This window comes from Streptomyces sp. NBC_01352 (assembly GCF_036237295.1).
In the GTDB taxonomy this organism is placed as follows: domain Bacteria; phylum Actinomycetota; class Actinomycetes; order Streptomycetales; family Streptomycetaceae; genus Streptomyces; species Streptomyces plumbiresistens.
Genome location: NZ_CP108354.1, coordinates 683,025 through 796,759, shown reverse-complemented (window position 1 = coordinate 796,759; position 113,735 = coordinate 683,025). Strand labels below are relative to the sequence as shown.

100 protein-coding genes and 11 pseudogenes (2 of these 111 cut by a window edge) are annotated in these 113,735 nt (G+C 69.8%); 53 read left to right on the top strand and 58 right to left on the bottom strand.

Features of this window, described 5'->3' with window-relative positions; all coding sequences use genetic code 11:
• Positions 1–851 carry the 3' portion of an alpha/beta fold hydrolase gene (locus tag OG252_RS03970; protein ID WP_329333715.1) on the top strand. The gene continues 22 nt to the left of window position 1, outside the view, so only the last 851 of its 873 coding nucleotides appear in the window; the start codon falls outside the window, past its left edge; it ends in the stop codon at positions 849–851.
• 237 nt (positions 852–1,088) lie between these two features.
• On the opposite strand, the pseudogene OG252_RS03965 reads toward OG252_RS03970, so the two are convergent.
• The 6 genes and pseudogenes from OG252_RS03965 to OG252_RS03940 all read right to left on the bottom strand — a co-directional run.
• Positions 1,089–2,512, bottom strand: a pseudogene (locus OG252_RS03965) (DHA2 family efflux MFS transporter permease subunit); the annotation flags it as partial.
• 127 nt (positions 2,513–2,639) lie between these two features.
• Positions 2,640–3,338, bottom strand: coding sequence for an SDR family oxidoreductase (locus OG252_RS03960; protein WP_329333713.1), 699 nt, complete (start codon positions 3,336–3,338; stop codon positions 2,640–2,642).
• Positions 3,339–3,525: 187 nt separating this feature from the next.
• A pseudogene (locus OG252_RS03955) lies at positions 3,526–4,401 on the bottom strand (NADP-dependent oxidoreductase).
• Between the two features lie 330 nt (positions 4,402–4,731).
• Positions 4,732–6,204 (bottom strand): class I adenylate-forming enzyme family protein, encoded by a 1,473-nt coding sequence (locus tag OG252_RS03950; protein WP_266451876.1) that lies wholly within the window; start codon positions 6,202–6,204, stop codon positions 4,732–4,734.
• Between the two features lie 57 nt (positions 6,205–6,261).
• Complete coding sequence (locus OG252_RS03945; protein WP_329333711.1) at positions 6,262–7,185, bottom strand: alpha/beta hydrolase; 924 nt, start codon at positions 7,183–7,185, stop codon at positions 6,262–6,264.
• A 7-nt stretch (positions 7,186–7,192) separates the two neighbouring features.
• Complete coding sequence (locus OG252_RS03940) at positions 7,193–8,167, bottom strand: enoyl-CoA hydratase/isomerase family protein (protein WP_266451878.1); 975 nt, start codon at positions 8,165–8,167, stop codon at positions 7,193–7,195.
• Positions 8,168–8,429: 262 nt separating this feature from the next.
• On the opposite strand from OG252_RS03940, the gene OG252_RS03935 reads away from it, so the two are divergent.
• A complete protein-coding gene (locus OG252_RS03935; RefSeq protein ID WP_329345072.1) occupies positions 8,430–9,113 on the top strand; it encodes a TetR/AcrR family transcriptional regulator in 684 nt (227 codons plus the stop codon).
• Positions 9,114–9,340: 227 nt separating this feature from the next.
• Here OG252_RS03935 and OG252_RS03930 read toward each other — a convergent pair whose 3' ends face one another.
• On the bottom strand, positions 9,341–10,237 hold the full coding sequence (locus tag OG252_RS03930; RefSeq protein ID WP_329333710.1) for an SDR family oxidoreductase: 897 nt from the start codon (positions 10,235–10,237) through the stop codon (positions 9,341–9,343).
• Positions 10,238–10,342: 105 nt separating this feature from the next.
• Here OG252_RS03930 and OG252_RS03925 point away from each other — a divergent pair, with 105 nt between their 5' ends.
• From OG252_RS03925 to OG252_RS03915, 3 genes are all read left to right on the top strand, one after another.
• On the top strand, positions 10,343–10,840 hold the full coding sequence (locus OG252_RS03925; protein WP_266451880.1) for a winged helix-turn-helix transcriptional regulator: 498 nt from the start codon (positions 10,343–10,345) through the stop codon (positions 10,838–10,840).
• Positions 10,841–10,952: 112 nt separating this feature from the next.
• Entirely contained in the window at positions 10,953–11,486 is a 534-nt protein-coding gene (locus tag OG252_RS03920; protein ID WP_266451881.1) for an SRPBCC family protein, read from the top strand.
• Positions 11,486–12,547, top strand: a complete 1,062-nt coding sequence (locus OG252_RS03915) for an LLM class flavin-dependent oxidoreductase (protein WP_329333708.1) — start codon at positions 11,486–11,488, stop codon at positions 12,545–12,547. Before OG252_RS03920 ends, OG252_RS03915 begins: the two co-directional genes overlap by 1 nt.
• Before the next feature lie 60 nt (positions 12,548–12,607).
• On the opposite strand, the gene OG252_RS03910 is transcribed toward OG252_RS03915, so the two are convergent.
• Positions 12,608–13,240, bottom strand: coding sequence for a TetR/AcrR family transcriptional regulator (locus tag OG252_RS03910; protein WP_329333706.1), 633 nt, complete (start codon positions 13,238–13,240; stop codon positions 12,608–12,610).
• 326 nt (positions 13,241–13,566) lie between these two features.
• Between OG252_RS03910 and lpdA the strand changes: the two genes are divergently transcribed.
• The gene (gene lpdA, locus OG252_RS03905) at positions 13,567–14,979 is read left to right on the top strand and encodes a dihydrolipoyl dehydrogenase (protein ID WP_266451884.1); all 1,413 of its coding nucleotides are present in this window, start codon (positions 13,567–13,569) and stop codon (positions 14,977–14,979) included.
• 376 nt (positions 14,980–15,355) lie between these two features.
• Here lpdA and OG252_RS03895 read toward each other — a convergent pair whose 3' ends face one another.
• The 3 genes from OG252_RS03895 to OG252_RS03885 form a co-directional block, all read right to left on the bottom strand.
• On the bottom strand, positions 15,356–15,523 hold the full coding sequence (locus OG252_RS03895) for a hypothetical protein (RefSeq protein ID WP_329333704.1): 168 nt from the start codon (positions 15,521–15,523) through the stop codon (positions 15,356–15,358).
• Between the two features lie 1,213 nt (positions 15,524–16,736).
• Positions 16,737–17,132 (bottom strand): GNAT family N-acetyltransferase, encoded by a 396-nt coding sequence (locus OG252_RS03890; RefSeq protein ID WP_266451886.1) that lies wholly within the window; start codon positions 17,130–17,132, stop codon positions 16,737–16,739.
• A gap of 407 nt (positions 17,133–17,539) precedes the next feature.
• A complete protein-coding gene (locus OG252_RS03885; protein ID WP_329333702.1) occupies positions 17,540–18,469 on the bottom strand; it encodes an NAD-dependent protein deacetylase in 930 nt (309 codons plus the stop codon).
• A gap of 253 nt (positions 18,470–18,722) precedes the next feature.
• Here OG252_RS03885 and OG252_RS03880 point away from each other — a divergent pair, with 253 nt between their 5' ends.
• Positions 18,723–19,139 (top strand): nuclear transport factor 2 family protein, encoded by a 417-nt coding sequence (locus tag OG252_RS03880; RefSeq protein ID WP_329333700.1) that lies wholly within the window; start codon positions 18,723–18,725, stop codon positions 19,137–19,139.
• Positions 19,140–19,157: 18 nt separating this feature from the next.
• Here the strand turns inward: OG252_RS03880 and OG252_RS03875 are convergent, their stop codons facing one another.
• Positions 19,158–19,334 carry a hypothetical protein gene (locus OG252_RS03875; protein ID WP_329333698.1) on the bottom strand — a complete coding sequence of 59 codons (177 nt, stop codon included), beginning with the start codon at positions 19,332–19,334 and terminating at the stop codon, positions 19,158–19,160.
• Positions 19,335–19,715: 381 nt separating this feature from the next.
• Here OG252_RS03875 and OG252_RS03870 point away from each other — a divergent pair, with 381 nt between their 5' ends.
• The 5 genes and pseudogenes from OG252_RS03870 to OG252_RS03850 all read left to right on the top strand — a co-directional run bounded on the left by OG252_RS03870 (position 19,716) and on the right by OG252_RS03850 (position 25,528).
• Positions 19,716–22,718: a S53 family peptidase gene (locus OG252_RS03870; protein ID WP_329333696.1), complete on the top strand. Its 3,003-nt coding sequence runs from the start codon at positions 19,716–19,718 to the stop codon at positions 22,716–22,718.
• Between the two features lie 691 nt (positions 22,719–23,409).
• Positions 23,410–23,573 (top strand): annotated as a pseudogene (locus tag OG252_RS03865) (type 1 glutamine amidotransferase domain-containing protein); the annotation flags it as partial.
• Between the two features lie 33 nt (positions 23,574–23,606).
• On the top strand, positions 23,607–24,122 hold the full coding sequence (locus OG252_RS03860) for an SRPBCC domain-containing protein (protein ID WP_329333694.1): 516 nt from the start codon (positions 23,607–23,609) through the stop codon (positions 24,120–24,122).
• 64 nt (positions 24,123–24,186) lie between these two features.
• Positions 24,187–25,076, top strand: a pseudogene (locus tag OG252_RS03855) (NAD(P)-dependent oxidoreductase).
• Between the two features lie 29 nt (positions 25,077–25,105).
• Positions 25,106–25,528 carry a PPOX class F420-dependent oxidoreductase gene (locus tag OG252_RS03850; RefSeq protein ID WP_329333692.1) on the top strand — a complete coding sequence of 141 codons (423 nt, stop codon included), beginning with the start codon at positions 25,106–25,108 and terminating at the stop codon, positions 25,526–25,528.
• Between the two features lie 346 nt (positions 25,529–25,874).
• Here OG252_RS03850 and OG252_RS03845 read toward each other — a convergent pair whose 3' ends face one another.
• Together OG252_RS03845 and OG252_RS03840 are read right to left on the bottom strand one after the other, a co-directional pair.
• Positions 25,875–26,291 (bottom strand): hypothetical protein, encoded by a 417-nt coding sequence (locus tag OG252_RS03845; RefSeq protein WP_266451891.1) that lies wholly within the window; start codon positions 26,289–26,291, stop codon positions 25,875–25,877.
• A 239-nt stretch (positions 26,292–26,530) separates the two neighbouring features.
• Positions 26,531–27,409, bottom strand: a complete 879-nt coding sequence (locus tag OG252_RS03840) for a LysR family transcriptional regulator (RefSeq protein ID WP_329345071.1) — start codon at positions 27,407–27,409, stop codon at positions 26,531–26,533.
• Positions 27,410–27,855: 446 nt separating this feature from the next.
• Between OG252_RS03840 and OG252_RS03835 the strand changes: the two genes are divergently transcribed.
• Complete coding sequence (locus tag OG252_RS03835; protein ID WP_329333689.1) at positions 27,856–28,578, top strand: VOC family protein; 723 nt, start codon at positions 27,856–27,858, stop codon at positions 28,576–28,578.
• 71 nt (positions 28,579–28,649) lie between these two features.
• Positions 28,650–29,075 (top strand): annotated as a pseudogene (locus tag OG252_RS03830) (SDR family oxidoreductase); the annotation flags it as partial.
• A 1,156-nt stretch (positions 29,076–30,231) separates the two neighbouring features.
• Here the strand turns inward: OG252_RS03830 and OG252_RS03825 are convergent.
• Together OG252_RS03825 and abc-f are read right to left on the bottom strand one after the other, a co-directional pair.
• Positions 30,232–31,182: a phosphotransferase gene (locus OG252_RS03825; protein WP_329333687.1), complete on the bottom strand. Its 951-nt coding sequence runs from the start codon at positions 31,180–31,182 to the stop codon at positions 30,232–30,234.
• Between the two features lie 82 nt (positions 31,183–31,264).
• Positions 31,265–32,911: a ribosomal protection-like ABC-F family protein gene (abc-f, locus tag OG252_RS03820; protein ID WP_329333685.1), complete on the bottom strand. Its 1,647-nt coding sequence runs from the start codon at positions 32,909–32,911 to the stop codon at positions 31,265–31,267.
• A gap of 257 nt (positions 32,912–33,168) precedes the next feature.
• On the opposite strand from abc-f, the gene OG252_RS03815 reads away from it, so the two are divergent.
• Entirely contained in the window at positions 33,169–34,056 is an 888-nt protein-coding gene (locus tag OG252_RS03815; RefSeq protein WP_329333683.1) for an aminoglycoside phosphotransferase family protein, read from the top strand.
• Positions 34,057–34,381: 325 nt separating this feature from the next.
• On the opposite strand, the gene OG252_RS03810 is transcribed toward OG252_RS03815, so the two are convergent.
• The 3 genes from OG252_RS03810 to OG252_RS03800 form a co-directional block, all read right to left on the bottom strand.
• Positions 34,382–34,798, bottom strand: coding sequence for a hypothetical protein (locus OG252_RS03810; RefSeq protein WP_329333681.1), 417 nt, complete (start codon positions 34,796–34,798; stop codon positions 34,382–34,384).
• 435 nt (positions 34,799–35,233) lie between these two features.
• Entirely contained in the window at positions 35,234–36,256 is a 1,023-nt protein-coding gene (locus OG252_RS03805) for a S66 peptidase family protein (protein ID WP_329333680.1), read from the bottom strand.
• A gap of 433 nt (positions 36,257–36,689) precedes the next feature.
• Positions 36,690–37,451, bottom strand: coding sequence for a sulfite exporter TauE/SafE family protein (locus tag OG252_RS03800; RefSeq protein WP_329333679.1), 762 nt, complete (start codon positions 37,449–37,451; stop codon positions 36,690–36,692).
• 84 nt (positions 37,452–37,535) lie between these two features.
• On the opposite strand from OG252_RS03800, the gene OG252_RS03795 reads away from it, so the two are divergent.
• Positions 37,536–38,336 (top strand): LysR family transcriptional regulator, encoded by an 801-nt coding sequence (locus tag OG252_RS03795; RefSeq protein ID WP_329333677.1) that lies wholly within the window; start codon positions 37,536–37,538, stop codon positions 38,334–38,336.
• Here OG252_RS03795 and OG252_RS03790 read toward each other — a convergent pair.
• The 6 genes and pseudogenes from OG252_RS03790 to OG252_RS03770 all read right to left on the bottom strand — a co-directional run bounded on the left by OG252_RS03790 (position 38,314) and on the right by OG252_RS03770 (position 42,710).
• A protein-coding gene (locus OG252_RS03790) for an IS5 family transposase (RefSeq protein ID WP_443068381.1) occupies positions 38,314–39,242 on the bottom strand; the annotation gives its coding sequence in 2 pieces (ribosomal slippage) (positions 38,314–38,853 and positions 38,856–39,242; 927 coding nt in all). The two genes, OG252_RS03795 and OG252_RS03790, sit on opposite strands and share 23 nt — an antisense overlap.
• Before the next feature lie 423 nt (positions 39,243–39,665).
• A complete protein-coding gene (locus OG252_RS03785) occupies positions 39,666–39,863 on the bottom strand; it encodes a hypothetical protein (RefSeq protein WP_329333674.1) in 198 nt (65 codons plus the stop codon).
• Between the two features lie 177 nt (positions 39,864–40,040).
• On the bottom strand, positions 40,041–40,448 hold the full coding sequence (locus OG252_RS03780) for a hypothetical protein (protein ID WP_329333672.1): 408 nt from the start codon (positions 40,446–40,448) through the stop codon (positions 40,041–40,043).
• Positions 40,449–40,491: 43 nt separating this feature from the next.
• A pseudogene (locus tag OG252_RS52280) lies at positions 40,492–40,563 on the bottom strand (hypothetical protein); the annotation flags it as partial.
• A 120-nt stretch (positions 40,564–40,683) separates the two neighbouring features.
• Complete coding sequence (locus OG252_RS03775) at positions 40,684–41,358, bottom strand: hypothetical protein (RefSeq protein ID WP_329333669.1); 675 nt, start codon at positions 41,356–41,358, stop codon at positions 40,684–40,686.
• 455 nt (positions 41,359–41,813) lie between these two features.
• Positions 41,814–42,710, bottom strand: a complete 897-nt coding sequence (locus tag OG252_RS03770) for an RNA polymerase sigma factor (protein ID WP_329333667.1) — start codon at positions 42,708–42,710, stop codon at positions 41,814–41,816.
• Between the two features lie 621 nt (positions 42,711–43,331).
• Between OG252_RS03770 and OG252_RS52275 the strand changes: the two genes are divergently transcribed.
• The 3 genes from OG252_RS52275 to OG252_RS03760 all read left to right on the top strand — a co-directional run bounded on the left by OG252_RS52275 (position 43,332) and on the right by OG252_RS03760 (position 45,339).
• Positions 43,332–43,448 (top strand): DUF7144 family membrane protein, encoded by a 117-nt coding sequence (locus tag OG252_RS52275; protein ID WP_443068480.1) that lies wholly within the window; start codon positions 43,332–43,334, stop codon positions 43,446–43,448.
• A gap of 61 nt (positions 43,449–43,509) precedes the next feature.
• The gene (locus tag OG252_RS03765) at positions 43,510–43,884 is read left to right on the top strand and encodes an amphi-Trp domain-containing protein (protein WP_266451905.1); all 375 of its coding nucleotides are present in this window, start codon (positions 43,510–43,512) and stop codon (positions 43,882–43,884) included.
• 474 nt (positions 43,885–44,358) lie between these two features.
• Positions 44,359–45,339 carry a threonine ammonia-lyase gene (locus OG252_RS03760; RefSeq protein ID WP_266451907.1) on the top strand — a complete coding sequence of 327 codons (981 nt, stop codon included), beginning with the start codon at positions 44,359–44,361 and terminating at the stop codon, positions 45,337–45,339.
• Here the strand turns inward: OG252_RS03760 and OG252_RS03755 are convergent.
• A complete protein-coding gene (locus OG252_RS03755; protein WP_329333664.1) occupies positions 45,300–46,610 on the bottom strand; it encodes an MFS transporter in 1,311 nt (436 codons plus the stop codon). The genes OG252_RS03760 and OG252_RS03755 overlap by 40 nt on opposite strands.
• A gap of 379 nt (positions 46,611–46,989) precedes the next feature.
• Here OG252_RS03755 and OG252_RS03750 point away from each other — a divergent pair, with 379 nt between their 5' ends.
• On the top strand, positions 46,990–48,072 hold the full coding sequence (locus OG252_RS03750) for a low temperature requirement protein A (protein ID WP_266451909.1): 1,083 nt from the start codon (positions 46,990–46,992) through the stop codon (positions 48,070–48,072).
• Between the two features lie 84 nt (positions 48,073–48,156).
• Here OG252_RS03750 and OG252_RS03745 read toward each other — a convergent pair whose 3' ends face one another.
• Both OG252_RS03745 and OG252_RS03740 read right to left on the bottom strand, forming a co-directional pair.
• A complete protein-coding gene (locus OG252_RS03745; RefSeq protein ID WP_266451910.1) occupies positions 48,157–49,533 on the bottom strand; it encodes a metallophosphoesterase in 1,377 nt (458 codons plus the stop codon).
• Between the two features lie 93 nt (positions 49,534–49,626).
• Positions 49,627–50,520, bottom strand: coding sequence for a helix-turn-helix transcriptional regulator (locus OG252_RS03740; RefSeq protein WP_266451911.1), 894 nt, complete (start codon positions 50,518–50,520; stop codon positions 49,627–49,629).
• 206 nt (positions 50,521–50,726) lie between these two features.
• Between OG252_RS03740 and OG252_RS03735 the strand changes: the two genes are divergently transcribed.
• The 6 genes from OG252_RS03735 to OG252_RS03710 all read left to right on the top strand — a co-directional run bounded on the left by OG252_RS03735 (position 50,727) and on the right by OG252_RS03710 (position 57,638).
• A complete protein-coding gene (locus tag OG252_RS03735; RefSeq protein ID WP_266451912.1) occupies positions 50,727–51,707 on the top strand; it encodes an aldo/keto reductase in 981 nt (326 codons plus the stop codon).
• A 65-nt stretch (positions 51,708–51,772) separates the two neighbouring features.
• Positions 51,773–52,315, top strand: a complete 543-nt coding sequence (locus OG252_RS03730) for an NAD(P)H-dependent oxidoreductase (RefSeq protein WP_266451913.1) — start codon at positions 51,773–51,775, stop codon at positions 52,313–52,315.
• A 200-nt stretch (positions 52,316–52,515) separates the two neighbouring features.
• The gene (locus OG252_RS03725; protein ID WP_329333659.1) at positions 52,516–53,175 is read left to right on the top strand and encodes a (2Fe-2S)-binding protein; all 660 of its coding nucleotides are present in this window, start codon (positions 52,516–52,518) and stop codon (positions 53,173–53,175) included.
• Positions 53,176–53,187: 12 nt separating this feature from the next.
• The gene (locus OG252_RS03720) at positions 53,188–54,168 is read left to right on the top strand and encodes an FAD binding domain-containing protein (protein WP_329333657.1); all 981 of its coding nucleotides are present in this window, start codon (positions 53,188–53,190) and stop codon (positions 54,166–54,168) included.
• Positions 54,165–56,357 carry a xanthine dehydrogenase family protein molybdopterin-binding subunit gene (locus OG252_RS03715; protein ID WP_329333655.1) on the top strand — a complete coding sequence of 731 codons (2,193 nt, stop codon included), beginning with the start codon at positions 54,165–54,167 and terminating at the stop codon, positions 56,355–56,357. The genes OG252_RS03720 and OG252_RS03715 overlap by 4 nt, the downstream gene beginning before the upstream one ends.
• Positions 56,358–56,489: 132 nt before the next feature.
• Positions 56,490–57,638, top strand: coding sequence for an XdhC family protein (locus tag OG252_RS03710; RefSeq protein WP_329333654.1), 1,149 nt, complete (start codon positions 56,490–56,492; stop codon positions 57,636–57,638).
• A gap of 385 nt (positions 57,639–58,023) precedes the next feature.
• Here the strand turns inward: OG252_RS03710 and OG252_RS03705 are convergent, their stop codons facing one another.
• From OG252_RS03705 to OG252_RS03690, 4 genes are all read right to left on the bottom strand, one after another.
• Entirely contained in the window at positions 58,024–58,506 is a 483-nt protein-coding gene (locus OG252_RS03705) for a nitroreductase family deazaflavin-dependent oxidoreductase (RefSeq protein WP_329333651.1), read from the bottom strand.
• 70 nt (positions 58,507–58,576) lie between these two features.
• The gene (locus OG252_RS03700; RefSeq protein ID WP_266451919.1) at positions 58,577–59,422 is read right to left on the bottom strand and encodes an SDR family oxidoreductase; all 846 of its coding nucleotides are present in this window, start codon (positions 59,420–59,422) and stop codon (positions 58,577–58,579) included.
• A gap of 133 nt (positions 59,423–59,555) precedes the next feature.
• The gene (locus OG252_RS03695) at positions 59,556–60,320 is read right to left on the bottom strand and encodes an SDR family NAD(P)-dependent oxidoreductase (protein WP_329333649.1); all 765 of its coding nucleotides are present in this window, start codon (positions 60,318–60,320) and stop codon (positions 59,556–59,558) included.
• Positions 60,321–60,475: 155 nt separating this feature from the next.
• Positions 60,476–61,054 (bottom strand): ester cyclase, encoded by a 579-nt coding sequence (locus OG252_RS03690; RefSeq protein WP_329333647.1) that lies wholly within the window; start codon positions 61,052–61,054, stop codon positions 60,476–60,478.
• Between the two features lie 214 nt (positions 61,055–61,268).
• Between OG252_RS03690 and OG252_RS03685 the strand changes: the two genes are divergently transcribed.
• The 4 genes and pseudogenes from OG252_RS03685 (at position 61,269) to OG252_RS03665 (ending at position 64,021) form a co-directional block, all read left to right on the top strand.
• Positions 61,269–62,219, top strand: coding sequence for a helix-turn-helix domain-containing protein (locus OG252_RS03685; RefSeq protein ID WP_329333645.1), 951 nt, complete (start codon positions 61,269–61,271; stop codon positions 62,217–62,219).
• 569 nt (positions 62,220–62,788) lie between these two features.
• On the top strand, positions 62,789–63,154 hold the full coding sequence (locus OG252_RS03675) for a hypothetical protein (RefSeq protein WP_329345439.1): 366 nt from the start codon (positions 62,789–62,791) through the stop codon (positions 63,152–63,154).
• A pseudogene (locus tag OG252_RS03670) lies at positions 63,070–63,447 on the top strand (MFS transporter); the annotation flags it as partial. The gene OG252_RS03675 and the pseudogene OG252_RS03670, both read left to right, overlap by 85 nt.
• A gap of 118 nt (positions 63,448–63,565) precedes the next feature.
• Positions 63,566–64,021, top strand: a complete 456-nt coding sequence (locus OG252_RS03665) for a hypothetical protein (protein ID WP_329345438.1) — start codon at positions 63,566–63,568, stop codon at positions 64,019–64,021.
• A 225-nt stretch (positions 64,022–64,246) separates the two neighbouring features.
• Here OG252_RS03665 and OG252_RS03660 read toward each other — a convergent pair whose 3' ends face one another.
• The 5 genes and pseudogenes from OG252_RS03660 to OG252_RS03640 all read right to left on the bottom strand — a co-directional run bounded on the left by OG252_RS03660 (position 64,247) and on the right by OG252_RS03640 (position 67,480).
• Positions 64,247–65,164 carry an NADP-dependent oxidoreductase gene (locus tag OG252_RS03660; protein WP_329333643.1) on the bottom strand — a complete coding sequence of 306 codons (918 nt, stop codon included), beginning with the start codon at positions 65,162–65,164 and terminating at the stop codon, positions 64,247–64,249.
• 71 nt (positions 65,165–65,235) lie between these two features.
• Complete coding sequence (locus tag OG252_RS03655) at positions 65,236–65,646, bottom strand: (4Fe-4S)-binding protein (RefSeq protein WP_266451925.1); 411 nt, start codon at positions 65,644–65,646, stop codon at positions 65,236–65,238.
• 39 nt (positions 65,647–65,685) lie between these two features.
• The gene (locus OG252_RS03650) at positions 65,686–65,994 is read right to left on the bottom strand and encodes a GNAT family N-acetyltransferase (protein ID WP_266451926.1); all 309 of its coding nucleotides are present in this window, start codon (positions 65,992–65,994) and stop codon (positions 65,686–65,688) included.
• Positions 65,995–66,176: 182 nt separating this feature from the next.
• Positions 66,177–66,935 (bottom strand): annotated as a pseudogene (locus OG252_RS03645) (LLM class flavin-dependent oxidoreductase); the annotation flags it as partial.
• A 77-nt stretch (positions 66,936–67,012) separates the two neighbouring features.
• Positions 67,013–67,480 (bottom strand): MarR family winged helix-turn-helix transcriptional regulator, encoded by a 468-nt coding sequence (locus tag OG252_RS03640; protein WP_329333640.1) that lies wholly within the window; start codon positions 67,478–67,480, stop codon positions 67,013–67,015.
• 301 nt (positions 67,481–67,781) lie between these two features.
• Between OG252_RS03640 and OG252_RS03635 the strand changes: the two genes are divergently transcribed.
• Positions 67,782–69,521, top strand: coding sequence for a pyruvate dehydrogenase (locus OG252_RS03635; protein ID WP_329333638.1), 1,740 nt, complete (start codon positions 67,782–67,784; stop codon positions 69,519–69,521).
• Positions 69,522–69,866: 345 nt separating this feature from the next.
• Here OG252_RS03635 and OG252_RS03630 read toward each other — a convergent pair whose 3' ends face one another.
• A complete protein-coding gene (locus OG252_RS03630) occupies positions 69,867–70,376 on the bottom strand; it encodes an NUDIX domain-containing protein (RefSeq protein WP_266453180.1) in 510 nt (169 codons plus the stop codon).
• A 173-nt stretch (positions 70,377–70,549) separates the two neighbouring features.
• A complete protein-coding gene (locus tag OG252_RS03625) occupies positions 70,550–72,175 on the bottom strand; it encodes a CocE/NonD family hydrolase (protein WP_329333636.1) in 1,626 nt (541 codons plus the stop codon).
• Positions 72,176–72,460: 285 nt separating this feature from the next.
• Here OG252_RS03625 and rpmG point away from each other — a divergent pair, with 285 nt between their 5' ends.
• The 5 genes from rpmG to OG252_RS03600 all read left to right on the top strand — a co-directional run bounded on the left by rpmG (position 72,461) and on the right by OG252_RS03600 (position 75,530).
• The gene (gene rpmG, locus OG252_RS03620) at positions 72,461–72,625 is read left to right on the top strand and encodes a 50S ribosomal protein L33 (RefSeq protein WP_266451929.1); all 165 of its coding nucleotides are present in this window, start codon (positions 72,461–72,463) and stop codon (positions 72,623–72,625) included.
• Positions 72,626–72,667: 42 nt separating this feature from the next.
• Positions 72,668–72,928, top strand: a complete 261-nt coding sequence (locus OG252_RS03615; RefSeq protein WP_266451930.1) for a type B 50S ribosomal protein L31 — start codon at positions 72,668–72,670, stop codon at positions 72,926–72,928.
• Between the two features lie 37 nt (positions 72,929–72,965).
• Positions 72,966–73,088, top strand: a complete 123-nt coding sequence (ykgO, locus tag OG252_RS03610) for a type B 50S ribosomal protein L36 (RefSeq protein WP_266451931.1) — start codon at positions 72,966–72,968, stop codon at positions 73,086–73,088.
• Between the two features lie 282 nt (positions 73,089–73,370).
• Positions 73,371–74,432: a right-handed parallel beta-helix repeat-containing protein gene (locus OG252_RS03605; protein ID WP_266451932.1), complete on the top strand. Its 1,062-nt coding sequence runs from the start codon at positions 73,371–73,373 to the stop codon at positions 74,430–74,432.
• A 69-nt stretch (positions 74,433–74,501) separates the two neighbouring features.
• Positions 74,502–75,530, top strand: coding sequence for a methyltransferase (locus OG252_RS03600; RefSeq protein WP_329345070.1), 1,029 nt, complete (start codon positions 74,502–74,504; stop codon positions 75,528–75,530).
• A gap of 87 nt (positions 75,531–75,617) precedes the next feature.
• On the opposite strand, the gene OG252_RS03595 is transcribed toward OG252_RS03600, so the two are convergent.
• The 10 genes from OG252_RS03595 to OG252_RS03550 form a co-directional block, all read right to left on the bottom strand.
• Complete coding sequence (locus tag OG252_RS03595) at positions 75,618–75,950, bottom strand: TcmI family type II polyketide cyclase (protein WP_266451933.1); 333 nt, start codon at positions 75,948–75,950, stop codon at positions 75,618–75,620.
• A gap of 19 nt (positions 75,951–75,969) precedes the next feature.
• Positions 75,970–76,449 (bottom strand): SRPBCC family protein, encoded by a 480-nt coding sequence (locus OG252_RS03590; RefSeq protein ID WP_329333627.1) that lies wholly within the window; start codon positions 76,447–76,449, stop codon positions 75,970–75,972.
• Position 76,450: 1 nt separating this feature from the next.
• Positions 76,451–76,708 carry an acyl carrier protein gene (locus tag OG252_RS03585; protein ID WP_266451935.1) on the bottom strand — a complete coding sequence of 86 codons (258 nt, stop codon included), beginning with the start codon at positions 76,706–76,708 and terminating at the stop codon, positions 76,451–76,453.
• 42 nt (positions 76,709–76,750) lie between these two features.
• The gene (locus tag OG252_RS03580) at positions 76,751–78,001 is read right to left on the bottom strand and encodes a ketosynthase chain-length factor (RefSeq protein WP_329333625.1); all 1,251 of its coding nucleotides are present in this window, start codon (positions 77,999–78,001) and stop codon (positions 76,751–76,753) included.
• Positions 77,998–79,266, bottom strand: coding sequence for a beta-ketoacyl-[acyl-carrier-protein] synthase family protein (locus OG252_RS03575; RefSeq protein ID WP_329333623.1), 1,269 nt, complete (start codon positions 79,264–79,266; stop codon positions 77,998–78,000). The genes OG252_RS03580 and OG252_RS03575 overlap by 4 nt, the downstream gene beginning before the upstream one ends.
• Entirely contained in the window at positions 79,263–79,724 is a 462-nt protein-coding gene (locus OG252_RS03570) for a cupin domain-containing protein (protein ID WP_266451938.1), read from the bottom strand. The genes OG252_RS03575 and OG252_RS03570 overlap by 4 nt, the downstream gene beginning before the upstream one ends.
• A gap of 66 nt (positions 79,725–79,790) precedes the next feature.
• Positions 79,791–80,948, bottom strand: coding sequence for a SchA/CurD-like domain-containing protein (locus OG252_RS03565; protein ID WP_329333620.1), 1,158 nt, complete (start codon positions 80,946–80,948; stop codon positions 79,791–79,793).
• A 382-nt stretch (positions 80,949–81,330) separates the two neighbouring features.
• Positions 81,331–81,864, bottom strand: coding sequence for a hypothetical protein (locus tag OG252_RS03560; protein WP_329333618.1), 534 nt, complete (start codon positions 81,862–81,864; stop codon positions 81,331–81,333).
• Positions 81,865–82,217: 353 nt separating this feature from the next.
• Positions 82,218–83,873, bottom strand: coding sequence for an FAD-dependent oxidoreductase (locus OG252_RS03555; protein WP_329333616.1), 1,656 nt, complete (start codon positions 83,871–83,873; stop codon positions 82,218–82,220).
• Positions 83,874–84,968: 1,095 nt separating this feature from the next.
• On the bottom strand, positions 84,969–85,490 hold the full coding sequence (locus OG252_RS03550) for a hypothetical protein (RefSeq protein ID WP_266451942.1): 522 nt from the start codon (positions 85,488–85,490) through the stop codon (positions 84,969–84,971).
• A gap of 634 nt (positions 85,491–86,124) precedes the next feature.
• Between OG252_RS03550 and OG252_RS03545 the strand changes: the two genes are divergently transcribed.
• The 4 genes from OG252_RS03545 (at position 86,125) to OG252_RS03530 (ending at position 92,397) form a co-directional block, all read left to right on the top strand.
• Complete coding sequence (locus OG252_RS03545) at positions 86,125–86,898, top strand: chitosanase (RefSeq protein ID WP_329333615.1); 774 nt, start codon at positions 86,125–86,127, stop codon at positions 86,896–86,898.
• 121 nt (positions 86,899–87,019) lie between these two features.
• Positions 87,020–87,799: a hypothetical protein gene (locus OG252_RS03540; protein WP_329333613.1), complete on the top strand. Its 780-nt coding sequence runs from the start codon at positions 87,020–87,022 to the stop codon at positions 87,797–87,799.
• Positions 87,796–89,151: an alpha/beta fold hydrolase gene (locus OG252_RS03535; RefSeq protein ID WP_329333611.1), complete on the top strand. Its 1,356-nt coding sequence runs from the start codon at positions 87,796–87,798 to the stop codon at positions 89,149–89,151. Before OG252_RS03540 ends, OG252_RS03535 begins: the two co-directional genes overlap by 4 nt.
• A gap of 231 nt (positions 89,152–89,382) precedes the next feature.
• Entirely contained in the window at positions 89,383–92,397 is a 3,015-nt protein-coding gene (locus OG252_RS03530; protein WP_329333609.1) for a glycosyl hydrolase, read from the top strand.
• 104 nt (positions 92,398–92,501) lie between these two features.
• Here OG252_RS03530 and sigJ read toward each other — a convergent pair whose 3' ends face one another.
• Positions 92,502–93,440, bottom strand: coding sequence for an RNA polymerase sigma factor SigJ (gene sigJ / locus OG252_RS03525; RefSeq protein ID WP_329333607.1), 939 nt, complete (start codon positions 93,438–93,440; stop codon positions 92,502–92,504).
• Between the two features lie 100 nt (positions 93,441–93,540).
• Between sigJ and OG252_RS03520 the strand changes: the two genes are divergently transcribed.
• The 3 genes from OG252_RS03520 to OG252_RS03510 all read left to right on the top strand — a co-directional run bounded on the left by OG252_RS03520 (position 93,541) and on the right by OG252_RS03510 (position 95,849).
• Entirely contained in the window at positions 93,541–93,915 is a 375-nt protein-coding gene (locus tag OG252_RS03520; RefSeq protein ID WP_329333606.1) for a hypothetical protein, read from the top strand.
• Between the two features lie 354 nt (positions 93,916–94,269).
• Positions 94,270–95,106: an NmrA family NAD(P)-binding protein gene (locus tag OG252_RS03515; protein ID WP_329333604.1), complete on the top strand. Its 837-nt coding sequence runs from the start codon at positions 94,270–94,272 to the stop codon at positions 95,104–95,106.
• A gap of 200 nt (positions 95,107–95,306) precedes the next feature.
• A complete protein-coding gene (locus OG252_RS03510; RefSeq protein WP_266451950.1) occupies positions 95,307–95,849 on the top strand; it encodes an MOSC domain-containing protein in 543 nt (180 codons plus the stop codon).
• 228 nt (positions 95,850–96,077) lie between these two features.
• On the opposite strand, the gene OG252_RS03505 is transcribed toward OG252_RS03510, so the two are convergent.
• Positions 96,078–96,737, bottom strand: coding sequence for a hypothetical protein (locus OG252_RS03505; protein ID WP_329333601.1), 660 nt, complete (start codon positions 96,735–96,737; stop codon positions 96,078–96,080).
• 1,035 nt (positions 96,738–97,772) lie between these two features.
• Between OG252_RS03505 and OG252_RS03500 the strand changes: the two genes are divergently transcribed.
• Complete coding sequence (locus tag OG252_RS03500) at positions 97,773–98,396, top strand: dihydrofolate reductase family protein (RefSeq protein WP_329345069.1); 624 nt, start codon at positions 97,773–97,775, stop codon at positions 98,394–98,396.
• A 794-nt stretch (positions 98,397–99,190) separates the two neighbouring features.
• Here the strand turns inward: OG252_RS03500 and OG252_RS03495 are convergent.
• Together OG252_RS03495 and OG252_RS03490 are read right to left on the bottom strand one after the other, a co-directional pair.
• On the bottom strand, positions 99,191–99,862 hold the full coding sequence (locus OG252_RS03495) for a phosphoribosyltransferase (RefSeq protein WP_329333599.1): 672 nt from the start codon (positions 99,860–99,862) through the stop codon (positions 99,191–99,193).
• A gap of 309 nt (positions 99,863–100,171) precedes the next feature.
• Positions 100,172–100,570 (bottom strand): annotated as a pseudogene (locus OG252_RS03490) (ChaB family protein).
• A 758-nt stretch (positions 100,571–101,328) separates the two neighbouring features.
• Between OG252_RS03490 and OG252_RS03485 the strand changes: the two are divergent.
• Both OG252_RS03485 and OG252_RS03480 read left to right on the top strand, forming a co-directional pair.
• Entirely contained in the window at positions 101,329–101,727 is a 399-nt protein-coding gene (locus OG252_RS03485) for an SseB family protein (RefSeq protein WP_266451955.1), read from the top strand.
• Between the two features lie 189 nt (positions 101,728–101,916).
• Complete coding sequence (locus OG252_RS03480; RefSeq protein WP_329333596.1) at positions 101,917–102,846, top strand: DMT family transporter; 930 nt, start codon at positions 101,917–101,919, stop codon at positions 102,844–102,846.
• 68 nt (positions 102,847–102,914) lie between these two features.
• Here OG252_RS03480 and OG252_RS03475 read toward each other — a convergent pair whose 3' ends face one another.
• Positions 102,915–103,790, bottom strand: coding sequence for a helix-turn-helix transcriptional regulator (locus OG252_RS03475; protein ID WP_329333594.1), 876 nt, complete (start codon positions 103,788–103,790; stop codon positions 102,915–102,917).
• A gap of 126 nt (positions 103,791–103,916) precedes the next feature.
• Between OG252_RS03475 and OG252_RS03470 the strand changes: the two are divergent.
• The 4 genes and pseudogenes from OG252_RS03470 to OG252_RS03455 all read left to right on the top strand — a co-directional run.
• Positions 103,917–104,618: pseudogene (locus OG252_RS03470) on the top strand (aldo/keto reductase); the annotation flags it as partial.
• Positions 104,612–104,881 (top strand): polyprenyl synthetase, encoded by a 270-nt coding sequence (locus OG252_RS03465; RefSeq protein WP_329345068.1) that lies wholly within the window; start codon positions 104,612–104,614, stop codon positions 104,879–104,881. The pseudogene OG252_RS03470 and the gene OG252_RS03465, both read left to right, overlap by 7 nt.
• Positions 104,874–105,926 (top strand): polyprenyl synthetase family protein, encoded by a 1,053-nt coding sequence (locus OG252_RS03460; RefSeq protein WP_329333592.1) that lies wholly within the window; start codon positions 104,874–104,876, stop codon positions 105,924–105,926. Before OG252_RS03465 ends, OG252_RS03460 begins: the two co-directional genes overlap by 8 nt.
• A 120-nt stretch (positions 105,927–106,046) precedes the next feature.
• A complete protein-coding gene (locus OG252_RS03455; protein WP_329333590.1) occupies positions 106,047–107,213 on the top strand; it encodes an oxygenase MpaB family protein in 1,167 nt (388 codons plus the stop codon).
• Between the two features lie 73 nt (positions 107,214–107,286).
• On the opposite strand, the gene OG252_RS03450 is transcribed toward OG252_RS03455, so the two are convergent.
• The 3 genes from OG252_RS03450 to OG252_RS03440 all read right to left on the bottom strand — a co-directional run bounded on the left by OG252_RS03450 (position 107,287) and on the right by OG252_RS03440 (position 110,532).
• Positions 107,287–108,363, bottom strand: coding sequence for a FecCD family ABC transporter permease (locus OG252_RS03450; RefSeq protein WP_266451961.1), 1,077 nt, complete (start codon positions 108,361–108,363; stop codon positions 107,287–107,289).
• The gene (locus OG252_RS03445; RefSeq protein WP_329333586.1) at positions 108,360–109,364 is read right to left on the bottom strand and encodes a FecCD family ABC transporter permease; all 1,005 of its coding nucleotides are present in this window, start codon (positions 109,362–109,364) and stop codon (positions 108,360–108,362) included. Before OG252_RS03445 ends, OG252_RS03450 begins: the two co-directional genes overlap by 4 nt.
• Positions 109,365–109,494: 130 nt before the next feature.
• Complete coding sequence (locus tag OG252_RS03440) at positions 109,495–110,532, bottom strand: ABC transporter substrate-binding protein (RefSeq protein ID WP_329333584.1); 1,038 nt, start codon at positions 110,530–110,532, stop codon at positions 109,495–109,497.
• 268 nt (positions 110,533–110,800) lie between these two features.
• Between OG252_RS03440 and OG252_RS03435 the strand changes: the two genes are divergently transcribed.
• On the top strand, positions 110,801–111,145 hold the full coding sequence (locus OG252_RS03435) for a hypothetical protein (protein ID WP_266451964.1): 345 nt from the start codon (positions 110,801–110,803) through the stop codon (positions 111,143–111,145).
• Between the two features lie 515 nt (positions 111,146–111,660).
• Positions 111,661–112,911 carry an MFS transporter gene (locus tag OG252_RS03430; protein ID WP_266451965.1) on the top strand — a complete coding sequence of 417 codons (1,251 nt, stop codon included), beginning with the start codon at positions 111,661–111,663 and terminating at the stop codon, positions 112,909–112,911.
• 46 nt (positions 112,912–112,957) lie between these two features.
• On the opposite strand, the pseudogene OG252_RS03425 reads toward OG252_RS03430, so the two are convergent.
• Positions 112,958–113,121 (bottom strand): annotated as a pseudogene (locus OG252_RS03425) (nitroreductase); the annotation flags it as partial.
• A gap of 160 nt (positions 113,122–113,281) precedes the next feature.
• Between OG252_RS03425 and OG252_RS03420 the strand changes: the two are divergent.
• Positions 113,282–113,735: the start of an NAD(P)/FAD-dependent oxidoreductase gene (locus tag OG252_RS03420; RefSeq protein ID WP_329345067.1), read on the top strand. 890 nt of this gene lie beyond the right edge of the window; the window shows 454 of its 1,344 coding nt (coding positions 1–454); its start codon is at positions 113,282–113,284; its stop codon lies beyond the right edge, outside the window.

The following is a 113,735-nucleotide window of genomic DNA, read 5'->3' as shown; positions in this document are numbered from 1 at the left end:
CCGGAGTGACGCAGGTGGACGGGGTCCGCCTGCACTACGTCCGAGCCGGGTCCGGGCCTCTGCTGGTCCTGCTTCACGGGTGGCCGCAGACCTCCGACTGCTGGCGGCCGGTACTGGCGGATCTCGCCACCGACCACACGGTTGTGGCGCCGGACCTACGCGGATACGGCCTGAGCGACAAGCCCACCACTGGTTACGACAAGCGGCGTATGGCCGCCGACATGGCAGGTCTCGTCGAGGCGCTCGGGTTCGAACGGGCCATGGTCGTGGGCCACGACCGCGGCGCTCGCGTGGGGCACCGCTGGGCGCTGGACCGACCGGACCAGGTGGAGCGGCTGGCCGTGCTCGACATCGTTCCGACGCGGGAGATGTTCCGCCGCCTGGACGCCTCGCTCGCCTCCGGGTACTGGCACTGGCTGTTCCACATGCAGCCCGATCTGCCCGAGCGCTTGGTGGGGCACGACATCCGCGGGTATCTCGAGTACTTCTTCGAGCGGTGGACCTACAACCGCCACGGACTCACCGCCGACGCGGTCGACGGCTACGTCCGTGCGTTCTCCCGCCCGGGCGCCCTGCGTGCGAGCCTCGACGACTACCGAGCCATGGAGGAGGACACCGCGCTCGACGACATCGACGCCGCCGAAGGCCGCCGCCTCTCCATGCCGCTGCTGGCGCTGTGGGGTTCCGCGGGACTCCCTGCCCGCCTGCCGACACTGGAGATCTGGCGTGGCTACGCGGACGACGTCACCGGTGCGGAGATCCTGGAGTGCGGCCACTTCGTCCCGGAGGAGCAACCGGAGGCGCTGTTGGCGCACCTGCGGCCTTTCCTGGCCGGCAAGACGAGCCGGTGAGCCCTGCCACGGTGACGGAAGCGGTGCCCCTCAGCCGGTCGAGCGCCGGCCCGAGCGCCGAGCTGAGGGGCGCGCTGTCCGGCGGGCCCTCGACCACGGTGTGATGACCCCACACGGCGAAGGTGCCTGGAAGGCAGGACAGGCCGCGGGGCGGCCTCGCCGTGACCGGCTGGGCCGCCCCGCGGTCCGGGCCTCAGGTCGCGACCGGGACGCCGACCGGAGCATCTCCCGCGGCAAGGCCGGCAGCCGGGCGTCGGCCCTGCACTGCCGGGGCAGCAGCAAGGCCAGGGCCACCGCCAGGCCGACCGCACCGGCTCCGACCCAGAGCGCCGGGACCAGCCCGTCCACGAACAGTGACGCGGACCCGTAGCCGCCCTGGGCGGAGCACATCGCCGCCGGCGACGCGACACCGATGGCCCCGCCGACCTCACGGATCGCGTTGTTGGCGCCGGAGGCGATGCCCTGTTCCTCCGGGCGGACCGTGCTCATGACGAGGTTCGCGCTGGGCGCGAAGAACATCCCCATGCCGATTCCGCAGACGATCAGGGCCGGCAGCAGAGCGGTGTACGACACCTGCGGCTCGACGGCCAGCGCCCAGAGCCCGAGGCCCACCGCGTTCAGCGCCATGCCCACCATGACGACAGGAGCGCCGCCGATGCGGTCGGACAGTGCCCCGGACAGCGGCCCGGCGATCATGGGCATGGCGGTCCAGGGCAGCATCCGCACGCCGGCTTCCATCGGCGAGTAGCCGCCGACGGTCTGCAGGTACTGGCTCAGCAGGAAGATCGCCCCGAACATCCCCAGGAACATCAGCAGGCTGGCGGCGTTGATGGCGTTGATGGCGTTGATGGCGCTGAAGGAGCGGTGGCGAAAGAGCCGCATCGGCAGCATCGGGTGCTTGGCACGCAGTTCGTGGAAGACGAAGCCGACGAGCAGCGCCGTACCCGCGAAGAAGCCGCCCAGCACCGGCGTACTGGTCCACCCGTCGGCGTTGCCGCACACCAGGGCATGGACGATGCCGCACAGGCCGCCGCTGACCAGGGCCGTGCCGGTGAGGTCGAGGCTCGGATTCTGGCCGCGGCTCTCGTCCAGCCGCAGCAGGGCCAGGCGTATCAGCGCCAGGCCGAGCGGGACGTTGACCCAGAAGATCCACTGCCAGGAGATGTGCTCGGTGAGCGTGCCGCCGATGAGCGGTCCCATGGCGACGGCGATACCGCTGGCCCGCCCCAGATGCCCAAGGCCGTGCCGCGCCGTTCGGCGGGGACGGCCGCCGACAGCAGGGTGAGCGTCAGCGGCGTCACTATCGTGGCCCCGACACCCTGCGCCGCACGGGCGGCGAGCAGTTCACCCATTCCGGGAGCGAGCGCGGCCGCAGCCGAAGCCGCGGTGAAGATCGCGAGGCCGATGGCGAACAGTCTTCGGCGGCCGAAGCGGTCACCGAGGGACGCGCCGAACATGACCAGGACCGCGAAGGTGAGGGTGTAGGCGCTCACTGTCCACTCGAGGTCCTCGAGGCCGCCGCCGAGGTCCTCGCGGATGGAGGAGCGGGCGGTGGTGACGATCAGGTTGTCGAGCGCGGCGATGAGTCCGGCGATGCTGGTGATGACCACGGCCCAGACGGCGCTGCCGCCCCGACCCGGTTGCTCGCGGTGCTGTTCCATGACGTTCCCCTGGCACATGTACGTGGCGACGGGCCAACGGACGTGCATGGCGGCGGGCGACGGCACGGCGTGCGGCAGCGAGCACCGGCATCCACCGGCTCGGTGCGGATTCCTGGGCGGCCGGCCCTCAGGGGAGCTGCGGGTAGAGCACGGAGACGCCTCCGGCCAGCGCGGCCTGGGCCTGGCGGGCGGCGTCGTCCGCGAGGATCTCGTAGGCGCCGGACGCGATGCCGTCCACGCCGATCCGCGCGATGTCGGCCGGGTCGGACTTGGCCGCGTCGACGGCCCGGACCATGTCGGTGTCCATGTAGCCGACGTGCAGGCCGGCCACGCGGATGCCCTGGTCGGCGAGTTGCAGGCGCAGGGCGTTGGTGAGTGACCATTCCGCGGACTTGGCGGCGCAGTAGGCGCCGAACTCCGGGAAGCTGACCCAGGACAGGCCGGACAGGACGTTCAGGATCGTCCCGCCGCCGTTGGCTGCGATCTGGGGCGCGAAGGCGCGGGTCACGGACAGGGTGCCGAAGTAGTGCGTGTCCATCTCCAGGCGGATGTCGTCCAGGTCCGCGGCGAGAAGGTCGGCGCCGGTGGAGGAACCCGCGTTGTTGACCAGGATGGTCACGTCGCCGGTGGCCTCGGCGGCGGCCGCGACGGAGGCGGGGTCGGTGATGTCGAGCGCGATCGGCTTGACGCCGGGCAGGTCGACCTGGTCGGGGTTACGGGCGCCGGCGTAGACGGTGGCGCCGCGGCTGAGCAGTTCGGCGGCGAGGGCCCGGCCGAAGCCCCGGTTGGCTCCGGTGACAAGGGCGGTCCTGGTGGAGAGGTCCATGGGGGGTCCTGGTGAGGTAGGTGATTGAAGTATGATTGTAATACTAAACGGGGAGAGTCGGTGAGCGCAAGCGCTCTGCGCGGAGACGGTGCGCCCGCACATGGCGCGCCGACCGTGGCCAGGACCAACGTGAAAGTGGCCTGCCGTACGTACGGCAGGCCCCTTTCAGGGTCCAGTGAAGGCGGCCTCAGAGCTTGACGATCATCTTTCCGACGTTTCTCGCCTCGCATCAGCGCGAGGAAGGCGTCCATGGTGCCGTCGAGGCTCTCCCTCACGGTCTCGCGGTAGCGGAGCTTGCCCTCGGCGAGCCAGCCGCCGACCTCGCGGACGAAGCCCGGCTGGAGGTCGAGCTCTTCGCTGAACATGAACGCCAGGATGTCGGAACGCGTCACGGACAGGTTCCACAGTTGCGCGGCCCGACGACCTTCTCGTCGTTGTACTGGGAGACCATCCCACGCCCCGCGGTTGTCGAAGAAGACGTCGATACTGTCCGGCGCCGCCTTGGCCAGCTGCTCGGCGACCGGTCCGCTCTTGTGTTTGAACGCCGCGTCTTAGCCGTACTCCTCGATGAGCAGCTTGACCTACGTCCGAGCCTGCGCTGCCGATCACCCGTCCGGCGCCCTTCAGCTTGGCGATCTGGCCGACCTGGGTGCCGACGGCGCCTGCCGCTCCGGAGACGAAGACCGTGTCACCCTCTTTGATCTTCGTGAACCGCTCCAGCCCGATCTACGCGGTGAGGCCGGGGACGCCGAGTACGCCGAGGCAGGCGGTGAGCGGCGCGAGATTCGGGTCCACCTTCTGAGCGCTCGCCGCGCCGATGACCGCGTGGTCGCGCCAGCCGAGGACGCGCACCACGTAGTCACCGGGAGCGAAACCCTCGGCGTTGGAGGCCAGGACGCGGCCGACGGCGTCGTCGTCCAGTGGCGCGCCCACCTCGTACGGCGGGGTCGACCGAGAGGTACTCGTTGGCGATCAGGAGCTGCTCCGGGCCGGGCGCGGGGAGGTCCACCTCGCGCAGTGAGAAGTCGGAGGCCGCCGGCCAGCCCTCCGGGCGGGTGTCCAGGTGCCGTGACGCGGGCCTGTGGCCGGGGTTGCCGGCCGGAAAGTCGCGCGGCGTGTGTCACGCGGCCAGGGAGCCGAGATCCTTGCGGAGGATCTTGCCCGATGCGGACTTGGGGACGGCGTCGATGAACTCGGCCCCCGGGCCCTCTCGTACGGGGGGACTTGGCGCGCGACGAACTCGATGACCTCGTCCGCAGTGAGGGACGTCGTGCACCGTCTGAATGCCGACCCCATTGGTCGAGAAGCCGCAGGCCGCCTCGGACTGAAATCGCCCCGGGCAGGCGGCCCATGGGCCGTCAGCCGAGACAGCCCACAGCGCCATCCACGTTGATCAGGGCCGGCCAGACAGGGCGGCGTGGCCGGCACGCAGCGAGGCCTTGTCGATCTTGCCGACCGCGTTCTTCGCGATGGCATCCACGACGAAGAACGCGGTCGGGCGCTTGTAGCCGGTGAGGCTGCGCGCGCAGAGGGCCTTCAGCGCCGACGGATCGACACTCGACCCCGGTCGCGGCTGGACGTAGGCGACGACCACCTCTCCCCACTTCTCGTCGGGTACGCCGATCACGGCGGCCTCGAGCACCGACGGGTCGCCTGCCAGCACGTCCTCGATCTCCTTGGGGTAGATGTTCTCCCCGCCACGGATGATCATGTCCTTCGAGCGCCCGACCAGGGTCAGATAGCCCTCGGCGTCGAGGTGGCCCACATCGCCTGTGTGCAGCCAGCCGTCGACGACGACTCGGGCCGTGTCGTCCGGACGGCCGAGGTAGCCACGCATGACGTTGGGGCCCCGCACGACGACTTCACCGTCCGTGCCCGGCGCCACCTCGCTGCCCTCGGCGTCGACGATCCGGATCTCCTGGCCGGGGAAGGGAAGCCCCACGGTTCCGGCGCGGCGAGGGCCGGAGACGGGGTTGATGGTGGAGCCGCAGGTTCCCTCGGACAGGCCGTAGCCCTCGACGAGCGGAAACCCGTACCGGGCCTCGAACCGGGTCAGCAGCTCGGCGGAGGCGGGCGCGGCGCCGCAGACCCCGAACCGCAGCGACGAGGTGTCGGGCCGGACGTCGTCCGGGAGGGCCGCGAGCATGCTGTAGATCGTCGGCACCGCGCTGAAGAAGCTGGGGCGTTCCAGCTCGACGAGATCGAAGAAGGTGCGGGGATCGAACCGGCCCGCGATGACGACGCTCGCGCCCACGAGCAGCGGCAGAAGAACGCTGACCACAATGCCGTTGACGTGGAAGAGCGGCAGGATCAGCAGGCACCGGTCGGCCGGCCCGACCTCCAACGCCTGGCGCCCCATCTCCACCATGGCGTCGATGTTGGCGTGGTCGAGCATCACGCCCTTGGGCACCCCGGTGGTACCGCTGGTGTAGATGAGCAGGGCCAGCGTGGCCGGGTTCAGAAGCGGTGCTTGGTCCGGCTCTGCCGTTCCCTCATACAGTTCGCCGACGGCGAGTACGGCAACTCCGTGCGGCACTACGGCGGCACCGTCCTCGACCACCAACAGGCGGGCAGCGGAGTCCTGGAGCTGTCGAGCCACTTCGACGTCGGTCATGCTCGGGTTGACCGGTGTGATGGTGGCGCCGAGCCGCCAGGCGGCGAACAGCAGTACAACGAACTCGGCGCGGTTCGTCAGCTTGAGGGCGACGACGTCACCGGGTCCGATTCCGAGGTCCTGGAGCTGACGCGCTGCCATACGGACCCGGCTCAGCAGTTGCGTGTTGGTGAGGGACTGGTGCCCGTCGGAGACCGCGGCCCCGTGGGGGTCGAGTTCGGCGCGGCGGTCGGGCAGAGAGGCGAAGTTCATGGCGGGCGTACCTGTCTCGGTGTGATGCGATCCGGTCAAGGAGTCGATGCGGTCCGGTCAGGGAGTCGACGCGGCGGGTGCCGGATGCAGCTGGCGGGCGAGGAACTCGAGCTGGTCGCGTACCAGTTCCTCGAAGGTCTCGCCGGTGTAGAAGTCGAAGTGGCCGGCGCCGTACCTCTTGATCTCTCCCCGGGGCGCGGTGTCCGCGTACCGGAGGGTCTGGGCGGGGGGCGTGACCGAGTCGGTGTCGCTGACGCAGAAGAGGATCGGCATGGTGACCTTCTTCGCCGCGCGCCCGGGCCGGTAGGCGGCGATGGTCGGGATCACCCGTGCCGCCACCTCGTTGCGGAACGTCGTCCCGGGCGGCTGCAGCGCCTGGTATCCGGGCAGCGCGTCCGGAGCGTTCATGAGGGCAGGCGAACCGGGGGCGGCGGCGATGGGAACCATCGCGGGCGCCCTGCCGCGGACCCTGGTTGCCAGATCCCGGGCGAGCACAGGGATCATCCTGAGTGAGGCGACCGGGCCCAGCGCGAGCGCGGAGGCGAGGCCGTCGGTGAACGGGCACTGGGCCACGGCCGCGCGCAGTTCGGGATGGCGTGCGGCGACGGTGATGGCGTGGCCGCCGCCGAAGGAGCTGCCCCAGACCGCGACACGGGAGCGGTCGACGTCGGGGCGGGCCTTGACGTAGGCGAGGGCGGCGTCCCAGTCGGCGAGTTGACGCTTGATCGACAGGAGCTGGCGCGGGTGGCCGCCGCTGTCGCCGAAGTGCCGGTAGGTGAAGGCCACGGCGGCGATGCCGGCCTGCGCGAAACGTTCGGCGAAGGCGTCCAGGCGCATCTCGCGGGTGGCGCCGAGGCCATGCCCGAGGACGACGACGGGCGGGGAGGCGACGCCCGTGGGGAGGTAGAGCCAACCGGCGCAGGTGCTGTCGCCGGAGGGGAACGTGATGTCGTGACGGGTGAAGGAGTGCGAAGTGGTCATCGTCGGATCACCGCCGCGTCGTCTTCGCCGAGCGGCGCCCGGGCACACTGCCCGAGGCGAGCGCCTGCGCGTAGGTGTCCGGCCGGTAGAGCGGGAGCTCGCCGGTGGCGTCCGTCGTCTCCGTGTAGTCGAGCATCAGTTGCTGCCCCTCCTTCGACATGACTCTGGTGAAGAACTCGGCGCGTTCGACGTGCAGGCCGTCCTCCAGCGACATCGAGCCGCCGAAGTACACCGACCTCTTGGCGGCCGAAACCGAACCCTTCGAACGCTTGCCGAAGCGTTCCGCGAGTTCGACCGCCTGCGTGAGCACCTTGTGCTGCGGAACGACCTGGTCGACCGCCCCGTTGGCGAGAGCCTCCTCGGGCGTGAACGGCTTGCCTTCGAGGATCGCGGCCAGGGACCGGTGGGTGCCGATCAGGCGGGTCAGCCGCTGGGTGCCGCCTCCACCCGGGATGATGCCGAGGAGGATTTCCGGCTGGCCGATGAAGTAGTCCCCGTCGGCCATGACCCGCAGATCGCACGCCCAGGCGAACTCGGCGCCGAGGCCGAGAGCCGAACCGTTGAGGGCGGCGACGAACACGACACCGCTGGCGTTCATCCGGAGGAAGGTCGAGTGCAGACGCTCCAGTTGGAGGGCTCCCCGCATCGGAGTCCTGCGCATCAACGGGCCGAGGACACGGGACCGGTCCACGTGCTTCGCCGCGCGTACGACGGCGGCGGCACCGCGCCGGCCGACCGTAGGGCTCGCGGCGCCCTCTTCCTGCAGCCACCGCACCGCGGCATGGCTGACGAACCGCTCGGGATGCGCCCCGGTGAAGACGACGGCACGGATGCCCGGATCGCGGTCGGCCCGTGCTACCAGCTTGTCCAGCTGACGGGCGATGTCGAGGCCGAACTCCTGGTGCGGGCCGCCGTCGACCCGGACGATCAGGACGGCCCCGCGATCTTCGATCTCCAGGTAACCCTTGTCTTTGTACGGCATGAATTCTGCTCCCGTGCTGAGTTCATGGGGTGGGAAGTGCGTGGGGGACAGCGGCGGATGCGTGTCGCAGCGATGGGGTCGCGTTCGCCCCGACGGGCTGTGTCCGCACCGGCGGCAGGAGACTGGACCAGCGCGTGGATGAGGTGTCCGAGGACGGACGCGTGTATCCGGGACGGCACGTCACGTGCGACGTGTACCATTGCCGTGAACAGTTAGATAACCAAGTTATTTTGTGCGTGTCAACGGTGGAGGCGTGCGAGACATGGCAGGGCGGGCGAGGCTTGACGACGCACCGGAACGGCTTGTGCGGGCGGCCATCGGTCTGCTGGCCGAGCAGGGGCCATCGGCTGTGAAAGCGCGCACGGTGGCTTCCGCGAGCGGACTGTCGACGATGGTGGTCTACAGCCACTTCGGGGGGATCCCCGAGCTGATGAGCGCTGTTGCCGACCATGGGTTCAAGGAACTCGGCAGAGCGTTCGCCCAGGTGCCGGTGACGGAGGACCCGATCGCGGATCTCTATGCCATGGCCCTGACCTGCCGTCGGCTGGCCCGCGCAAACCCTCACCTCTACGACCTGATGTTCGGACTGTCCACTCGGGCCACGTACCGGCCGCTGTCGGATGCGGACCTTCGCCTGAGCGGGCATTCCCGGGCGTTTCGGGAAGCCCACGCTCATGTCACCGCAGCGTGCGAACGGCTGGTGCACTCCGGCAGGGTCGAGCGACAGGAACCCGAAGTCATCGCCGCCCAGTTGTGGAGTCTCGTGCACGGTTACATCACCCTTGAACTGGCTGAGCATTTCGTCGAGTTCGACGACGCGGTGGTGCAGGTGCTCCGGCCGATGGGCGTGAACTTCTCGGTCGGGTTGGGCGACAAGCGGGAACGTGCCGAGGCCTCGCACGAGGCCGGCGCGCGCCTGTACCACTCGATCGTCCAAGGCCACTGAGGAGCCGCGCTGTTGGGCGCAGACCCGTGCGCGGGCTGGGGCCTGTCCGGCGGACTACGTTCGCCGGATATCAGCGGCGCCTCATCGACACAGGTGAGCAGGGCCTGGTGCGTCGAACTGCAGGGCGGAGGCGGGCATCGTCGCGATGAGGGAGTAGGCAACCGACGACAACGCCGCAGATCCGTGTGCCAGGCCCCGCGTCTGCGGCGTGAGCCGCCCGGCAGGCCCTAGGACGACCTGGTCTCCGCACCAGGGGTATCGGTACCCCGCGTGAGTTGGTCATGCCTCCCCAACGCTGCGACCTCCCGTTCGAGGGACGGAACCGCCCGGGCCGCGAAGCGCCTCGCCCAGGGCCAGGCCAGCGGTGAATTCAGCGCTCCCTTCGCCCAGTTGGCCACGGCGACCGCGCGCGGCACGTACACGCGGCTGCGTCGGCGCACGAGCCCGTCGACGATCGCGGCGGCCGCCCGGTCGGCGCTCGTGGTGACGTTGCCCGGATAGGGCAGCCGCCCGCGCAGCCCCTGGAACGAGGGAAGGTCCGCCTCGGCGCCCCGGACGAGGTCCGTGTCGATCCAGGAGGGGTGCACCAGGCCGACTGTGACCCCGAGATGCGCGACTTCCTGGCGGTAGGTCAGGGCGAGCAGCTCGGCCGCCGCCTTGCTCGCGCCGTACGAGGCCATCGCGGCCAGCGGCATGAACGACAGCGCGGACGCCACGACCAGCACGTGACCCCGGCTGCGTTCCAGATGGGGCGTCGCGTACTTGAGGGTGCGGAACACGCCGTTGAGGTTGATGTCCATGACCCGTTCGAACGACGCCTCGTCCGTCTGCCGCACCGTCCCGTACGCCACCACGCCGGCATTGGCGACGACGAGGTCGATGCCGCCCATCACCTCCGCCGCCGCATCGATCGCCGACCGCAGGGCGGCACCGTCGCGCACATCGGCCTCCCGCCACGAAGCGGCGGGCCCCAGGTCCTTGGCGAGGTCGCACAACCGATCGGGTTCGAGTCCGATCACGGTCACGCGAGCCCCGCGGGCGACGGCCAGTCGGGCCACCTTCTCGCCGATGCCGCGTGCCGCTCCGGTGACAACCAGCCTTCTGCCCACCAAGTCACGTTTCATGGCTGCAACATAACTTCGTTATTGATGGAACACAAGACACCGGCGTCGGTCGCTGTTCGCTCTACCTGCTGGGTCTCACGACTGGACGAACCTATGCTGGCTGTCATGAGACGGACATCCTTTGCGCAGTGGCCCTGCTCGATCGCGCGGACCATGGACCTGCTCGGGGACTGGTGGACGCCGTTGGTCCTGCGTGAGGCGTTCTACGGGATCCGGCGGTTCGACGCGTTCCAGGAGTCGCTGGGGATCGCCCGCAACACGCTGGCGGACCGGCTGCGCCGGTTGGTGGAGGAGGGGCTGCTGGAGAAGCGGCCGTACCAGACCGAGCCGGTTCGCTACGACTACGTGCTCACCGAGAAGGGACGCGACTTCTTCGGCGTACTGCTGGTGATGAACCGGTGGGGAGACCGCTGGCTGGCTGGTGAGGCGGGCCCGCCGGTGGTGATGCGGCACGCGGCGTGCGGGCAGGAGACCCATGCCGAGGTGGTGTGTGCCGCCTGCGGCGAGCCGATGGCCGCGGACAACACGCGCCCCCGGATGGGTCCCGGCTATCCACCACATCTGGCTGAACGGCCGGATGTGCGGGAGCGCTTCGCGGACTGACTAGGCAGCTCCATGAGGCCTGCGTCCATCCTTGACAAGTGAGTCTATCTACGCAACTTTACTGGTCAGACACTGGCAAGTGCGTTCTCGGAGGGCGAGGAGGCCGCGGGACATGGAGTGGACCGGCGCGCGCTATGCGGACAAGCCGACGGCTGAGGTGCACACCTGGATCGCCGCCGCGCCGGCGCAGGTGTGGGCCTTGGTGTCCGACATCGAGCTGATGCCGCGTATGAGCCCCGAACTGCGGTCGGTGGAATGGCTGGACGGCAGGAGCGGCCCTGCTCTGGGAGCCCGGTTCATCGGCCGGAGCAAGCATGAGGCGTTGGGGGAGTGGGCCACCACGTCCCACATCGTCGAGTACGAGCCGTTGAGAAAGCTTGCCTGGGCGGTCGAGGACCCGCAGCACCCGACGGCGATCTGGCGGTTCACGTTGGAGCCGCAGGACGGTGGCACTCTGCTGCGGGAATGGATGCAGATGGGGCCGGCCCGCTCGGGTCTCTCCTTCGCCATCGACCGCATGCCGGAGAAGGAGCAGAAGATCGTGTTCGTGCGCATGCGGGAGTTCGAGGCCAACATGAACTGCACCCTTGAAGAGATCAAGAAGCTGGCCGAGAGCGCCCAGGCTTCGGGCGAGGCGAGTCTGTGATGCGTACCTCCACCACGATCGAAGCATCCGGGGGCGATTGGCGGGAGATCGTCGACTACGTCACCGAGGCGGAGAAGCTCGGTCTGGACATCTGCTGGGTGGCGGAGGCGTGGGGCTCCGAGGCGCCCTCGCCGTTGGGCTATCTCGCCGCGAAGACGGAGCACATGCTTCTCGGATCGGGAATCATCCAGCTCGGCACCCGCACCCCGATGGCCATCGCCCGCGCCGCGATCACGCTGTCGCAGATCTCCCAGGGGCGCTTCCTCCTCGGGCTGGGCCCCTCCGGACCGCAGGTGATCGAAGGGCTGCACGGCGTGCCGTTCGACCGGCCCCTGTCACGGATGCGCGAGACCGTCGAGATCGTGCGACAGGCCGCCTCGGGGGAGAAGGTCGCCCACCTCGGGCGGGAATTCCGGATCCCGTTGCCGGACGGGGACGGCAAGCCCATGCGCCTGTCCATGCGCGCCGAGTACGACATCCCCGTCTACCTCGCGACCCTCTCGCCGAAGATGCTGCACCTGACCGGTGAGATCGCCGACGGCTGGCTGGGCACCAGCTTCGTCCCCGAAGGCGCCAAGGAGGCGTACTTCGACCACCTGGACCAGGGTCTGGCCACCGTCGGTCGGACCCGCTCCGACCTCGACATCTGCCAGGGTGCCGAGGTCGCGTTCGCGGACGACGAGGACGCGCTGCGCGCGATGGTGGCCGGACGCAAGAAGGAACTGGCCTTCAGCCTCGGCGGCATGGGCTCCGCGACCACGAACTTCTACAACAACGCCTACAGCCGGCAGGGGTGGGCCGAGGTGGCGGCCGAGATCCGGACCCGCTGGCAGGCCGGGGACCGGGACGGCGCGGCGGACCTGGTCACCGACGAGATGGTGCTGGCGACCACGCTGATCGGAACCGAGGACATGGTGCGCGAGCGGCTGCGCGTGTGGCGGGACGCCGGCGTCGACACCGTTCGCTTCTACCCCGCCGGCGAGAGCCTCAACGCCCGACTCGCCACCCTGGGCCGGGCCATCGAGCTGGTCCGAGACATCGAGGACGAAGCGGCACGCTAGTCCCAGGCCGGCTGACTGAGGAGGGCTGCTGAGCGCCGGCGCCTTCCACGAGACGCCGGTTCAGGCCGACCGGGCGCTGATGCCGTCAGCCGCCAGGCCGGACATCAGCAGGGTGATCGCGCGGAACGTCCTGGTGAGGGCGTCCTCCCGGTCCGCCGCGGCGGCGATGATCTGGTTGCCCTCGCACAGCGCGGCCAGCAGCAGGCGGGCGACAGTGGCGACGGGAACGTCCGGTTGCAGTTCACCGCGTCCGGCCAGAACGGTCAGCAGCCGTTCGATCGGAGGCTGGGCGACCGTGTCGTTGATATGCCGGTACTGCCCTGCCAGGACCGAGGGTGCCTGGGCCATCATCTCCCGGTGCAGGGGGTCGTCGATGGTTCGTCGCAGGAAGGCGTGCGTGAGGTCGGCCACCGCGGCCATGGCGGGTTGGTGCGGTGTCGCACGGATCGCCTCGGACGTCGCGTCTGCCAGGACGCCGACCTGCTGAATCAGCTCCGTATAGAGCTCGGCGAACATCGCCTTCTTGTCCGGGAAGTGGTGGTACAAGGTTCCCTTGCTCACCAGAGCCGCCCCGGTGATGGCCTCGACCGACGTGGCCGCGAACCCGTCGGTCACGAACAGCTTCCGTGCGGCCGCCACCAGGTCTGCCCGGGTCTGCTCCGCATACATCTGTCGTCGGTTTGGCGCTCGCATGCGACCATCGTATATTCAATGACCTGAGGTCAGTGAATGACTCGAGGTCGGTCAGTGGCGTGGTGGCAAGGTCTTCCGAAAGGCGGACGGAGCCGTGGAAAGCGCAGAATCGTGGGCATAGATCACGGCGCCGGGGCGCTGAAGCGGATGGCCGGGGAACCGCTGCCGAGATGGTGAACATATGGGCGCCTCCCTCGTCCTCCGCCGGCTCCCCTGCAGCGGGCGGTGGCGCGTGTCGCCGCTGGCGAGTTGATGAACAGGTTGTTCGATCGGGAGCGAGTCGGCCCTCGCGGGAGCCGGCCGCCCCAGTGGAAAGGAAGCCGTCCATGGACGAGCAGGGTGAGCGCTTCGACGTCGTCGTACTCGGCGCGGGACCCGGCGGATACGTAGCCGCCATCCGGGCCGCCCAACTGGGCAAGCGTGTCGCGGTCGTCGAGGAGAAGTACTGGGGCGGCGTCTGCCTGAACGTGGGCTGTATCCCCACCAAGGCCCTGCTGCGCAACGCCGAGCTCGCGCACATCTTCACGCGCGAGGCGAAGACCTTCGGCATCAAGGTCGAGGGTGAGGTCTCCTTCGACTACGGGGAGGCCTTCCGCCGCAGCCGGAAGGTCGCGGACGGCCGGGTCAAGGGCGTCCACTACCTGATGAAGAAGAACAAGATCACGGAAATCAGCGGTCGCGGCACGTTCCTCGACCCGCACACGCTCCAGGTGGCCGACTACGACGGCAACACCCGCACCATCGGTTTCGATCACTGCATCATCGCCGCCGGGGCGAGCCCCAAGCTGCTGCCCGGCACCCGCCGTACCTCGCGCGTGGTGACGTTCGAGGAGCAGATTCTCGCCGAGGACCTGCCGCAGTCGATCGTGATCGCCGGCGCCGGGGCCATCGGCGTCGAGTTCGCCTACGTGCTGCACAACTACGGCGTGAAGGTCACCGTCGTCGAGTTCCTGGACCGGATCGCCCCGCTGGAGGACGCCGAGGTCTCCGCCGAACTGGCCAAGCAGTACCGGAAGTTGGGCATCGACGTGCTCACCTCCACCCGCGTCGAGTCGATCGACGAGTCCGGTCCGCAAGTCCGGGTCACGGTCACCGGCAAGGACGGCGCCCAGCAGGTCCTGGAGGCCGACAAGGTCCTGCAGGCGATCGGCTTCGCGCCGAACGTCACCGGTTACGGCCTGGAGAAGACCGGCGTGACGGTCACCGACCGCGGCGCGATCGACGTCGACGGCCGCTGCCGTACCTCCGTCCCACACATCTACGCCATCGGGGACGTCACCGCGAAGCTGATGCTCGCGCACGCCGCCGAGGCGATGGGCGTGGTCGCCGCCGAGACGATCGCGGACGCGGAGACCATGGAGCTGGACTACGTGATGATCCCGCGGGCCACCTTCTGCCAGCCGCAGATCGCCAGCTTCGGCTACACCGAGGCGCAGGCGAGGGAGAAGGGCTACGACGTCCAGGTGGCCAAGTTCCCGTTCACCGCGAACGCCAAGGCCCACGGTCTGGGCGACGCGAGCGGCTTCGTGAAGCTGATCAGCGACGGCAAGTACGGCGAGCTCCTCGGCGGCCACCTCATCGGCCCCGACGTCACCGAACTCCTCCCGGAGCTGACCCTGGCCCAGCAGTGGGACCTCACGGTCCACGAGGTCGCCCGCAACGTCCATGCCCACCCCACCCTGGGCGAGGCGGTCAAGGAAGCCGTCCACGGCCTCGCGGGCCACATGATCAACATGTAGCAGGGCGCTCGGCGCAGCGGCAGCAGGGCCCGTTGGTGCTCGGATCGGTTTCGCGACCTCGAGCTGCCAAGGGGCCCGCCCTGAGCCCTTGTTGGGGGGATCCAAGGGAGCGGTGGTTCTGCAGGTGAGGACCTCGTAGCGGCTGTCTGCGGCCTCGAAGACCGGGTTGAGAATGCCCAGTTCGAAGGGGTGTACCCCGTCTCCGGCCAGGACGGCGATTCGGTGCACGTGGGTCATGGCGGGTCCCGTCGGGAATCGGCATTCGTGCCATGGCGGCGGATGGCGGTGGCGGCCACGCTGGACGCACGAGGAACTCCGCCCCCCTGCGGGCCGACCAGATCGATGCGACTCGTCCCACTTGACGGGGGCGGGCACATCACAACGAAGCACAGGTCATCGCGTCCGGCACGGTGCTGGGCGTGGCGAACGGCATGTCGATCATGTCGAACGGTCTGATGACCGCGATTGCGACGCAGGCCATCTCGGTGGTGCTCGTCCGGCACAGCACCGTGCCGGACGGTACGGCATTCCCCCGCGGTCTCATCCGCCGAAGCTTCGATCGTCAGAAGGCCGTGACGAACTGGGCGACGGTGAAGACGGGAGCGCCCTGTTGTCGTTGTCGTCCTGGTGCCGCATGGGATGGGATCATCCCGTCAGGACGACGGACACCGTCGCAGCGACGATCGTGACCGCAGCCAGTGTGACCATCACCGTCCGCACCGCCGTCATCCGTCGGCCTGCGCAGGACGCGGGGGCAGTCCCGGCGGCACCAGCCAGGGCGCGGGCGAACGTTTCCCCTGAGCAGCCGGCACCGGCCGGGCCCGGGCGTCCGCCTCGCGCAGCTGGCCGCACCACACGCAGCTGTCTACTTCATGGACGGCAGGCCGGGCGTCGGGGTCCGGTTCGGGGCAGTTACCGAAGGCTTCCATACCTCTTCAACGACCCACTACAGCGAGGTGGTCGGCACATCACCCGTTTGCCGTGTCGGCCACGCTCAGCCGGACACCCCACGAGGGTCTGACGCTGCGAGACAGCCCAGGCCCGTTGAGTCGGGGAGCTTCCCGCACCATCGCACGGGACGAGGACCGCCCGGCCGGCAGGCGTGCGGCCACCTCACCACCTGGTCGCTCCATCGGCAGACAGCCCGAATCGGCCTCCAGGGAGCGGAGGTTGTCGGCTCGGACCCCCGCGGCGTTCTGGATGAGGTCGCAGAGCACCCGGTTGCCGCGACCAGCACGCCGCCGCGCCGCCGTGAACGTATCCCAGCGCGTCCTGCTGACGAGCCGTTACAACCCGGCGCTTCGGCGGTTCCTGGCAGCCGCGCAGGGCGGTCGATGCAGTAGGAGGGTCCGGCGCCATGGCCCGCTAAGTGGGAATCCGCGCGACAGTGGTGTTCGGCGGCAGAGCTCGAAGCACTCCGTGTCCTGCGTCGTGCGGGGAGCCTGCTGGCGAACCTCGACCCCGCGCGCTTCGAGGTCCTCCCGGTCGGCATCACGCCGTACGGCTCGTGAGTGCTCGGCCCCGGCCGACCCGCAGACGCCGAGCGATCGACGGCCGGGCGCCATGCCTACATCGCCACCGGCACCGCGGTATCAAGGGTGATTACGACGGGCGGCTGCGCCACGGCGTGCCGCAGCTGCCGCTGCCAGCCGCGTTCGCCCCGGACGTGCTGCGGGTGAGGGACCTGCGATCCGCCCCGGCGGCGAATCGCAGCCGCCGGCCTCGCTCCGCAGGAGTCCGTTGGCTTGCCCACGGCGTCATAGAGCAATTAGGCCGGCTGCCGTCTCCTTGAAGCCGCAGACATCGAAATAGAACGACCGCAGGTGCTCCTCGAAGTCGACGTGGAGCCACTCGCACTGTGCGGCACGGGCTTCGTGGGCTGCGGTTGCGACCAGCGCGGCGCCAACACCTCTTGCCCGGCGATGCTGTGCGACCATCGTGTCCAGGACGAAGGCATGGACTCCACCGTCCCAGACGACGTTGACGAAGCCGATCAGAGAGCCGTCTTCCCAGGCGCAGACCCAGCCAAGACTGTGGCGCTCAAGTCGTCCCCGCCAGTCCGTCTGAGCGATCGGGTGGCCGAAGGCGTCAGCGTGGAGCGCGTTGAGGGCGGCATTGTCGAAGTCACCCCGCCACTCGTAGCTGATCGTCACTCGTCCATCGTAATGTCGGTGCCGGGGTGGCGGCTGAGCTATTCCAGTGCGCCGGTCATCGCGCCGGTGGCAGCGACCGTCATGCCTGTCGGCGGTCCGTCGGCAGGCTGCGGACAAACGCGAGCCTCGGACTTGGCGAGCGGCAAGGTCCGCTATGATTGATCTTCAGCTGGTCGCCACAACTCCTGGCGCTCGGTGGTGCGTTGGTGGTCCAAGGAAAGACGTCCCGCTTCCTGCGGGGAGATGCAGGTGCAAGGCCTGCCCGGCGCTCGGACACGAGCCCCGTCCCGCGTTTCGCGGGGTGGGGCTCGCTGTGTTGTACATGCCGGCGCCGCCCAGCCGTTGTCAGTCCCGGGAACATAACGGCGCTCACGTATCACCCGCTTCTCTCACCCAGAGGCACAGCATCACAGCCCGGGTCCCCCGTCACTCCCTCGCCCAGCCGCCTCCTCGCCGTCGACGGGGATGCCCAGTCGGCTGGCTACGGTGGTGAGGGCGGTGCCCAACGGGAGTGCGACCCGGGTGACGGCGTGCCGGTCGCCTCGGGTGGGGTCCCGGTTGACGATCAGTACGGGCTTCCCGGCCTCGGCTGCCTGGCGGACGAACCGGAGTCCGGACATCACCGTCAGCGAGGAGCCCAGGATCAGCAGCGAGGCCGCCTCACGGACCAGTGTGCGGCAGTGTTCGACGCGCTGCGGCGGAACGGATTCGCCGAAGAACACCACGTCCGGTTTGAGGATGCCGCCGCAGACCGTGCAGGGCAGTACGCGGAAGTCCCCGACCTGTTCGTCGGTGAGGTCGGCGTCACCGTCCGGGTTGATTCCGGCGGCCACCGGCTTGAAGCCCGGATTGGCCTCCTCCAGCCGCCGGGCGAGTTCGCGGCGCGGGCTGAAGGCACCGCAGGAAAGGCAGACGACCCGCTCCAGACTTCCGTGGAGTTCCACGACGCCCTCGGCGCCGGCGGCCTGGTGCAGGCCGTCGACGTTCTGGGTGATCACACCCGAGAGCAGGCCGTGTCGCCCGAACGCGGCCACGGCCCGGTGGCCGGCGTTGGGGCGGGCGCGACCGAAGGTGCGCCAGCCGAGGTGGCTGCGCGCCCAGTACCGGCGCCGAGCCTGGGCGCTGGCGGTGAAGTCCTGGTAGGTCATCGGAGTGTGTCGGCTCAGGCTGCCGCCCTCGCCCCGGTAGTCGGGGATGCCCGACTCCGTGGAGATGCCCGCCCCGCTGAGTACCAGCACCCCACCAGTGCTCAGCGCACCGGCGACCGGCTCCAGATCCGTGGTGCCCGGCGGCAGGTCGTCGGCGGGGGTCCAGCTCACAGTGGGGCGCATGCGCATGCTGCCAGGGTACGGAACCGGTTGCCACCACCCGGGCACAGCCCGACGATGCATAGCCGTAGTCATCACGGAACCGCGGTCGCAACCCCCCCCGGTCAGCCACGCTGAGCATCACAGGTGGCCGCAGGGTGGCGACGCCATCATGATCGCCCTCACTGCCCGAACTCCATGATGGGCCTGTAGGTGCGGCACAGGGCACAGCCCGGTGAGTGTTGCCCTCGCCGAGTCGGCTTGTCGCGGTTACGGTCGGGACGTGGACGAAGGACTGTATTCGGACCCGCAGGCGCCAGGCGAAGATGCGGAAGACGCTCGATTGATCGGCCTGGTGACGGACTGGGCTGCTTCGATCGTCGCCAATGATCCCGTGCGTATCGCCGGCTTCATGGCTGACGATTGGGTGATCGTTTCCGAGTCGGGCGTCGCCTCGAAGGAGCAGTTCCTCTCCCTCGTCGAGTCCGGGGAGCTGACCCACTCGGCGATGGAACTCGTGACGCGACCAAGAGTTCGCGTCTACAACGGTACGGCGGTTCTCACCGGACGCGTGACGAACACAGCCCACTACCAAGGCACGCGTTACGACGCGGACGAGTGGACGACCGACGTGTTCGTGAAACGAGACGGTCGCTGGCTCTGCGTGTTGAGCCACATCACGCCTGTGGCCCCAAGCTGAGCCACAGGCCGAGCGGCATCAGGGCAGCGGCGTCGCTTCTGCTCGCGCCGCCCAGATCCGCAGAGCGACTACGCCGCAACCGACCGACCGACCGCCCCCACCGGCCGGCACAAGGAAGGTTGCGGTGACCACGCCGATCACCTTGCCCACATCGTCGACGCGATCCACGCCCGACGCGTACAGGATCCCTGTCACGGCCAGCAGTGCCGCGACGGCGTAGACCGGCGCCGGCCACCGTTTCCCCTCAACCCATGCGTCAGTCCTCTGCTCTGCGTCCTCAGAGGCAAAATCCCCACTCGGCTGTCGAGTTGACCTCCGGCTGCGTGGGCGCACATCCGGCCCGGTTGACAACCTTGTCTCTGCATGTCGCAAAGATCCCCCCATGGTTCCGGTGGGACTGAGGTCAACATCTGTCCGCTCCTGATAAGAAAAGTACACACACATCTGGTTGAGGGGGGTTGCTCCTGCGTGCGCGCATGCTGGCGCAGGATGGTCGGCCGCCAGGGTGAGGCTTCGGCCACCGTCCCTGCCTACCCACGCGTATGACGGTGTGTCAGTTCTCAAGGGAGATTCCGCATGACCAAGAGGGTCCACGCTGCGCTGGGACGTCCCAGACACACGGCGGACAAGACCGGCAGACGGGCTCGGGGGATCATGGCGGCAACCGCCGCCGCTGTCGCTCTCCTTGTCGCCGCCACCGCCGCCCATGGCGCGGTCACCGATGGGGGTGGGGCGGGATCGCACCCGCCCAAGCGAATAGGCACGGCCCCCCACGTTCCGGCCGGCGCGACCGCGGCCGGCGCGACCCCTTCGGGAACCACGCTGCACATCGGCGTGAACCTCGCCCCGCGTGACCCGAAGGCGCTGGCCGACTTCGTCACCGCGGTATCCACCCCGGGCAACTCCCTGTACCACCACTACCTGGCCAAAGGGCACTTCGCCTCGGTCTTCGGCCCGACGCCGGCCACCATCGCCCAGGTGTCCCAGGCCCTGAAAGCAGCCGGCCTCACTCCTGGCAAGGCCAGCCCGGACGGCCTGACCATCCCGGTCACCGCCACCGTCGCAAAGGCGTCCGACGCCTTCGACACCGGCTTCCGGAACGTCCGGCTCAAAGACGGCACCACCGACTACATGAACACCGCGGCCCCCGCGCTGCCCGCGAACATCGCGGCGTCGGTGACCGGGATCGTGGGCCTGAGTGACATCAACAGCATCACCAGCCACCACTCATCCGTGCGTCGGGCGGGCAGGACCAGCTCTGCCGCCGGACGCGGCTCGCGCGCCGTGGCCCCGCACGCGTACAGCCCGGGACTCTGTACCGACTTCACCGGCTCGGGCCTCACCGACGGCACCGACTACTACAGCCCCGGCAAGCTGGCCGGCACCTACGGTATGAGCAACTCCGCCACTGTCGGCGCGGGGCAGACCGTGGCCGTGTTCGAGCTGGAGAACGTCGATGCCGCCAGCATCGCTGCGTACCAGTCCTGCGTGGGCACCAGCACCTCCGTCTCCACCGTGTACGTCGATACGGCGGCAGGGGCCGGCGCGCCGGCCACCGACGGATCGGTCGGCGTGGAGTCGGCGCTCGACATCGAGGACCTGATCGGTCTGGTGCCGGGCGCGAACATCATCGACTACCAGGGCGTGGACGCCCAGTCCGCGACCGACCAGAACGTGCTCGACGTCTACCAGCGGATGGTCACCGACGACCAGGCGCAGGTCATCTCCTCCAGTTGGGGCGTGTGCGAGGCAGCCGAGAACAGCGCGACCGCGAGCGCCGAGAACGTCATCTTCGCGGAGGCCGCGGCGCAGGGCCAGAGCGTCGTCGCCGCCTCGGGCGACGACGGCTCCAGCGACTGCTACCTCTCCACCGGCTCCACCGCCAAGGCTGTCGACGACCCGGCGAGCCAGCCCTACGTCACCGGCGTCGGTGGCACCACGATGACCGGCTCGGGCAGCACCGCGACCCAGAAGGCGTGGAACAACGACACCGGCGGCAGCGGCGGCGGCATCTCCTCGCGCTGGGCTCCCGTTGTCTACCAGGGCGGTATCGCCACGACCGCCAAGCGTGCCGTTCCGGATGTCTCCGCCCTGGCGGACCCGTACACCGGCTACCCGATCTTCTACCAGGACGACAGCGTCTCCTCCAGCCCCGTCCCCGGCATCATCGGCGGCACCAGCGGCGCGGCCCCGACCTGGGCCGCCGCGATCGTCCAGGCGAACGCCGGCGCGGCCTGCCAGGCGAACGGGCGGGTCGGCTTCCTCAACAACGCCCTCTACAAGGCCGCGCGGAGCAGCTACCCGACGAACTTCTGGGACGTCACCAGCGGCACCAACTCCGTATACGCCACCGGCTACACGGCGGCGGCCGGCTACGACGAGGTCACCGGCCTGGGCTCGCCCAAGGAGGGCGGCCTGATCACTTCGCTGTGCGCGGCCAAGGGCACCGCGGCCACGGGTGCTTCCACCTTCCACCCGCTGGGCAGCCCCAAGCGCCTGCTGGACACCCGCAACGGCACCGGATGGGGCCTCAGCTCCATCCCGTCCACCAAACCCCTGGTCGCGGGCGGCACCGCCCCGGTCAGGATCGAGGGCGCCGGGGGCATCCCCAGCAGCGGCGTGACCGGTGTCGTGCTCAACCTCACGGTCACCGGCACCACCGGCGCGGGTTCGTTGATCGCCTGGGCCGACGGCACCGCCAAACCGTCGACCAGTAACCTCAACTGGACCGGCGCCGGCCAGACCATCGCCGCCTCGTCGACCGTCATGGTGGCCGGCGACGGCGTGGTGGACCTCTACACCAGCAGCACCACCCACCTGATCGCCGATGTCCAGGGCTACTACACCAGCGATACCGCCGGGTCCAAGTACACGGCGCTGAAGCCGGCCCGCTTGCTGGACACCCGCTCCAAGGTCGGCGTCTCCACCACCACCAAGATCACCAACGCGGTCGTCAGCCTCAAGGTCCGCGGCCACGGGGGCGTGCCGACCGGCGCCTCCTCCGTGGTCCTCAACCTGACGGCCACCCAGACCGTAGGCTCCGGCTACCTGGAGGCCTACCCCGAGGGTGCCACCCGCCCGACCGCCTCCAACGTCAACTGGTCGGCCACGGGGACCACCATTCCCAACCTGGTCGTCGTGCCGATCGGCTCCGACGGCAACGTCAGCCTCTACGTCCACGGCACGAGTCACGTGATCGCCGACGTCTCCGGCTACTTCTCCACCAGCGGCTCGGCCTTCCACACCGTCACTCCGCTGCGCCTGCTGGACACCCGTACGACGACGGCGCTGGGCGCCGGCAAGACACTGGCCCTGCAGATCTCGGGCCGTGACGGCATTCCGTCCACCGGCGTCAAGGCCGTCGTGCTGACCGTCACCGTCACCGGCACCACCGGCAGCGGCTACCTCACCGCCTGGGCCGACGGCGGCACCCGCCCGACGGCCTCCAACCTGAACTGGGTGCAGGGCAAAACGATCGCCAACCAGGTGATCGTGCCGGTCGGCTCCGACGGCAAGGTCGATTTCTACGCCAGCAGCACCACCCAGGTGCTCGCGGACGTGGCAGGCTACATCGGCTGACGCCTACCGACGACACAACGGTGATGCCCCGCCGACCCGCGTGGTCGGCGGGGCATCACCGCGACAGGCGGAGTTTGTGGCTGCCCGTCATCCAGCGAGACGCCTTCGCAGCCCTTGGGCGACGCGCAACTGGACGCCGTCGGCGGCGACGGATGGCAGGGCGGGCAGGACGCATACGCACAGCAGTTCCGAAAGGTCGGCCAGGGGTACGGCGTCGTCTGCCCGGTCAGTGGGCCGCGGTTCATGGGCGAGCGGGGCGGCTCCACGCCGCGCGGCAGCCGAGTGAACAGTTCGCGGCCGGTCTGCTGCTCCAGGGCGCAGTTCTGCGCGCTCACGGTGGACCCCATTCAGATCGGCGTGCGCCGGGGTCAGTCTTTTGTATCGGAGTTCCGATCGCTGTGATCGGCTCTTCTATTGGTACTTCGATGGGATGGCGGCCTAACGTCAAGAGCGTCGTCAAGATGCCTACCAGCGGCGATCCGCGGCGCAGGCGGTGACGACGCAGGTCAAGAACCCCTCCAGGAGAGCACATGGCGAAGATCCTCTTTCACCCCGGGCGGCGTCATCCCGCCGGTCGACCCGGCCGGCCTCAGCGCCGGAGCCAGCGGCGGTGAGGAGAACGCCGCGGAGATCCGGGCCGCAGTGAGGGCGCTGCGGATGTACGTCCCCGGCGGCCACGTCTGATGCGAGCGCCAAGTGGCTGCTGCAGGACCGGCTGACCGAGGCCGGTCCGAAGGTCGAGGTGGGCGAGCCGTGGGCGCCGCACATCGAGGTCGACCGCAACGTCGTCACCGGCCAGAACCCCGCCTCCTCCGGTCCTCTCGACGCGCCGAACTGTTCAAGAAGCTCGCCTGAATCCCCGTACACACAAGACCCCGAAGGACTCCCATGACCACGCAGAACGCGATCAACTGGCCCGAGAAGTACCTGCCCGGCACCGGCGACAACTTCGTCTCCAACGAAGTGATCGTGGCCGGTCTGAGCGCCGCCGCCGTCTGGCGGTACCTCGTCGACACCGCCGAGTGGGAGGGCTACTACGACAACGTCGCCGACATCTCCGTCCCGCAAGACGGCGGCCCCGAGCTGAAGAACGACATCCGCTTCAGCTTCGGCACCTTCGGCTTCCCGCCCCTGGACGCCCACGTCGTCGAGTTCCAGGCCCCGGCGGAGGGCTTCCCGGGTCGTCTGTCCTGGACCGCCAAGCAGGACGGCGGGCCCGAGGAGCGACTGGACGTGCTGCACGCCTGGCTGGTGGAGGACCTGCCCGGCGGCCGGGTCCGCGTCCTCACCCAGGAGACGCAGATCGGCGAGCCGGCCGCGGCCCTGGCGAGCGAGCGTCCCACCCCCATGCTCAACGGCCACCAGGTCTGGTTGGACGGACTCGTCCGCGCGGCCTCCAAGTAACCCGCGCCGGGTGCACCCCGGTACTTCCGCCCCACCACACCGCAGAATTCAGGAAGTTGATGCCATGACCGACAAGCTCACCGTGAGTGTCCTGGGCACCGGCATCATGGGCGCCGCGATGGCACGTAATCTCGCCAAGGGCGGACACATCGTCCGCGCTTGGAACCGCAGCCGCGCCAAAACCGAACCGCTGGCCGCCGACGGCATCACGATCGCCGACACCCCGCCGTGGCGGTCGAAGGCGCCGACGTCGTCCTCACCATGGTGTACGACGGTCCCGCCGCCCTGGAGGTCATGCGGCAGGCCGCGTCCGCCCTGCGTCCAGGCACCGTGTGGGTGCCGTCGACCACCGCCGGAGTCGAGGCGATCGGCGGCCTGGCCGGCTTCGCCGCAGAGCACGGACTGGTCTTCTTCGACGCCCCGGTGCTGGGTACCCGTCAGCCCGCCGAGGCCGGCCAGCTGCTCGTCCTCGCGGCCGGTCCGAGCGAGCACCGCGAGGCCGTGGCGCCGGTCCTCGACGCGGTCGGCGCCCGCACCGTGTGGACCGGCGAGGACGCGGCCGAGGGCAGCGCCACCTGGCTCAAGCTGGTCGCCAACAGCTGGGTCCTCGCGACCACTGCCGCGGCGGGCGAGGTCCTGTCTCTGGCGCAGGCCCTCGGCGTCGACCCGAAGAGCTTCTTCGACGCCATCGCCGGCGGTCCGCTCGACATGGGCTACCTGCGCGCCAAGGCCGGGCTCGTCCTGGACGGCAGGCTCACGCCGGCCCAGTTCGCGGTGTCCACCGCGGCCAAGGACGCCCGACTGATCGTCCGGGCGGGGGAGCGGAACGGCGTCCACCTCGACGTGGCCGCCGCGAGCGCCGAACGCCTGGAACGCGCCGCCGCCCAGGGCCACGGTGACGAGGACATGGCCGCCGCCTACTTCGCGAGCTTCGACGAGAAGCCGTCCGCCTGACCAGCCCACCCCAGCATCGAGGAGCCCTGATGTCCAAGCCGCCGCTGCCGCCGGAGGCCGTAGAGCTGCTGCGTCGCCCCAACCCCTGCGTCATGGCGACCCTGCGCTCGGACGGCGCGCCCGTATCCACCCCCACCTGGTACGTCTGGGAGGACGGCCGGGCCCTGATCTCCCTGGACGAGGGTCGCATCCGCCTGAAGCACCTGCGCCGCGACCCGCGCATCACCCTCACCGTCCTCGACGGGGACGACTGGTACACACACGTCACCCTGATCGGCCGGGTCGTCGAGATGTACGACGACGGGGGCCTCACCGACGTCGACCGCATCGCCACGCACTACACCGGCAAGCCCTACTCGGACCGCGCCCGGACCCGGGTCAGCGCCTGGATCGAGATCGAGCGGTGGCACGGCTGGGGCGCCCCCCGCGACAGCGACCAGGCATTCACCTGACCGCGGATCCGACCCGCGGCGCGACCGTGCGGGCCCTGGTCCTCGACCGGCCCGGCGGGTCCGACACCCCGCGCATGACCCCGACGTGCCCGTGTGCGAGTCGACCCTGGACAGGTGCGGGTGAAGGTCGAGTCGTGCGGCCTCGACGCGGTCACCCACCGCCGGGGCGGTGGGTGACGGGGGGCGGGCATCAGTCCGGGGCAGCGCGCGCCCTCCACGGCGGTCTGCGCCGCCCCGGTGGCTTCGCCGAGTAGACCCTGGCCGACGCCACCACCCTCCCGGAACAACGTGGTCACAACGGCGTCCGATCGTAACGCCGACCACGAATGCGATCCGTTGCCCCGCCTCACGTAGGCAGCCACCCAGGCCACCAAGGTGGGACATTGTCCGGGGGGCAGTCGCCATTGGTGTCGTTCCCCACGCCGAGCGGGGTTCCCAGCCAGGCGAAGTGCACCAATGCCAGCGCGATCAGTGCTGCCAGGAAGACCGCGGCCGGTATCAACACGTTCCGAGACCGGCGTTTTTGATGCCGCAGCATGACTGCCGGCAGCGCCCAGGCAGCCAAGCCGGTGAATCCCGCCGCGAGGACCGTCAACGGTGCTTCCCAGGTCCACAGATCGAACAGGCTCGGGTGTTCCCGAAGGACGACGGCGCAGGTCCGGCGCGCCGCGCGGGACAGCCGGTAGGCGCCGTAACCCGCGAGGGCCCCTGCGAGCAATGTCAAGCAGCCCGCCATCCAGGGCGGATTGGTCTGTCTTTCCATGTCAGGGCTTGACGCACCACAACGCTGCGAGGTTCCTCCACCTGCCCAGCCGGACCCGGGAAGTGATGGTTTGCCGCCCGCCTCCGTCCTGACGTCCCGTCCCACGGGCTCTGGAACGCCGCGGACCGGCACATCGCCGACACTGTGTCGTCCTACGTCGTCAACTTCGCCGCCCACGGTGACCTCAACGGCCCGGATCTCCGGCGCTGGGCTTCGACGTGGCCCGAACGGCCGCCCGCCTACCAGTCGCGGGCGGCGCGCTGGAGGGCGTCGCGTACCCGGATCACGTCGGGGTTGGCCTCGGTGCCGGGCCGCTGGACGAGGAACAGGGTGTTCAGCGGCGGTTCCTCCGATTCGTGCAGGAGGGCGAGACGGCCGGAGTCGAGGTGTTCCTGGCACAGCGAGCGGGGCAGCACGCTAACGCCGGCACCGGCGTTGACCGCGGACAGGACCGCGTACAGATTGGGCACGGTGACCGCGGCGCGGCTGGTGAGCTGCCTGCCGAAGACGGTCCGCCAGTAACGCCGCACGATGGGCAGGTCCTCGGCGTAGGTGACCAGCGGGACCTCGCGCAGGGCGGCGCACAGATCCTCGGCCTGTGGGTGCGCGGTGATGCGCTCGGCCCAACTCGGGGAGGCGACCAGCATGTACTCCTCGTCGGCGCGCGGCACCGACTCGAGGCCGCGGCCGCGGGGGCGCCGGGTCGCGATGACCAGGTCGTGGCGGCCCGCCCGCATCTCCTCCAGCAGCGGTTCGGGCAGCCCTTGGGCGACGCGCAACTGGACGCCGTCGGCGGCGAGGTGCGCCAGGTCGGGCAGGACGCGCACGCACAGCAGTTCCGACGGGCCGGCGAGGTGCACGGGTGTGGCGGGCCCGGCCAGAGGGCCGCCGCCTTCCAGGGCGGCGAGCGCGTCGAGCGGGCCCGCGGTCTGGGCGGCGAGTTCGTGGGCGAGGGGGGTGGGTTCCACGCTGCGCGGCAGCCGGGTGAACAACTCGCGGCCGGTCTGCTGCTCCAGCGTGCGGATCTGTGCGGTCACCGTGGGTTGGGACAGCCCGAGCACGGGCGCGGCGGCGGTGAAGGTGCCGGCGCGATGGACGGCCAGGAAGGTGCGCAGCAGGTTGAGGTCGGCGTGCGCCGGGAGTTACCTGCCGACGCCGGCCGCGGTCTCGGAGGTCTCGGGCGTCCGGTTCTTCATGGCGGCCATCGTATCCATCGTTTACATCGGAGTTCCGATAGCCGACATCGACTCTTCTATTGGTAGTCCGATGGAGTGCGGGCATGACGACGGGCCGTATCGCCGAGACGCCGCCAGAGGGCCGTGCCCGCTGGGCGGGAGGTGACGCCGGCCGGGCCGGCGAGGCGCTCGTCCCCTGTGAGCGTCCCAGGCTGTGGGCTCCGGCGCCGTGGACGACGGTGCCGTTTCCGCACAAGCGTCATCTTGTGGGGGCCGGGCGCCCTGGCGACGGAAACTCGGATGCGCGTACTGCATGGCCACCCCTAGGCTGCGCCCGCGGGGAAGCGAGGCGCCGTATCGTCCGTCAGCGGATCGGAGATGCACGGGGTATGACCAGTCAACTGTTCGCGATCTGCTTCAACGCGACCCGGCCGTCGGGCCTGGCGCGGTTCTGGTCCGGCGTCCTGGGCTGGGAGTTGGCCGAGGGCCCGGACGACGACGTCGCGATCCTGCCCCCTGATACCGCCGGGTTCCGCATCCGCTTCCTGCCGAGCCAGGAGCCGAAGATCGGCGGGAACCGGGCGCACTTCGACCTGACGAGCACCTCCCCGGAGGACCAGCAGCGGACAGTGGCCCGGGCGCTGGAACTCGGCGGGAAACACATCGACGTGGGCCAACTCCCGGAAGAGGGACACGTGGTGCTCGCCGATCCAGACGGCAACGAGTTCTGCGTGATCGAGGCGGGCAACAACTTCCTCGCCGACACCGGCTTCATCGGAGCGCTGGCGTGCGACGGTACGCAGAAGGTCGGTTACTTCTGGAGCGAGGCGCTGCGGTGGCCGCTGGTCTGGGACCAGGACCAGGAGACCGCGATCCAATCGCCGAACGGCGGTACGAAGATCACGTGGGGTGGCCCACCGGTGGCGCCGAAGACGGGCACGAACAGGCTGTACTTCGAGCTTGCGCTCCCCGCCGACGCAGACTGGGAAGCGGAGGTCGACCGCCTGATCTCGCTCGGCGCGACGCACACCGACATCGGCGAGTGCGACGGCAGCCGGATGCTGATGCTCGACCCCGACGGCAACGAGTTCTCCGTACGGAAGCCCCGGTAGCGGGGCTGTTGTCGGGTGGGCGGTGTTGGACGGGCAGGCCGGCGACGAGGTCACACTGCTTTCCCTGGCTCCTGACCCGTACCACGGTGGAGAGCTTCGACCTGCACTGCGCGGTCGATGCGCGGGCTACCTGGCTGCTGATCCGGGAGTACGGGCTGCGGTTTCGCGGACAGCATGGCAGCGGGCGCATCGTCAGCCTGACCAGCGACCACACCGCGGGCAACCTCCCGTATGGGGCAAGCAAGGGAGCGATGGACCGGATCACGTTGGCCGCCGCCCACGAGCTCGCCCACCTGGGAGTGACCTGCAACGCGATCAATCCAGGGCCGACCGACACCGGGGGGATGGCCGAGGAGCAGAAGGCGGACCTGATTCGTTTCACACCCCTGGGACGCCGTGTGCCGCAGGACTGCGCGAATCTCGTCTTGCTTCCCTGCTCACCAGAAGGCGGATGGATCAACGCCCAGCTTCTCCAGAGCAACGGCGGCCTCGGGTAGCCCAGCGGTGCTCGGTCGAGCGGGTCTGTGCGAGCCCGGCGCGCGTTACTGGCACATCTTCACGCCTACGAGTGGACGAGGGACAGCCCTTGTTGGCATGCCGTCGACGTCCTGCACCTTGGCGTTGGATTCCTGGGACACCTTGCCAGGATCTCCCACGCCTCCTCCAGAGAGCAGTACCAGACCTCCATCGGCACGCCGCGGCCATGGGGCGTCGTCCTTCATCGCTGTTCGGGGTTGATTTCTTCAGTGGTGAACGCGCGGAAATCTGTTTTTGTTGGAGTAGACATTGGGTGGTGGTGTGGTTATGGTTTTCCTCGTAGCCCAGAGAGACAGCAGGGCCTGGCAGACACGAACTGCCGGCCGGTAGTAGGCAGTTGTGGTTCGTAGTGCGGTGCGGTGGTGGAGTTCCGAAGCCAGGGTGGTTGCAGGACGGTGACGGGACTGACTGCCGGACCGGGTGGCCCGCAGTGATCAGGGGCTGCCGTGAGGACTAGTTGATCATTGAGGGAATGAACGGAGGAGCCGAGCGCCATCAGGATCGCCCGGGCGGACGTCTTGAGCCCGGGTACCGCAGGACATCGATAGTGAGGTGGTCTCCGGTCAAGCAACCGCGATCCCAGCATCCCCGACAGCATCTGGGTCGGGTCTGCGGAGACAGAAGGCCGGCGCAGTACAGGGGCCGGCAGATGGTGTAGCTGTTCCTTCGGGGCCCTGGTGTCATACGGCACCAGGGCCCCTCTACGCGTTCCACAGAGAACGGGCTGGGACCCGATGCTCATGGCGAAGTCCGGGCACAGGAAACCGGAGAACGTGCGGAAGTACTTCCATCCCTCTGCGAAGGGGACCGAACGAGGAGCCTGCCCCACATGTGGGCCCGGTGGCTCTGGGCCCGGCGGTGCGGGTGGTAGGACTCTGGCGGGCTGTCGCCATGGTGGGGAGGTTCCGGGCGATGCGGCGGCTCATCGCTTGCAGTAGTTGACGTGCGCCAGGGAAGCTGGATGCCGGCGGGCGGAACGGGGCGTGTTCGTCTCGGTCCAGTGGATCATTGGCACCAGGTACTCCTCGAGATCGAACGTGCAGAGGCACGAGGAGCACTTCGGTGAGGAGCAGCGCACACGGCCCGTGCTGCAGCACGGGCCGTGTGAGGGCGGTGTCAGTCGGCCATGCCCCCGGCGAACGGCATCGTCTGCCATTGGTCGACGGACGGCTTCAGATACTCCACCAGCTCGGGCAGTTGCGGCACGAGCATGAGGGAGGCGATGACCCGCAGCATCCCCACGGCGTTCACGAAGCTCAGGACATCCTCGTTCAGCAGTCTCGTGCCGTTGTGCTGCGCGCCGCGGTTGTAGGCGGATTCGTGGACCGGCCCGAGAGCCGCCAGGTCCCACTCGACGGGGCCCAACGTGACCAGCTCGAAGTCGGAGTAGAGGTCCCCGTCCGTCCCGGAGAAGACGTTCGCGGTCGGAGAGTCGCCGTGGATGGGCTGGAGGTCGATCCCCGGGAACGCCTCCTCGAACGCCGTGCGTGAGCGCACAAGAGGTTCCAGGATCTGCCACTCGCGTCGTGCTCGGCCCAGCTCGGACGCGCCGATGAGGCGGGGGAGCCTTTCGAGCTGACCGAGGCTCTCTGCGATGAACTGCGGATCGGCTGCGGACAGGAAAGACAGACGGCCCGGGTATGCGCGCATCGCAGCGTGCAGGTCAGCAACGCTTTCGGAGTTCGCCACGTAGTCGGGTTCTTTGCCCCGGTCCTCCTCGAAGAACTGCCAGAAGGTCATCGAGAACCCGTCACGCTGGACGGGGTCCAGGGGCACGAGCGGGCTGGGAGGGATCACGGGGGTTCCCTGGTCGGCGAGCCATCGTGCCACGTCCAGTTCCGCCCGCTGGCGGCGCGCAAGGGAATCGAGGCCTTCAGATTGCGGCAGGACAGTGGGAATCCGGGCCAGGACGGGTGAGGGCGCAAGGTGGACAACGACAGAGAAGACGTCATGGAGCACCGTGGCATCAGCCACGGCGAGTCCGAGATCACGCCCTGCTCCGACAGCCGCGTCGACTGCGGCGGAGGTGCGGTGAGCCCGGCGTCGTGGCGTCAGGAAATCGGTCATGACTCAATCACTCCAGGTGGATTGCTGGCTGTTGGGCAGGCCGAGGTGAGGCGTGCAGGCAGTTCGTGGAGGAGCCGGGGGGTCAGCACCTGCGGCCGCCGCGCAGTTCCAGCCGCTCCCCCGGGAAGTGCTCGCGGAAGCCGCGATCGTGCGAAACCGCGACGACCGCCCCCGGGTAGGCCGCGAGTGCCGCCTCCAGGTCCTCGACCAGGTCGAGCGCGATGTGGTTCGTCGGTTCGTCGAGTACGAGTACGTCCACGGGCCTGGTCACCAGTCTCGCGATCTGCAACCGCCGTTGCTGCCCTGCGGACAGTGCCGTGACCGGGACGTGCAGGTCCTCTTCACGGAACAGCCCCAGCGCCAGCAGCGGTTCGGCGTACTCCTCCGGCAGCCCGGGCTGTCCGGCCGCGAACGCGGCGAGCAGCGGGAGACGCGTGGAGCGCGCGGGCAGCTCCTGCGCCAAGTACCCGATCCGAGCTGGTCGGCGTACCGTGCCCGCGTCCGGCTCCAGGTCGCCCGCCAGGACACGGAGCAGCGTCGTCTTGCCCGCCCCGTTCTCGCCCGTGACCAGCAGCCGCTGCCCGGGCGTGATCGCCAGCAGTCCGTCCAGACGCAGGTGCTCACCGACGCTCACGCCGTCGAGCTCGGCGAGCGGACGCTCGACGGAATGCGTACCGCCCGCCGCCGACAGCGCCGCCGTGAACCGCAGGGGTTCGGGTGGCGCCGCCACCGGGTTGCGCCGCAGGTGGGCCAACCGCTCCCGGACCGATCGCACTTGCCCGCCGAGCTTTGCCTCATGCGATCGGCGGTGCTTGCCGAAGCCTTGCCGTGGGTCCTTGCCGGTAGTGGCCAGCCTCTTCCCGGCGGCCTCAAGCAGCTCCTCGGCACGGGCCACCTCCTCAAGCCAGCCCGCGTGTTCCTGCTCCGCGCGGCGTCGAGCGGCGGCCTTCGCGGCGCGGTAGCCGGCCCAGCCATCGCCGTACCGGTGCACGATGCGCGCATCCCGGTCGACCTCGAGGATCGCGGTGGCGATGCGCTCCAGGAAGCCGCGGTCGTGGGTGACCGCGACGACGGTGCCGCGGTGCGCACGCAGATGTTCCTCGAGCCAGCGCACGGCCGCCGCGTCGAGATGGTTCGTCGGCTCGTCGAGGAGCAGCAGCTCGGGGGAGGCGGCCAGTACGCAGGCGAGCGCGAGCCGTGACTGCTCGCCGCCGGAGAGCGAGCCGAGCATGCGGTCGCGGGTGATCCCGCCGAGCCCGAGCCCGTGCATGGCGGTTTCCACGCGGGTGTCCCCCTCATATCCGCCACGTTCCTCATACGCGGTCAGCAGCTCGCCGTACGCGGCGAGTTCCTCTTCCGAGGCCTCGCCGAGACGCTTCTCCGCCATCCGCAACCGGCGCTCCATACCGCGCAGTTCGGCCAGAGCGAAGTCGACAGCGTCCTGCACGGTGCAGCGCGGGTCGAGGTCGAGGGTCTGGGCGAGGTAGCCGGTGCCGCCGGGGAAGCAGACGGTGATCTCCCCGGCGTCCGGCACCTCGGCTGCGGCCAGCAGCCGCAGCAAGGTGGACTTGCCGGAGCCGTTCTCGCCGATGACGGCGGCCTTCTCGCCGGGGCGGACGGTGAAGCAAACCTGGTCGAGGACGGTTCGGGTGCCATAGGACTTGGTCACGTCCTTGACGGACAGCTGCGCCACGGCGGCGGGCACAGCAGTATGGGCGCGTTCGCGCATATGACTTTCCCTGGGAATGTGAAGTGTCTACGGGCAGCAGAAACGGCGGCGTCGGCCGTGCCCGGACTCAGAGGAAGTAGAAGAAAGCCATGCCCCGATCATACAAGACGATTCGTATCGTCTCTACTCGTGCGTGTCACGAAGTCCGTGATCCGTACCGCCCACCCGAGCTCGTCGGGCGTCCGAGCGCCTTTCCGTCTGCCGCGTTCGGCCGGTGCTAGCGTGCCGCCGCATGCCGGCGATCGGAAGGCTCATTGATGGACGAGGTCAAGTTCGAGCAGGATTTGGTGCGGGCGTTGCTACGGGATCAGCATCCGGATCTCGCAGGCCTCGAGCTCCGAGACGTCAACGGAGGCTGGGACAACCAGCAATGGCGTCTCGGGGAGGAGCTGGCCGTGCGCCTGCCGCGTACCGAGCGTGCGCCGGCCCTGCTGCACACTGAGCAGACGTGGCTGCCGGTGTTGGCGAAGCTCCTGCCGTTGCCGACGCCCACTCCGGTGCGTATCGGCAAGCCGTCGAGCCTGTTCCAGCACACCTGGACGATCGCGCGCTGGGTCGAGGGTGAGCCGGCTGATCACGCGCCGATCACCCGCATCGACGCGGCCGAAATACTCGCGGAATTCCTTGCCGTACTGCATCACGAGGCGCCCGCCGACGCCCCGGCCAACCCTACGCGCGGCATCCCTCTGGCCGGATTGCAGGTGGAGCCCGATGGCTGGTTCGAGGTCATCTCCGACTACGCGACCGCAGACGCTGCTCGGGAAGTCTGGGAGAAGGCCGTCGCAGCGCCTCCCTGGCAGGGTGCGCCGCTCTGGCTGCATGGTGACTTGCATCCGGCAAACGTGGTCGTCCGGGACGGAACGCTCGCCGGGGTGATCGACTTCGGCGAGATGTGCGCCGGCGATCCCGCGACCGATCTCTCAGCCGCGTGGATCCTGTTGCCTGCCGGCGCGGCGAGTCGGTTCTTCGACGCCTATGAGCACGCCGATGTCGCCACCATCACCCGGGCCCGCGGCTGGGCTGTCCTGCGCGCCCTGGGGCTGATCGGGATCGGACGAAACGGCAGGCTCGGTCTGCCCGGGGGCAAACCGACCTGGGAACCGGCAGGCTACGCCACGCTCGAACGGGTCCTGGCGGCGAACTGACCGCGTGGCTGCGCGGCGGGGACGGCGCGTGGCTCCGGCTGACGACCCGGCGTGCAACGCACGTCGCACCACCTGTGACCCTTGCGTCGTGGCGCAGGATGACGATGCGGCGGCCTCCGTCCTCCGCGTAGGGCAGGCGGGCTTAGCGGACCATCTCACGCGCCCGCGTTCCTCCGCCAGGGGCTCGGCGGGCTTGCGCGGCCTGGCCCGGTGGACCCGGTTGCCGCTCCCGGCAGCCCGCAGACGGTCCCAGCCGGGTCTGCCAGGAGATTGCGCTCGGACTGGAGTACCGGCAGTACCGGCAGCCAAGGCGACCTCTCTCGCTTCAGCCGAGGGACAGCAGCATGTTCATCTCTCCAATGGCCAGCGTTGTGCCGACGATGAAGAACAGTCCTTGTACGACGCTGGTGATCGGCATGCGTAACCGCGCGTGGACGTAGGACGACAGGGCGAGTGCACCGGGGATGACCCAGACCAGGGCCAGCAGAAGGAACGACACGTGCTGGCCGCTCGTTGGCCGACCCACCGATGGCTCGGAGTGCGACATCCCCACCAGGAACATCAACAGTGCGACACCCGCAAGGGCAAAGGCATCGGCCACCGCCAGCAGCAACGCGACCGAGGCGTCTGTCAGCCGGGAGGGCCGACGTCCCGCGGTTCCAGTTTCCTCGCCGGTGCCGTGTTTCCTGTTCAGTCGCCGACGCTTGCGGATGCTGTTCCGGATTCTTCGCCACCAGGCCACTGCTCCACTGCACCATGGAGGCCACGGTTCCGCCCCAGTCCGGCCCGTAACGACTCCGGATCGGGAAAGCTTTTCTCCCGGCGGGGTATCGCCGCGGCCGGCACGGCACCGTCCTGTGACCGTTGACGGACACCACAGGCCAACCCGCACCGGTCACCGACGGTGGGACCGTGGAACAGGGCTCTGGCCCACCTCGGCCCATGGCGGTCAACACGAGCGGCAGCAGGATGTGGGCCCAGCGGCTGAACGCCTCGGCGATGACCGGACGGGTGGTGATGAACCGGCCCGCGAAGCACCACACCGCGACCAGGACCAGGACCAGGACCAGGACCAGGACCAGGAAACCACGGCATACGCGCTCCTCCCGCGCGGTGCACTCGGCGGTGGAAGTGACGCTGCCGCTGCCGAGGCCGTCGGCTCACTGATCCGCGTTGCTCAGCCGACCGGTCCCGTCATCGAGTGCGGCCGTACCGCCGGTTCGAGCAGCGACAGTGTCCGCTGCTGCGCGTCGAGGGCGACGCGGACGCCGACAGGCATCGGCAGATTCGGGCCGGCGTGTCCGAACTCGACGTTGCCCAGGACCGGGATGTCACGGTCGCCGAGGACGTCGAGGACGATCTCGCAGAGGGTCGGGGACGAGTCAGGCCCCTCGATCCCCTCGATCGCGTGCGGGACGCCCACGACCATGCCGGAGATCCGATCGAGGACGCCACAGTGCCGCAGCACCTGTAGGTAGTTCCACAGGTACGACGCCTGGCCGCCCATCTCCTCCCAGAACAGCACCGCGCCGTCGAACCGTTCGAGCGGCAGCGCGAAAGGCGTCGCCTGCGCGAACACGATGCGGTTGATTACCCCTCCGATGAGCCGGCCTTCGGTGCGACCGGCACGCCAGCACTCCCACGACGGGGTGGCCGGCAGCGCACCGATCGCCTCGTCGCTGGTCAGCAGCGTCGAGTAGAGCTTCTCAAGGACCGCTTGGCGCGCTGCGGGCGCAGTCTGCCAGTGTCCGCCGAGTCCAGGGGTGGCCACGTCGGTATGGAAGCCGACCAGGCCCGTGCGCGCGTAGAGCACCAGATGCAGCAGCGAGATGTCGCTGTAGCCGAGGATCGGCTTGGGGTCGGCAGTGATCGCCTCGAAGTCGATCAGATCGAGGTAACCGAGCGCCGTCTGACCGCCGTCATGCGCGATGATCGCGCGCACCTCGGGATCACGCAGTAGTCCATTGAACTCCTCGGCGATCTCCGTCGGCCGAGCCGCGCTCCACCAACGGTGCCGCCCTGCTTCGAGGAGCGGTGCCCGACGCACGCGGAATCCCATCCGCTCGAGCACGACCACCGCCTGCTCGAGGTCGGGCTCGTGAGCGGCATGGAGTGGCCCCGACAGCGATGCGATGACGACGAGATCTCCGGGCGCCAGGGCACGAGGCCGAAGCAGTTGGGGCAGTGCGGAACCGGTCACCGACGCAGTATCCCGACACGCGTAACAACACGCGACCCATATACCGATCGACCGCCCAGCAGCCCCAGCCCATACAGCTGCCGGCTGTTCCCAATACACGAGTACACGAGCCGACCCTGGGAGAATTACGTGAGCGCCCACAGTCGGCGCACGGTTACGCAACGCCGCTGCGGCTCCGAGTTCCTCGCTGTACTGCTGGATGGCGAAGCCGATCCCGTAGTGGCTGATGGCGGTGAACGCGCGGGTGGGGAATGGGGCCGAGAACCCGCGTCTCAGGAACAACCCGCCGCGCATTCCCTGGCGCGCAGGCCGGTGGCAGGTCTTCCAACTCCTTGGGTGCGACGCGAACTTCGCCCAGGATTCTCTCTGCTATGAGGGTGAGGAATTCATGCGCCAAAGCGGTCCTTGGGAGATCACTTGAGCCTCCCCGGCGTCAATTGCGCACGAAATAGAGGACGGTCATCGTGACGGCGGTGGTCAGGACGATGCTCCGCAGCAGCCGGGCGGGGAGACGGCGGGCGAGATGGGCGCCGCCGAAGCCACCGGCCACCGCGCCGGCCAGCATGGTCGTGAGGACCCGTGGAGCGCTCCGCGCGTCCGAGGCGATGAGAAACAGTGCGGTCGCGCTGAGATAGACGGCCGCGAGCTGGCTGATCCGCATCGGGTTGGCGGCCGCGGCGTCGACACCGAGGCCGATGCTCCACAGGGCGAGCATCATGATGCCTACGGCACCACCGAAGTAACCGCCGTACAGAGCGAGGAGGAACTGGCCGGTCACAACGGCACCGGAACTCATCGCGACCGGGCGGCCCAGCGTCGTACTCAGCGCACCGGAGAGGCGGCGCCCGAAGGCGAGCAGCACCGTGGCGAACGCCAGCAGCCACGGCACCGCGGCGTCGAACGCCTCCGACGGAAGCACCAGCAACAGACTCGCACCGAGGCCGCCCCCCATCACACTGCCCGTGGTCAGCGCTGTCACGGAAGTGGCCCCGACCGGGGCCAGTTCGCGTCGGTAGACCCACGCACCGGCCACCGCGCCGGGGACGAGAGCGATCGTCGACGAGGCGTTAGCGGTCACCGGGGACATGCCGACCGCGACCAACGCGGGCAGCGCCACGAAGGTGCCGCCTCCGCCGACGGCGTTGAGCGCGCCGGCGGCGACACCGGCCAGCAGGACGAGCAGGGTCTCGGACACCCGTCGAGCATCGCCTGCTTCTCGGCGGGCTCACAATGCGCGATCCGCGCACCCAGCCTAAGGCTGCACCATAGGCTCGGGCATGTGCGCTATGACCTGGACGATCTGCGGCTGTTTCTCGCCATCGTGTCGGAGGGGTCGATCACGGCGGGCGCGCGCCGGATGCACCTGAGCCTGCCATCGGCCAGCGCGCGGGTGCGTGCTCTCGAACACCATGCCGGCGTGGAGCTGCTGGTGCGCGGCCGCCGGGGTGTGCGGCCCACTCCGGCGGGGACGACCCTGGCCCGGCACGCCCACGAGGTCCTCGACCGGACGGCCCGGCTCGACAGCGCCGTCGCGAGCTACACCCGGTCACCGACCGCCCGGCTGACCCTGCTGAGCGGTAGCTCGGCGATCCACCGACTCGTGCCGCAGGCCCTGGTGTCGTTCCTCCGGGCCCACCCGGACGTCGACGTCACGGTCCGGGAAAGCCGCACCCCGCACACCGTGCGCATGCTCGCCGACGGCGAGGCGGACCTGGGAGTCGTGGTCGACGACGAGGCCCGCGACTGTGGCCTCGACCTGGAAGCCCTCGGTGACGATTCCCTCGTCGTGATCGGCCAGTCCGGCGGGATCCTTGCCGGACGGAGTGCGGTGTCCTACGGCGAGGTGGCCGAGCACCCGCTTGTCGGGCTCGACGCCGAATCCGCGCTGCGCCGCTGGATCGACGAACACCTCGGTCCCCACGCCCCGGCGGCGAGGTACCGCACCACCGTCGCCGATCTCAACGTCCTCATCGCCCTCGCCACCGCCGGCGTAGGCCTCGCCGTCGTACCGCGACGCGCCCTCGACCCGGGTCGGCCCCTAGGTGCTGTTTCCCGGATCATGTTCGGAGCCAGACCATGAGGGCAGCGAGGGTGACGGTGCCGAGGTAGGTGTAGGCGCGTTTGTCGTAGCGGGTGGCGACGGCCCGGAACCCCTTGAGTCGGTTGATGGTGCGTTCGACAGTGTTGCGCTTCTTGTAGCGCTCGTGGTCGAAGCCAGTGGGCCGGCCGCCCCGGGAACCGCGGTTCTTGCGATGTCTTTGCTGGTCGAGGCGTTCGGGGATGGTGTGCCGGATTCCGCGTCGTCGCAGGTAGCGGCGGTTCTCGCGGCTGGTGTAGGCCTTGTCCGCCAGGACGTGGTCGGGTCGGGTGCGAGGCCGCCCAGCTCCGGTTCGAGGCACCGAGATCTGTTCCATGACGCGCTGGAGCTGGGGGCCGTCGCCGTAGTGGCCGGGTGTCAGGACGAGGGCAAGGGGCCGGCATCGTCCATCCGCGACGAGGTGGACTTTGGTGGTGAGTCCTCCGCGGGAACGCCCCAGGCATTCGCCGAGCGAACCACCTCCTCCAGCCGGACGGTCAGTTTCCGCAGCACCGGATCGACCTGGTTCGTCCCTCGACCGGCCCCCTTTTGAGGGGCGGCGGGCGGCGCCTTCCTCGCACCGGCGGCGTGCTGGTGGGCCCGCACCACGGTGGAGTCCACTGACGCTTCCCAGTCGATGCTGCCCGCGGCGTCCTCGGCAGCCTGGACGCGAGACAGGAGCATCTTCCACGTTCCATCCGCCGACCAGCGGCGATGCCGTTTGTAGACCGTCTCCCACGGCCCGAACCGCTCCGGGAGATCCCGCCACTGCACCCCCGTCCGCACCCGGTACAGCACCCCGTTGATCACCCGCCGGTGATCACTCCAGCGTCCCCCACGCGCACCACCAGGCGGCAAAAACGACTCCAACCGCTCCCACTCCGCATTCGTCAGATCCCCACGACCCATAGCACCAGCCTGACCTCAACACCCCACCGACGTCAGGAGATCCGGGAAACAGCACCTAGATGTGTGCGAACTGCGGGACCCCTGGACCAGCCGTCACCTCCTGCTGGCCTGGGGCGTGAAGGACCGGCCCGCGTCCGCCACGGCGCTGGCCGAACACCTGCGACAGGCGGCACGGCCCGAGCCTGCTGCCCCGGGCTAGTACCACCAGGGTGTCTTCTGATCGCCGGGTGCGCACGTGCCCTTCCCGGCTGGTGGGCGGGCAGCTTACCTATCCGTGCGCGGTTGGTCTCATCGGGGCTGATTTGGCTTCGGCGGCCGGCCTGGTCGGTGTGTGCTGGGCGATGGCGCTCGTCGGCCCCTCACCGCGGAGGCGGATGAGGGACCGCTGTGGAGTGCGCGGCGATGACGCGCGACACCGGTCGGTCAGCAGTCAGTCGGGTAGAAGAATCCCAGCGGAGGGATGCCCAGCAGGGTCAGTCCCAGACTGTCTTGGCCGGTGCACTCTTTGGAATCCGAGTGGGCCGCGAGGGGGCGCTGGTTTGCTTCCTCGGCGGCAGCGGAGCCGCCGAGGACGGCGACGCTGAGGGCGAGGCTGGAAAGCACCGTGACGGTGCGCTTCATGTGAGTCATGAGAACGAACTAGACATGTCTGACATTCATGCATGCACTTCGGGTGCGTCAGCCGGGTGAATGGCGGCGCCGGCCGGAGACGGAGCTCGGTTTCCTAGGGTGAGCAGCTACGCTCCCGGCCGTACGTGGTCTCGTGTCAGGACGGCCGCAGGGGGCGCAGGCCTCGGGTCAGAGGCTGTGCAGCCTGCGGCGGAGTTCGGCGCGTTCGACCTCGTTGGTGGTCAGGGCGATCGCCCGTCGGTAGGCCTCGGCGGCACCCGCTGCGTCGCCTGTCCGCCTGAGCAGGTCGGCGTGCGTCGCGTGCAGCGGCTGGTACCGGGCCAGTGCCCGCTGGCCGAGCAGGGGTGCGAGCATCTCCGGACCCAGTTCGGGGCCGGCGGCGAAGCCCACGGCGGCGGCATGGTTGAGTGCGACCACGGGCGAGGGGTCCATGCCGGCCAGCACGCCGTACACATGCGCGATCTGCGGCCAGTCGGTCACGCCGGTGTCGGCCCCCTTGGACGTGCAGAGCGGTGATCGCCGCCTGGAGCTGGTACGGGCCCGGTCGCCGCAGTCGTAGGGCGTGCTTGAGGGCAAGGAGTCCCTCAGCGATTTCGTCACGGTCCCAGGCCGAGCGATCCTGGTCGTCCAGACCGACCCATTGCCCCGCGTCGCTCACGCGAGAGGCGTGCTGGGCGTCGTGCAGGAGCATCAACGCCAGCAGCCCCCACACTTCGGGTTCGGCGGGCTGTCGGCGTACACGCGAACGTACCCAGCCGCGTACAGGTGAACGTGCTCAGCGTTCTGGTACGCCTGATCGTGGGTAACGCCGTTACAAAGCCCAGATGTGGAGGGCGCGGTCGAGGTTGGACACGGTGTACCAGGTGCCGTCTCCGAGAGCCTTGGGCAGGCCGGACACCTCGAAGGGATAGGTGATCTGGTCGATCAGCTGCATGTGGACCGCGTCGACGAGCCAGTGCCGGCCTGTGCCGAATTCCTCGTCGCTCTCGACGGTCCCGACGACGAGGGTGTTTTCGTCGACGAAGCCGCCCTCATAGTCGAAGAACGCCTGCGCCTCGTCATCTGTGTTCTCGTCCTCGAACGCAGGATGCGGGGGAAGCACGTCCGTGTTCAGTTCGGCCATCACGGAGCCGTCGGCGACCAGATGAACGGCGAGAACGTCCTGGTCATGGGTCACTGTGAGCAGACGATCTCCGCTCGGGCTCACCCCCAGCAGGACACGGTCCTCGTCGCCGAAGCTGTGGACAATGAGGGCGTGACCGTCCCACTTCCCCCAGCGCAGGGGTGATCCGTCCTGGCCTTCTCCGATGGTCAGACCCATCTGGCCGGGGTCCGGATGCGGAACGTGGACGGAGCCCGCCGCGGCCGTGCGAGTCTGGGTGCGGGCCAGCACCGTGCCGTCAGCGGCGTCGATGACCAGCCACTCTTCTCCGCGGTCGTGGTCCGGGGCGTCGTGCTCCAGAGGACCGTGGACATGGGCCCACACGGTCTTCCCGTCCGAGGAGAAGCCGGCCGAGCCACGGTCGGCATGGCGGTGGTCTCTGTCGTCCGCGTACTCGGAGAAGTCTGTGTGCCCCGCGCAGCCTGCCCAGCAGCGGTGCCGCAGTTCCCACCGTGGGCTTCCCGACTGGTCAACGGCTCGCAGTGCATGCGGTCCGGCGAAGACAACCAGGTCAGCGGCAGGCGACACTGCGCTCGTGCCGAACCGGCGAGGCCAGGGCGCCGGAAAGGAGACAGTCGAGACCGTGGCCGGCGGCTGGACTTCCTGGACGATCAGCTCTGTGTCCCCTCGCTGTACGAGGAGCCGCGATGTGGGCCGGGGCTCCAGATGAGGCGCTGCGTCGGCCCCGGAGAACGGGAGAGGGGCCGCGAGCGTAGTCACAAGGCGAGCAAGGCGGGGCACAGGCGCTCCGAAAGGACTGGGGGACTCTTGCCGGGACCCTATGACAGGCCGCTGACCCCCTGCGCATTCAACCCTCTTGGCAGCACTGACCAGGATGCACGGGACCGGAGGGATGCGGAAAGTGGGCACGTTTCTCCGTGCCCGCCTGGGCACAGAAGGGCGCACCCCGACACGGGCAGCAGTTCGCACAGCAGCCGTCCTAGGTGGATCGCCTCCGCGCAGAGTGTGTCGCGTACCAGAACCTCGCCGGCACTTGCGGCGTACCCCTCGTGGAAGATCACATAGGTGACCCGTAGAACGCTGCCGAGCCGTTCGGGGAGCTCGGCCTCGGTGGGCACCCGGTACTCGATGCGGGCGGTCGCGATCTTGCGTTTGGCCCGCACGATCCGTTTGCCCATCGGCGGCTCCGCCACGAGGAACGCCCGCGCGATCTCGCCCGTGGTCAGTCCTCCGAGGACGCGCAGAGTCAGCGCCACCCGCGCCTGCAGTCCGCGCGCGGGATGGCAGGCGGTGAAGATCAGGCGCAACCGGTCGTCCGGGATCACGCTGTCATCACGCGTCATCGGTGCCTCTTCCGCCTGGTCCAGGCGGATCAACTCCGCCAGGCGCCGGGTCCGTTCGGATTGGGAGCTCTCCCGTCGCAGTCGGTCGATCGCACGTCTGCGGGCCGCGACCGTGATCCATGCTCCGGGGTGGTGGGGGACGCCGTCCTGCCGCCAGGCGCCGAGCGCGGCCGCGAACGCGTCCTGCACGGCGTCCTCGGCGAGCTGGATGTCGCCGACGTGCCTGATCAACGTGGCGAGGACGGCGACCCGTTCGTCCCGGAAGACGCGCGCGACCGCGGCGGCAGCGGGATCGTCCGCCTCCGTCAGCCGACCGGACGTACCGGGCGCGGGTGCGTGTCCACCGGCCGCGGACCGGTTTCCACCGATCACGGGTCCGTATCCGCCGGTCACGGCTCCGCCGAACCCGTGACCGGCCCGGTGGCGGGCAGCTCGCCAGCCCCCATGATCGGCCGCACTTCGACCGATCCGTAGCGTGCGGTGGGCAGCCGCGCGGCATGGGTGAACCGTCGTCGGCCCCGACCGGAGCCGGCAAGGCCACCCGCTGTCCGCAGGGCTGCGGGGCCCGCTTCGCCCCTGCCGCGACCGACGCGGTCCAACCGTCTGAGGGCAGGGCGGGTCTGTCAGGAGCAGCACCTGGCCTGCGCAGATGGCCTGCAGACTCCCCATCGAGAGCTACCTGTCAGGCACACCCCGAGGTGCGCGGCGCACCGCACAGGACGACATTGGAAGTGGCCCGGTTGTCCGCATGCGCACGCGCGGTTGTGCGGGGCCTTACGAGACGAGGGAGCCCGGCGATGACCAGTCACGTGAGCGGGAGCCGCACGGGTGCGGCGGTGCGGAGTCCAACAAGGACCGGTAGCGGCAGCGGCCGGCTGGTCTTCGGTGGCCTGATGCTGGTCGTGGGCCCAGTCATCACTCTCGTCGGCGCAGCCCTGTTCCTGGGCGCCACCTGGGCCGGGGGTCGTCGGAGTGGCACTGGCCGGCCCGGCCATGCTCGCGAACTTCCTTTGGATCCCCTACGCGCCGTTCTGGGCCATCGTCCTGATCGCGATCAACGCCTTCGTGATCTGGGCACTGTGCACAGCTCCCAGCCCGTCGGAGCGATGAAGCAGGAGATGGCCTCGGGTTGCAACCCAGGACCCAGGCCGTCTCCGGACCGGAGACACCCATGAAGGACCTCAAGTTTGAGCAGAGGCGCTCCCTGTCACGTCTCGAGGCGGCTGACCAGCTCATGGCACTCGCAGCCGCGTTGAGGGAAGGTGGGGAGGCCGAACTGGAACTCAGCCCCGGAACGCTGAGCCTGCGGATCCCCGACGACCTTGGCAGCGAGATAGAGGTCGAGATCGGTGATGGGGAGATCGAGCTGGAGATCGAGTTCAAGTGGCCGACCGCACCGACCCGGGCAGCGCCATCGCGGACGGCCACAGACACAAAGGAGGCCACAACGCGGAAGAGCGTGCCCGCCAAGCCGGGGCGTAGCAGTACGGGCGCCAACAAGAACAAGAACGCGAAGCGGTCCGCTACCGCTAGGAAGACGCCCTGAGTCGTGCCGGGGGTTTCGGGCGGACCATCGACGAGGCGCAGCACCGAAGCGCGCGTCTGTCGTGGCGCTGGTTCTGGCCGATCGCCACGGGCTTCCGCGGCCGTGCTGCTCCGGCGGGACTGGGAGAGCCGTCTGCAGCTCGCCGTCCGCGAGATCCGCGACCACGGAGCGTCGTTCGTGCGGGTCTGCCGACGGCTCCACGCGTTGCTCCACGGCCTGCTCGACTCCCTCCCGCCGCAACAACTTCCATCCGAGCGAGCTGAGTTGAGGCTGTTGCATGAGTTGGCCGAGCCGGCGAGAAAGTATCGCGGCCTGATGGATGTCGTCGGCCTGCAGCGCGGCCGCCTGACCGGGCTCGCCTTGTAGGGCGACGACCTGGTCGACGCCGACCAGGGGGCCCAGAGCCTCGACGGCGCCCGCGAAGCCCGCCTGGTCGCGGTCCCGCCGACCACGATGGCGCTACGCTGCTGTGTCGTGCAGGAGACGCGCCTTGACACTGCTCGGATCCGGGCGGCTCGCCGGGTCATCGACCCGATGTTTCTCGACACTCCGCTGTACCGCTGCGAGGCGCTGGAGCCCGGCCTCGGGTGCACGGTGAGTATCAAGCTCGAAACGGCGAACCCGGTCCGCAGCTTCAAGGCCCGCGGCACCGAGGTGGTGGCGAGTCTGCTCGCCGACCATGGCTCGCGAGCCGTCGTGTGCGCCAGCGCGGGCAACCTTGGCCAGGCCCTCGCCTGGTCCGGTCGCGGCAGGGGGCTCGACGTGACCGTCGTGGCATCCCGCTTCGCGACCGTGGCCAAGCTTGATCGTATCCGCGCGTTGGGGGCCAGGTTGGTGCTGGTGGACGGCGACCACGAGTTGGCTCGCGAGCGGGCGGCGGCCATCGCGCGGCACGACGGCATCCGGCTGGTCGAAGACAGCCTGGACATCGAGACCTGTGAGGGCGCGGCGACCATCGGCCTGGAACTGGTGGACACCGTGCCGTCGTTCGACGCCGTCCTGATCGCTCTCGGCGGCGGGGCGCTGGCCACCGGTGTGGGCCATGTGGTGAAGGCCTTGGCGCCCGAGGTCGAGGTGATCTGCGTCCAGCCGCTGGGCGCACCGGCGCTGACACACTCGTGGCGCGGGCGGCGTGTCGTCACCACCGACTCGACCAACACCATCGCTGACGGCGTCGCCGGCCGGCGTCCCATCCCGGCCGTCCTGGACGACCTCCTCCTGGTCGCCGACGACGCCGTCCTGGTCCAGGAGGCGTCGATCATCGCCGGTATGCGGATGCTTCTCGACCACGCCGGCCTCGTCGTCGAACCGTCGGCCGCGCTCGGCATCGCGGCCATCCTCGAAGACCGTGACCGCTTCGCCGGCCGGCACGTCGTCACCATTGTGTGTGGCAGCAACGTCGACGTAGATGCCTATCATCGCTGGATTGGCGCGGCTCCCATCCACAGGTCCTGAGAATTGCTCGGGAAGCCGAACGCTCTGAGACTGGCGGCCGTCTCCAGCGTGAACCAGGCCACCCGCAGGTCCTCCTCGACCGCGGCGGGGCCAGGCCTCGGTGACGTGGCTCTTGCCGGGGCCCGATGGCCCGCGATCAACAGGTTCCCCGCGCGGCCGATCCATCCCAGGGTGATCAGGGAGTCATGGGGGCGGGGATGGTTGCGCTCCGGGACGTGGGTGTAATTGACGGTCTCCCACACGACGGTGAAGAACTCGGCGACCACTCCCGACACGAACGCCGCTGTGGCCAGCCAGACGGTGTGCGCGCCGGTGCCGAGCAGGATCAGCGGGACGGCGCCCAGAGCCATCGAGGACAGGGCCGGCACCATCGGCCGCCGCACCGTCAGCTTCACCATCGCCACACTGGCCGCCAGTGCCCCGATTCCGGGTGCGCTCAGCACCAGGCCCCAGCCCTCCGCGCCGATGGTGTCGCTCGCGATCACCGGGCCGAGGATCTGCCAGACGCCCATGTTCGCGGAGTTGAAGACGGCGAAGGCCAGCGTGACCGTCCAGATCCACGGCTTGGAGCTGAAGTAGGTCCAGCCCTGCCGCAGTTCGGCGAGCATCGTCGGGCCGCCCTTGGCGCGCGGCGGCAGGCGGGGGAGCGAGATCCGGACGAAGAAGGCGGCCGCCGCCAGGAAGGACACGGCGTCGGCGGCGATCGCCCAGCCGCCTCCGACGGAGGCGGTCAGCAGGCCGGCGATGGTCGGGCCGAGGATCCGGGTGGTGTTCCTGACGGAGGCCAGCAGCGAACTGGCCTGCTGGAAGCCGCGCCCCGCCGCCAGGTTCGGGACGATGCCGCGCAGCGCGGGCGTCGTCAGTCCCTGGAAGATGCCGTTGAGAGCGGACAGTGGCAGCAACAGCGCGGGGTTCTGGTGGGTGAGCAGGAGAATCGCCACGGCGGCCTGGCTGAGGCCGGCACCCAGGCTGGTGAGGCGCAGCACGGTGTCGCGACGGTAGCAGTCGGCGATGCCGCCTCCGAGGATCATCGTGGCGATCATGGGGACCAAGGAGGCGGTGGTGACCGCTGACAGCCAGGTGGCGCTGCCGGTGAGCTCCAGGACGCCGAAGGCCAGGGCGACGGGCGACATGGCGCTGCCGGTCATCGAGATCGCGCGGCCGGCGAAGAACCACCTGAAGGCGGGGGAGCGAAGGGGCTGTTCCGCCCCGAGGCCGGTCGTGGATGCCCGCGTCGCATCGCTTTCGGGGGGGCTTGGTGTCCCGACCATCGGGCGTATCTGTTCCGGGCACGAGGGGCCACGCTGCCAGCGCGCACCGGATGCATCAAGTGATTTCAGGGCAGGGCGACAGGGACCGTTCTTCCGCCTCGCGGCAGCCTCACCGGCTCCAAAACCCAGCAGGCCCGGACTGGCTCCCATGCCTTGGGACACCGGCGTTGGGGGAGGCGGGTGTCGGCGTGCCGGTAGGCCGGTCGGTGGGAGGCCATGCGCGGAGTCGCGCGATAGGATCCGCCGCCGAGTGACTCGTCGGACGGAACAGCCGCCGCCCATGCACTGAGGGGACAGCACAGTCATGAGCACAGAAGGACGGAGCGAGACCCCTCGCGTTCGCAGACGGTTGTGGAGCTCGGAGAGCACGCGGGGCCGGGTGACTCCCACCGAGCTGTTCTTCGATCTGGTTTTCGTCTTCGTCGTCACCCAGGTCACCCACTCGGTGGAGTCCCACCCCGGATGGGAAGGCCTCCTCAAGGGCCTTCTCCCGATGGTCGTCGTGTGGTGGATGTTCAGCGGATTCGGCTGGCTGACCAACGCCGTGCGGCCCGACGCGGTGCTCGTGCGTCTGCTGCTGATACTGGCCATGACGGGCTTCTTCATCATGGGCCTTGACGTGCCGTACGCCTTCGACCCCGAGGGCTGGGCCTTCCCCTTGGCCTACCTGGCCGTGGTCGTCATCCACGGACTGGTCTATCTGACGACCGACGCCCCGTCGGCGCGTCAGGCCATCCTGCGCAACATGCCGTTCAACGCTGCCGCCGGCGTCCTCGTACTCATCGCCCCCCACCTGCCGGAAGCGTGGGGGTGGGTGTGCTGGGCCGCAGCTGTTCCGATCCTTTATCTCTCGCCGTTCCTGGGCCGCATCCGTGGCTTCGTGATCGAACCGCATCACTTCGTGGAGCGGCATGCGCTGCTCCTCCTGGTGGTTCTGGGCGAGTCGGTGGTCGCGATCGGAATCGGAGCCGAATCCGAGGGCCACGCTGTGGACGCGCCCCTGGCGTTGGGGGTGGCCTTGGGAATCGCCGTCGCGTCCGGACTGTGGTGGGTGTACTTCGACGGGGACGAGACGCGTGCTGACGTCGCATTCGAACGAGCCGACGACGACCGCCGTACGCTGCTGGCCTACTACGCCTTCACCGGCGCCCACCTCGTGATGATCATCGGCATCATTCTCGTCGCCGCCGGGATCACGGATGCCATCCACCACTTCGACGGTCATGCACACCGCTGGTGGCTGGGCTGTGGCACGGCGGTGTTCCTTCTGGGCCACGCGGTCTACCGCGGCTTGCTGGGCAGCGGCCGGATCACCGACCGGGTGGTCGGGGCGGTGTGCGCGGTGCCGCTGGGAGCCACGGCGACCTTCGCGGGCTGGATGGGCATGACCGCGGTCGTGGCGGTCCTGGCGGTGGTCGCCACCGTCGACCACCGGCTGAACCTCCAGCCTGCTGAAGCCTGACCCCGCCGCCTGCGGGACGAGTTTCCGCCGTCCCCATGAGGCAGGGAGACCTGTTGGATCAGGACACGGAGTCCCGCCGCTCAGTCAGGCCTGTGTCGAGGCGAGTTCGACGAGGGTGACGTCCGAGGGGGCGTCCACGCGGACGGGTGGGCCCCAGGCGCCGGCGCCGCGGCTGACGTAGAGCTGGGTGTCGCCGTAGCGTTCGAGGCCGGCGAGCGTCGGGTTCGTCAGGTCGGCGATGAGGTTGCCGGGCCACAGCTGGCCGCCGTGGGTGTGGCCGGAGAGCTGGAGGTCGACGCCGTGGCGGACGGCGTCGTGGATGACGACCGGCTGGTGGGCGAGAAGGACGGCGGCGCGGGAGCGGTCGCGGTCGCCGAGGGCCCGGGCGAAGTCGGGGCCCTGGCCCTCGCCGGTGCCGGCCAGGTCGTTGACGCCCGCCAGGTCGAACCCGGGCAGTTCCGTGCGGGCGTTCTCCAGCGGCCGCAGCCCCAGATCCCGTACTTTCTCGACCCACGGCTCGGCGCCGGAGAAGTACTCGTGGTTGCCGGTGACGAAGAACGCTCCGTAGCGCGCCCGCAGTTGGGCCAGCGGTTCGACGGCCGGGCCGAGGTCCTCGACGCTGCCGTCGACCAGGTCGCCCACGACGGCGATGAGGTCGGGCTGGGTGGCGTTGATCGTGTCGACGACCTGCTGGGCGAAGCCACGGCCCAGGACCGGGCCGAGGTGGACGTCGCTGACCACGGCGATCCGCGTGCCGTGCGCACTGCGCGGGAGTCTGGCCAGCGGAACGGTGAGCCGCTTGACCTTGGGGCCGCGGAGCACGCCGTACGTGCCCCGGCCGACGGTGCCGACGGCGATGGCCGCGGCGCTGCCGCCTACGACGCGGGAGACGAACAGGCGGCGTGAGGGGCCCGCCGCGCCGGGGCGCGGCGGGGATCCGGGCTCCGGTGTGCGCGGGGGCTCCGCCACGGTGACGGTCGCCGCGGTGTCCGGGGTGGTGGCGTCGGACCCGCCGGGCGCGGCCGGCACCGGCCGGGGCGCGCCCGCGGCGACCGGTTCCTCGTTCTGATCGGCCCGGGACTGGCCGGTCGAGGCGGCGACAGCATCCACCTCCGGGCGGGCCTCCTCGTGCGGGCCGGTGTTCCGTCGTACGAGCAGGCGCCGCAGCACGGGCCGGACGGCCTCGCCCGCGAGCAGTGCGAGCAGGAGGTACAGGAACAGCACCATCCACAGGTATCCCGGCCAGGCAAGGATCCGTTGGAGGAGGAAGGGGGCTCTGGTCTCGGCCGCCAGGGCGGCGACGGTCAGCAGGGGTCCGGCGACGAAGAGACAGCTTCCGGCACGCCGCAGGAGTGAGCCCGGACGTGTCGTGTCCCGTACGAGACGGCGCCAGGCGTACCGGTGGAGCGCGCCGAACGCCGCCAGCACGGCACCCCAGACGAGGGTGATGACGATGACCACGGCTCAGCGCAGCCCTTCCTTGGGATGGTTCTGGTGCCCGTCGTACCCGGGACCGCCTGCCCCGTGAGGTCGGGTCGCGGGTGTTCGCGGGTGTCAGCCGGCTGGGTTGGTTGTCTGTTCCGGGGTCTGAGGCCCCGTGCCGGCGCTGGACGTGTTGGTCCAGCTGGCGAGGATGCCGAGGGCGTCGGCGGAGGGGGACGCGGGTTCGGGGGTGTACGTGACGAGTGTCTGGTCGGGGTCGCCTTCGACGGCGAGGACCACGTAGTCGAGGGTGAGATCGCCGACGAGCGGGTGGTGGAGGCGTTTGGTGCCGTTGGTGTGGGCGAGGACGTCGTGGTCGGCCCACAGACGGCGGAAGGTGTCGCTGTGCACCGAAAGGTCGCCGATCAGCTCGGTGAGCTGAGGGTCGTCGGGATGGCGCCCGGCGTACAGGCGCAGGGTGGCCACGCACTCCCCGGCGACGCCTTCCCAGTCGGTGTAGAGGCTGCGGGCGGCGGTGTCGAGGAAGACGAAGCGCGCGGCGTTGCGCTCGCGGTGGGGACGGGACTGGAAGTCGGCGGTGAGGGCGTAGCCGAGCCGGTTGGCCGCCAGGACGTCCATGCGCCGCCCCTGGATGAGCGCGGGGACACCGAGTGAGTCCAGGACCCGGTACATGACCGGGCTGACCCGCTGCGGGGCCGGCGGCGGCCTGCGGCGGGCCCGGGCCGCGGTGGGCCGGGCGAGATCGAGGAGGTGGGCGCGTTCGGTGTCGTCCAGGTGCAGGGCTCGGGCGACGGACTCCCAGACGGTTTGGGAAACGCCCTGGACGCGGCCCCGCTCCAGGCGGATGTAGTAGTCGACGCTGACCCCGGCGAGCTGGGCGACTTCCTCGCGGCGCAGCCCCGGGACCCGCCGGACCCCGGCATGAGGGGTGAGGCCGGCCTGCTCGGGGGTGATCCGGGCCCGGCGGGTGCGCAGGAACTCGCGGATCTCGGTGCTGCGGTCCATGAACCCACCGTACGGCGGACTTCTGCCTCTCCCATCCCCGAAAGGGGTACTGCCAGACCCCCGGATGACCAGGCCCCCGTACGGGCGCCCGAGCGAGGTCTGCAGGTGGTTGCCTGGATAGCGGTCCACTGCACAGTCCTGGTCATGGCACTCACACGCCATGACCACCGACCGGGCCCGACGACCGCTACGACAAGGAATACCTGATGAAGCACGTATCACTGGGTGGGCTCGATGTCTCCCGCATCGGCCTGGGAGCCATGACCATGGCGGGCACCTACACCACGGGCGGGGGGCTCGACGACGCCGAGTCGATCCGCACCATCCACCGGGCGCTCGACCTCGGGGTCACCCACATCGACACCGCCGAGATCTACGGCCCGTTCCACAGCGAGGAAGTCGTCGGCAAGGCCGTGAGGGGCCGGCGCGACGACGTCGTCCTGGCGACGAAGTTCGGTCTCGTCTCCCACGCCGGTGACGGCCCCGGCGTCATCGACAGCAGCGCCGGCAATGTGAAGACCGCGGTCGAAGGCTCGCTCAAGCGGCTCGGCACCGACCACATCGACCTCTACTACCAGCACCGCGTCGACCCGAACACGCCCGTCGAGGAAACGGTCGGCGCGCTGGCCGAGCTGGTCGCCGAGGGCAAGGTGCGCCACATCGGACTCTCCGAGGCCGGCCCCGAGACGATCCGCCGGGCACACGCCGTGCATCCGGTGGCCGCGCTGCAGACCGAATACTCGCTGTGGACCCGCGACGTCGAGGACGAGATCCTCCCGCTGCTGCGCGAGCTCGGCATCGGCTTCGTGCCCTACTCGCCGCTCGGGCACGGCCTGCTGACCGGGCAGATCCGCACCGTCGACGACTTCGCCGACGACGACTGGCGCAAGACCAACCCGCGCTTCACCGGCGAGAACTTCCAGCGCAACCTGCGCATCGTCGACGAAGTCCAGGCCATCGGCGCCGAGATCGGCGCCACCCCGGCCCAGACCGCGCTGGCCTGGCTGCTGACCCGCGGCGACGACATCGCCCCCATCCCCGGAACCCGCCGGGTCTCACGCGTCGAAGAGAACACCGCCGCCGACGGCATCGAACTCAGCGCCGCTCAGCTCGACCGCCTGAACAACCTCACGCCGGCCGCGGGCGAGCGCCATGACGAGGCGAACATGGCCAGCATCGACCGCTGACCCGTCACGCCGACCACCCTGCATCCCTTTATCCATGTCACTGATCACCGCAAAGGTTTCTCATCATGTCCAAGGTTCTCCTGGTCGTAGGCCACCCCGACCTGTCCCGGTCGAAGGCCAACGCGGCGCTCGTGGACGCCGTCCGCGAGCTGGCCCATGTCACCGTGCACGACCTCTACGCCACCTACCCGGACTTCCAGATCGACACCGAGGCCGAGCAGGCGCTGCTGGCCGAGCACGATGTGATCGTCTTCCAGCACCCGGTGTTCTGGTACAACACCACCCCTTTGTTCAAGCAGTGGCAGGACAAGGTCTTCACCCTCGGCTGGGCCTTCACCATGGACGGCTCCGCCTCGCAGCTGGCCGGCAAGAAGGCCGTCGTCGCCGTCACCACCGGTGTCCCCGGCGAGCACTACACCCCCGAAGGCGCGAACCAGGCCACCATCGAGACCCTCCTCAGCAACTGGCACGCGACCCTGCGGCTGTGCCAGTTCGACATCCAGCAGCCGATGGTCAAGGTGTACGGCACCGCCTTCGGCCTCTCCGACGAGGACTTGGCCACCGCCGCCAAGCAGTACAACGAACTGCTCGCCTCCTTCGCCGCCTGACCGTGCTGCGACGAGAGCGGCCGCTCACGGCAGCGGCCGCTCTCGTCGATCGCGACGCCGGGTGATGAAAGCTTTCCAGGTCGCCGAGCGCCGACAGACGACATGGGTTGCGACGACACGGGTTGCGACGACACGGGTTCTGCCTCCGGAAACGCCGACGAGTAAGGCCATCGACCTTCCGCCGATCCGAAAGCGTAGACATGTCCACTGAACTCACCGAGTCAGCTGTTCCTCCTCCCACCGAACCCCCTGAATCCTCCTCGACACCGTCCCGGCGGACATTCATCGCGACGACCACCGCTGTCGGCGGTGCCGTCGTGGCCGGCGGCCTGATCGCGGGAACGCCCCTGGTCGGCTCAGAGGAGGCAGCCGCCGCCGAGGCGCCGCACGGCGGGAACGTCTCGCTGACCGTCAACGGCAGACGGCACACCGTCACGGTCGACAACCGGACCTCGTTGCTGGACCTGTTACGCGAGGACTTGGGTCTGACGGGTTCCAAGAAGGGCTGCAACGCCGGTGCCTGCGGCGCGTGCACGGTGCTGGTCGACGGGCGCCGCGTCAACTCCTGCTTGACGCTCGCGGTCCGCCTGGAGGGCGCCGAGGTCACCACGATCGAAGGGCTCGCCCCCGGGGGTGAGGACGGTGAACTGCACCCGCTGCAGAAGGCGTTCATCGAAGAGGACGCCTTCCAGTGCGGCTACTGCACGCCGGGCCAGATCATGTCCGGCGTCGGCTGCATCCAGGAAGGCCACACCGGATCGGCGGACGAGATCCGGGAGTGGATGAGCGGCAACATCTGCCGCTGCGGCTGCTACGTGAAGATCGTGCGCGCGGTCGAGCAGACCGCCCACGGGAAATGAGACCCGCCTCCCATGTATCCCTTCGCCTTCACCAAAGCCTCCGACACCGCCGAAGCACTCAACGCCGGGCGCCGCGGCGGTCGTTACATCGCAGGCGGCACCACCCTCGTCGACCTGATGCGCGAGACCGTCGAACGCCCTGAGAGGCTGGTCGACATCAGTGCGCTGCCGCTGCGCGAGGTCACCGTCACCGAGCGCGGAGGCCTGCGCATCGGCGCGTTGGTGCGGATGGCCGAGGCCGCCGCCCACGCCAAGGTGCGCACCCTCTACCCGGTCGTCTCCGAGGCGCTGGAGCTGAGCGCCTCCGCCCAGTTGCGGAACATGGCCACCATCGGCGGCAACATCATGCAGCGCACCCGCTGCACCTACTTCCGCGATGTGACGGCCGCCTGCAACAAGCGCCGACCGGGCTCGGGTTGCGCGGCACGCGAAGGCTTCAACCGCACTCACGCGATCCTCGGCACCTCGGAGTCCTGCGTGGCCACGCACCCCTCCGACGTCGCCGTCGCCTTCGCCGCGCTGGAGGCGACCGTCCGCCTGCTCGGCCCGGACGGCGCACGCAGCATCCCCTTCGCCGACTTCCTGCTGCGGCCCGGCAGCACCCCGAACCGTGAACAGGCGCTTCGCCAGGGTGAGTTGATTACGGCCGTCGAGATTCCGGCCCTTCCGCGTCCACTGAAGTCGGGCTACCTGAAGGTGCGTGACCGGCAGTCGTACGAGTTCGCGCTGACCTCGGCGGCCGTCGCGCTGCACGTACGCGGCGGGGTGATCCGGGAGGCGAAGGTCGCCGCCGGAGGCGTCGGCACCGTGCCGTGGAAGCTGCCCGCCGTCGAGAAGCACCTCATCGGCGAGCGGCCCTCGCAGGCGCTGTGGGCCGAGGCCGCGAAGCACGCGGCGGACGGAGCCCGCCCGCTGGAGCACAACCGCTTCAAGGCCGAACTCCTCAAACGCACCATCGAGCGCCAGCTGCGCATCGTAGGAGGCACCAAGTGAGCCCGCAGCCGCAGGCAGCCGTCGGAGCGCCGCTGTCCCGGGTGGACGGCCGGCTGAAGGTGACGGGGAGGGCGACGTACGCCGCCGAACACGACATCAAGGGCGTAGTCCACGCCGTCATCGTGGACAGCACCATCGGTCGCGGGCGCATCACCGGCATCGACACCCGCGCCGCCCTTGCCCAATCCGGGGTCATCAAGGTCATCAGCCACCTCAACGCGCCCAGGCTGGCCTACCGCGGCAACCCGGAGAACGACTGGCCGAACAGCGAACTGCTGCGGATCTTCCAGGACGACAAGGTTCTCTTCCGCGGCCAGCCGGTCGCCGTCGTGGTGGCCACCACTCTGGAAGCCGCGGAGCACGCCGCGCACCTGGTCAAGGTTCACTACGACGCCGAGAAGACGTCTACCGACATGGCCACCGCACCGGCCGGTGAACCCGTGAAGTACGCGCGGGGCGACGCGGACAAGGCGTACGAATCCGCCGCCGTACAGGTGGACGCGACCTATCAGCAGGCCCGTGCCCATCACAACGCGATGGAACCGCACGCCACCATCGCCCGCTGGGACGGCGACAAGCTCACCCTGTGGGACAAGACCCAGTGGCCGATCGGCACGCAGAAGGACGTCGCCGCCGTGTTCGGCATCCCGAACGACTCGGTGCGTGTCATCTCGCCGTTCGTCGGCGGCGGGTTCGGCAACGCCATTCGCGCCTGGCCCCACATCGCCACCGCGGCGGTCGCCGCCCGTGAGACCGGCCGCCCGGTCAAGCTCGTGCTGTCCCGCAGGCAGCTGTACTTCGGGGTGGGCTACCGGCCCTCGTACGAGTACCGGGTGCGCCTGGGCAGCGACCGGCGCGGCCGGGTGGCCGCCATGGTCCAGCACCTGAAGTCCGAGACCTCGACCTACGAGAACTTCATCGAAGGCGTCCTGCACGTCGGGCAGATGGTCTACAACGCGCCCCACGTCCGCCAGGACCACCGCACGGTGCCGCTGGACGTGAACACCCCGATCTGGATGCGCGGCCCCGGCTACGCCACCGCCGCCTTCGCCATCGAGTCGGCGATGGACGAACTCGCCGACAAGCTGGGCATCGACCCGATCGAGCTGCGCCTGCGCAACGAACCGGAGGAGGACCCGTCCAACGGGCTGCCGTTCTCCACCCGGCGACTGCGCGAGTGCTACACCGTCGGCGCCCGGGAGTTCGGCTGGAACCGGCGCGACCCCAAGCCCCGCTCCACCCGCGACGGCGACTGGCTCATCGGCACCGGCATGGCCGTCGGCACCTACGACGTGGTGCGGAACGGGGCCCAGGCCCGGGTCAGGCTGGACGCCGACGGCACCGCTCTGATCCAGTCCGCGACCAGCGACATGGGCCCGGGCACCTACACCTCCCAGTCCCAGGTCGCCGCGGACGCCCTCGGCCTGACGATGCGCAAGGTGACCTTCCAGCTCGGCGACTCCACCATGCCGACGGCACCGCCCCATGGCGGCTCACAGACCATGATCAATATCGGCTCCGCCGTCCAGGACGGCTGCGACAAGGTACGCAAGCAGGCGATCAAGCTGGCCGTCGAGGACAAGGCCTCGCCGCTGTACGGCGTCGATGCCGACGTCATCGTGGTCCGCGCCGGACGGCTGCACGTGTCGGACAATCCGGCACGCGGGGAGACCTACCGGCAGCTGTTGACCCGCAACAACCGCACCCACCTCGAAGTACTCGGCTCCTGGACCCCCGGCCAAGCACGGCACTCCATGTACACCTACGGTGCGATCTTCGCCGAGGTCGCCGTCGACGCCCGTCTCGGACTGGTTCGGGTGCGGCGGATGCTCGGCGTCTTCGACGCGGGCCGCATCATCAGCCCCAAGCTCGCCGACAGCCAGGCGCTGGGCGGGATGGTCGGCGGCATTGGCGCGGCCCTCCTTGAGCACACGGTCACCGACCACCGCGACGGCCGCATCGTCAACGCCAACCTCGCCGACTACATGGTCCCGGTCAACGCCGACATCCCCGACCTGCGGGGGATCTTCCTCGACGGCGGCGAAGACCTGGAAGCCGACCCCATCGGCGTCAAGGGCCTCGGCGAGATCGTCTACATCGGCGTGGCACCCGCCATCGCCAACGCGGTCTTCCACGCCACCGGCCGCCGCGTCCGCGAACTGCCCATCACCGCGGAAGCCCTGCTCTGAACACCCTGGTGCCCCTCTGACGGTCCGGCGGCAGGTGAGCGGCCCGCCACCGGACACCAGGGCCGTCGCCGTGTCACGTCCTTCCCCCGGACGACACGGCGACGGCCCCCTAACCGCCATGGAGATCAACCGATGCTGAACATCGCGGACACACTCCACGACTGGTGCCGCGAGGCCCGCCCCTTCGCCCTCGCCACCGTCATTCAGGTCAGCGGCAGCGCACCCCTGCCACCCGGCACCGCACTGGCCGTGGACACCGCCGGCAACGTGATCGGCAGCGTCTCCGGCGGCTGCGTCGAGGGAGCCGTCTACGAACTGTGCCGGCAGATCCTGGCGGACCGCGGCACCCCCGCACGGGCCCGCTTCGGCTACTCCGACTCCCACGCCTTCGCCGTCGGCCTGACCTGCGGCGGCGAGATCGAAGTCCTCGTCCAGCACATCGACCCCGCCGACCAGCCCCACCTCACCACGGCCCTCGAAGCCGTCACCCAGGGCCGTCCCATCGCCCTCGCCCAGATCATCGACGGTCCCGAAGAACTCCTCGGCCGTACCCTCGCCCTCCTCGGCGACGGCAGCGCGTACGACGGAACCCTGGGCAGCGTGCGCGAGGACCGGGCCGTGGCCGCCCAGGCCCGTGCGCTGCTACGGGCGGGGCGAACCGCCCGCACCGAGGTCGGCGGGGACGCCGACACCTGCCCCGAGAAACTGGCCGTCCTCGTCCACACCCACGCGCCCCGCCCTCGGATGCTCATCTTCGGCGCCGTCGACTTCGCCGGTGCGCTGAGCGAGGTCGGACGCTTCCTCGGCTACCGCGTCACCATCTGCGACGCCCGTCCGGTCTTCGCGACCGCAGCCCGCTTCCCGCACGCCGACGAGGTCGTCGTCGACTGGCCGCATCGCTATCTGGAGCGCACGGAAGTGGATGCCCGCACCGCGGTCTGCGTCCTCACCCACGACGCCAAGTTCGACATCTCCCTGCTCCGACTCGCCCTCGATCTCCCCGTCGGCTACATCGGCGCCATGGGCTCCCGCCGCACCCACGACCACCGCCTCGACGCACTGCGCGAAGCCGGCGTACCGGACGACCGGCTCGCCCGCCTGAACTCCCCGATCGGTCTCGACCTCGGCGCCCACACCCCCGAGGAAACCGCCATCTCCATCACCGCCGAGATCATCGCCCACACCCACCACGGCACCGGCCTGCCCCTTACCCGCTCCACCGGACCCATCCACCGCCCTGGCGCAGACGCCCTTTCACCAGCCGTACGAGGGGCCGCGTGAGGCCCTGACGGCAGCACTGCGACGGGGATGGCGCCCGTCAGCATGACGTCCGTGAGGATGTGCTCGCGGTCGACTCCTTGAACTTCACAGCGGTCGTGGCCAGTTGCCCGGTCGGAGCGGAACGACTGGCGGCGCGGCTTCCCTCGACGAGCAGCCGCACCGGCCGATGAAGCTACGACGAGCGACGCGCCGTCCCCGTCGGGGAAGCGGGGGACTGGCCTCGCACGCTCCTACCGCTGCGCGCGCCGATCGTGGTGAGGTACAGGAGGGCCATGCCCGCGAGGGAGTCGCCCTTGCGGCGGTGCCAGGCGGTCATCCGGCGCTGCAGGAACCGTATGCCAACGCCGCCTCCGCCGAGGCGTGCCGCAGGCATGTCGCCCTCGCGTCAGTGCTCCTGGGCTGTCGGCTCGAGAACGAGGACCGGGATATCGCGATCCGTGTTCTTCTGGTAGTCGGCGTAGCTCGGGAACGCCTCGACTGCTCGAGCCCACCACGCGGCTTTCTCGTCCCCGGTCACCTCGCGTGCCAGCATGTCCTGGCGCACCGGGCCGTCCTGAAGCTCGACTCGGGGGTCTGCCACCACGTTGTGGTACCAGACCGGGTGCTTTGGGGCTCCTCCCGCGGAGGCGACCACGGCGTAGTAGCCGTCGTGCTCCACCCGAATGAGCGGGGACTTGCGAATCCTGCCGCTCTTCGCGCCGAGCGTGGTCAGGATGACGACGGGCACGTCCCTCAGCTTGTCGTCTTCTTCACGGGTGACCAGGACGCTCAGCGTCGTTCCTTGCGTACCACCGGAGCTTTCGTACAGCTCCACATGGTCACGTACGAACTGCGCCTGGCTCGGCTCGTACTCGCCGTCGAGTGGCATGTTGCGTGTCTCCCTGCTGTCGAGATTGCGCCCGGCGGCGGTCTGGGCCGGGGTTGGGGGGGCCTATTGCTCAGGCGTGGGTGTCGTCGTAGGCCAGATTGCCGCCCAGTTCGCGGGAGGCCTGGGCCTGGGCGAGGAGTTCCTTGGCCTTGGCCTCGGCGGCTTCGATGGCGTCCGCGCCGGCGACGAAGCGCTGCAGCGGCTCGTCCTGCTGGGCGATGGTGAGCAGGGCGCGGGCGAGCTTGGCGGGGTCGCCGGGCTGCTTGCCGTTCATGCTCTTCATGCCCTCGATCCTGGGGGCGGTCCGCGGGGCGTAGTCGGCGATGGACAGCTCGGGCCAGGTGGTGGATCCGTCCACGAGGAGTTCGGTACGGAAGTAGCCGGGCTCTACGACCGTGGTGCGGATGTTGTACGGCTCGACGTCGTAGCGCAGGGACTCCATCCAGCCCTCTTCCGCGAACTTGGAGGCGGCGTAGGCGGAGGTGAACTCCATGCCGACCAGGCCGGCGGTCGAGGTGATGGTGATGACGTGGCCGTCACGCTGCTTGCGCATGATGGGCAGGACGGCGCGGGTGACGTTCATCGGTCCGAACAGGTTGGTCTCGAACTGCCGCCGCATCTGCGCGGGTGAGATCTCCTCGAAGTAGCCGGTGAAGAGGTTCCCGGCGTTGTTGATGAGGACGTCGATGCGGCCGAAGCGGTCGACGGCGGCCTGCGCGGCGGCCTCGGCGTCTTCGAGGCTGGTGACGTCGAGCTGGGTGACCAGCAGGTTGTCCTGCGGTCCGCCCAGCGTCTTCTCGACCTGTTCGGGGCGGCGGCCGGTGGCGACGACCTGGTGGCCGGCGGCGAGGGCCTCGCGGGCGATGTCCGTGCCCAGACCGCGTCCGGCACCGGTGACGAGAATGACCTTGCTCATGGGGGGTTTCCTTTCAGGTGCCGTGATCCGGCACCCGGTGTGTGGGGGATACGTCATGCCCGTCCAGGCGGCCGGCCGGGCGCTGGAGTGGATGGGGGAGGGAGGCGGACGGGGCGTGCCGGGCCGGACGGCGTCAGGCCTGATCGGTGGGCATGATCCACAGCTCCGCGATCGAGGCGTGGCGGGGCCGGGTGACCATGTAGGCGATTCCGTCGGCGATGTCCTCGGGGGCAAGGATCTCGGTCGTGTCGAGGAAGGGCTGGATCATCTCGCTGTGGATCTCGGGCTTGTTGTGCGAGTCCAGTTCGGTGCTCACGCCGCCCGGCTCCAGGACACCGACGCGGACGTGCCGCTGGGTGACCTCCTGGCGCAGGGACTCGGTGAAGCCGTTCACGCCGAACTTGGTGAGGTTGTAGACGCCGTAGCCGTTCCAGGCGACGCGGCCGGCGATGGAGCTGATGTTGACGATGTCGGCGACCTGGCGCGGCCCGTCCTCGGCGGCCTTGAGCAGGTGCGGGAGGGCGGCGCGGGTGGTGTGGAGCAGGCCCCGCACGTTGACGGCGATCATGCGCTCCCACTCATCGGCGTCCGCGCCGACGACGGGGCCCAGCAGCATCAGGCCGGCGTTGTTGACCAGGGTGTCCAGCCGCCCGAAGTGCTCGACGGTCTGCTCGACGGCAGCCTCGGCCCGGGCGCGGTCGGTGATGTCCGCCTCCACCACCAGCGCGGTACCGCCCGCCCTCTCGATCTCGGTTGCCAGGTCCTGCAGCCGGTCCTTGCGGCGGGCCACGAGGGCGACGGCCGCGCCGTCCTCGGCGATCCGACGGGCGGTGGCAGCACCGATGCCGCTGCTCGCGCCGGTGACGAGAGCGACGGTGCCGGTCAGTTTCGTTGCCATGGGGGTGTCCTGTTTCCTTGGTTCGCTTCTTGGGTTCTCTGCATGTGCGGCACAGCGCCGGCGAGGGCGGGCCCGTGCCCGCCGAGGGCGCGGCGAGCGCAGGTCATCGCGTCGGCGTGGGGGAGTGGGTGCGGGTGCCGTTCAGAGCTCCGCCGCTATGCGGCGGGGACGGCGCCCATCTGCTGGAGGATGCCGAGCATGTCGAGCTGGGCGCGTTCCTCGACGATCTTGCCGTGGGACAGACGGTAGAACGCCATGCTCTCCGAGCGGATCGCCCTGCCCGTGGCCTCGACCCCGGCGAAGGGCCCTTCGTGGGTGCCGGTCATGGAGTAGCGGACGGCCACGGTGTCACCCTCGGCCCGCATGTCCTCCACCGTCCACTTGAGGTCGGGGAACGCCTTCAGGTTCGCCGCGACGATGCCGAGATAGGTGTCCCGGCCCTGCCACGTCTGGCCGCCGGAGTGCACGACGATGTCCGGGCTGACGAACTTGCTCGCCAGAGCGGGATCGCGACCGGGCAGGTACTCGCTGGTGTAGCGCTCCATGATGCGCTTGTTCACCTGAGCGGTCCCGTGGTTCCAGGAGTCGGATACCGCTGTGACTCGGGACTCCGACCCGGAGCCGGTACTCCGGTCGGCCGAGCCGGCCGCGTCCGCGGCTCCCGATCCGAAGGCCGCGAGGCTGAGCGCTCCCAGCGCCGTGGCTACGGCGGCCGGCTTGGTGTATCGACGCATGTTCGTCCTTCTGACTCCGGTGATCGCAGCGCCGACGGCGCCGCGAGAGGGCTGGAGACCGGCGGCACAAGCACCGCCGTATCCGGGCCATTCACACCGCCATGGGCGGTGCACCACCAACAGAACCGGTTGTCACGGGAGCGTGGGAGTCCCTGATGAGGGGGTCACTGACAGGGACCCCCAGCCCGGCGGAAGCGCTCGTAGAGTGAAACGCATGGCAGGCAGAAACGACCCTCATGGCACCAACCGCGATATCCGTGGTGATTTCCGCGCGGAGATCCGGGAGTTCCTGGGCACGCGACGGGCCAGGGTCACCCCCGAGCAGGCCGGACTGCCCTCGTACGGCGGAGACCGCCGACGGGTCACCGGGCTGCGCCGCGAGGAGGTCGCCCTGCTCGCGGGCATCTCCAGCGAGTACTACACCCGGCTGGAGCGCGGCAACGCCACCGGCGTCTCCGAGAGCGTCATCGACGGCATCGCGCAAGCGCTGCAGCTCGACGAGGCCGAACGCATCCATCTGCTGGACCTCCTGCGCGGCGCCGGCACCACCCGACCGCCACGCCGCCGACCCGCCCAGCAGCGCGTACGGCCCGCGGTGCAGCGCGTCCTCGACTCGATGACCGGTACACCCGCGTTCGTCCTCAGCGGACGCGGGGACATCCTGGCCGCGAACCCCCTCGGACGCGCCCTGTTCTCCCCGGTCTACGCCGACCCGCTGCGGCCGCCCAACAACGCCCGGTTCGTCTTTCTCGACCCGCACGCGACCGAGTTCTTCCGCGACTGGGACCAGGTCGCAGGCGACGCGGTCGCCATGCTGCGCGCCGAGGCCGGCCGCGACCTCTACGACCGCCGGATGACGGACCTGATCGGGGAGCTGTCCACCCGCAGCGAGGAATTCCGTCGCCGCTGGGCGGCCCACAACGTGCGGATCCACACCACCGGCGTCAAGCGCCTTCACCACCCGGTCGTCGGCGACCTCGACCTTCCGTTCGAGACGTTCCCACTCGGGGCAGACCCCAGCCAGTTCCTCCTCACCTACACCGCCGAGCCCGCGTCAGCCTCGGAGGACGCCCTGAACCTGCTGGCCAGCTGGGCCGCGACCAACGACGACATCGAGCGGTCCGCGCCGTCCGACGACTCCGAATCGGCCGAGACCCCCGACTGATCGACGAGCAACGCATGACGACCCGCAGCACGCTGTCTCGGATACGCAGGTGCGGCTGCACGAGCCGGGGTGCCACGCTGGTGCGATGGACCAGTTACGGAAGATCGTGGACCTGGTCGGCCAGGTGCTCGGGCCCGAGGTCATCGGAACGTATCTTCACGGGTCCTGCGTGCTCGGAGGTCTCAAACCCCGGCCAGCGACCTGGACATCCTTGTCGTCTCACGGCGGCGCATGAACGGTCGGGAACGGCAGGCGCTTCTCGACGGGCTTCTGAAGATCTCCGGTTCCGGTGCACCTGACACAGCCCGCCCGGTCGAGCTCACCGTTGTCGTCCAGTCCGAAGTCCGCCCATGGCGGTTCCCGCCGAACGGTGACTTTCTCTACGGCGAGTGGATGCGCGACGAGTTCGAGGCAGGCGGGCCCCCCTCGGCCGGGGCCGATGCCGGATCTGGCCCTGCTGATTTCGATGGCGCTCTCCGGCGACCACGCCGTCAGCGGCCCGCCGCCGGCGCGGGTCCTGGACGGCGTCCCCCATGCCGAGTGCGGCGAACGCCGCCACTCGGCGAGCCGTGAGGTGGCCGCGTGCCCGCGACGGCGCCGCCTGGGCGATACCGATGGCCCTGGTCATCGACGCCGTCGGCACCGGGCTCCATCTCCCGCTGTCCATGGTCTACTTCCTCGCCGTCACCGACCTGTCGGAGGGCGGCGTCGGCCTGCTGCTGACCGCCGCCACCGCCTGCTCACTCCTGCTGCCGCTGCTCGTCGGACGGATCGTCGACCGCGTCGGCCCGCGGTCGGTGGTGATCGCGGGGTTGTCGTTTCAGGCCGCCGGGTTCTTCTTGTACCTGGGGTGGCCGGTCCGGTGTTGCTGTTCCTCGCGGCGCTGGTCGAGGCGGTGGGGCTGCGGGTGTACTGGTCGTCGGTCTTCGCGCTGATCGCCGAGCAGGCGGACGGGGCGGCCAGGGACCAGTGGTTCGCCCGGGCGGGCATGATCCGGGCGGCCGGCACCGGCGCCGGCACGGTGCTCGCGGGCGTGCTGCTCGCGCTCGCCTCGCAGCACGCGTACCGGGGCATGGTGCTGGCGGATGCGATCTCCTTCGTCGTCGCGGCAGTGACCGTCGGGCTGTTCGTACGCGGTGCACGGCGGCCGGCCGGCGGACCTGACGGTCAACCCTCGGAGGCGGTACGGCACTTGTTGCGCAACCGGCCGTATCTGGGGCTGATCGGCGTGAACGTCCTGTTCAACATCTGCACGGTCTCCCTCGCCGTGGGCGTACCGGTCTACGTGATTCCGCGGGCTGCGCGCGCCGGACTGGGCGGTCGGTGCCTTCCTCACGATCACCACGGTGGTCGTGGCCACCTGTACGGCCGAGGTCACCCGCCGCTCCCGTCGGCGCACTTCCCGCGGCGGCGCGATGGCCTGGGGCGGCCGGCTGTGGGCGGCCTGGTGCGTGGCCACCGCCATGGCGGTGCTGCTGCCGCGGGGGCCGCTGCTGGTCGGCTACTTGGCGCTGGTGATGCTGCTGTGGGCGACGGCGGAGATGTTGCACGGGCCGGCCTCGAACGCGCTCTCCGCGGAGGCGGCGCCTCCGGGGGTGCGAGGGACCTATCTGGCGGCCTTCCAGTACTCGTTCGCGACGGCGGACATGGTGACGCCCGGCCTGTTCGGCGTCCTGTACGGCGTGAACCGGGTGCTGCCCTGGGTGGTCGTCGGCTGCCTGGCACTGACGGCGAGCATGGCGATTCGACCTCTGGAGCGGCGCCTGACGGTCGGCGGTGCGGCGGGAGGCCTAAGAGCCTGACAGGTGACGGGGCGGGAGGCGCCTGATCGGCGTCTGACCGACTGCCGGGCGTGGGAGTAACGCGGCGGATCCCGGCCTTCAGCGGCGGCGGCGAGCGCGGCGTGAGACGAGCCGGCCGCAGCCTCGTCAGCATGGTCATGGCGCATTGCACCAGGGACTGGTGCTCCTCGGGTAACTGCTGTGGACCTGTTCTTCAGGCAAGGGGGGTTGGGGCGAGAACGATGGCTACGGCAGCAGGACGATCTTGCCGCCGACGTGCCCCGTACGGCTCAGGTCGAGTGCGGCGGCTGCCTCCGCGAGGGGGAAGGTGCGCCAGATCGGGACGTGCAGCCGTCCTTCCTCGATGAGGGCGAGGATGTCGTGCAGCGCCCTGATGCCGTTGCCGCTCGGGCCGTCTGTGTGGACCTGGACGCCCAAGTGGCCGGTGTCGAAGGCCAGGAGGGTGAGGACGCGCTCGGGGCCTCCCGCGAGTTCGATCGACAGCGGGATTTCGCCGCGGCCCGAGGCGTCGAGTACGGCGTCGACTCCCTCGGGAGCGATCGCCCGTACCCGGTCGGCTAGACCCTCGCCGTGGGCGACGGGGATCACGCCGAGCGAGCGCAGCCGTTCGTGGTTGCCCTGGCTCGCGGTGCCGATCACGCGCGCGCCACGGGCCACGGCGAGTTGGGCGGCGAACGCGCCCACGCCACCGGAGGCGGCATGGATCAGCAGGGTCTCGCCCTGGGTGACCTTCAGGCGGTCGAGGACCGTCCATGCCGTTCCGCCCGAACCCGCAAGAGTTCCGGCGACGTCCCAGGCAAGGGTGGCCGGCTTGGTGACCAGCGCGGCGGTGTCGGCGACCGCGGTCTGGGCATAGGCCGGGGTGCGCGAAGTCCCGAGGACCTCGGCGCCGACGGCGAAAGCGGTCACTCCCTCCCCGACCTGCTCCACCACACCGGCCACGTCGGAGCCGAGACCCGCCGGGAGATCGAGGGGCAGCATCTCGCTCATGAAGCCGTGCATGACCTTCCAGTCGAACGGATTGACGCCCGCCGCCCGTACCGCGAGCCGCACCTGCCCGGGGCCCGGGGCGGGCGCCGCAACGTCCACGACGCGCAGCACTTCGCTGGTGCCGTACTCGGAGAACTGCGCTGCGAGGGACATCCTGTTCAGCTCCTCGTTCATGCCGGGCAAACGGTTCGGGGATGCGGGTGGGGCGGCGGTCGCCGCCGGTGTCACTGGCCGCAGGGGCCGGAGTGGTCGCAGTACGGCTGCAGCTGACTGGTCCCGCAGCCGCACAGCACGGCCCTGGTCTCGGTGTGCGTCCCCTCCCGCGTGTCCAGCGTGATCTCGCCGCGCACAAGCAGCTGTCCGGCAGGGGTCCGGGTGATGTGGGTGGGCCGGGCCGGAGTCTCCCTCCCGCCGTCCGCCAGTTCGTACTGCAACGCTCCCGAGGGGCAGCGGCGCACCACTGCGGCCAGCTGATCTGCGGAGGCGGCCTCGGGCTGAATCCATGGACGCCTGCTCGCGTCGAAGACCTCGGGCAGGCCGTTGAGGCACTCGGTGGCGTGCAGACAGCGCCTCGCATCGAAGGTCACGGTGATCTCCGGCGCCGTGTAGGCCTTCACCTGGGCTTTGCCGCTCATACCGGTCTTCCTCACTGCGTCTTCGGCCGGTCGGCCGAGTCAGTCGCTGACCTTGCTCCGGGCCTGGTACAGCAGGTCGGCGTACTCGGGGTGGCGGCCGATCCAGGCTGCGTAGAAGGGGCAGGTGGCCAGCACTCTCAGCCCCGCGGCGCGTGCCTCGTCGAGGGACGTCCGAGCCAGGGCGGAACCGACCCCCCTGCCCTCGAACCTCGGATCGACCTCCGTGTGCAGGAACGCGATCAGTTCCGGAGTACGGATGTACTGCGAGAAGCCCGCGACCTCGGACCACCCGTCCACCGTGGCCTCGTAGCGGCGCGCTTCGGGTACGTCGATGACCTTGACCGTCACTTGTCCTCCTTGGGAATCCGGCGCCTGGAGGCAACCGCCGTTTGCGATCACGAGATGGCTGATCGGAGATCGATGATGCATCCACAACATATCCAGCTCATGTTGATGCGTCAACCTTTTCGGGAGTGCCCAGGTCGACGCGGCCAGCTGCTGCACGAACGGAACAACGCCTTCTGCACGCTTCAGGTCGCCGAGCCCGCGTATTCGGCCTCGCGCGCGGCGAGCAGTGCGGCATGGGTGGGGCCGGCGGGCACGTTCGCGGGGCGGTTCTCGGCGAACTCCTTGCGCAGGACGGGGACCACCTCTTCGCCGAGCAGGTCGAGCTGTTCCAGCACGCTCTTGAGCGGGACTCCGGCGCCGTCGATGTTGAACAGCTGGCGCTGGTAGTCGCCGAAGTGCTCGCGGAAGGTCGGCGTCTTCTCGACGACCTGCTCCGGGGTGCCGACGGTCAACGGGCTCTGCTCCATGTACTGCTCGAGCGAGGGGCCGCCGCCCATCTGCGGGGAGTGGTCGAAGAACGGGCGGAACTCTCGCACCGCGTCCTGGGAGTTCTTCCGCATGAAGACGTGGCCGCCGAGGCCGACGATGGCCTGTTCGGCGGTGCCGTGGCCGTAGTGCTCGTAGGACTCGCGGTAGATCCTGATCAGCCGCTGGAAGTGCTGCTTGGGCCAGAAGATGTTGCTGGCGAAGAAGTCGTCGCCGTAGTGCGCGGCCTGTTCGGCGATCTCGGGGGACCGGATCGAGCCGTGCCAGACGAACGGTGGCACGCCGTCCAGTGGGCGGGGCGTGGAGGTGAAGCCCTGGAGAGGCATGCGGAGCTTCCCCTCCTAGTTCACGATGTCCTCGCGCCACAGGCGGTGCAGGAGTGCGTAGTTCTCGATGGCCAGCGGGATGCCCTGGCGGATGTCCTTGCCGAACCAGGGATACCCCGGTCCGGTGTTGATGAATCAACTGTATGGTAGACCGAGAACTGAGGCTGCTCCGGCGGACCGTGATGGCCGAGTGCCGCGCCACTTGCTCACGGGCAGCCCCTCAGGAGCCTTTCGATGATGCGGTCGTAGGTCTGGGCGGGCATGGTGAGTTCTGCCGGGGTGAGCGGGTCGATGAACAGGCGGCGGACTGCTTCGGCATGGCGGGGCGCCGCCATTGCGAGGGCCTCACGGCCGGCGGTTGTGACGGCGACGAACGCGACGCGTGCGTCGGTGGGGCAGTCCTCCCGGACGACCAGGCCGCGTTTGGCCATCCGGTTGATGTGGTGGGACATCCGGCCCTTCTCCCACGCCACCGCCTTGGCCAACTCCAGGACGCGCAGCCGGCCCTCGAGGACTTCGGTGAGGTGGACGAGTACTCCGCAGTCGGCGGTGGACAGGCCGGACTCGGCCTGCACCTCGCGGCCCAGCCGGCCGACGAGCTTGTCCTGCATCCGCACGAAGCTGCGCCAAGCGTGCTGCTCCTGCTCCGAGAGCCGGCGAGTTGTCCCAGTCATACGTGTCAGCGTAAACTGTTGACGCGTCACCTGGCCGCCGGTCCTCCATGTCAAGAGCACGTCCGGGACCAGGGAGGTCGGCGCCGACCTCGCCTCCGACGGCCCAGGACGGTGGTGTCGGCGGCCGACTCGGGGAAACCCGGACACCGGTCCGCGAGGCGGTCGACGCCGGGGGCGTCGGCGGCGCAAGGTGTCTTGGTGAACCCGTACGTGAAGCCCCCCACTACGGCAAACCTCGCCCCGCTTCCGGCACCCGATGGGGCACCAGAACTGTCGACAAACCCGTTCAAGGAGGTCCCTGGTGCGTGCACCGACCGTGGCACAGCAGTTGATCGATGTTCTCCGACAAGCAGGGGTGGAACGGATCTACGGCGTCGTCGGCGACAGCCTCAATCCCGTCGTGGATGCGATCCGGCGTACCGACGGCATCGAGTGGATCCATGTGCGTAACGAGGAGGCGGCGGCATTGGCCGCCGCGGCCGAGGCGCAGCTGACCGGGCGGCTCGCCGTGTGCGCGGGCAGTTGCGGCCCGGGCAACACCCACCTGATCCAGGGACTGTACGACGCGAACCGCTCCGGGGCCCCGGTGCTCGCGATCGCCTCCCACATTCCGTCGAAGCAGATCGGCACCGGGTTCTTCCAGGAGACGCACCCGGAACGGCTGTTCACCGAGTGCAGCCAGTACTGCGAAATGGTGAGCCAGCCGTCGCAGATGCCCCGCATGGTGCGGATCGCCGTACAGCGTGCGCTGGCCGACAACGGGGTGTCGGTGCTCGTCATGCCCGGGGACCTGTCCCACGCGCCCGCCACCAACCCCACCGGCTCGAGCAACTTCGTCACCGCCCGCGGCCGGGTCGTACCGCCGGCCGAGCAGGTGCGGGAACTCGCGGCGAAGCTCAACGCGGCCGAGAAGGTGATGTTCTTCTGCGGTGCCGGCGTACGGGACGCGCACGCCGAGGTGATGGAGCTCGCGGGCCGGGTGCACGCGCCCCTCGGGCACACGCTGCGCGGCAAGGAGTGGATCCAGTACGACAACCCGTACGACGTCGGCATGAGCGGACTGCTCGGCTACGGCGCCTGCTACGACGCCATGCACGAGGCCGACCTGGTGGTACTGCTCGGCACCGACTTCCCCTACGACGACTTCCTGCCGCAGGCCCGCACCGTACAGATCGATCACGACGCGGGGCGGATCGGGCGGCGGACCGCGCTGGAGCTGGGCGTGCACGGCGACGTGGGCGAGACGCTGCGCGCGCTGCTGCCGCTGGTCGAGGCGAAGCGCGACCGCTCGTACCTGGACCGGACGCTGCGCCACCACGCCAAGTCCCTGGAGAACGTGGTCTCCGCCTACACCCGAAACGTCGAGCACCACGTGCCGATCCATCCCGAATACCCGGCGTCGATCCTCGACGAACTCGCCGCCGACGACGCGGTGTTCACCGTCGACACCGGCATGTGCAACGTGTGGGCGGCCCGCTACATCACGCCCAACGGCCGCCGCCGGGTGATCGGTTCATTCCTGCACGGCACCATGGCCAACGCACTCCCGCACGCCATCGGTGCGCAGTTCGCCCATCCCGGCCGTCAGGTGATCTCGATGTCGGGGGACGGCGGGCTCGGCATGCTCATGGGCGAGCTGCTCACGGTCAAGCTGCACAAGCTGCCGGTCAAGACGATCGTCTTCAACAACTCCTCCCTCGGCATGGTCAAGCTGGAGATGATGGTCGACGGCCTGCCCGACTACCAGACCGACCACGAGCCGGTGGACTACGCTGCCATTGCCGCGGGGGTCGGAATCCACTCGATCCGCATCGAGAAACCCGGCCTGATCCGCGAAGGCCTGCGGGAGGCGCTGGCGTACGACGGCCCCTGTCTGGTGGATCTGGTCACCGATCCCAACGCACTGTCGATCCCGCCGCACATCTCCGGCGAACAGGTGAAGGGATTCGCCTTCTCGGCGGGGAGGACGGTACTCAACGGAGGCGTGGGCAAGATGCTCGACCTGGCCAGGACCAACCTGCGCAACATTCCGCGGCCCTGAACCCGGCCGCCGCATCTCTGTGCGGGTCTGACCCGCACGCCTGGTGGCGAGAGAACGCCTTCGAGACCCGCTCAGCTCACGTGGAACTTGGAGGCGTTCTCGGCCGGCCAGTGGTCGAAGTTCTTGACACCCGGTACTACGCCGAGATCCTGCAACGCACCCTCACCGCCGCCACCGGCTGGCCTGCGCACGCTGCCCGTTCTACGTCCCCAAACAGTCCGCCCGCGGCCAGCTTCTGGCCGTGAAGGACGGCATCTGCCGAACGCCTCGCCGACACCCCCACACCCGCCGGCCCAGCCCTCCGAGAGCTCGGAACGACCAGCGGCTTCATCTCTCTGACCCAGCTCACGAACACCCTCTCCGCGAAGACGCCGGGTCAGCGCGACATGCAAGGTACCGACCGAAAATCTCGTGACTATCAGGAGTGAAGGTCCACTGCTGCAGAGTCCGCCGCAGCTCGGACTCGGTCAGCCACCCGTGCCAGGCCACTTCTCCCGGGTCGGGGGCGCCGATCTCCGGAAGTACGGCATCGCACACCCCGAGCCAGTGAGGGCTGAGCCCACCCCGGTTGAGGAACTTGAACCGAAGGCACACCGTCGCCCGCGCCCCCAGCTCCTCACCGAGCTCGCGGGCAGCCGCCTGCTCGTAGGACTCGCCGATTCCCGCAGCGCCCCCGACACCGAGTTCGTAGTGCCCTGGGAAACGGGACAGCTGCTCGGCACGCCGATGGACGAGAAAGCGACCTTGCCTATCGCGGCACACCACCACGCCAACCCGGTGCAGCCAGCCCTCCCGGACGGCCTCCCTCCGGCTGACCACTCCCAGCACTCGGTCCTGAGCATCGACACGTTCCACGAGTTCATCCACGACGCACACGGTCCCAGACACCACTGACACCCGACCGAAATGCCCAGAGGAGCAGGCCGTTGGTCCCGTCGAACGAACTCCACTACACCGAACGAAAGGTGGCCGCCGCCCAGAGCGTCCCCGGGCCTGCTTTCCGCAGGAAGTCGGTGAAGTGAGGGGGCCTAATCGATGGGCTGTCGGACCGGCAGGATCATCGCGGACGGGTGCTCGGGATCGTGGAACACCTCCTGATCGGCTGCACGGAGCGTTGTGGCGGTTGCTCTGGGCTCGCCGGTACCGGGGTTGCGGTTGTAGCGGGGGAAGGCGCCGCTGGACACCTGGACGCGGATGCGGTGGCCGCGCCGGAAGCGGTACGCAGTCGGCCACAGGCGCACCGTCGCGCACGCGGTCCGGTCGGCTTCGGTGAGGCTGATCAGGCCGTCGCACACGTTGGTCGAGCGATCTTTCTCGTCCACGTCGCACAGCCGGACGAACACGTCCGCGCAGGGCAGGCTGGAGCGGAACCAGATCTCGGCGCTGACCTCGCCGATCACCTCGACGTCCGTGTCGAGCGTGGCAGTGGTGTAGGTCAGCACGTCCGGCCGGGCTTCGAGTCCGGTGTTGTCGACGCGGCCCGCCTTGATGCCGGTGGCCAGGCGCACCCCGCCGACGGCCGGGGTCGGATCGGCCGGGTCGTAGCGGTAGCCGTCCGGCGCGGACTCACCCGCCGCGTCGGCGGCCAGGGCGCCGGCCGGGTGGAGATGGAGACGTTGCGGGGCGTAGCCGGGCGGCGGCCAGGAGGGGAAGTCGCGCCAGGTCTCCTCGCCCATGACGAACAGGCGCACGGGGGCACGCTCGGGCGGCTGCTCGCTGCGGGCGTGGGCCAGACCGAAGTCGAGTGCCTCGGCGGTTGCCGTGACTCCCACGCCGCGGGAGACGTGCGCCCACGGGCCGACGGTGAGCCGGGACTCACGCCCGGCCGCCCGCAGGGCCTGATGGTCGCGGAGTTGGCCGGGCAGGAAGATGTCGTACCAGCCGCCCACCGAGCTCACCGGTACGGTGACGTCGGCCACCCGGTGGCGGTGGTCGAGCAGCTCCCAGTGCGGTGCGTCGGCGTCGTGGGCGAGGACGTCCTGGATGTAGTCGGACCGGCACCCCATGGCGGCGACGTCGGCCTGGCTGAGCGGCAGCGTGTACAGGGCGCGCTGCACCCGTTTCGCCCCCAGCAGCTGGCGCGGTATCGCCCACCGGCGTTCCTGGCCGGCGACCATGACGCCCCAGTCGAACGGTACTTCGAGGGAGAAGCCGTCCTTACGGAGGAACTCCAGGGACAGGGCCGACTCCGACACGGACACGATCATCGCCTTGACCTGGGGTGGCAGTCGGTCGGCCACCGCCCACTGGACGAAGCCGAGATAGCTCATGCCGAACAGCACCATCGACTCGCCGAACCAGGGCTGCTTGGTCACCCACTCCAGGGTGTCGAGACCGTCCTCGCGCTCGTGGCGGAACGGGTCGAAGGTGCCACCGGAGCCGAACGTTCCGCGCGTGCTCTGGATCAGCACCTGGAATCCGCGCTCGGCCAGCGGCCTGACCATCGGCCCGGCCGCCATGCCCGCCCTGCCGTAGGGAATGCGCAGGAGCGCGGTCGGCAGGCCGTCACCGCCGGACTTCGGCGCCCAGCGGTCGGCCAGCAGGACGGCCCCGTCGCGCATCGGCACGTCCAGATCACGTTCGACGACCAGGTCCCTGGTGATCGGCGGAGGAAGCCTCAGCAGGCGCTGGATGAGGTGACTGCCCAGGTTCATCGGCGACGTCCTCCGTCTGTTCGTACGCGGTGACTGGCGGCGAACCACGACCCGCGACGGAGCATACGGCGTGCCAACTCCCTCTGGCTGCAAGGGATCCGCGCGGTCGATCCCCTGCCGGAGCAGGGCTGCGTCGTCAGCTGCCTCGTGCACCACACGCGGGAGACGCCGTGCGGCAGGGGGCGCTCCGCCTGGTCGGGAATGAGGCGGCGGGAGTCGTTGTTACATGACTCGAAGCTGACATGCACCGATCAATATCGGTGGTGTGGGCGAAAGGAGGACCTCATGGCACGCAACACCGCGCGTCCCGTCGTCACGCTGAGGTCGACGGCCGGGACCGGCGTCACCTACGTGACGCGCAAGAACCGCGGCAACGACCCCGACCGGCTCGTGCTGCGCAAATACGACCCGGTAGCCGGGCAGCACGTCCCCTTCCGGGAGCAACGCTGAACCCCACCTCTGCCAGCAGGTGACCACAAGGAAGGAAACCCCATGAGGCCTGGTATCCATCCCGACTCCCGGCCGGTCGTCTTCCGCGACCGTGCCGCGGACGCCACATTCCTGACCCGCTCCACGGCGAGCTCGGCTCGGACGATCGAGTGGGAGGACGGCAACAGCTACCCGCTCATCGACGTCGAGATCTCTTCGGCGAGCCATCCGTTCTACACCGGTGCCTCGCGGGTCGTGGACACCGCCGGCCGGGTGGAGCGCTTCGAGCGCCGCTACGGCCGCCCGGCCGCGGCCCAGCACTGACCACGGGCTGTCGCGAGAGTAAGAGGAGAGCAGACCCATGAAGGTGCGCAAGTCCCTGCGCTCACTGAAGTCCAAACCGGGGGCCCAGGTGGTCCGCCGCCGGGGCGTGGTCTTCGTCATCAACAAGAAGGACCCGCGCTTCAAGGCCCGCCAGGGCTGACGGCGCCCCGTTGAGCCGTCCGGCTGGCCCTGCGCGCAGGGCCAGCCGGACGCGCAGTTGCCCGGCTTCGCCGGTCACCTGAGCGGCGCTTCACACTCGGCGTCGAAGGAAAGCTGATCGCTGCCCAACAGCCGCCAGTGCTCGACCGAGTGCGCTGGTGCGCGGCCGGTGCCGCGGTGGTCGTATCGGATCACGCTGCCTGCGTCGACGTCACGCGCATGACACGCCACCGGATGGACTATCCGACCTGTTTACGAACCTTCAGGTCATACCGTGCGGAATATGACGAAATGCCATATCGCCTTCCTGGCGTGTACCGCAGCGCTGATCGGGACGGGGCTTGGGGCCGCCCCGCCGGTTGTTGCCGACCATAGGACCCACGTGGTCTTTCCGGGGGAGTCGATCCAGAAAGTGGTGGACGCCGCCGAATCGGGAGACACCGTTCTCCTGACCCCCGGCACGTACCGCGAGAGCGTCCGGGTGAGTACGTCCGGTCTCACCCTGCGCGGCATGGGCCGCAGCACTGTCATCGCACCGGGCACGAAGAAGGCCACCAACCGCTGTGCCGAGGACGGCAACGGCATCTGCGTGGTCGGGACGAAGGACCGCACCGTCGAGGGCGTCACCGTCGCTTCCCTGACCGTGACCGGCTTCGCCAAGTCCGGAGTGTTCGCCCTGGCGACCGACGGGCTGACCGTGCGGAACGTGACCGCGGTGAAGAACGGCGTCTGGGGCATCGCCCAGGAGCGTTCGGTCCGCGGTGTGTTCCGGAAGAACATCGCCCGGGACAACGGCGACGCCGGCCTGTTCCTCGCCAACGCCATCAAGGCCGAGGAAGGCGCCGCGGACACCGAAGGAACGGTGGTCGCACGCAACCGCCTGGAGGGCAACCGGATCGGCATCACCGTCCGGCGCCTGCGGAACCTCACCGTCGCGGACAACCTCATGACCGGAAACTGCGCGGGTGTCTTCGTCGTGGGCGACGAGAACAAGCCGAGGGCCGGCGCCCTGACCGTGCGCGACAACCTCGTCGAGCGGAACAACAAGTCCTGCCCGAAGACCGATCGGCTGGAGGCCCTGCAGGGCTCCGGCATCGTCCTGACCGGCACCGAGGACACCCTGGTGACGGGGAACCGGGTCACGGACAACGCCGGTAAGTCCTCGATGTCGGGCGGCATCGTCCTGGTCAAGAGCTTCGTGGGGACCCCCGGCGAGCGGAACCGGATCACCGGCAACCAGCTGAGCGGCAACGCCCCGGCGGACCTCGTCAACGCGGACACCAGCAAGAGCAACACCTTCGAAGGCAACTCCTGCGGGGCGTCCAAGCCCGCCGGACTGTGCTGACCGGCCGTGGTCGCTCATGAACTCGAAGAAGGAAGGCGGCACATGACGACCGCAGAGACCACACAGGCCATGCAAACTGCGCAGGCCGCCCCACCGCCGTCCATGCGGCTCAGGGAGCTCGTGTTCGGGGCGGCATGTGCCGCCGCCCTGCGCGCGGCCGCCCGGCTGGGGGTCGCCGATGCCCTCGGTGACAGCCCGCTGGCCGCGGAGGACCTCGCGGCGGTGGTGAAGACCGAACCCAAGCCGCTGCGACGGCTGTTGCGGGCCCTGTCCTGCTACGGCATCTTCGCCGAGCAGCAGGACGGGACGTTCACGCACACCGACATGTCCCGGCTGCTGCGCGAGGACGACCCGAACAGCCTGCGCGACATCACGCTGTGGTGCACAGAGCCGTGGACCTGGGACGCGTGGCCGATGCTGGACGAGGCGGTGCGCACCGGCCGCAACGTCGTGGAGGACCTGTACGGCAAGGAGTTCTTCCAGTACCTCAACGAGGACGCCCCGGAATCGGCCGACGTCTTCAACCGCGCCATGACGACGTCCAGCGTGCAGTCGGCGCGGGATGTCGCACAGTTCCTCGATCTGTCGGGGAGCAAGTCCGTCGCGGACATCGGGGGCGGTCAGGGGCATGTGGTGGCGAGCCTGTTGGAGAAGTACCCGTCGCTCCACGGCACCCTGCTCGACCTGCCGCGCGTGGTGGACAAGGCCGATCCACGGCTGCGCGCGGGAGGCGCTCTCGCGGACCGGATGCGCATCGTGCCCGGTGACTGCCGCGCGGCCATCCCGGTCCAGGCTGATGTGTACATCATCAAGAACATCCTGGAGTGGGACGACGACAGCACCACCCGCACCTTGCGCAACGTCATCGAGGCGGGTGGACCCGGAGCACGGGTGGTGGTCATCGAGAACCTCGTCGACGACACGCCCTCGATGCGGTTCAGCACCGCCATGGACCTGCTGCTGCTCCTCAATGTCGGAGGGGCCAAGCACACCACCGAGAGCATGGTCGGCAGGCTGACGGACGCGGGCCTGGTCATCGACGACGTCCGCCCGGTCAACCCCTACCTGCACGCGTTCGACTGCACCGTCCCCGGGTGACCACGTCCCCCGGAAAGATCCCGTAGACCGCCGGTCGCCGGGCACGAGATCCTCGTGTGCCCGGCGACCGGCGATTCCATGGGTGGTTCAGGAGGTGGCGTCCCGCTCCCAGCGGTAGAAGCAGTGCGCCATCGCGTCCTTCGGCGAACGCCAGGTCGCCGGGTCGTACGCGGTGACGTACGCCGACAGCCGCTCACTGACGTCCCGGAACTCGGGGTGCCCGGCCGCCTTCGCGATGGCGGGTCCGGGGTCCCGCTCGGACTCGATGAGGTGCAGGTACACGTCGTCGAACTGGAAGAGGCTGCGCCGGGCGACTCCCACCAGGTGCGGCAGTTCTCCCCGGTCGGACTCCTCGAACACCTTGGCGATGTCCAGGGCCGACCCCGGGGCCATACGGGCGACGATCAGGGTTTGGTGCATCGTCTGTTCTCCGTCCGGCTCAGTCGGACAGCGTCGGCACGGCCCGACGCTCCATGGCGGCCTGCTCGATACGGTCCCGGATCAGGGCCATCTGGGTCTTGGAGTTCCGGTTGATGTTGTCCGTCATCCAGGCGTCGTCGACCGGTGCGTCCGGCTTCATCGCAAAGTCCTGGGTCCAGACCATCCGGGTGCCCTCGGGCACCTTCTCGTACTGCCACACGATGTTCATGTAGGCGAAGGGCCCGGTCTCGATGCGGCGAGCCCGCACGCTGAGCGCGTCGCGGTCCGTCTCCCGCTCCGAGACCCAGCTCCACACCTTGCCGTTCTCGTCGGGGTGCATGGTCAGCCGGAAGGTGACCCTGTTCCCCTCCCGGGACATGATCTCGACGGAGGCGTACTCGCTGAACAGCTGCGGCCAGCTCTCGACGTCGTTGGTCATGTCCCAGACCAGGTCGACCGGTGCGGCGATGGTGATCTCGTTCTGCGTGTGTCCGGTCATGTCACGCTCCTGCCAGAAGTGCGCCGTTGACGAGTTCGAGGAACTGCCGGGGACTCTTGCTCTTCTCCGCGTCGGGAGGCATCGGCGTGCCGTACCGGTTCTCCAGCTCGCCCACGATGCCCAGCAGACCGAGCGAGTCGATGCCGAGGGCGTCGAAGCCGGAGTCGGACCGCTGCTCGAGTTCCTGCGGGGCGACGGTGACTCCGGCGGCCTTCTTCATGAGCTCGGACAGCTCTTCCACGGTGATTCGGTCACTCATGCGGTTTCTCCTTGCTTCGTGATGGGTGCTGGGGATGCCTCGCTACGAGGCGTCGGTGGCGCCGCGCCGCAGCACCAGCGCCGAGTTCGACCCCATGAGCCCTCGGCTGAGGACCAGCGCCGTGTGCAGCTCGGCGGCACGGGCGCGGGTGGTGACGAGGTCGAGGTCGTGGCAGACGTCGAAGACGTTGGGGGTGGGTGGGATCACGCCGTGCTCCATCGCGAGCACCGCCGCGGCGACGTCGAGCACGGGCGCCGCGCCGTAGCCCCGGCCGATGGCGGTCTTCGGCGCGGTGACGGGGACGCGGGTGCCGTGCGGGCCCAGGGCGTCCGCGATGGCCAGCGCTTCGGCACGGTCCGCCTCCGGTACGCCGAGGGCGTCGGCGAAGACCACGTCGATCTCCTCGGGGGCGCAGTCGGCCTCGCGCAGGGCGCCCCGGATGGCCTCGGCCAGTCCCTCCCGGGACTGCTTCCAGCGGGAGGCACCGGTGAACGTGGCCGTGTGTCCCGCCAGGGTGGCCCGCACGCGCGCTCCCCGTTCTCGGGCCGAGGTCTCGGCTTCCACGACGAGCATGGCGCCGCCTTCGGCGGGCACGAATCCGCAGGCCGCGGGGGTGAACGGGCGATAGGCGCGATCCGGGTCCTCGACGGTGCTCAACTCCTCGTAGCCGAGCTGGCAGACCACCGAGTAGGGGGCCAGTGGCGCCTCGGTCGCGCCGGCCACCATCACGTCGGTGCCGCGCCGCACGGCCCGCGCCGCATGCGCCAGGGCGTCCAGACCGCCGGCCTCGTCGGAGGCGACCACCCCGCAGGGGCCCTTGAAGCCGCGGCGGATGGAGATCTGGCCGGTGCTCGCCGCGTAGAACCAGGCGATGGACTGGTACGGCCCGACGAAGCGACTGCCCTTGTCCCACAGCTGCTGCAGTTCCCGCTGCCCGAACTCGCCGCCGCCGGAACCGGCCGCGGTGACCACGCCCACGGAGAACGGCGAGGCGTCGGTGTCGGACCGGGGGAGGCGGGCGTCGTCGAGGGCGAGGTCGGCCGCGGCCATCGCGAAGTGCGTGAACCGGTCGGTCTGGACGAGGAAGCGTTCCTCGATCGCCGACGGCGGGTCGAAGCCCCGGATCTCGCCGGCCACCCGCAGCGGCAGGTGCTCGCACCCTTCCCGGGTGATCCGGTCCAGGACGCTGATGCCCTCCCGGGTGGACTTCCAGAAGGTCTCGGTGCTGGTTCCGTTGGGCGCGACCACGCCGATTCCGGTGACGGCCGCGCGCCGAGGATGCGGTTCGCTCATCGTGTGTTCTCCCTCGGCAGAGTCAGGATCACCGCGGACTGGAAGCCGCCGAACCCGCTGCCCACGGAGAGCACGCTGTTCAGCCGTCGCTCGCGAGCGACGCGCGGCACGTAGTCCAGGTCGCACTCGGGGTCTGGGGTCTCGTAGTTCGCGGTGGGCGGGACGACCTGGTGAGTCAGGGCCAGTGCACAGGCGACGAGTTCGATCGCCCCGATCGCGCCGAGGGAGTGGCCCACCATGGATTTGATGGAGCTCATGGGCGTGTCATAGGCGTGCGCGCCCAGGACTCGCTTGACCGCGGCCGTCTCGTGCCGGTCGTTCTGCTGGGTGCCCGACCCGTGCGCGTTGACGTAGTCGATCGCTGTGGGGTCGAGCCGGGCCTGGTCGAGGACGTCCTCGATGGCCCGGGCCATCTCCAGGCCCTCGCTGGTCAACCCGGTCATGTGGTAGGCGTTGCCGAAGGTGGCATAGCCGCTGATCTCGCAGTACACGTGCGCGCCGCGGGTCAGGGCGTGTTCCAGCTCCTCCAGGACGAGTACCGCACCGCCCTCACCCATGACGAAGCCGTTGCGGTCGGCGTCGAAGGGGCGGGATGCGTGGGCGGGGTCGTCGTTGCTCGGCGACGTGGCCTTGATCGCGTCGAAGCAGGCCATGGTGATCGGTGAGATCGGCGAGTCCGAGGCGCCGGCTATGCAGACGTCGGCCCTGCCCTCCTCGATCGTGTGGAAGGCGTATCCGACCGCGTCGAGCCCCGAGGTGCAGCCGGTGGAGACGGTCTGCACCGGCCCGCGTGCCTCGAACCGCTCCGCCACCGTCGAGGCGAGGGTGCTGGGCGAGAACGCCCGCTGCAGGTGCGGGCCGGCCTGCCGATGGTCCACGTCCCAGTGCTGCCCACGGTCGCTGACCAGCACGTAGTCGTGCTCCAGCCGGGTGGTTCCGCCGACCGCGGTGCCGAGGGAGATCCCGACCCGCCAGGGGTTCTCCACGGCGAGGTCGAGACCGGAGTCCCGTATCGCCTCCTCCCCGGCGACCAGGGCGAACTGGATGTACCGGTCGCACCGTGCGACCTGCTCCGCGTCCAGCCCGTGGGCCGCCGCGTCGAAGTCGCACTCGGCGGCGATCCGAGACCGCAGTCCGGTCGGGTCGAAGAACGTGATGCCCCGCGTCGCCGTGCGACCGTTGGCCAGGAGATCCCAGAACGCCGGTGCTCCGATACCGCCCGGGGCGACGATGCCTATGCCGGTGACCGCCACGCGCCTCGTCATGAATGCACCTGACGTCGCTCGGCCGTTCCGCCCCCGCCCGCATGGGCCGCCTCCACCGCGATCGGTACGCCGTCGGCGTCCTCGGTGTCGACGTGGCCGAGCGGCGGGCTGGGAGCCAGCGGGCCGAGGTGGAAGACCATGCGGGCCTCCACATTGCCGACGTTGCGGAAGCGGTGCCGCATGTGGGCGGGGATCATGAGCCCCTGCTCGGGCTGCAGCGGGTGGGGCTCGCCGTCCAGGTCCACCTCGAGCTGCCCGCAGACGACGTAGATGAACTCCTCGGAGTACGGGTGGTAGTGCTCAGCGATGCGGTCGCCGGGCTGCACGATGGCCACGCCCATGAAACCGCTGGTGGAGCCCACCGTGGTGGGGGTGAGCATGGCGCGCAGATCGCCACCGCGCCGAGTGTTGGGCTCGACCTCGCTGACATCCACGATTCCGGGATGGCGTTTGATCACGACGTTCCTCCGAACATGTGCTGCATCGACATGGGGCTTGGCCGTCACGGGTCCGGGCGCTGGGATTCAGGCGTCCGGCGCGCGGCGGTCGGTGACGAGTTCCATATGGGAGACCGTGAGGAGGCGAGCGGGGGTGCCGTCCCTCAGCGCCGAGGCGTCCGCCCCGAGGGCTTCGCCGTCGAGGAGTTCCGTCAGCTCGGCCGCCTGACCGCGGTCCGCGAGACCGAGCACGGGGCCGGGTTCGGTGTCGACCCCGCCGCGCACGTCGACCAGCCGCACCACGACGTCGTCGCGCTGGAAAATCGTGCTGCGCAGCACCGGCCCGTTCGGATCGTCCGCCGCCGCCTCGTCCTGCCGGGCGAGCAACTCCGCCAGCCGCAGACCGCAGCCTTCGCGGGCCGGGTAGTACAACGCGTGCCGCACAGCGTCCGGGCTCTCCTGGCCCGCCGTCACATGGTGTACGGCGGGCAGCGCCGCGCGGGTGAAGAAGACCCGGGCGGAGTCGGGGTCGTCGAGGTCCCGGTCCTGCTCCAGATAGGGGTTGATGGCCTCCTCGACGGCCCGCACCTCGGGCTGCCGGGCGACGTGCCGCAGCGCGGCGAGCAGGTCGCCCCGCACCTCGACGGCCCGGACCACCCGGTTGCCGTGCATGAACAGGGAGGTGCGGCACAGCCGGGTGGAGTCGTCGACCTTCGGCTCCGGCGCGGCGTACTCGGCGAGGATCCTGGCGACCTTCTCCTCGCTGCCCGGCTTGACCGTGAAGGTGAGCGCGTGCCGGATCAGACCGTCACCGATACGGGGCGAGGTCTGCAGACGGCGTTTGCCGGTCTCGGCGTCCACGGCAGGGCCGCCGGTCTCGCGGACGATGTGGAAGCGCAGCGAGCGGGTGTCCCGGACGCAGTTGTGCAGCGGCTTCACCATCTCCACGTGTTCCTCGCTGTTCACCCAGGTGAGGAAGGGCGGGGCGCTCTCCCACTCACTCGTGATGAGCCACTGGGAGGGATTCTCGATGGACTGGCACAGCTGGTCGCTGACATGCCCGGGGACGGACGCGACCTGGTTGCAGAGCTGCTCGTACGCCTCGAGGAACTGCTGCTGGGCGCCGTCGTAGACGTCCACCAGCAGGACGACACGGAGCCTGGAGCCGTCGAACACGGACTGGGAGACACGCTGCGACGGCTGTCGCGTCAGCGGTTCCGAAACACGTTCAGACGTGGTGGTCATCCTGTGCACATCTCCTTCGTGGGGGCGGAGGCGGACGAGCGTCGGCCACTTCGGTGTGACGTCGGCGTGCCTCGATCCTGAGTCCGCCCCCGGCGGCGCGCGACTCGTATGCACTACGCGGGTGACCGGCCGGCCCGAAAGCCGGCAGCTGCTCAGGCTGTCCGTGCAGGGCTTGGCCCTACGGTCGCAGTCACCCGCACAGGTGATGAGCCGGAGCTGCACCTGGCCGTATCGCCGCCGAGGTCGGCGACCAAGGCCGCCGCGGCTCGAGCCGTCCCGTGGCTGCCGAACAGGCCCACGGCCCGCCGGCACCGGAAAAGCCGGCCGGGCCGCCACGCGGCACACGCGTGACGGCCCCAGCGGCTATCGCATCCGGCATGGGTCAGGCCACACTTCCCGCCGTCTTCTTGCGGCGCGCCGCGTACAGACCGGACGCGGCGACGGCCAGGACGGCCAGCCCGCCCGCGGTCACGGCAGGAGCGGCCAACGCGCCGCCTCCGGTGTGCATCCCGCCGCTGGGCTTCTCGTGGTCACCGCTCCAGGAGCTGCCGCCGTCCTGCTTCCCACTCCATGAGTCCTCGTCCTGCTTCCCGCCACCGGACTCCTTGCCCTGCTCGCTGTCCTTCTCCTTGTACGTCTCCGGGTCGTGCTTGGGGTCCTTCGTGGTGCCCCAGTCGTCCTCGTTCACCGCGGTCAGTGCACCGCCACCCGTGTGCATGCCACCGCGCGGCGAGTCGTGGCTGCTGTCCTTGTCGTACTCCTTGTCGTACTCCTTGTCGTGCTGCTTGTCGTGCTCCTTGCTGTAGGAGGAGTCCGCGTGGTCCCAGTCGTCCCCGGCCGCATAGGCGCCGGGTGCGCCGAGAACGAGGACGGTGGAAGCCGCCGCAGTGGCCAGGAGCATGCGAGCAGAGTGCATCTGACGTTCCTTCCGTCGACAGCCGGGCAGCTGGTGCTTCGTCAGCTGATGTGACCCGCCTCCGACGTGATCCACCGTCAGCCAGCGGCCCGCCCGCCACCACTCAAGGGGATCACTCGGGTGAACCGCCCCAGCTCCCCGACGATCCATCGCCGACCCCGTTGCGCCCCGGACGGGATCTGCCGCCTCGTCAACTCCGGTGCAACAGGCCGCCGTCCGCGGTCGCGCCGTGGCAGCCAAGCCGACGCAGCGAGCCCGTGGACATCACCGACTTGGCGGTCAAGGACCGGCCCTGCCCACATGCCTCGGTCCCGGACCCATCGCGGCGAGGGGTCCGGGACCGTCGGCTGAAATCAGACCGCTGCCAGGAGCGTGGTCAGAGCGTGGCGCAGTGCCGACGCGGCATCCGGGACCGGTCCTGACGATCGCCAAGCCACGAACCCGTCGGGACGGACGAGTACGGCGCCTGCAGGTGTCGTGCCGTGGGCGGCCGACCAGTCCGTACCGCCCTCGGGTGTCAGCTCGGCATCGGGTCCGTCGCCCATGCGGTACGACGTCAGGGGGATGGACATCTCTTCGGCGAGGCGGAGGGCGGCCTCGTGCCAGCCATTCGGTTCGTCGGCGTCGCTGAGCAGGACGAATGACCGTTCGTACAGGTCCAGAGTGGAGATCTGTTCGCCTCGGTGCCGCACCGACAAGTGGGGTGCCCTGCTGCCGGGTTCACCGGACAGGTCGAGACGTTCCGGGACGACCGGAGCCGTGGGGTCGGCGCCGACGACGGCGCCCTGCGGATAGCGGTAGCCGAGGGCCACGTTGAGGATGCCGCGCTGCGGGGCACCGCCCGCTCCGGGAGGCGGGGCGAAGCCCGGATGACTGTGCTCGACCGACCGTGCGGCGGCGCGGGCGCTGGTCGCCTCCGCCACCGGGCGGCGCTCGGCGTCGTACGTGTCCAGGAGTCCCTCCCCGGCCCAGCCGCCGACCACCGCGGCCAGCTTCCACGCGAGGTTGTGCGCGTCCTGGATACCGGTGTTGGAGCCGAAGGCCCCGGTGGGGGACATCTCGTGGGCCGAGTCGCCGGCCAGGAAGACGCGTCCTGCGCGGTAGCTCCGGGCAACTCGTTGGGCAGCGTGCCAGGGAGCCTTGCCGGTGACCTGTACGTCGAGGTCGGTGACTCCGACCGCGCGGCGGATGTGCTCGACACACCGCTCGTCCGTGAACTCCTCAAGGGTTTCGCCGTTCTCGGGGTGCCAGGGAGCGTGGAAGACCCAGTTCTCACGATTGTCCACGGGCAGTAGCGCGCCGTCGGCGTCCGGGTTGGTCAGATAACAGACGATGAAACGGCGGTCGCCCACGACCTCGGGGAGGCGGCGGGAGCGGAAGGTGATGCTGATGTTGCTGAACAGGTCGCCAGGACCGCTCTGGGCGATGCCGAGCTGCTCGCGGACGGGGCTGCGGGGACCGTCGGCGGCGACGAGGTAGTCCGCGCGGATGGCGGTGTGCTCGCCCGTCTGACGGCTCTTCACCATCGCGGTGACACCTGAGGGATCGCTGTCGAACGACAGTAGTTCAGTGGCGTACCGCAGGTCGCCGCCGAGCCGCGTGGCGTGGTCGAGCAGCACCGGCTCCAGGTCGTTCTGGCTGCACAGGCACCATGAGCTGGGGCTGAAGCGGGCCAGTCCGCCGCCCGGGTCGATCTCACGGAAGAGCCACTCGCCCGCGTCGCCGACCAGGGTGGGTGTCTGCAGGATCCCGTGGTTGTCGGCCAGCGTGGCGGCGGCCTGCCGGATCATCGGCTCGACGCCGGCCGCCCGGAACAGCTCCATCGTGCGGACGTTGTTGCCGCGGCCGCGGGGGTGGATGGACGTTCCGGCGTGGCGCTCCACCAGCGTGTGCCGCACCCCCAGCCGGCCAAGGAAGAGAGAGGTCGACAGGCCGACGAGGGAACCGCCGACGATGAGGACCGGGACCCGGTGCGTCGTGTGGTCGGTTTGATCGGCTCTCTGGTTCATCACTCGCCTCCAGCGCGTCGTGTCCGCCAAGTCGGCCGGATACGGCCGCGAGCTTCATGCATGCCCCGCGGTGGAGACGCGGGCTCAAGCTTCACCCGCTTAACCCGCCCGGTTCGCCGAGTCGGCGGCCACGCCCGCGGTCCATCTCCCCCCGACATCCGAACGGATCACGGCTCGACCCGCGGGGCGGAGCCGTGCCAGGGGCCGCTCGATCAGCCCGGCACATGGGGGCGCGAGCGAGACTGGTCGGAGTCCACCACCTCCGCGTGCCCGACGAGAGACGTGCTTACTGCCCTCGCCTCACCCGTTGGCCCAGACGGCCGTGGCCGTGCCCTACCCGTTCGGCTCGGGCCTCCGTGCCTGTGATGGCGGGTCACGAGATCCTGGAGGACCTGGCCGTGGTGCGGGCCGCCGAGTCGGGCGGGCAGGGGCTGTCGAAGGCGAAGCGGCGGCACCTGCGCACCACGGCCGGGCGCCCGGTACGGCGTCGGCCCGGCTGCGCGCGTATGGCGCCGACCGGGACGCGAGCCGGACGAGTACGACAGGGCGGACCGCACGGACGACATCGCCCTGCTCCTCACCCAGTACGCCCATGACCCGCCGGGAGTCTCGGTAACGATTTCGTCCGATAAACGCATGCCCCCGAACGAAGGAAGCAGCCTCACCCGATGGGGCCATGCCGGTCCGAGGGCGTACCACCCGCGCACGCCGTCGCGTTGCACCGGCATGGATTGCAACGTCACCACCGGGCGTCTCCTCTGGGAGAACGACGGCAGACAGGCGCCGCACGGCGACTTCGCCAGGACGGCCCAGGGAGATCCGCCCATCTTCGCCGCTCTCGTCAGGGAGTGGCGGGCCAGCGGCCGGACGGTTCCGGACACCCGGGGTTCGCAGGGGGCCTCGCCCGGTTCCGTCGGCGCCGCAACGACCAGGCTGCAGTGGCACCCGGACATCCCGAGTGGTCCGGGCCGATGGGAACGCGACGGCGAACTGCCTCCAGGGCGCGAGACCGAACTGGTCACGACTCGCTGAAGCAGCCGTTTGGCGGTGTGTCAGCTCGTGTGCCGCAGCGTCCTTGGCGGCGGTTGCCTGAGGTCAGCCCGGCCGGTCACCGGTCCAGTTGCGTTCCCCTGCGGTCGGTGCTCCGCACGTCGGACAGCGCCGCTTCGTACCGGACTGCCCGGTGAGCCTTCCCAGCGCCACCTGAAGCGCCAGTTCCACGGCGGCCGGAACGAACAGTGCCCCGGTTCCGTCGGGCGGGACCAGCCAGCGCAGCCGTCCTGCGGCCCGATGCGGGGCGGGCACGGCGAGCCACGTTCCTTGGCCCGCGTACCGGATGCCCGAGCCGATCCAGCGGCCCTCGGGATCCGGCGGCAGAAAGAAGGCCACCCGACGGGCGGCGGTGTCCGCGAGCGCGGGACCGGGCGGCTGCGGAATGCACAACAGGGTGTCAAGGGCCGGCATGCCCAGGTCCTCCGGCACGCTGAGCACGTCCCAGAACCGCCCGCAGGCCAGAACCGCGACCCCGGTGTCTCCGTGCCACTGCCGCTTGCAGGTGCGAGGGTCGGTCGAGGCTGCAGCGAGCCATTCCATGGCCTGACGCGTGGCTGATCGCATGCGTTCCTCCGGATCTGTCTGTCCGCGGTGCCGACATGCTGATGTTTGTAGATATTTCTATGTGGCGGAAGGGGTGGCGCACCGTGGCGATTGGCTTCGGAACGTTCGCCGATGGAACGGATGTTCGCCGAATCCTGGCCAGTCCTTCGACATCATGAAGATGGGCGGCTCATGGGCCCGGTGTCGGCGAGCGTGGCGGGATCAGTGGCGGAAGGTGTGGGCTTCACTGCGCGTGCGCCCCAGTCAGGGGGATCCCTTGGCTTCCCTGGTGGAGACGGCGCGACGCCTCGACTATGGCGCCGGCCGGTGTCACCGCCAGGAAGATGACGAGGCGTAACGTTTGCGCGACCCGGCCGAGGGTGACCTGTCCCGACCGCGCGTCGAATCCGTCAGTACAAAACGCCTGAGGCGTACCGGTCGCGATCGCGGTATTGCTGCTGGCATGGGCACCTTCATTTGATCCTACAAAGTTCTCGCCCGATGGGTTACCCATCGCCTCGCCCACTGATAGGAAACCTTCCTAACGAGGCAGGTCTGGACCAACTCCTCACCCCCACCCTTGCTTGGAGTCTCCGTGGAACCTGAGACAACAGCTCCAGCCGCCCGCACCTCGCGTCGCACTGCCCTTGCCCTGATGGGAGCGCTGACCTCCGCCGCAGTGTTCGGCCCTCTGCCCGTCGCTGCAGCGACGGCGGCCGCACCGGGCCTCGATGACCCGGCGAAGAAGGAGATCGCCATGCAACTGGTGTCGAGCGCGGAGAACTCCACGCTCGACTGGAAGGCCCAGTACCGGTACATCGAGGACATCGGAGACGGCCGCGGCTACACCGCCGGCATCATCGGCTTCTGCTCCGGCACCGGAGACATGCTCGACCTCGTGGAGCTCTACAGCGACCGCAGGCCCGACAACGTCCTCGCCGAGTACCTGCCGGCCCTGCGCCGCGTCAACGGCACCGACTCGCACGACGGCCTCGACCCGCACTTCACCGACGCCTGGCGCAGGGCGGCTCAGGACACGGCGTTCGAGCAGGCGCAGAACGACGAACGCGACCGCGTCTACTTCAACCCCGCCGTCAGGCAGGGCCAGACGGACGGCCTGCGTGTACTCGGCCAGTTCGCCTACTACGACGCCATCGTCATGCACGGCGACGGCGGCGACTGGACCAGCTTCAGCAACATCCGCCGGCGTGCCCTGCAGCATGCGAAGCCGCCGGCCTGGGGCGGCAACGAAACCGCGTTCCTCAACGCCTTCCTCGACGCACGGGTGTGGGCGATGAAGCAGGAGGAGGCACACAGCGACACCAGCCGCGTCGACACCGCGCAACGCGTCTTCCTGCGCCAGGGCAACCTCGACCTCAACCCGCCCCTGGACTGGAAGGTGTACGGGGACAGTTACCACATCGGCTGACGAAGACCAGGACATGAGCGAGAGAGGCGAGCGCCCGGTGCTCGGCAACACCAGCACTGGGCCTTCGCTGATACAGGAGAGCGCCATGTGAACGCTGTGACGGATGTTGCAGACTGATCGCATGACTCGCACGAGGAAGATCGCCGCCGCGCTGCTCGCCGCATCGGCCGCGCTGCTCGCGATACCCCCCACCGCCTCCGCAAGACCGACCCCGCACACAACCCTCTTCAGGGAGAACTTCGACCGCCTTCCCGTCGGCCCCGTGACCGCGGGCCGTGGCTGGACCACCGACACCGCCGACGGTTCACTGACCGTCGAACCCAGCACCACCGGCCACGGCCGCGAACTACGGCTCCACACAGAAGGCAACGGCCGTGCCTTCCTGGTCCTGTCCGACCTCGCGCCCCCCGGCAACAGTTTCTGGGCCCGGTTGCGGCTACGCGTGAACGACTTCCCGACGGCACCGGACTGGGCGCACTGGACCATCGCGGAGGCATCCGGTTCCGATGTCCCCACGCTGGTACGCCCGTTGGGCGGTCAGTACGTGCCCACCTCACAGACCAACTTCCGGGGAGTCGGCTCCGACCTGGGTGCCACGGGGGACTGGACCGCCTGGAAGACCTCCGCTCCCGCCACGGCCGCGACCTGGCAGTGCGTCGAGTTCCACCTCGACGCGAGTGACAATCGCGTCACCGTCTATCTGGACGGCGTGGAGGAGTCCGAGTTGACGGTGTCCACGAAGGAACACGGCGGCACGACCGACGACTTCGTCTTCCCGACCTTCGACACACTCAAGCTGGGCTGGCAGTTGTACCAGTCCGACCCCACGCCGTCGGCGTACGACGTCCGCATGGACGACGTGGCGCTGAGCACCGAGCGGATCGGCGGGTGCGCCTCATGACCGGAGGACTTCCTCGCAGGGTGGTGCTGGGCGGGCTCGTAGGCGGGCTCGCCCTCACGTCCCTGCCGGCCGTCCCGGCCGTCGCCACCGGGCGGGAGCGCGAGCCGTACGTCCCGCTGGCGGTGGCCGGCGGGGGCGGTCCGGCGGGATCGGACCAGGTCCATGTGCTCAAGGTCGGTCCGGACACGGCACACACCGTGGTGGTGCTGGTTCCGGGGATGTTCGGGGCGGCGGGCGACTTCCGCCTGCTCGCCCGTGATCTCGTCCAGGCCGTGCCCGGTGTGCAGGTGTGGGCGTTCGACCGACGCGAGGAGAACCTGGCCGACCGCTCCGGGTTCACCACCGGGGACCCCGTCGGGTACTACCTGGACGGCCACTACCGCACTCAGGATCCCGCAGCCTCCGCCTTCGCCGCTCGCTGGGGCCTCGCCCGCACCGTGCAGGACCTGCGCACGGTCGTACGGGCCGCGGCCGGTGGCGGCCGGCGGCGGGTGGTGCTCGGCGGCCACTCCTGGGGCGCCACCACCGCGATGGCGTACGCGGCCTGGGACTTCGACGGCCGCCCGGGGTACCGGGACCTCACCGCGCTCGTACTTGTCGACGGTGGCGTGCGCGGGGCGTTCGAGGGGACCGGACAGCCGGTGTACAACTCTCCGGAGGAGGTGCGGGAGCGGCTGGCCCGCATTGAAGGCGGGGCGGTCTTCGACATGACCCTGAGCGGAATCGGGCTGGGCGGCCGGGCGGAGAGCACACAGATCTGGTACCAACTCGCCGGCTGGTACGCACACCGCGACCCGGACGGCCGCTCGGTCCTCCAGCCCCGGATGCCCGACGCGCTGCGGCCGCCGTATCCCGTCACCAACGCCGGTCTGCTGGGCACCTTGGTGGACGCCGGATTCGGCTGGCCGAACGACATCAGTGTCCACTCGGGGCACCTCGCCGACAGCGGCGACCCGCGCGGCTGGGTCGACACGGGCATCACCCCCATCAGCCGTGTCGCGACGGCGTACGCGGGTGGCCCGGAGCCGGCCGTGTGGGAGTGGTACTGGCCGTCCCGGCTGTCGGTGGACCTCGACGTCGTCGATCCCTACGCCGACACCGACCTGGCCCGCTCACTGGGGCTGCGGCTGCTGCACACCGGGAGTCTGGACACACCGCTCTACGTCTTCGAGACGAGCTACGCGCAGGGGACGATCGTGTCGTCGGCGCGCGAGGTCGTGGCCAACTCCCGTATCCCGTACGGGAGGTACGAGACAGACGAGGGGATGAACCATCTGGACCCGCTGTTCGCCGCCGCGCGGCACAACACCCTGACCCACACCCTCGCACCGTTCCTCGCCGGACTGCGGTGACGAGTGACGACAGGCATCGGCGGGGCATCGCAGGGATGCCCCGCCGATGGCGGGTCGGGTGATTCCCGCGAAGGGGGACGAGTCCGGAGCCGGGTCACACGGCGTCTTGTCAGCCGTGCGATCGCGCACGGAGGGGATTTTGCGGCGCCGATCTTGACCGCTCGGGGATCCCGGGCTTAACGTTCCCGCGTTTACAGGGAATTGAAACGATTCAACCACTTGGGGCGACACATGCAGAAGCCCATCCCGCAGCGTGGCGGGATATCCCGGCGCACGGTGCTCACGGCCTCCTTGGCCGCCGGCGCCGCCACGGCGTTCGCCGCAGTCGGCTCTACGGATGCCGGTGCCGCCCTCCTGACCGGTCGTCAGGATCTGTCCGGTCACTGGTTCGCCACCTCACCGCGGTCCGTGCGTCCCAAGTTCCGCTGGTGGTGGCCGGACGGTCTGGTCGACCCGGCAGAGATCGCCCGTGAGATCGACCAGATCGCCGACGCCGGCTTCGGGGGAGCCGAGATCGCCGCCGTCCACCACAGCATCAAGGACAAGTCCGTCCTCGACACCGCTCACCACGGCTGGGGCAGCACCCCCTGGCGCGACGGCGTCCAGGCAGCCCTGCGTCAGGCTGCCCGACGTGGCCTGACCATCGACCTCACCCTCGGCCCCAGCTGGCCCGTCGCCGTGCCCGGCGTCACCCCCGACGACGACACCGCCGCCCAGGAACTCGCCTACGGCCGCACCTCCGTGGCCGCCGGCGCCACCTACCGGGGACCGGTTCCCGAGCCCGTGCACGAGGCCGCCTCCGCAGCCACCCGGCGCCGCCTGCTCGCCGTCCAGGCCGCCCGCGTCGAGCCCGCCAACGCCACCCGCAAGGAGACCGGCCTCGACCTCGCCAGTGTCCGAGACCTCACCACCGCCGTCCGCGACGGCGCTCTGACCTGGACCGCTCCCGCGGAGGGCGACTGGGTGCTGATCTCCTACTGGCAGCGCGGCTCCGGCCAGCAGCCCGAGTCCGGCCCGCACTCCTCCCCGGCAGCCCACGTCGTCGACCACTTCAGCCCCGCCGGCACCGCCGCCGTCACCGACTACTGGGAACGCGCCGTCCTGACCGGCACCATGCGGCGACTGCTCAAGGCCGCGGGCGGCGCCTTCTTCGAGGACTCCATCGAGCTCGAGACCGACTCCCTCGTGTGGACCTCCGCCCTGCCCGACGCCTTCGAACAGCGCACCGGCCGCTCCCTCCTGCCGTACCTGCCCGCCCTCGTCCTCGACAACAGCAACCAGGTCTTCGCGTTCGAGGCCCAGCTCACCCGGCAGATCCGGCACGACTTCTGGGAGACCCTCTCCCACCTGTTCAACACCCACCACGTCACCGCCCTGCGCAACTGGGCGCACTCCCTCGGCATGTCGCTGCGCTCGCAGCCGTACGGCCTGCAGACCGACGCCATCGCCTCCGCAGCGATCCTCGACATCGCCGAGGGGGAGTCGCTCGGCTTCAAGAACCTGGACGACTACCGCTGCCTGGCCGGCGGTCGGGACATGGCCGGGCACACGGTGCTGTCCTGCGAATCTGGCGCCTACAACGGCTCCGCGTACAGCACGACCTGGGACAGGTTCCTGCGTACCATGGGCGGCGCCTACGCGGCCGGCGTCAACCAGACGGTCGTGCACGGCTTCTCGTACGCCACCGCCCCCGGGGTGGGTTGGCCCGGCTTCGCCGCCTTCAGCCCCTACAACGGTGCGGTCGGTTACGGCGAGTCCTGGGGGCCCCGGCAGCCCACCTGGCGGCACATCGAGGACATCGCCGGCTATCTCGGCCGCGTGCACCACATCCTGCAGACCGGCACCCCGCGCGCCGACGTCGCCGTCTTCCGGCAGACCGGCTACACCGCCACCGGCATCGGCGCCTCCTGGTTCACCGCGACCGGCGTGCCGCTCGGCTGGACCCACCAGTTCCTCAGCGGACCGCTCCTCGACCTCCCCAGCGCCCACGTCCTTGGTGGCCGCCTCGCCCCGGACGGCCCCGCCTACAAGGCCCTGTTCGTCGAGGGAGACTTCTTCCACGGCTCCACCCCGACGCTCGCCCTGGACGACGCCCGCAAGCTGCTGAGGCTGGCCCGGGCCGGACTGCCGATGGTCCTGCTCGGTGCCTTCGACCAGGCGCTCACCCCGGGCGTGCCCGACCAGGACGAGACGGACGCGCTGCGCGAGGTACTGGCCCGCCTCCTCGCCCTGCCACACGTCACCGCCGTCACGGACAAGGCCGCCGTCGGCGACGCCCTCACCACCCTCGGCATCACCCCCGACGCCCGCTACGCCACACCCTCCACCCTCCTCAACAACCACCGTGTCAGCGGCGACACCGACTTCTACTACCTGTGCAACGGCAAGCACGCCGAGACCGTCAAGCCGCCCGTGGCGACCATCGACCACGATGTCACCCTGCGCCGCACCCGGCGGGGCACCACCGTCCCCTACCTGCTCGACCTGTGGACCGGCGAGGCGACTCGCATCGCCCGCTACACCGAGGACGGCGACACGATCACCGTGCGCGTCACCCTCGTCCCCGGCCAGGCCACCGTCATCGCGCTCGGCAGACCCGGACTCTTCGGAGACCGCAACGGCGGCCGCCCGCACGCCGTGTCCGGCGACGCCGACCGGGTGCTGTTCACCGACCGCGGCCTGGCCGTGCGCGCCGCGGCAGCGGGTACGTACAACACCCGGTTCTCCGACGGCCGCACGGCGGTCACGACCGTGCCCGCGGTGCCCGACCCCGTCACACCGGACCGCTGGCGGCTCGACGTCGAGGACTGGCACCCCGGGGCCAACGCGACCAGCACCGACATCATCCGGCACACACTCACCCTCGACACCCTGCTGCCCTGGTCCCAGATCCCCGAACTGGCCGACTCCGCAGGCATCGGCCGCTACCGCACCACCGTCGTCCTGCCCCGCCACTGGACCTCATCCCACGGGGCGTACCTCGAACTGGGCCAGGTCAGTGACACCTTCCGGGTCACCGTCAACGGCACCCGGCTGGCCCCCGCCGACCGGCTCCACCCGGTCGTGGACCTGGGCGGACATCTGCGGCACGGCGACAACGAAATCGAGGTCGAGGTGGCGACCCCGCTCATCAACCGTCTCCGGGTCGCCCAGCCGACGGTCTTCGGCGCCGCCGCCCGCCAGGCGTACGGCCTCATGGGCCCGGTGCGACTGGTGCCGTACGGCCAGGCCGTGGTGCGCCCCTGACTGCTCTCGTCCCTGGAGGGTGAAGATGCCTCATCCTCCAGGGACCAGCTCAGCTCCGGGACATCGTGAAACACCGGCTGCGTCGCATGCAGTACCGGCCGGAGTTACTCGCCGGACTTCTCGCGAAGACCGGACCCGGCCCACAGCCGCAACTTCTCCGGGTTGCGGACCGCCCAGATCCGGGTGACGCGCCCGTCGGAGACGTCGAACGAGGCTACGGTCATGACGACGCCGGACCGCTGAGCCACCAGGCCCGGCACACCGTTGACCGACCGCTCCAGGAGTTCGAGCCCCGGAGCCCTGTCGGCAATGGCGACCATGTACTGGGCGATACGCGCGCCGCCCTCGACCGGGCGCAGGACGGTGCCGACCATGCCGCCGCCGTCGGCGGTCATCACGGCGGCCGGGTTGAGCAGACCGACGAGGGTTGCGATGTCCTTGGCCTCCCACGCCTCTTTGACGTGCCTCACCACGTCGGCCCGGCCGGTCGCCGTCACCGGAGCGCGTGCGACGTTCACCCGCCGCCGGGCGGAGGCAGCCAACTGCTTGCAGGCCGCCGGGGTCCGGTCGAGTACGTCGGCGATCTCGGCGAACGGGTACCGGAAGACGTCATGCAGGACGAACGCCACCCGCTCGGCGGGCGTCATCGACTCCAGGACGACGAGGAAGGCCATGGCCACCGACTCGTCCAGGACGATCTGGTCGGCGGGATCCGCAGGGCCGGTGGGACCGGCGCCGCCCGCGTGGTCCCACTCGGTGCGGTCCGGCAGAGGCTCGGGCAGCCATGCGCCGACATAGCGTTCACGGCGGGCCCGCGCCGAGCCGAGCAGGTCCAGGCAGATACGGCTGGTCACCGTCGTCAGCCAGGCACCGGGGGACAGGATCTCCTCCTGCCGGCTGCGTGGCAGCCCGTACCAGCGTGTGTAGGCGTCCTGCACGGCGTCCTCGGCCTCGGTCACCGAACCGAGCATCCGGTACGCGACATTGATCAGTTGGCGTCGCTCGCCGGATATCCCATCTCCGCTGGTCCCGACAGTCCCCATGCTTCCGGCCGCCCCCTCGCCTTACCTTTCGCGGGCCCGCGTCGTCGGGCTGGTGAGATTGTTCGATCTGCTGCCCGAGGGCGGAAAAGGGGACCGTGGCATGACTACTCAGGCGACGGCGACGGCGAACGCACAGCGCAGCTCCTCGTTCTTGCAGATCGCCATCGCCCTGCAGACCCTGACCATCTTCCTTCAGGCGGTCTCTGCCGGACTGCTGCTGACCTCGTCGTACGGAGAAGTGCTGCACAGTGTCGGAGCCCGTGTGATGTACGGGGCGTCGATGCTGTACGTGCTCGCGGCGGTCCTGGCGTGGAAGCCGGGCGGCGGCTCGCCCCGGCCTGTCTGGCACGCGTCGGGTTTCCTCGTACTCGCCTCGGCCCAGGTGGTGCTCGGCATCGCGCACGTCCCGTCGGTCCATCTCCCCCTGGGCGTCTTGATGTTCGGTCTGAGCTTGCTGGCGCTGGCCCGTCGCTGAGGTTCGATACGGGGCCGGCCGGGATCGACTCCTTCGTACGTCTCACGGGCGTGACCCCGGCCCTGTCCCCGGCCCCGTCCTGCCTGAGAATGACCGTGCAGGCGTTCACCACCCTGCTCGGCGAGCGTCCGTATGCGATGAGCTTCGACGAGCGCAGTCGGACCATGCCCGTACCGCGCAGGGGCCTGTGTCCGAGCCGCTGGCGGGCGGGCCGAGTTCGACGGCGCGGCCGCCGGCCGGGGCAGTTGCCCGAGTTGACTACGAGTTGACCGCCTCGGCTGTACGAGACGTCGGCGACAACCTGATAGATCCTTGCGGACAGAAGCTGACCGCAAGGGTCCCTACGGTCGTGCCATGACACAGACACAGAAGATCCTTGTCGCCGGCGCCACCGGAACCGTCGGCCGTCAGGTCGTCGCCGAACTGCTCGCCCGCGGGCACGCGGTCCGCGCCCTCACCCGGGATGCGGCCACGGCAGACCTCCCGGCCGGTGTCGAGGTGGTCCAGGGCGATCTGACCGCACCCGACAGTCTGATCCCGGCGCTGGAGGGCGTCACCGGCCTCCATCTGATCACCTTCGGCGGGGCCTACTTCGCCCCGCTGGAGACCGGCCCGCGGATCCTGGAGCTGGCCCGCGCGGCCGGCGTACGCAGGGTCACCGTGCTGCACGGTGGCGGGCCGACCCTGCTGGAGGACGCCGTGCGGGCCGACGACGGTGTGGACTGGACCGTGCTCATGCCGGTCGAGTTCATGGCCAACGCCCTGGAGTGGGCGGACCAGATCGTGGCCTTGGACGAAGTCCGCGAGCCGTTCGTGGCCCGACTGAGTGCCATGGTCCACGAGGGCGACATCGGGGCCGTCGCCGCGGTCGCGCTCACCGAGGAGGGCCACGCGGGCCAGGAGTACGTGATCACCGGCCCCGAGCTGTTGACCGTCGGCGACAAGGTGGCGACCATCGCCGACGCCCGCGGCCGGGACATCGCCCTGGTGGAGCTGACCGAGGAGCAGGCCGTCGCGCAATGGCGGGCGGCGGGCCACCCTCAGGACGTCATCGGCTTCCTGCTCGAGGCGTACGGGAACACCCCGGAAGTGGGCCGTACGGTCGTCGACACCGTCGAGAAGGTCACCGGCCACCCGGCCCGCACTTTCGCCCGGTGGGCTGCGGAGCACGCGGACGCCTTCACGGCATAGCCCCGCGCCGTTGTACGTGGAGGACGGACGCGGAAGCATCCGCATCAGCGGTGACGGCCGCGCGGGACATCGGCCTCGCGGGCATCGGCCTTTCGGACGGGCGCGCGACTTTCCATCCCCGCTTGACGGCGGCTGCTGCGCTTGGAGATCCGGGAGTAGGGTCGTGGTGATCAGTGTTGGTCAGGAGGGGGTCGCGAGGTATGAGCGCAATAGTGACGGCGGTCAGCAGCAACGGCGAGTACTCATTCACCAAGCCGAACCGGGACAGCATCACGCTGCTCGCCGGGCTCGGTGTTGAAGGCGACGTACACGCCGGTGTGACGGTCAAGCACCGCTCGCGGGTCGCGCAGGATCCCACGCAGCCGAACCTGCGTCAGGTCCACCTCATCCATGAGGAGCTCTTCGCCGAGGTCGGCGACGACGGATTCCCAGTGGCACCCGGTGAGCTCGGCGAGAACATCACTACCCGCGGCATTGATCTGCTCGGCCTGCCCGTTGGCACCCTTCTCCACATCGGGGACGAGGCAGTCATCGAGGTGACCGGACTGCGCAATCCCTGCCTGCAGATCGACAACTTCCAGGACGGGCTCCTGAAACAGGTCGTCGGCCGTGACGAAGCCGGCAACATCGTGCGCAAGGCCGGAATCATGAGCATCGTGAAGGAAGGCGGCACGGTGCGCCCCGGCGACCCGATCAAGACGGAGCTTCCCAGCGGGCCGCATCGGCCCCTGGAGCGCGTCTGACGCCCCATGCTGTGACCAAGGGCTCCGACTGGTGGGTGGGCATGCTCGACCCCCCCCGGACGGCGAGGCGGCTGAGGAAAGCATGCGCACCCTGGCCCTGTGCGAGTTGGATCCGACCCGCACCAAGGTCAGGACGCTGTGCGAGAGCCGGGGGCGGGGGTGTTGGGACGCGGTGGCGGCCGGGACCGGGCGGATCACCGACCGCCTGCGCGGATCGGCGTTGTCAGCTCAGGCGTCGACTGGTGCGGGCTGCTCCTCGGCCTGCGGTGATGCCGCCTGCGCGTCGGGTGCGGTGTAGTAGACGGAGGCGCCTTGCTTGGAGCGCTGTGCCTGGTTGCGGGCGACCAGCCCTTCGACGGTGGTGCGCACCACGGTCGTCTTGATGTTGCGGTCGGGATGGGTCTGGCCGAGGGTCGTGGCGATCTCCGCCGCCGAACGCGGTTCGCTCTGCTCGGCGAGGTGGCGGCGGACAAGTTCGACCAGCGTCGGCGACGTGGTCTTGGCGGCTTCGGCGGTGTCGGCCGGCTTCTCGGCGGTCGGCTTCTTGGCGGTCGGCTTGGCCGCCGCGGCGGGGCGGGACTTGGCGGCGGTCTTCTTCGTCCGGGTCCGTGTGCCCGGGCCGGTCTTGGCGGCAGACTTCTTGCGAGGGGCGGGCACCGGGACGCTGTCCGACGGGGCCACGGGCTCGGCGGAAGCCGGCGCCGTGTCGAGCGCGCGCTGAATGTTGACGAGGACCTTGTGGTCACTCTGGAGGGCTGCCAACTGCTCCTGCAGGGCGGCAATCTCCCCACCGATGCGTTCTTGCTCCTTGGTGTTGCGTTCGAGGTCGGCACTGACTTGAGCGGTGTACTGCGATGTCAGTTCGGTAGCGGAAGCGTTCTCGGACATGGGATGCACAACCTTTCCTCGGCCAAGGGCCGTAGTTGAAGAGCCTGCCATGTGTGTGCCGGCCCGCACCGGTGTCTCCGGGCGGCAGCCGTACTCATGCACAGTGCCTTGTCGTAGCGATAGTACGGACAACCGCAAGTGAGGTGTCCTCCCTTGAACGGTCTGCGCCGAGCTCATCCCTCAGTCTGACCGCGCACAGCCTGCGGGCGGCGAGCTGAGGGTGCAGACACGGCGCGCCCCTCACACTGTCACATGTGTAGCCGGACTGGGACGGTCGTGAGTACAGACGACTCGCACGAGGGCAATCCACAAACCCAAGGCTGCGCGCAGGGTGACCTGTGTCTCTGGCGTCCAACTGCCTTTTCAGTGCGTGTAGTTGTGGGCGAAGCGCTGTCGGCGATGGATGCAAACACGGTCTGTTGCGCGGGGATCACGACGAGGGGGAAGCAGCACATGCCGTGTATTGACAAGTACGAGCGAGCGGACCGAAACGCGGTGCCGGCGCATTACCGATGGCCTGCGGGAGCACGCGGGGAGATGGCCGTGTCAGGCGTAGTCGCGGTGAATGGGATCGGGTCAGGCAGCGGGGTGCTCAGGTGAACATCCCCGGGGCTGCGGCGCTACCTGCCTGCCGCTCCCGCGCCGGCGGTGTCGTACCCCGTCGGCTTCTCCGCGATGGGCGGCAGCCGGTGAGCCGGCGCTCCTCGCGGCGCAGCCCGACCGCACGGCGTGCCGGGCTCACCGACAGCGCCGCGGCCGACGGGGGCAGCCGATTCCGCCACCGGCCCCGGGCGTCGTCGTCATGACGCCCGTCTTCCTGCGCCCTCGGTCACCAAGGTGACATCGATGGTGGTACTGCTCTCGAGCAAGGGGCTTGGCCGCGAGACCGCCCGCCGCCTCATCGAACTCGGTCACACTGTGCTGGCCGGAGCCCGCAGCCCCGAACAGGGCGCGGAGGCCGCCGCTACGCTCGGTGCGCGGTGTAGTCGGGGCCGGGGCGGCAGGCGTCTCGGTGCTGGAGAAGGGCAGTGCGCTGTGAAGTTGGTTCTGCAGGAGTTTCTGTCGCTGGACGGCGTGGCGCAGGGGCCCGGGTCCCCGGAGGAGGACACCAGCGACGGGTTCGCCCGGGGCGGCTGGCTCGTGCCGCATCTGGACGACGAGTTCATGCGGATCGTCACGGGGTGGCTCGGCGAGGTGGACGCGTTTCTGTACGGGCGCCGCACCTATGACAACTTCGCGCGAGACTGGCCGAGGATGAACGACCCGGACGACCCGATCGCCACCAAGCTCAACGGCTTGCCGAAGTACGTGGCGTCACACAGCCTGACGCGAGCCGACTGGGAGCCGACCACGATCCTCTCCGGGGACGTGCCGGCCCAGGTCGCCGAGTTGAAGCAGCAACCCGGACGGGAGCTGCAGATCCACGGCAGCGCCCGCCTCGGCGCGTCGCTGCTGGCCGCCGGGCTGATCGACGAGCTGCGGCTGATGGTCGCGCCGGTCGTCGTGGGCAGCGGCCGACGGCTGTTCCCGGAGAACGGTGCCCCGGCCGGGCTGCGGCTGCTGAGCAGCGAGACGACACCGAGCGGAGTCGCGGCCCAGGTCTACGAGTCCACGGGGGCGCCCACATTCGGGGCTTACGAGGCCGGCGCGCACCACTGAACAGACACTCTGCAGCTCTTCGGCGGACGTGAGCTTGAGTCGGTCTCTGGGGCGGCTGGTGCCGCAGGCGTCGACGGTGGCGGCTCCATCGCCCCCGCCCGGCGTCGTCGGTGCGGTACGGCGGCCGTTGTCGCGGATCCGGTTGCCGAGGATCGCCACCTCGCGCAGGGCGGCGGCGACGCGTACGTCCATGCGCCCAGGTCGTCCCCGCTCAACCGGCGTACGTGGGGGAGTGGTGCGCCCTGCAGTGAGCGGTCAGAACGAACAGTCGCCGTCGTGCGGATGAGGGCAGGTGCGAGGCGAGGTCGGCCGGCCACGCGGCGGCACCGCAGGAACCGGCCCACCGCCCGCACCGCTGCCACCGAGGAATCGAAGTCGTACAGGCAGCGAGCGGTCCGCAGGCGCTGACGCACGGTCTGCCTCTCTCTCGCCCGTGCGGGCGGCTGCCGTGGGTACCGGCCATGTCCTGGCCGGTCCGTTGTCCGCGCTGCGTGGCGTTCCGCCGGAGCGGTACACGAATCGGGAGGACATCGTCGTAGTGAGAACGAGCTGTGACGCCATGGGCTCACGGCCACCCGCCTGTGCTGCGAACACGGAGGGTGCGGGGCATGGACGGTCCACTTGGACGGCATGGCACCGCTGTACCCAGTTGCCTGAAGCTCGCAGGCCGCTTTCACCGCCGAGCGCGCCCTGCAGCGCGGCTATGAGGTGATCCGCCGCGGCCTGGGTGCGGACTCGACGACGTCCGGCCACCGGGAAACCGCTGCCCGCCATCGACGCAGCAGGGACTCCGGCTACTGGCGTCCGCTCTTGGAAGGCGAAGCGCTGTGGGCGCGCAGGGTTTCGATGACCTGTTCGTCGCTGACCTGGTCGAAGTCGTCGTACCACTGGCCTACCGCCCAGAAGTCCGGCGGCTGGTGAAGGCAGATGATGTCATCGGCCTCGGAGCGCATCGCGGCGGCAGTGTCGGGAGCGGAGACGGGCACGGCGAGGATCAGGCGGGCGGGGTCCCGACGGCGCAGGTACCGGAGAGCGGCGCGCGCGGTGGCGCCGGTGGCGAGGCCGTCGTCGACGAGGATCACGGCCCGGTCCTTGACGTCGGGCGCGGAGCGGTCGCCCCGGTACAGCTGTTCCCGGCGGTGCAGTTCGGTTCGTTCGCGGGCCACGTCCGGGCTGAGCCGCTCCTCGCTCAGGCCGAGCATCTCCAGAGCGCGTCGGTCGAACAGCGGAGGGTCGTCACCGACGATCGCGCCGACGCCGGTCTCCGGGCGGCCGGGGATGCCGATCTTCCGCGCGACCAGCACGTCCAAGGGCGCCTTGAGGGTCTGGGCCACCTCAGCCGCCACCGGGACGCCACCTCGGGGCAGCGCGAGTACGACAGTGTTGACGAGATCTCCGTCGGCCGCCCACTCCATCATCCGCAGGGCGAGTTCCTGGCCGGCGTGGCGACGGTCGTGGAATCGCATGACCTGATGCCTGCCTTCCTCCGCGAAAGGATGTGTTGTGTGTCCTCGGGGCGGCGAGCTCTGTCCGGCGGATTGGGCTTGTCGCCGCGCCGCCGCAGCGGCCGCCTGCTCAAAGGCGCCGGGGACACGGCAGTGACTGCATGTCCCGCACACCACGGTGGACGGCACACCAGGCGGTCGCCAGGGCGGAAGGTGCGCGCCCCGGATCCCGTTTCCTCCACGACACCGACGGCCTCATGACGTCATCTGTCACTGTCCGGGGTTTCCTGTCCACCGGCCGCCAAACTGCGCCGGCGTCCCGCCCCAGCGTCAACTGGCTGCGCGCGTGCGGGAGCGGTTGGCTTTGCGGATCGCGTCGAGCAGGTCAGACTTCGACATGCGTGACCGTCCGTCGATGTTCAGTCGCCGCGCGAGATCGTAGAGATGCTCCTTCGTGGCGTGCTCGTCGAGGCCCTCACCGCTGCGTCCGCCCTGCTGGCGGGGACGGGCCGACTACGGGTCGGAGGGGCCCTTGCGGCCGCCCTCCTTGCGCTCCCAGTGGTCGCCGACCTTCTCGTGCGTGTGCTTGAGCGCGCCGTAGGCGACCCGGTGGGCCCGCTCGCCCTCGCCATACTGCTCGACGGCGGAGTCATGTGCCTTGACCCATGTGCGCTGGGCCTCGATCGAGGAGCGCTCGAGGGTCGACGGCAGCTCCTGTCGTCCAGGCATGTGACTCACCTCCTTGAATGTGGCTGATCCGCGGACCGGGTTCCCGCCGCAGGGCCGTGGTAACGGTGGCGCCCGGGCCGTCAACGGCAGCTGAGCACGGCCCGCGGGCCGGTGGGGCGCCCCACCCCCGACATGGGCGGTGAAAGTGCCTGGCACGTGCACCGGCTGATCCGACAGGCTCGGAGAGATGGCGGGGCCGTCGTAGAGTCGAGGAGGACGCCGACGCAGAATGCAGCAAGGCGTTCCCTTGCGCGGCGGAGGATGTTGCGGATCAGGCCCGAGACCTCCGCCTCCGCCTCCTCGTCGTCGCCCGACGGGGGAATCGCCGGCCGTTCCGCATGGCTCTTGGGCCGACCACGGTTGCGCAGGCCCCGGTCCGTGCGAGAAGCCTCGCGACGAGTGACGTCTTGCTGTCGGTGAGTCATCCACTCTGGGGCGGCACAGTCCGTGACTGCCGTTGCCCCGGCCGGATCGGATGATCGTGCACGCGGGCATGGGCCCAACCGATACGAGAACCCGGCGCCGACACTGATGGGTGACATCCGCCAGGCGCAGCGGCGTGCGGGGCCGTGTCTGGCGCCGTGGTCGGCGGTGGCGCGGGCCTTGATGGCGGGAAGTGGATGTGTGGGCGCCGTCCGGCACATGAAAGGTGGGAGTCGGGGCACTCGGCCCGGGTCGCCGGATCTTGAGGGAGGTATCGCGGAGTTACCGCGCTGCCTCCCCGGCCACATTCGACCTATCCGAGGGGCTGGCCAACCGTGACTGACCACTTTCCCGATGGCGCCGCCTCCGCCGTTCAACTGGCCCTGCGGGCGGTTGTCGATGGCGACGCCGACGAAGCGGAACTGGACACCCTCGCCGGCAGCGAGGTTCTCGTCCCGACCGGCGCCGCCGCCGGGGACCAGCCTGCCGGGACGGTGAGTCTGCCCGTCTACGAGCAGCCGGATGGCACCGAACTGGTGCCGGTGTTCACCTCGCAGGCCCGCATGAGGCACGCGTTCCCGCAGATCTCAGAGCACCGGCGGATCCTGCTCGGTGCGCTCGCCCACGGCTGGCCCTCCGAGGAGCTGGCGCTCGTCATCGACGCCGGCACGCCGGAAGAGCTGGCGTTGACGGCTGAGGGGGTCAGGGAACTGCTGGACCGCCACATGGATTGAGGCTTCGCCCTCGGCCGCTGCCGTTACCCGTGCGCTGGACACAGCCGACCGTGCGGGGAGCGACCGCCGCACGTATGAGTGGCCGGCCGTACGGGTACCCGTGCCCGTCGGCGCACTCTTGGTGAGGAGTCCGTCCGCTCCGTGGTACGTCCGGATACCTCCCCCGATTGTCGGCGCGCGGTCCGGCCCTTGGCCGGTCCTCGCTGGGGCCAGGCGGCCGGTGCGCTCGCGTTGTCCGTGTCGCCGGTCTGTATCGACCTGTCCGACGCGGACGCGGGCACGGCCTCCGCGTACCGCTGTCCGCTGGCCGTACCCGCCCTGGTGCTGCTGGCGCTCCCGGAGTACCGCCGCGAAGGCCGGCCGCCTCGGCGACAGGTGCCGTACGGGCTGGCCGGCGGGGCGTTGTTCGCCGGGGACATGCTGCTGTGGGCGAAGGCGATCACCGAAGTCGGGGCGGGACCGTCCACCGTGCTGGTCAATGTGCAGGTGGTGCTGGTGCCGTTTCTCGCCTGGGTGGTGGACCACCAACGCGTGCCGTGCCGATTCCTGCTCTGGCTGCCGGTGCTGCTCGAGGGCGTGGTGCTGACGGGCGGGCTCTTCGAGAAGGGCGCGAGCGGCAGCGACCCGACCGCGGGCACGGTGCACGCGGTGCTGGCAGCGCTGAGCTACTCGGGGTTCCTGTTCCCGCTGCGCCGCGGCGGCTTTGAGGGGCACGTCCGTACTACGTACACGCTGGTGATCTGCGTCTCGACCGTCGTCTCCGCGCTGGGAGGCGCCGTCTGGGGCACCCTCGACCTCGCACCGTCCTGGCGGACGCTGGGCTGGCCGGCGGTGGTGGCGCTGAGCAGCCAGATCGTCGGCTGGCTGCTGGTGGCCGTCAGCTCGCCCAGGCTGCCGAGCCACATCGGCGTGGTCCTGCTGCTCCCTATTCCGGTCGGTGCACTGGCCCTGGGCGCTTCGGTGCTGGGTGAACGGCCGACGCCCGCGCTGTGGCTCGGCTGCGGCCTGATCATGCTCAGCGCCTACGTCACGACGGGCGGCGCGCCGGGGAACCGCGACGATGGTGGCCCGGAGCAGACTCGAACGTCGTCGAGCCGCACCCGAAGCTGCGGCGGCTGACGCGGACCCGCAAGCCCTCCGCGCAGCAATGTCACTGTGACCGGGCGGGTGCCGCGTAGCCGGCCGCTTCACCGTGCGGGTGTGCCCGTTGCGGGTGTGCCTGTTGCTCCGGTGGGGAATTCCTCGATGCCCACCACCCGCAGCAGTTCCAGCCGTTCGCGGGCCTCGGCGTCCGCGGGGGTGAGGACCAGCAGTTGCTGGCCCTGGTCGGGGGTGAGCAGGGTCTCGCAGTCCATCAGCACGCGGCCGACCCGTGGGTGCAGAACGGTTTTGCGGTCGACGCGTCGGACCGCCACCTCGTGCTCGGCCCAGAGCCTGCGGAAGTCCGCGCTGTCGGCCTGCAGCCGGGCGACGAGTCCGGTGACGGTGGGATCGCCGGAGCGGCGGCCGGCGGCCGCGCGCAGGTCGGCCACGAGCTGGCGGGAGTGGTGCTCCTGCTCTTCGGGCGGGCGGGCGGCGCGGGTCGCGGGCTCGGTGAACCAGCGGTGTATCGCGTAGCGGCGGTCACCGGTGAAGCCGGTGTGGTCGCCCGTCAGCAGGATGGCTGCCCGGTTCTGGGCGAGGATCTCGCCCAGGTCGGACAGGACCAGGGCCGGGGTGTCGCCGAGCAGGTCGAGCATGCGCATCAGACCGGCGCGGGCCAGGGCGGCCACCGAGTCGGTGGGCGGGGGCCGGTGCCCGGCCAGGTGGAACAGGTGGTCGCGCTCGTCGTCGGACAGACGCAGTGCCCGGGCCAGCGCGCCGAGCAGCTGGGCGGAGGGCTGACTGCTGCGGCCCTGCTCGAGACGTACGACGTAGTCCACCGACATGCCGGCGAGCATGGCCACCTCTTCCCGGCGCAGGCCGGTGGTGCGCCGGCGGGGGCCGTCGGCGAGCCCGACCTCGGCCGGGCGAATCGCCTGACGGCGGCGGCGCAGGAAGTCGGCGAGCTGCTCACGTTGCATGACCCCATGGTCCCTGCGGCGGGCGGACCGAGCCAGGGAGCGGCTCTCCCATGATGAACGCTCCGCTCCCGCACGTCGCGGCCCGGACACAAGGTGGGTGGCAGACCGACGACGAGGGAGAACACGATGCAGACACGAACCCTGGGCAGCACCGGGCCGGCCGTTTCCGCGCTGGGACTGGGCGCGATGGGCATGTCGGGCGCCTACGGCGCGGCCGACCGCGCGGAGAGCATCGCCACCGTGCACGCCGCCCTTGAGGCCGGCGTCACGCTGATCGACACCGCCGACTTCTACGCCATGGGCCACAACGAGCTGCTGCTCGCCGAGGCGCTGCGCGGCCGGGACCGGGACAGCTACCGGCTGAGCGTCAAGTTCGGCATGCTGCGGGGCCCGGGGCACGAGTTCGGCGGGCAGGACGGCCGTCCCGAGGCGGTGAGGAACTTCCTGGCCTACTCGCTGACCCGGCTGGGCACTGACCACATCGGCATCTACCGTCCCGCCCGCCTCGATCCGGCCGTACCGATCGAGGAGACGGTGGGCGCGATCAAGGACATGATCGACGCAGGGCACGTGCGCCACCTCGGCCTCTCGGAGGTCGATGCGGCGACGATCCGCCGGGCGCACGCCGTACACCCGGTCGCCGACCTGCAGATCGAGTACTCGCTGATCTCCCGCGCGGTGGAGGCGGACATTCTGCCCACGCTGCGGGAGCTGGGCATCGGGTTGAGCGCGTACGGCGTCCTTGGCCGCGGCCTCATCTCCGGGCACTGGACGGCCGCCCGCAGCGCCGACCCCGGCGACAACCGCAGCCACAGTCCCCGATTCTCCGGTCTGACAGGGGTACAGCCGAGCAGGCGGTGCTGTTGGCGGCGGGGCTTGCCGACCTGGCGGTGAGTTGCCTCGGCTCGGCCGTGGGCAGCGTACGGGGGTTGCTGAGCCGCTCGGACGCGGCGGAGTTGGCGGCTGACGCGCAGCGGGATCTCACGGCGCGCGGGCGACTGGCTGTGGACCGGTACGCGGTGGTGCCGCCGGCCCACCTGGAGGTTCTCGCCCAGAGCGTCCTGGCCCGGCGGGCTGCCGACGGTGGCTGACCGGGACGAGGCGGCCGTGTTCAAGTTACGCGTCGACAAGGTGCTGAGCCGGTTCGTGGCGCAGGAGTCGGACCAACTGCTTGCCATCGATGCCGACTTGGGCCCGGTGGCCGACCAGGTCGAGACCGCCGTATCGGACGGAAAGCGGCTGAGGGCGGCGTTCTGCTACTGGGGCTGGCGGGCGGCGGGACAGCCTGACAGCGACGCGCTGGTGCGGGCGGCAGCGTCCATGGAGCTGGTCCACGCCGCCGCGGTCGTGCATGACGACATCATCGACGACAGCGCAGTGCGGCATGGCCGGCCCACCACGCATGTTGCCCTTGAAGCGGCGCTGTGTGGTCGTCCACGTGCCACGGCCACAGCCAGGGCACTGGCGATGCTGGTGGGGGACTGGCTCATGTCGCTGGCCGGGCAGCTGTTCGCCACCAGCGGCTTGCCCGCGGGCTACCTGGCCCGGGCCCGTCCCCTGTGGGCGGCCCTGGCCCGGGAGCTGATCGCGGGCGAGTGCCTGGAACTCCTGCACACCGGTGGCGAACCGGACACGGCGCAGTCGTTGAAGGTGATCCGCTACAAGACCGCGAAGTACACCGTCGAGCAGCCATTGCTGATCGGAGGCGCGCTGGCAGGCGCCGGGCACCAGCTGAGGGAGGGCTACTCCCGCTACGGGCTGCCGCTGGGCGAGGCCTTCCAGTTGCGCGACGACCTGCTCGGTCTGTTCGGGGATCCGGCCCTCACCGGCAAGGCCAACACGGACGACCTGCACGCTCACCGGCCCACCGCCCTGCTGGCGGAGACCTGGAGGCTGGCCGACGAGACCGACCGACAGCGCCTGCGCGCGCTGCTCGGCCGACGTGAGGTGGGCACGCCCGGCCTGGAGGAGGTGCGCGAGGTGATGAGCCGGCTCAATGCACCCGACCGCATCGAACAGATGATCACTGCCCGGGTCGAGGAAGCCACCCGCTCTCTGGACGACCTGGACATCCCCGCACCCGCCTCACGAGCCCTCACCGGCCTGGCACATGCGGCCGCGGTCCGCCGGCGCTGAATTCCGCCGGCACTGAATCCCGGTGGCACTGAATTCCGATGGCGCTGAATGCCGGTGGCCGGCGCCACGCCTCGTCCCTGTCCGGCCCCGCCTGTTCCGACTGGAGACAACAAGCCTGTGATGACCTACACCCAGGCGTCGATGGACGCCCTGCGCGACAGCGGTGACGAACTCGCCGACGTCACGGTGGCCACCCTCTTCGCACGCGGGGAGGTGGGCACGTTCAACACCCTGATGCGCTACGTGTCGACCGCCGGCGCACCACTGCCCGACGGTCTTCCCGAGGTGGCGCGGGAGTACCTGCACGCCACCGGCGCACCACCGGCGTGGGTCGACTGGGCCGAGATGGAGAAGGCCAGGCTGTTCTTTATCGACAACAACGTGCACATCTCCACCGCGCTGTCCTTCGCCTCCATGCCCGCCTGCTATGTCATCCCGCACGTGGCGAAGCTGCTGGCGACGACGCACTCGCTGGAGTACCCCTCCAAGCGGATGGCGGAGACCGGGCAGTTCACCGTCTACCTAATGCAGCCCGGGGCGTTCGAGGCAGGCAGCCGCTTCATCCCCGCCGCCCAGAAGGTCCGTCTGCTGCACGCGTCCATCCGCCACCACCTCAAGAAGGACAACCGCTGGGACACCGACGGTCTGGGGGTGCCGATCTGTCAGGAAGACATGATCGGCGGCCAGATGCTCTTCTCGCTGCTGGTGCTGGACTCCCTGCACCGGCTGAACATCCACATGAGCATCGAGGGCGCGGAGGCGTACCTGTACGCCTGGCGGGTGGTCGGTGCGATGCTCGGCGTCGACCAGAGCCAAGTGCCCAAGGACATGGAGTCCGCCCGACAGTTCCTCGACCTGTACATGATCCGCCACATGGGGCCGAGCGAGGACGGCGCGCGTCTCACGCGGCAGCTGATCGATCTGTACGAGGAAGTCGTCCCCGGCACCTTCTTCGACCCGATCGTCTCCGCCCTGATCCGTCACCTGGTCGGCGACACCTGCGCCGACTGGCTGGACGTCCCGCGCACCGCCTGGGACACCGTCGTGAAAGCCGTACCCCACCTGCTCGGCGTCCTGGAGACCATCGAGGACCGCTCCCCGCTCGGTGCCTGGGCCCTGGACCGCCTCGGTCACCTGACCACGATCCTCGAACTGTCCTCGCTCACCCGGGGCCGCGTCATGCACTACGCGATTCCGGAGCAACTGAAGAAGGACTACGGCGTTTCCTCCACCACGCCCCGCACCCACCGCTGGACCCCACCCGCCCCCGCAGCCGATCCGCTCTGACCGCCTACCTGACACCCATGGCGACGGACAATGCAGTTGTGGTTGCCATGTACCGGAGGGTGACGGGACAGGCTCAGGCAGTGGCCCCGCCGCGGCTCCGCGTGCGGGCGATCAGCCACATCAGATACGGCGCGCCGACCGCCGCGGTCAGCACGCCGACCGGCAGCTCGGTGGGAGAGAACATGCGCCGGGCCAGCAGATCCGCCGTGGTCACGATCAGGGCACCCGTCAACGCCGAGCAGAGCAGAGGGATCTGGGCGGTGCGGGTGAGGCGACGGGCAATCTGGGGTGCCAGCAGCGCGACGAAGTCGACGGGCCCGGCCGCCCCCGTCGCGACCGACGCCAGCACCACGCCGAGGGCGGTCAGACCCAGCCGTACGCGATCCAGCGGGACACCCAAGGCGGTAGCCGTGTCGTCGTCCAGGGACACCGCCCGCTGGGCCCGGGCGGCCCACAGCAGCGGCGGGAGCAGGACGAGCAGGGTCAGGGCGAGGGGCGCCGCCTGGTCGTAACCGCGTCCGTTGAGGGAGCCCGTGAGCCACACCTTGGCCTGCTGGGCCACCAGATAGTCGCCCTTGGTCAGGAACAGCCGGGTCAGCGAGCCCAGCGCGATCGAGACACCGATCCCGACGAGGACGAACCGCGTGGCGTGCAGGCCCTTGCGCCAGGCGAAGGCGTAGACGAGCACGGCGGCGGACAGCCCGCCGACGATCGCGACGTACGGCAGCGTGGTGGGGGACGTGACGCCGAAGGTCATCGCGGTCACGGTCGCCGCGCCCGCGCCGTGCGTGACGCCGATGACGTCCGGACTGGCCAGGGAGTTGCGGGCGACCGTCTGGACCAGCGCACCCGCGATCCCGAAGGCGGCACCGACCAGCAGACCTGTCACCAGGCGGGGCAGCCGCAGCGTGCCGACGACCAGCTCGTCGGGGCTCGGCTTCCCGAGCAGTACGCGGACGACCTCGGTGGGGGAGACGAAGGATTCGCCGATGCACAGCGAGGCGACGACGGTCACCGCCAGCGCGACCGTGAGGACGGCGGCGATCACGACGGCCCTGCGGTGCAGCAGGACGCTGTTGTCGCGCACGCGGATGACGGAGTAGCCGACGGGGCGGGCCGTCGCCGTGCCGGTCCGGTCCAGTTGCGTCATGCCGCCACCGTCGCCTTCCGCCGTACGAGCGCGACCAGGAACGGCACGCCCAACAAGGCCGTCATCACGGCCACCGGGACCTCCGAGGGCGGGAAGAGGACCCGCCCGAGCACGTCCGAGACCAGGATCACCGAGGGACCCAGTACGGCGGCCATGGGCAGGACCCAGCGATGGCCCGAGCCCACCAGAGCGCGGGCGATGTGCGGCACGGCGAGCCCGACGAAGGCGATGGGACCGGCCGCGGCCACCGCGGCCCCGGTCAGCACGGTCGCGGCGAGGGCACCCAGGATCCGCACCCGAAGGACGTGGTGGCCGAGTCCCCGGGCCACGTCGTCGCCCAGGGCGAGCGCGTCCAGGCCGGGGACCGTGATGGCGACCAGTAGCAGACCCGCGAGCAGGAACGGCCACGTCTGCGCCACGACGGAGCCGTCCCGCCCGCTGATGGAACCGACGTCCCAGAAGCGGAACTCGTCCAGGACCTGGGCATCGGTGGTGACGATTCCGGACACCACCGAGGCGAGGAAGGCGTTCATCGCGGCACCGGCCAGGGCCAGTTTCACCGGGGAGGCGCCGCCGCGGCCCCCGCTGGCGACGGCGTACGCGGCCACCGCCGCGAGCCCGGCGCCGACGAATGCGAACCAGACGTATCCGTTGAGCGTGTGCACCCCGAAGAACGCGATCGCGCAGATCACGCCGAGCGAGGCGCCCTGGCTGACGCCGAGGACGCCGGGCTCGGCGATCGGATTGCGGGTGAGGCCCTGCATGACCACGCCGGCGACCGCCAGGGCGAGGCCGACCATCGCGCCGATGAGCGTGCGGGGCACCCGAAGGGCCCGTACGACCTGCGCGTTGTCGCCGGTCCCGCCGTGCAGCAGCGCGTCGAACACCTCGGAGGGGGCGATCTGGCGGCTGCCGACCGCGAGACTGAGCAGGACGGCGAGAAGCAGCAGGAGCACGCCCGCGACCAGCCGGACGGCCGGGCGCCGGGTGGCACGGGACATGCGCTACCTCTTCATGTGATGCATGGGATTCACGTCTGATGCGTGTGGTTCACGTCGTTCCGGTGGTTCAGTGGTTCACGCGAGCGGACGGACTGACGACCGGCCACGCCGGGGCCGGAGCCCCGGTCGTCTACTTGGTCAGGTACTTGTCCAGGTCCGCGACGACCTGCTCGGCCGCGGTGACACCGAGTCCGAGGTACCAGGTCTCGTCAGGTACGTCATAGGCGTGCCCGGCCTTGACCGCCTTGAGGTTCTTCCACAACGGGTTGCCCTGCGCACGGGACTTGTCCGTGGCCTTCGCGTCGCCGTAGACGCCGGTGAAGATGTAGTCGGCGTCGGCCTGGTCGATGTTCTCGGCGCTGACCTCGGCGGCCAGGTCCTCGATGTCCTGGTTCTTCGGGCGGGGGATGCCGGCGTCCTTGAGGATGGTGCCGATGAAGGAGGCGTTCGCGTAGAGGCGGATCAGGCCGTCGGGCAGGTAACGCACCATCGAGACGGTCGGCTTGTCGGCGCCGAGCTCGGTGCCGAGTGCCTTGACCTTGGTGTCGTACGCGGCGAGCTTCGCCTCGGCCTCTGCCGTCCTGTCGAGGGCCGACGCGTTGAGGAGGTAGTTCTCCTTCCACGTGAAGCCGGGCCGGATGGAGAAGACGGTCGGGGCGATCTTCGACAACTCGTCGTACTTGTCCGCGGCGCGCAGCTGGCTGCCGAGGATGAGGTCCGGCTGGAGACCGGCGATCGCTTCGAGGTTGAGGTTGTTGATGGTGCCGACGTTCTTCGGAGTGCCGGCGTCCTTCTTCAGGTACGACGGCAGCTCGGGGGAGCCCTCGGTGGGGGCGAGTCCGACCGGCTTGATGCCCAGCGACACCACGTTGTCCAGCTCGCCGACGTCCAGGACCACCACGCGCTTGGGCTGGGCCTCGATCACGGTCTTGCCCATCGAGTGCCGGACGGTGCGCGGCCACTCGCCAGGCTTGGCGTCGGTGCCCATCGCCGCGGTCTTCTGTGCGGCGGACCCGAAGTCCTCACCGCCCTGCGCCACGGCCTTCTTGTCACCGCCTCCGGACCCCGTGTCCTTGCCGTCGTCGGCGGAACCGCCACACGCCCCGAGGATCAGCGCCGCTGCGACGGCGAAAGCGAGGGCGGACGGGCCGCGACGCCGAGGGAACATGCCAGAACTCCTTTGTGACACCACTTTTTGGCCATTAGGCCAGGCTCACCTTATCTGGGGGCTCGTCATGGTTGATAAGCGGTCCTGTGTGGTTCCTGTCACCGTCATACGCCTGTCCTCGCCGTCCCCTCCCCGACCCGCGACGCGCGACTCCTGGGCCGACGGAGTGCACGACGACAGCAGCCCGCCGACCGACGCTGCCGACAGACTGCCTGGCGTCGCACCGCTAGCCTGGTTCCGAACGACTCGGACGGAGGCGCGGGCCCAGATGAGCGAGACCGATCCGCACATACACGTGGAGCAGAAGGTGGCGCAGGCCGGTGCCGCCGTCCGCAACGTGATCGCGTCGACGTTGGGCCGCGCAACCGACGCCCCGAGCGTCGTCACCACCGGTTGCGGACGCCAGGTGGCCTATGTGATGACCTCTCCCCGCCCGGACAGCGTCACCTGCCTGGCCTGCCGGGAACACGCCCACCAGGAGCACCTGCGCTGCGCCGACCAGATCGAGCGCTTGAGCCTGCCCGGCATGACCATCACCAGCGACCAGGCGACGAAGGCCGCGGAATGGCACCGGGACCTCGCGAGGAGGTTCTCCGGCCAAGAGGGCACCTGATCTACGTGGTTGATGTTCTCGGGGCTGTGTCCGGTCGCCGGGGATTGATGGCTGGGTCGGACCGGGGTTGCCTCCTCGGGCCGGGGTCGCCTTCTCGGGCCGGGGTCGCCTTCTCGGGCCGGGGTTGCCTTCTCGGGCCGGGGTTGCCTTCTCGGGCCGGGGTTGCCTTCTCGGGCCGGGGTTGCCTTCTCGGGCCGGGGTTGCCTTCTCGGGCCGGGGTTGCCTTCTCGTACCGGCCGCCCGCGACCGGTGGTCGTCCGCCGGGTGACCGACGAACGCAGGACCCGGTCCTGCCCGCGACTGGGCCGGGTGGGCGGACCACATGCCGCCGCTCGAACGCATCGTCCTGGGCCGGGAGTTCGCCTTTGGGCTGCCCGCCGGCGGGCACGACGTGCGCTCGTACGTCCTTGCATCGCGCCGTCCTACGGATGGCTGTCGGCCGACTTCTTCTACCGGTGCTCGGCTCGGTGTACTCCTGCATTAGGGTGCTCGCTGCGCCGAGCACAAGGAACATCATGGAGACCGCTGCTGACTCACCGTCGATGATCAGCACGCCGTTGAGAGTCGCGGCCTTCCGGCGGTTCGTGTCGGCCAATCTCATATCGACCGCCGGGTCTGCGATGGCCCCTCTGGCACTGGCCTACTCCGTTATCGAGCAGGGCGGGGGAGCGGGATCCCTCGGTCTCGTGCTGGCCATGAACACCGTCCCGACGATCGTGTTCCTGCTCGCAGGCGGGCTCTTCGCAGACCGCCTGTCCCGCAGCAAGATCCTCTTCTTCGGCAACCTGCTGGCGGCGGGCGCGCAGGGTGCGCTGGCGGTCACCGTGGCCACCGGTCACGCGACGACGGCGTCGATCGCCGTCTGCGGCTTCGTCTCGGGAACCGCGGCGTCCTTTATCGTGCCTGCCACACAAGGTGCCGTCGCCCAGATCGTTCCCGCCGAGTACCTGCAACAGGCCAACGCGCTGCTCCGGTTGCCGAGCAACATGGTCAAGGTGCTGGGCCCGGTCGTCGGCGGATTCGTCGTCGCCGCAAGTGGTGCGGCGTGGGCCCTGGCCTGGGACGCGTTCACCTTCACCGCCGCGGCCTTCCTCCTTCTCGGCCTGCGGCTCGACGCACCCCTCACCACCAGCGGCGTTCTCGCCGATCTGCGCGCCGGATGGACCGGCTTCTGGTCACGTACCTGGCTGTGGACCTATACGGCTGCCGGGACCGTACTCGTCGCCGCGTGGCTGGCCGGCTTCCAACTCCTCGGCCCTCTCGTCGCGGCGCGCCAGTATGCCGGGGCACGAGACTGGGGCCTGGTCCAGGCGGCCTTCGCATGCGGTCTGCTGGCCGGGACACTCGTGTGCCTGCGCTGGAAGCCGTACCGCCTGCTGACCGTCGCAGTCGTGGCGAGCGGTGCTCTCGCGCTTCCCCTGGCCGCCATGGGATGGGGCTTGCCGCTGCCCGTCGTCCTGTTGACCGCCCTTGTCGCGGGGATCGGGCTCGACATCGCGATCGTCGCCTGGACCACCGCGTTCCAGCAGCACGTTCCCCACGCCGAACAAGGCCGCATGAGTGCCTTCAACGGAGTCGGGGAGCGCCTCGCCATCCCCCTCGGTTACCTCATCACGGCTCTTGCGGCCCACTCGTGGGACAGCCAGAGCGTGCTGTTGGCATGCGCCGGCATGATCGCTGCCGCTGCCGTCGTCAATCTCTGTGTGCCGGACGTCTACCGCGTCAACCGTCTGACGGGATACGACCAGTCCAGGATCACGAAGTGACCATCACAGGCAGGGGTGGCGGGGCGGCCATCACCGCACACGGGTACATGCCGCAGAAGCGATGAGCTCGTCCGGGGGCGACAGAACCTCCGCGACGGTCCTGGGACACACCGACCACGCCGTCTGCGCGCAACTGTGCAGCCCTTCGGCGCGCAGCAGCAGCATGACGATCTGCAGATACATGCCGACGTCGGACCATCGGGCCGGACCCTGGCGCGGGCAGAACGGCGTTTCTGGCACGGGGATTCAGTCCTTGCACACCGCAGGCCAGGTGCAGTTCCGTCGGCGCCGCACCGCATGTCACACCGGCCGACTCTGTTCTGTCTACCTACTGACAGACTCCGGAGCAGGGGGAACCACGCGTGAGATCCTGATCGTTGGTGGCGGCTACGCGGGCTTCTACACTGCGTGGGGCCTCGAGAAGACGTTGCGGTCGGAAGAAGCGAGGGTCACGGTCGTCGACCCACGTCCGTACATGACCTATCAGCCCTTCCTGCCCGAGGTGACGGCTGGATCGGTCGAGGCACGCCATGCCGCTGTATCGATGCGCCGACACCTGCGTACCACCCGACTGATAGCGGGGAGCGTCACCGACATCCGTCACGCAGACCGTACGGTCACCGTCCAACCGGTGACCGGAGCGGGCTACGAACTCCACTACGACACCCTTGTGGTCACCGCCGGCGCCGTCACCCGCACCTTCCCGATACCCGGACTGGCGCAGCAGGCCATAGGCCTGAAACACGTGGAAGAGGCGGTGGCCATCCGTGACCGACTTCTTACCGCGTTCGACCAGGCGGCGTCGATGCCGCCCGGTGCCGAGC

What these genes read in the sequence shown, in the direction of transcription:
- OG252_RS03960 (WP_329333713.1), bottom strand. Translation starts at nt 3,338, where the DNA reads ATGGACCTCTCCACCAGGACCGCCCTTGTCACCGGAGCCAACCGGGGC.
- OG252_RS03950 (WP_266451876.1), bottom strand. Translation starts at nt 6,204, where the DNA reads ATGAACTTCGCCTCTCTGCCCGACCGCCGCGCCGAACTCGACCCCCAC.
- OG252_RS03945 (WP_329333711.1), bottom strand. Translation starts at nt 7,185, where the DNA reads ATGACCACTTCGCACTCCTTCACCCGTCACGACATCACGTTCCCCTCC.
- OG252_RS03940 (WP_266451878.1), bottom strand. Translation starts at nt 8,167, where the DNA reads ATGCCGTACAAAGACAAGGGTTACCTGGAGATCGAAGATCGCGGGGCC.
- OG252_RS03935 (WP_329345072.1), top strand. Translation starts at nt 8,430, where the DNA reads ATGGCAGGGCGGGCGAGGCTTGACGACGCACCGGAACGGCTTGTGCGG.
- OG252_RS03930 (WP_329333710.1), bottom strand. Translation starts at nt 10,237, where the DNA reads ATGAAACGTGACTTGGTGGGCAGAAGGCTGGTTGTCACCGGAGCGGCA.
- OG252_RS03925 (WP_266451880.1), top strand. Translation starts at nt 10,343, where the DNA reads ATGAGACGGACATCCTTTGCGCAGTGGCCCTGCTCGATCGCGCGGACC.
- OG252_RS03920 (WP_266451881.1), top strand. Translation starts at nt 10,953, where the DNA reads ATGGAGTGGACCGGCGCGCGCTATGCGGACAAGCCGACGGCTGAGGTG.
- OG252_RS03915 (WP_329333708.1), top strand. Translation starts at nt 11,486, where the DNA reads ATGCGTACCTCCACCACGATCGAAGCATCCGGGGGCGATTGGCGGGAG.
- OG252_RS03910 (WP_329333706.1), bottom strand. Translation starts at nt 13,240, where the DNA reads ATGCGAGCGCCAAACCGACGACAGATGTATGCGGAGCAGACCCGGGCA.
- lpdA (WP_266451884.1), top strand. Translation starts at nt 13,567, where the DNA reads ATGGACGAGCAGGGTGAGCGCTTCGACGTCGTCGTACTCGGCGCGGGA.
- OG252_RS03895 (WP_329333704.1), bottom strand. Translation starts at nt 15,523, where the DNA reads ATGAGACCGCGGGGGAATGCCGTACCGTCCGGCACGGTGCTGTGCCGG.
- OG252_RS03885 (WP_329333702.1), bottom strand. Translation starts at nt 18,469, where the DNA reads ATGCGCATGCGCCCCACTGTGAGCTGGACCCCCGCCGACGACCTGCCG.
- OG252_RS03870 (WP_329333696.1), top strand. Translation starts at nt 19,716, where the DNA reads ATGACCAAGAGGGTCCACGCTGCGCTGGGACGTCCCAGACACACGGCG.
- OG252_RS03860 (WP_329333694.1), top strand. Translation starts at nt 23,607, where the DNA reads ATGACCACGCAGAACGCGATCAACTGGCCCGAGAAGTACCTGCCCGGC.
- OG252_RS03850 (WP_329333692.1), top strand. Translation starts at nt 25,106, where the DNA reads ATGTCCAAGCCGCCGCTGCCGCCGGAGGCCGTAGAGCTGCTGCGTCGC.
- OG252_RS03845 (WP_266451891.1), bottom strand. Translation starts at nt 26,291, where the DNA reads ATGGAAAGACAGACCAATCCGCCCTGGATGGCGGGCTGCTTGACATTG.
- OG252_RS03835 (WP_329333689.1), top strand. Translation starts at nt 27,856, where the DNA reads ATGACCAGTCAACTGTTCGCGATCTGCTTCAACGCGACCCGGCCGTCG.
- OG252_RS03825 (WP_329333687.1), bottom strand. Translation starts at nt 31,182, where the DNA reads ATGACCGATTTCCTGACGCCACGACGCCGGGCTCACCGCACCTCCGCC.
- abc-f (WP_329333685.1), bottom strand. Translation starts at nt 32,911, where the DNA reads ATGCGCGAACGCGCCCATACTGCTGTGCCCGCCGCCGTGGCGCAGCTG.
- OG252_RS03815 (WP_329333683.1), top strand. Translation starts at nt 33,169, where the DNA reads ATGGACGAGGTCAAGTTCGAGCAGGATTTGGTGCGGGCGTTGCTACGG.
- OG252_RS03785 (WP_329333674.1), bottom strand. Translation starts at nt 39,863, where the DNA reads ATGAAGCGCACCGTCACGGTGCTTTCCAGCCTCGCCCTCAGCGTCGCC.
- OG252_RS52275 (WP_443068480.1), top strand. Translation starts at nt 43,332, where the DNA reads ATGCTCGCGAACTTCCTTTGGATCCCCTACGCGCCGTTCTGGGCCATC.
- OG252_RS03765 (WP_266451905.1), top strand. Translation starts at nt 43,510, where the DNA reads ATGAAGGACCTCAAGTTTGAGCAGAGGCGCTCCCTGTCACGTCTCGAG.
- OG252_RS03755 (WP_329333664.1), bottom strand. Translation starts at nt 46,610, where the DNA reads ATGGTCGGGACACCAAGCCCCCCCGAAAGCGATGCGACGCGGGCATCC.
- OG252_RS03740 (WP_266451911.1), bottom strand. Translation starts at nt 50,520, where the DNA reads ATGGACCGCAGCACCGAGATCCGCGAGTTCCTGCGCACCCGCCGGGCC.
- OG252_RS03735 (WP_266451912.1), top strand. Translation starts at nt 50,727, where the DNA reads ATGAAGCACGTATCACTGGGTGGGCTCGATGTCTCCCGCATCGGCCTG.
- OG252_RS03730 (WP_266451913.1), top strand. Translation starts at nt 51,773, where the DNA reads ATGTCCAAGGTTCTCCTGGTCGTAGGCCACCCCGACCTGTCCCGGTCG.
- OG252_RS03725 (WP_329333659.1), top strand. Translation starts at nt 52,516, where the DNA reads ATGTCCACTGAACTCACCGAGTCAGCTGTTCCTCCTCCCACCGAACCC.
- OG252_RS03720 (WP_329333657.1), top strand. Translation starts at nt 53,188, where the DNA reads ATGTATCCCTTCGCCTTCACCAAAGCCTCCGACACCGCCGAAGCACTC.
- OG252_RS03710 (WP_329333654.1), top strand. Translation starts at nt 56,490, where the DNA reads ATGCTGAACATCGCGGACACACTCCACGACTGGTGCCGCGAGGCCCGC.
- OG252_RS03705 (WP_329333651.1), bottom strand. Translation starts at nt 58,506, where the DNA reads ATGCCACTCGACGGCGAGTACGAGCCGAGCCAGGCGCAGTTCGTACGT.
- OG252_RS03700 (WP_266451919.1), bottom strand. Translation starts at nt 59,422, where the DNA reads ATGAGCAAGGTCATTCTCGTCACCGGTGCCGGACGCGGTCTGGGCACG.
- OG252_RS03695 (WP_329333649.1), bottom strand. Translation starts at nt 60,320, where the DNA reads ATGGCAACGAAACTGACCGGCACCGTCGCTCTCGTCACCGGCGCGAGC.
- OG252_RS03690 (WP_329333647.1), bottom strand. Translation starts at nt 61,054, where the DNA reads ATGCGTCGATACACCAAGCCGGCCGCCGTAGCCACGGCGCTGGGAGCG.
- OG252_RS03685 (WP_329333645.1), top strand. Translation starts at nt 61,269, where the DNA reads ATGGCAGGCAGAAACGACCCTCATGGCACCAACCGCGATATCCGTGGT.
- OG252_RS03660 (WP_329333643.1), bottom strand. Translation starts at nt 65,164, where the DNA reads ATGTCCCTCGCAGCGCAGTTCTCCGAGTACGGCACCAGCGAAGTGCTG.
- OG252_RS03655 (WP_266451925.1), bottom strand. Translation starts at nt 65,646, where the DNA reads ATGAGCGGCAAAGCCCAGGTGAAGGCCTACACGGCGCCGGAGATCACC.
- OG252_RS03640 (WP_329333640.1), bottom strand. Translation starts at nt 67,480, where the DNA reads ATGACTGGGACAACTCGCCGGCTCTCGGAGCAGGAGCAGCACGCTTGG.
- OG252_RS03625 (WP_329333636.1), bottom strand. Translation starts at nt 72,175, where the DNA reads ATGAACCTGGGCAGTCACCTCATCCAGCGCCTGCTGAGGCTTCCTCCG.
- rpmG (WP_266451929.1), top strand. Translation starts at nt 72,461, where the DNA reads ATGGCACGCAACACCGCGCGTCCCGTCGTCACGCTGAGGTCGACGGCC.
- OG252_RS03615 (WP_266451930.1), top strand. Translation starts at nt 72,668, where the DNA reads ATGAGGCCTGGTATCCATCCCGACTCCCGGCCGGTCGTCTTCCGCGAC.
- ykgO (WP_266451931.1), top strand. Translation starts at nt 72,966, where the DNA reads ATGAAGGTGCGCAAGTCCCTGCGCTCACTGAAGTCCAAACCGGGGGCC.
- OG252_RS03605 (WP_266451932.1), top strand. Translation starts at nt 73,371, where the DNA reads ATGACGAAATGCCATATCGCCTTCCTGGCGTGTACCGCAGCGCTGATC.
- OG252_RS03600 (WP_329345070.1), top strand. Translation starts at nt 74,502, where the DNA reads ATGCAAACTGCGCAGGCCGCCCCACCGCCGTCCATGCGGCTCAGGGAG.
- OG252_RS03595 (WP_266451933.1), bottom strand. Translation starts at nt 75,950, where the DNA reads ATGCACCAAACCCTGATCGTCGCCCGTATGGCCCCGGGGTCGGCCCTG.
- OG252_RS03590 (WP_329333627.1), bottom strand. Translation starts at nt 76,449, where the DNA reads ATGACCGGACACACGCAGAACGAGATCACCATCGCCGCACCGGTCGAC.
- OG252_RS03585 (WP_266451935.1), bottom strand. Translation starts at nt 76,708, where the DNA reads ATGAGTGACCGAATCACCGTGGAAGAGCTGTCCGAGCTCATGAAGAAG.
- OG252_RS03580 (WP_329333625.1), bottom strand. Translation starts at nt 78,001, where the DNA reads ATGAGCGAACCGCATCCTCGGCGCGCGGCCGTCACCGGAATCGGCGTG.
- OG252_RS03575 (WP_329333623.1), bottom strand. Translation starts at nt 79,266, where the DNA reads ATGACGAGGCGCGTGGCGGTCACCGGCATAGGCATCGTCGCCCCGGGC.
- OG252_RS03565 (WP_329333620.1), bottom strand. Translation starts at nt 80,948, where the DNA reads ATGACCACCACGTCTGAACGTGTTTCGGAACCGCTGACGCGACAGCCG.
- OG252_RS03560 (WP_329333618.1), bottom strand. Translation starts at nt 81,864, where the DNA reads ATGCACTCTGCTCGCATGCTCCTGGCCACTGCGGCGGCTTCCACCGTC.
- OG252_RS03555 (WP_329333616.1), bottom strand. Translation starts at nt 83,873, where the DNA reads ATGAACCAGAGAGCCGATCAAACCGACCACACGACGCACCGGGTCCCG.
- OG252_RS03550 (WP_266451942.1), bottom strand. Translation starts at nt 85,490, where the DNA reads ATGCGATCAGCCACGCGTCAGGCCATGGAATGGCTCGCTGCAGCCTCG.
- OG252_RS03545 (WP_329333615.1), top strand. Translation starts at nt 86,125, where the DNA reads ATGGGAGCGCTGACCTCCGCCGCAGTGTTCGGCCCTCTGCCCGTCGCT.
- OG252_RS03540 (WP_329333613.1), top strand. Translation starts at nt 87,020, where the DNA reads ATGACTCGCACGAGGAAGATCGCCGCCGCGCTGCTCGCCGCATCGGCC.
- OG252_RS03535 (WP_329333611.1), top strand. Translation starts at nt 87,796, where the DNA reads ATGACCGGAGGACTTCCTCGCAGGGTGGTGCTGGGCGGGCTCGTAGGC.
- OG252_RS03530 (WP_329333609.1), top strand. Translation starts at nt 89,383, where the DNA reads ATGCAGAAGCCCATCCCGCAGCGTGGCGGGATATCCCGGCGCACGGTG.
- sigJ (WP_329333607.1), bottom strand. Translation starts at nt 93,440, where the DNA reads ATGGGGACTGTCGGGACCAGCGGAGATGGGATATCCGGCGAGCGACGC.
- OG252_RS03520 (WP_329333606.1), top strand. Translation starts at nt 93,541, where the DNA reads ATGACTACTCAGGCGACGGCGACGGCGAACGCACAGCGCAGCTCCTCG.
- OG252_RS03515 (WP_329333604.1), top strand. Translation starts at nt 94,270, where the DNA reads ATGACACAGACACAGAAGATCCTTGTCGCCGGCGCCACCGGAACCGTC.
- OG252_RS03510 (WP_266451950.1), top strand. Translation starts at nt 95,307, where the DNA reads ATGAGCGCAATAGTGACGGCGGTCAGCAGCAACGGCGAGTACTCATTC.
- OG252_RS03505 (WP_329333601.1), bottom strand. Translation starts at nt 96,737, where the DNA reads ATGTCCGAGAACGCTTCCGCTACCGAACTGACATCGCAGTACACCGCT.
- OG252_RS03495 (WP_329333599.1), bottom strand. Translation starts at nt 99,862, where the DNA reads ATGCGATTCCACGACCGTCGCCACGCCGGCCAGGAACTCGCCCTGCGG.
- OG252_RS03475 (WP_329333594.1), bottom strand. Translation starts at nt 103,790, where the DNA reads ATGCAACGTGAGCAGCTCGCCGACTTCCTGCGCCGCCGCCGTCAGGCG.
- OG252_RS03455 (WP_329333590.1), top strand. Translation starts at nt 106,047, where the DNA reads ATGACCTACACCCAGGCGTCGATGGACGCCCTGCGCGACAGCGGTGAC.
- OG252_RS03450 (WP_266451961.1), bottom strand. Translation starts at nt 108,363, where the DNA reads ATGACGCAACTGGACCGGACCGGCACGGCGACGGCCCGCCCCGTCGGC.
- OG252_RS03445 (WP_329333586.1), bottom strand. Translation starts at nt 109,364, where the DNA reads ATGTCCCGTGCCACCCGGCGCCCGGCCGTCCGGCTGGTCGCGGGCGTG.
- OG252_RS03440 (WP_329333584.1), bottom strand. Translation starts at nt 110,532, where the DNA reads ATGTTCCCTCGGCGTCGCGGCCCGTCCGCCCTCGCTTTCGCCGTCGCA.
- OG252_RS03435 (WP_266451964.1), top strand. Translation starts at nt 110,801, where the DNA reads ATGAGCGAGACCGATCCGCACATACACGTGGAGCAGAAGGTGGCGCAG.
- OG252_RS03430 (WP_266451965.1), top strand. Translation starts at nt 111,661, where the DNA reads ATGGAGACCGCTGCTGACTCACCGTCGATGATCAGCACGCCGTTGAGA.